The sequence below is a fragment of the uncultured Flavobacterium sp. genome (genome assembly GCF_963975515.1).
Classification (GTDB): domain Bacteria; phylum Bacteroidota; class Bacteroidia; order Flavobacteriales; family Flavobacteriaceae; genus Flavobacterium.
Genome location: NZ_CAXBGY010000001.1, coordinates 346,029 through 461,371, shown reverse-complemented (window position 1 = coordinate 461,371; position 115,343 = coordinate 346,029). Strand labels below are relative to the sequence as shown.

Annotated in this window: 114 protein-coding genes and 1 other RNA gene (2 of these 115 cut by a window edge); 51 read left to right on the top strand and 64 right to left on the bottom strand. The window is 29.7% G+C overall.

The genetic code is table 11. The features are described from left to right. From herA to merA, 12 genes are all read left to right on the top strand, one after another. Positions 1 to 155: the end of an anti-phage-associated helicase HerA gene (gene herA, locus AAC008_RS02175; protein WP_339887140.1), read on the top strand. Its footprint begins 1,621 nt before the window's first position; 155 of the gene's 1,776 nt are visible here — the last part of the coding sequence; its start codon lies beyond the left edge, outside the window; the stop codon is at positions 153 to 155. A gap of 293 nt (positions 156 to 448) precedes the next feature. Then, positions 449 to 1,249, top strand: a complete 801-nt coding sequence (locus AAC008_RS02170; protein WP_339887139.1) for a hypothetical protein — start codon at positions 449 to 451, stop codon at positions 1,247 to 1,249. Further along, on the top strand, positions 1,249 to 2,106 hold the full coding sequence (locus AAC008_RS02165; protein WP_339887138.1) for a nucleotidyl transferase AbiEii/AbiGii toxin family protein: 858 nt from the start codon (positions 1,249 to 1,251) through the stop codon (positions 2,104 to 2,106). The genes AAC008_RS02170 and AAC008_RS02165 overlap by 1 nt, the downstream gene beginning before the upstream one ends. A gap of 22 nt (positions 2,107 to 2,128) precedes the next feature. After that, on the top strand, positions 2,129 to 3,304 hold the full coding sequence (locus AAC008_RS02160; RefSeq protein WP_339887137.1) for an MBL fold metallo-hydrolase: 1,176 nt from the start codon (positions 2,129 to 2,131) through the stop codon (positions 3,302 to 3,304). Positions 3,305 to 3,307: 3 nt separating this feature from the next. Continuing rightward, positions 3,308 to 8,476 (top strand): trypsin-like peptidase domain-containing protein, encoded by a 5,169-nt coding sequence (locus AAC008_RS02155; RefSeq protein WP_339887136.1) that lies wholly within the window; start codon positions 3,308 to 3,310, stop codon positions 8,474 to 8,476. Then, a complete protein-coding gene (locus AAC008_RS02150) occupies positions 8,469 to 8,729 on the top strand; it encodes a hypothetical protein (protein WP_339887135.1) in 261 nt (86 codons plus the stop codon). The genes AAC008_RS02155 and AAC008_RS02150 overlap by 8 nt, the downstream gene beginning before the upstream one ends. Then, complete coding sequence (locus AAC008_RS02145) at positions 8,716 to 8,994, top strand: hypothetical protein (protein WP_339887134.1); 279 nt, start codon at positions 8,716 to 8,718, stop codon at positions 8,992 to 8,994. The genes AAC008_RS02150 and AAC008_RS02145 overlap by 14 nt, the downstream gene beginning before the upstream one ends. Continuing rightward, positions 8,991 to 10,280, top strand: coding sequence for a hypothetical protein (locus AAC008_RS02140; RefSeq protein WP_339887133.1), 1,290 nt, complete (start codon positions 8,991 to 8,993; stop codon positions 10,278 to 10,280). The genes AAC008_RS02145 and AAC008_RS02140 overlap by 4 nt, the downstream gene beginning before the upstream one ends. Before the next feature lie 1,843 nt (positions 10,281 to 12,123). Further along, the gene (locus AAC008_RS02135; RefSeq protein WP_339887132.1) at positions 12,124 to 12,546 is read left to right on the top strand and encodes a hypothetical protein; all 423 of its coding nucleotides are present in this window, start codon (positions 12,124 to 12,126) and stop codon (positions 12,544 to 12,546) included. 116 nt (positions 12,547 to 12,662) lie between these two features. Then, positions 12,663 to 13,034, top strand: a complete 372-nt coding sequence (locus tag AAC008_RS02130) for a metalloregulator ArsR/SmtB family transcription factor (protein WP_339887131.1) — start codon at positions 12,663 to 12,665, stop codon at positions 13,032 to 13,034. A gap of 11 nt (positions 13,035 to 13,045) precedes the next feature. Further along, on the top strand, positions 13,046 to 13,657 hold the full coding sequence (gene merTP / locus AAC008_RS02125; protein WP_339887130.1) for a mercuric transport protein MerTP: 612 nt from the start codon (positions 13,046 to 13,048) through the stop codon (positions 13,655 to 13,657). Then, a complete protein-coding gene (merA, locus tag AAC008_RS02120; RefSeq protein WP_339887129.1) occupies positions 13,650 to 15,329 on the top strand; it encodes a mercury(II) reductase in 1,680 nt (559 codons plus the stop codon). The genes merTP and merA overlap by 8 nt, the downstream gene beginning before the upstream one ends. 185 nt (positions 15,330 to 15,514) lie before the next feature. On the opposite strand, the gene AAC008_RS02115 is transcribed toward merA, so the two are convergent. The 4 genes from AAC008_RS02115 to AAC008_RS02100 are packed head-to-tail and all read right to left on the bottom strand — an operon-like array spanning position 15,515 to position 17,161. Further along, positions 15,515 to 15,697 (bottom strand): hypothetical protein, encoded by a 183-nt coding sequence (locus AAC008_RS02115; RefSeq protein WP_339887128.1) that lies wholly within the window; start codon positions 15,695 to 15,697, stop codon positions 15,515 to 15,517. Beyond that, positions 15,684 to 15,935, bottom strand: a complete 252-nt coding sequence (locus tag AAC008_RS02110) for a hypothetical protein (protein WP_339887127.1) — start codon at positions 15,933 to 15,935, stop codon at positions 15,684 to 15,686. Before AAC008_RS02110 ends, AAC008_RS02115 begins: the two co-directional genes overlap by 14 nt. Before the next feature lie 35 nt (positions 15,936 to 15,970). Then, on the bottom strand, positions 15,971 to 16,363 hold the full coding sequence (locus AAC008_RS02105) for a DUF5675 family protein (RefSeq protein ID WP_339887126.1): 393 nt from the start codon (positions 16,361 to 16,363) through the stop codon (positions 15,971 to 15,973). A gap of 39 nt (positions 16,364 to 16,402) precedes the next feature. Then, positions 16,403 to 17,161 (bottom strand): hypothetical protein, encoded by a 759-nt coding sequence (locus AAC008_RS02100; RefSeq protein WP_339887125.1) that lies wholly within the window; start codon positions 17,159 to 17,161, stop codon positions 16,403 to 16,405. 1,029 nt (positions 17,162 to 18,190) lie between these two features. Here AAC008_RS02100 and AAC008_RS02095 point away from each other — a divergent pair. The 10 genes from AAC008_RS02095 (at position 18,191) to AAC008_RS02050 (ending at position 31,204) form a co-directional block, all read left to right on the top strand. Beyond that, on the top strand, positions 18,191 to 19,114 hold the full coding sequence (locus tag AAC008_RS02095) for a site-specific integrase (RefSeq protein WP_339887124.1): 924 nt from the start codon (positions 18,191 to 18,193) through the stop codon (positions 19,112 to 19,114). Positions 19,115 to 19,363: 249 nt separating this feature from the next. Beyond that, positions 19,364 to 19,822 carry a MarR family transcriptional regulator gene (locus tag AAC008_RS02090; protein ID WP_339887123.1) on the top strand — a complete coding sequence of 153 codons (459 nt, stop codon included), beginning with the start codon at positions 19,364 to 19,366 and terminating at the stop codon, positions 19,820 to 19,822. Between the two features lie 67 nt (positions 19,823 to 19,889). Continuing rightward, positions 19,890 to 21,230, top strand: coding sequence for a TolC family protein (locus tag AAC008_RS02085; RefSeq protein WP_339887122.1), 1,341 nt, complete (start codon positions 19,890 to 19,892; stop codon positions 21,228 to 21,230). Between the two features lie 11 nt (positions 21,231 to 21,241). Then, a complete protein-coding gene (locus tag AAC008_RS02080; RefSeq protein ID WP_339887121.1) occupies positions 21,242 to 22,309 on the top strand; it encodes an efflux RND transporter periplasmic adaptor subunit in 1,068 nt (355 codons plus the stop codon). 7 nt (positions 22,310 to 22,316) lie between these two features. Beyond that, on the top strand, positions 22,317 to 25,442 hold the full coding sequence (locus AAC008_RS02075) for an efflux RND transporter permease subunit (protein WP_339887119.1): 3,126 nt from the start codon (positions 22,317 to 22,319) through the stop codon (positions 25,440 to 25,442). Continuing rightward, positions 25,435 to 26,193 (top strand): STAS/SEC14 domain-containing protein, encoded by a 759-nt coding sequence (locus tag AAC008_RS02070; RefSeq protein ID WP_339887118.1) that lies wholly within the window; start codon positions 25,435 to 25,437, stop codon positions 26,191 to 26,193. The genes AAC008_RS02075 and AAC008_RS02070 overlap by 8 nt, the downstream gene beginning before the upstream one ends. 69 nt (positions 26,194 to 26,262) lie before the next feature. Then, positions 26,263 to 27,363: a mechanosensitive ion channel family protein gene (locus tag AAC008_RS02065; RefSeq protein ID WP_339887117.1), complete on the top strand. Its 1,101-nt coding sequence runs from the start codon at positions 26,263 to 26,265 to the stop codon at positions 27,361 to 27,363. Beyond that, positions 27,356 to 28,348, top strand: a complete 993-nt coding sequence (locus AAC008_RS02060) for a hypothetical protein (RefSeq protein ID WP_339887116.1) — start codon at positions 27,356 to 27,358, stop codon at positions 28,346 to 28,348. Before AAC008_RS02065 ends, AAC008_RS02060 begins: the two co-directional genes overlap by 8 nt. Before the next feature lie 388 nt (positions 28,349 to 28,736). Further along, a complete protein-coding gene (locus AAC008_RS02055) occupies positions 28,737 to 30,725 on the top strand; it encodes a heavy metal translocating P-type ATPase (RefSeq protein WP_339887114.1) in 1,989 nt (662 codons plus the stop codon). A gap of 38 nt (positions 30,726 to 30,763) precedes the next feature. Continuing rightward, positions 30,764 to 31,204, top strand: a complete 441-nt coding sequence (locus AAC008_RS02050; protein ID WP_339887112.1) for a hypothetical protein — start codon at positions 30,764 to 30,766, stop codon at positions 31,202 to 31,204. A 119-nt stretch (positions 31,205 to 31,323) separates the two neighbouring features. Here the strand turns inward: AAC008_RS02050 and AAC008_RS02045 are convergent, their stop codons facing one another. The 4 genes from AAC008_RS02045 to AAC008_RS02030 form a co-directional block, all read right to left on the bottom strand. Further along, positions 31,324 to 31,509: a GreA/GreB family elongation factor gene (locus AAC008_RS02045; RefSeq protein ID WP_339887202.1), complete on the bottom strand. Its 186-nt coding sequence runs from the start codon at positions 31,507 to 31,509 to the stop codon at positions 31,324 to 31,326. Positions 31,510 to 31,529: 20 nt separating this feature from the next. Then, positions 31,530 to 32,429, bottom strand: a complete 900-nt coding sequence (locus AAC008_RS02040; RefSeq protein ID WP_339887111.1) for a mechanosensitive ion channel — start codon at positions 32,427 to 32,429, stop codon at positions 31,530 to 31,532. Positions 32,430 to 32,514: 85 nt separating this feature from the next. Next, entirely contained in the window at positions 32,515 to 33,069 is a 555-nt protein-coding gene (locus tag AAC008_RS02035) for a 2'-5' RNA ligase family protein (protein ID WP_339887110.1), read from the bottom strand. A gap of 24 nt (positions 33,070 to 33,093) precedes the next feature. Then, complete coding sequence (locus AAC008_RS02030) at positions 33,094 to 33,984, bottom strand: AraC family transcriptional regulator (RefSeq protein ID WP_339887109.1); 891 nt, start codon at positions 33,982 to 33,984, stop codon at positions 33,094 to 33,096. A gap of 158 nt (positions 33,985 to 34,142) precedes the next feature. Here AAC008_RS02030 and AAC008_RS02025 point away from each other — a divergent pair, with 158 nt between their 5' ends. Both AAC008_RS02025 and AAC008_RS02020 read left to right on the top strand, forming a co-directional pair. Beyond that, positions 34,143 to 34,820, top strand: a complete 678-nt coding sequence (locus AAC008_RS02025; protein WP_339887107.1) for an NAD(P)H-dependent oxidoreductase — start codon at positions 34,143 to 34,145, stop codon at positions 34,818 to 34,820. A gap of 193 nt (positions 34,821 to 35,013) precedes the next feature. Then, the gene (locus tag AAC008_RS02020; protein ID WP_339887106.1) at positions 35,014 to 35,769 is read left to right on the top strand and encodes a sulfite exporter TauE/SafE family protein; all 756 of its coding nucleotides are present in this window, start codon (positions 35,014 to 35,016) and stop codon (positions 35,767 to 35,769) included. On the opposite strand, the gene ribB (AAC008_RS02015) is transcribed toward AAC008_RS02020, so the two are convergent. Genes ribB (AAC008_RS02015) through tpx form a run of 6 tightly spaced genes read right to left on the bottom strand, consistent with a single transcriptional unit; the run spans position 35,766 to position 42,384 of the window. Beyond that, positions 35,766 to 36,896, bottom strand: coding sequence for a 3,4-dihydroxy-2-butanone-4-phosphate synthase (gene ribB, locus AAC008_RS02015; RefSeq protein ID WP_339887104.1), 1,131 nt, complete (start codon positions 36,894 to 36,896; stop codon positions 35,766 to 35,768). The genes AAC008_RS02020 and ribB (AAC008_RS02015) overlap by 4 nt on opposite strands. Further along, the gene (locus AAC008_RS02010; protein WP_339887102.1) at positions 36,886 to 38,340 is read right to left on the bottom strand and encodes an LptF/LptG family permease; all 1,455 of its coding nucleotides are present in this window, start codon (positions 38,338 to 38,340) and stop codon (positions 36,886 to 36,888) included. Before AAC008_RS02010 ends, ribB (AAC008_RS02015) begins: the two co-directional genes overlap by 11 nt. Positions 38,341 to 38,351: 11 nt before the next feature. Beyond that, positions 38,352 to 38,993, bottom strand: a complete 642-nt coding sequence (locus AAC008_RS02005; RefSeq protein ID WP_339887101.1) for an outer membrane lipoprotein carrier protein LolA — start codon at positions 38,991 to 38,993, stop codon at positions 38,352 to 38,354. A gap of 1 nt (position 38,994) precedes the next feature. Further along, positions 38,995 to 41,466 carry a DNA translocase FtsK gene (locus AAC008_RS02000; RefSeq protein WP_339887100.1) on the bottom strand — a complete coding sequence of 824 codons (2,472 nt, stop codon included), beginning with the start codon at positions 41,464 to 41,466 and terminating at the stop codon, positions 38,995 to 38,997. Positions 41,467 to 41,505: 39 nt separating this feature from the next. Further along, positions 41,506 to 41,880: a diacylglycerol kinase family protein gene (locus AAC008_RS01995; RefSeq protein ID WP_339887099.1), complete on the bottom strand. Its 375-nt coding sequence runs from the start codon at positions 41,878 to 41,880 to the stop codon at positions 41,506 to 41,508. A gap of 6 nt (positions 41,881 to 41,886) precedes the next feature. Then, entirely contained in the window at positions 41,887 to 42,384 is a 498-nt protein-coding gene (gene tpx / locus AAC008_RS01990) for a thiol peroxidase (protein ID WP_339887098.1), read from the bottom strand. Between the two features lie 139 nt (positions 42,385 to 42,523). Between tpx and AAC008_RS01985 the strand changes: the two genes are divergently transcribed. From AAC008_RS01985 to arsB, 5 genes are read left to right on the top strand one after another with little or no spacing between them, the layout of a single operon-like run. Further along, positions 42,524 to 42,847 carry a metalloregulator ArsR/SmtB family transcription factor gene (locus AAC008_RS01985; protein ID WP_339887097.1) on the top strand — a complete coding sequence of 108 codons (324 nt, stop codon included), beginning with the start codon at positions 42,524 to 42,526 and terminating at the stop codon, positions 42,845 to 42,847. Between the two features lie 58 nt (positions 42,848 to 42,905). Then, entirely contained in the window at positions 42,906 to 43,379 is a 474-nt protein-coding gene (locus AAC008_RS01980) for a DUF6428 family protein (RefSeq protein ID WP_339887095.1), read from the top strand. A 10-nt stretch (positions 43,380 to 43,389) separates the two neighbouring features. Then, a complete protein-coding gene (locus tag AAC008_RS01975) occupies positions 43,390 to 43,998 on the top strand; it encodes a class I SAM-dependent methyltransferase (RefSeq protein ID WP_339887094.1) in 609 nt (202 codons plus the stop codon). A 2-nt stretch (positions 43,999 to 44,000) separates the two neighbouring features. After that, positions 44,001 to 44,612: a protein-tyrosine-phosphatase gene (locus AAC008_RS01970; RefSeq protein ID WP_339887093.1), complete on the top strand. Its 612-nt coding sequence runs from the start codon at positions 44,001 to 44,003 to the stop codon at positions 44,610 to 44,612. Positions 44,613 to 44,616: 4 nt separating this feature from the next. After that, positions 44,617 to 45,648, top strand: coding sequence for an ACR3 family arsenite efflux transporter (gene arsB, locus AAC008_RS01965; protein ID WP_339887091.1), 1,032 nt, complete (start codon positions 44,617 to 44,619; stop codon positions 45,646 to 45,648). Positions 45,649 to 45,696: 48 nt separating this feature from the next. Here arsB and AAC008_RS01960 read toward each other — a convergent pair whose 3' ends face one another. The 7 genes from AAC008_RS01960 to AAC008_RS01930 form a co-directional block, all read right to left on the bottom strand. Continuing rightward, entirely contained in the window at positions 45,697 to 46,470 is a 774-nt protein-coding gene (locus AAC008_RS01960) for a sulfite exporter TauE/SafE family protein (RefSeq protein WP_339887090.1), read from the bottom strand. A 46-nt stretch (positions 46,471 to 46,516) separates the two neighbouring features. Beyond that, entirely contained in the window at positions 46,517 to 46,774 is a 258-nt protein-coding gene (locus tag AAC008_RS01955; protein WP_339887089.1) for a hypothetical protein, read from the bottom strand. Between the two features lie 74 nt (positions 46,775 to 46,848). Continuing rightward, positions 46,849 to 47,157: a thioredoxin family protein gene (locus tag AAC008_RS01950; RefSeq protein WP_339887088.1), complete on the bottom strand. Its 309-nt coding sequence runs from the start codon at positions 47,155 to 47,157 to the stop codon at positions 46,849 to 46,851. A gap of 89 nt (positions 47,158 to 47,246) precedes the next feature. After that, on the bottom strand, positions 47,247 to 47,882 hold the full coding sequence (locus tag AAC008_RS01945; RefSeq protein WP_339887087.1) for a peroxiredoxin: 636 nt from the start codon (positions 47,880 to 47,882) through the stop codon (positions 47,247 to 47,249). Positions 47,883 to 48,110: 228 nt separating this feature from the next. After that, the gene (gene katG, locus AAC008_RS01940) at positions 48,111 to 50,297 is read right to left on the bottom strand and encodes a catalase/peroxidase HPI (protein WP_339887086.1); all 2,187 of its coding nucleotides are present in this window, start codon (positions 50,295 to 50,297) and stop codon (positions 48,111 to 48,113) included. A 133-nt stretch (positions 50,298 to 50,430) separates the two neighbouring features. Continuing rightward, entirely contained in the window at positions 50,431 to 51,888 is a 1,458-nt protein-coding gene (gene nhaC / locus AAC008_RS01935) for a Na+/H+ antiporter NhaC (RefSeq protein WP_339887085.1), read from the bottom strand. Between the two features lie 83 nt (positions 51,889 to 51,971). Beyond that, positions 51,972 to 53,174: an aminotransferase class I/II-fold pyridoxal phosphate-dependent enzyme gene (locus tag AAC008_RS01930; protein ID WP_339887084.1), complete on the bottom strand. Its 1,203-nt coding sequence runs from the start codon at positions 53,172 to 53,174 to the stop codon at positions 51,972 to 51,974. 185 nt (positions 53,175 to 53,359) lie between these two features. Here AAC008_RS01930 and AAC008_RS01925 point away from each other — a divergent pair, with 185 nt between their 5' ends. Continuing rightward, positions 53,360 to 53,818: an Lrp/AsnC family transcriptional regulator gene (locus tag AAC008_RS01925; protein ID WP_339887083.1), complete on the top strand. Its 459-nt coding sequence runs from the start codon at positions 53,360 to 53,362 to the stop codon at positions 53,816 to 53,818. Between the two features lie 97 nt (positions 53,819 to 53,915). Continuing rightward, the gene (gene lpdA / locus AAC008_RS01920; RefSeq protein ID WP_339887082.1) at positions 53,916 to 55,319 is read left to right on the top strand and encodes a dihydrolipoyl dehydrogenase; all 1,404 of its coding nucleotides are present in this window, start codon (positions 53,916 to 53,918) and stop codon (positions 55,317 to 55,319) included. 193 nt (positions 55,320 to 55,512) lie between these two features. On the opposite strand, the gene AAC008_RS01915 is transcribed toward lpdA, so the two are convergent. Together AAC008_RS01915 and AAC008_RS01910 are read right to left on the bottom strand one after the other, a co-directional pair. Continuing rightward, on the bottom strand, positions 55,513 to 55,887 hold the full coding sequence (locus AAC008_RS01915) for a DoxX family membrane protein (RefSeq protein WP_339887080.1): 375 nt from the start codon (positions 55,885 to 55,887) through the stop codon (positions 55,513 to 55,515). A gap of 97 nt (positions 55,888 to 55,984) precedes the next feature. Then, a complete protein-coding gene (locus AAC008_RS01910) occupies positions 55,985 to 56,884 on the bottom strand; it encodes a DUF4349 domain-containing protein (protein WP_339887079.1) in 900 nt (299 codons plus the stop codon). Positions 56,885 to 57,074: 190 nt separating this feature from the next. On the opposite strand from AAC008_RS01910, the gene AAC008_RS01905 reads away from it, so the two are divergent. From AAC008_RS01905 to AAC008_RS01895, 3 genes are read left to right on the top strand one after another with little or no spacing between them, the layout of a single operon-like run. After that, positions 57,075 to 58,373, top strand: a complete 1,299-nt coding sequence (locus tag AAC008_RS01905) for an anthranilate synthase component I family protein (RefSeq protein ID WP_339887078.1) — start codon at positions 57,075 to 57,077, stop codon at positions 58,371 to 58,373. A 15-nt stretch (positions 58,374 to 58,388) separates the two neighbouring features. Then, positions 58,389 to 59,696 (top strand): tRNA lysidine(34) synthetase TilS, encoded by a 1,308-nt coding sequence (gene tilS / locus AAC008_RS01900; protein WP_339887077.1) that lies wholly within the window; start codon positions 58,389 to 58,391, stop codon positions 59,694 to 59,696. After that, positions 59,696 to 61,756 (top strand): cytochrome c biogenesis protein CcdA, encoded by a 2,061-nt coding sequence (locus AAC008_RS01895; RefSeq protein WP_339887076.1) that lies wholly within the window; start codon positions 59,696 to 59,698, stop codon positions 61,754 to 61,756. The genes tilS and AAC008_RS01895 overlap by 1 nt, the downstream gene beginning before the upstream one ends. A gap of 72 nt (positions 61,757 to 61,828) precedes the next feature. On the opposite strand, the gene AAC008_RS01890 is transcribed toward AAC008_RS01895, so the two are convergent. The 7 genes from AAC008_RS01890 to AAC008_RS01860 all read right to left on the bottom strand — a co-directional run bounded on the left by AAC008_RS01890 (position 61,829) and on the right by AAC008_RS01860 (position 67,823). Continuing rightward, positions 61,829 to 62,029 (bottom strand): helix-turn-helix transcriptional regulator, encoded by a 201-nt coding sequence (locus tag AAC008_RS01890; protein ID WP_264558599.1) that lies wholly within the window; start codon positions 62,027 to 62,029, stop codon positions 61,829 to 61,831. After that, the gene (locus AAC008_RS01885) at positions 62,022 to 62,498 is read right to left on the bottom strand and encodes a hypothetical protein (RefSeq protein WP_339887075.1); all 477 of its coding nucleotides are present in this window, start codon (positions 62,496 to 62,498) and stop codon (positions 62,022 to 62,024) included. The genes AAC008_RS01890 and AAC008_RS01885 overlap by 8 nt, the downstream gene beginning before the upstream one ends. Positions 62,499 to 62,587: 89 nt before the next feature. After that, positions 62,588 to 63,661, bottom strand: coding sequence for an alanine/ornithine racemase family PLP-dependent enzyme (locus AAC008_RS01880; protein ID WP_339887074.1), 1,074 nt, complete (start codon positions 63,659 to 63,661; stop codon positions 62,588 to 62,590). Next, the gene (gene alr, locus AAC008_RS01875) at positions 63,661 to 64,812 is read right to left on the bottom strand and encodes an alanine racemase (protein WP_339887072.1); all 1,152 of its coding nucleotides are present in this window, start codon (positions 64,810 to 64,812) and stop codon (positions 63,661 to 63,663) included. The genes AAC008_RS01880 and alr overlap by 1 nt, the downstream gene beginning before the upstream one ends. Beyond that, on the bottom strand, positions 64,805 to 65,935 hold the full coding sequence (locus AAC008_RS01870; protein ID WP_339887071.1) for an amidohydrolase: 1,131 nt from the start codon (positions 65,933 to 65,935) through the stop codon (positions 64,805 to 64,807). The genes alr and AAC008_RS01870 overlap by 8 nt, the downstream gene beginning before the upstream one ends. Positions 65,936 to 65,941: 6 nt before the next feature. Continuing rightward, positions 65,942 to 66,376 carry a GNAT family N-acetyltransferase gene (locus AAC008_RS01865; RefSeq protein WP_339887070.1) on the bottom strand — a complete coding sequence of 145 codons (435 nt, stop codon included), beginning with the start codon at positions 66,374 to 66,376 and terminating at the stop codon, positions 65,942 to 65,944. Beyond that, the gene (locus tag AAC008_RS01860; RefSeq protein WP_339887068.1) at positions 66,366 to 67,823 is read right to left on the bottom strand and encodes a sodium:solute symporter family protein; all 1,458 of its coding nucleotides are present in this window, start codon (positions 67,821 to 67,823) and stop codon (positions 66,366 to 66,368) included. Before AAC008_RS01860 ends, AAC008_RS01865 begins: the two co-directional genes overlap by 11 nt. A 272-nt stretch (positions 67,824 to 68,095) precedes the next feature. Here AAC008_RS01860 and AAC008_RS01855 point away from each other — a divergent pair, with 272 nt between their 5' ends. Further along, positions 68,096 to 69,631: a YifB family Mg chelatase-like AAA ATPase gene (locus AAC008_RS01855; protein WP_339887066.1), complete on the top strand. Its 1,536-nt coding sequence runs from the start codon at positions 68,096 to 68,098 to the stop codon at positions 69,629 to 69,631. A 78-nt stretch (positions 69,632 to 69,709) separates the two neighbouring features. After that, positions 69,710 to 70,186 carry an IS200/IS605 family transposase gene (gene tnpA, locus AAC008_RS01850; RefSeq protein WP_339887065.1) on the top strand — a complete coding sequence of 159 codons (477 nt, stop codon included), beginning with the start codon at positions 69,710 to 69,712 and terminating at the stop codon, positions 70,184 to 70,186. Positions 70,187 to 70,256: 70 nt separating this feature from the next. Here tnpA and AAC008_RS01845 read toward each other — a convergent pair whose 3' ends face one another. The 13 genes from AAC008_RS01845 to panB all read right to left on the bottom strand — a co-directional run bounded on the left by AAC008_RS01845 (position 70,257) and on the right by panB (position 81,307). After that, positions 70,257 to 71,552 carry a DASH family cryptochrome gene (locus tag AAC008_RS01845; RefSeq protein WP_339887063.1) on the bottom strand — a complete coding sequence of 432 codons (1,296 nt, stop codon included), beginning with the start codon at positions 71,550 to 71,552 and terminating at the stop codon, positions 70,257 to 70,259. Next, positions 71,552 to 73,084, bottom strand: coding sequence for a cryptochrome/photolyase family protein (locus AAC008_RS01840; RefSeq protein WP_339887062.1), 1,533 nt, complete (start codon positions 73,082 to 73,084; stop codon positions 71,552 to 71,554). Before AAC008_RS01840 ends, AAC008_RS01845 begins: the two co-directional genes overlap by 1 nt. 5 nt (positions 73,085 to 73,089) lie before the next feature. After that, the gene (locus tag AAC008_RS01835) at positions 73,090 to 73,227 is read right to left on the bottom strand and encodes a DUF2256 domain-containing protein (RefSeq protein WP_339887061.1); all 138 of its coding nucleotides are present in this window, start codon (positions 73,225 to 73,227) and stop codon (positions 73,090 to 73,092) included. Next, positions 73,193 to 74,701 (bottom strand): deoxyribodipyrimidine photo-lyase, encoded by a 1,509-nt coding sequence (locus AAC008_RS01830; protein ID WP_339887060.1) that lies wholly within the window; start codon positions 74,699 to 74,701, stop codon positions 73,193 to 73,195. Before AAC008_RS01830 ends, AAC008_RS01835 begins: the two co-directional genes overlap by 35 nt. A 2-nt stretch (positions 74,702 to 74,703) precedes the next feature. Beyond that, positions 74,704 to 75,342 carry a flavin reductase family protein gene (locus AAC008_RS01825; protein ID WP_339887058.1) on the bottom strand — a complete coding sequence of 213 codons (639 nt, stop codon included), beginning with the start codon at positions 75,340 to 75,342 and terminating at the stop codon, positions 74,704 to 74,706. A gap of 20 nt (positions 75,343 to 75,362) precedes the next feature. After that, positions 75,363 to 75,785, bottom strand: coding sequence for a DUF2452 domain-containing protein (locus tag AAC008_RS01820; protein WP_339887057.1), 423 nt, complete (start codon positions 75,783 to 75,785; stop codon positions 75,363 to 75,365). Positions 75,786 to 75,787: 2 nt separating this feature from the next. Further along, entirely contained in the window at positions 75,788 to 76,072 is a 285-nt protein-coding gene (locus tag AAC008_RS01815; RefSeq protein ID WP_339887056.1) for a TIGR03643 family protein, read from the bottom strand. A 75-nt stretch (positions 76,073 to 76,147) separates the two neighbouring features. Continuing rightward, a complete protein-coding gene (locus AAC008_RS01810) occupies positions 76,148 to 76,504 on the bottom strand; it encodes an SET domain-containing protein-lysine N-methyltransferase (protein ID WP_339887201.1) in 357 nt (118 codons plus the stop codon). Positions 76,505 to 76,645: 141 nt separating this feature from the next. Next, positions 76,646 to 77,503 (bottom strand): neutral zinc metallopeptidase, encoded by an 858-nt coding sequence (locus AAC008_RS01805; protein ID WP_339887055.1) that lies wholly within the window; start codon positions 77,501 to 77,503, stop codon positions 76,646 to 76,648. Between the two features lie 11 nt (positions 77,504 to 77,514). Continuing rightward, entirely contained in the window at positions 77,515 to 78,291 is a 777-nt protein-coding gene (locus AAC008_RS01800) for a hypothetical protein (protein ID WP_339887053.1), read from the bottom strand. 11 nt (positions 78,292 to 78,302) lie between these two features. After that, a complete protein-coding gene (locus AAC008_RS01795) occupies positions 78,303 to 79,649 on the bottom strand; it encodes a hypothetical protein (RefSeq protein ID WP_339887052.1) in 1,347 nt (448 codons plus the stop codon). Between the two features lie 113 nt (positions 79,650 to 79,762). Continuing rightward, positions 79,763 to 80,458, bottom strand: a complete 696-nt coding sequence (locus AAC008_RS01790; RefSeq protein WP_339887050.1) for an RluA family pseudouridine synthase — start codon at positions 80,456 to 80,458, stop codon at positions 79,763 to 79,765. A 30-nt stretch (positions 80,459 to 80,488) separates the two neighbouring features. Further along, positions 80,489 to 81,307, bottom strand: coding sequence for a 3-methyl-2-oxobutanoate hydroxymethyltransferase (gene panB, locus AAC008_RS01785; RefSeq protein WP_339887049.1), 819 nt, complete (start codon positions 81,305 to 81,307; stop codon positions 80,489 to 80,491). Between the two features lie 274 nt (positions 81,308 to 81,581). Here panB and AAC008_RS01780 point away from each other — a divergent pair, with 274 nt between their 5' ends. Next, positions 81,582 to 82,016: a nuclear transport factor 2 family protein gene (locus AAC008_RS01780; RefSeq protein WP_339887047.1), complete on the top strand. Its 435-nt coding sequence runs from the start codon at positions 81,582 to 81,584 to the stop codon at positions 82,014 to 82,016. Here the strand turns inward: AAC008_RS01780 and AAC008_RS01775 are convergent. Both AAC008_RS01775 and AAC008_RS01770 read right to left on the bottom strand, forming a co-directional pair. Continuing rightward, positions 82,013 to 82,993, bottom strand: coding sequence for a putative sulfate exporter family transporter (locus AAC008_RS01775; protein WP_339887046.1), 981 nt, complete (start codon positions 82,991 to 82,993; stop codon positions 82,013 to 82,015). The two genes, AAC008_RS01780 and AAC008_RS01775, sit on opposite strands and share 4 nt — an antisense overlap. Before the next feature lie 19 nt (positions 82,994 to 83,012). Continuing rightward, entirely contained in the window at positions 83,013 to 84,434 is a 1,422-nt protein-coding gene (locus AAC008_RS01770) for an L-serine ammonia-lyase (RefSeq protein WP_339887045.1), read from the bottom strand. A gap of 247 nt (positions 84,435 to 84,681) precedes the next feature. Here AAC008_RS01770 and dnaK point away from each other — a divergent pair, with 247 nt between their 5' ends. The 5 genes from dnaK to AAC008_RS01745 all read left to right on the top strand — a co-directional run bounded on the left by dnaK (position 84,682) and on the right by AAC008_RS01745 (position 89,198). Further along, entirely contained in the window at positions 84,682 to 86,568 is a 1,887-nt protein-coding gene (gene dnaK / locus AAC008_RS01765) for a molecular chaperone DnaK (protein ID WP_339887044.1), read from the top strand. A 136-nt stretch (positions 86,569 to 86,704) separates the two neighbouring features. Further along, positions 86,705 to 87,655: a nitronate monooxygenase gene (locus AAC008_RS01760; RefSeq protein ID WP_339887043.1), complete on the top strand. Its 951-nt coding sequence runs from the start codon at positions 86,705 to 86,707 to the stop codon at positions 87,653 to 87,655. Positions 87,656 to 87,719: 64 nt separating this feature from the next. Continuing rightward, complete coding sequence (locus tag AAC008_RS01755) at positions 87,720 to 88,178, top strand: DUF4442 domain-containing protein (protein ID WP_339887042.1); 459 nt, start codon at positions 87,720 to 87,722, stop codon at positions 88,176 to 88,178. A 131-nt stretch (positions 88,179 to 88,309) separates the two neighbouring features. Continuing rightward, entirely contained in the window at positions 88,310 to 88,624 is a 315-nt protein-coding gene (locus AAC008_RS01750; protein WP_339887041.1) for a hypothetical protein, read from the top strand. Positions 88,625 to 88,709: 85 nt separating this feature from the next. Beyond that, the gene (locus tag AAC008_RS01745) at positions 88,710 to 89,198 is read left to right on the top strand and encodes a hypothetical protein (protein ID WP_339887040.1); all 489 of its coding nucleotides are present in this window, start codon (positions 88,710 to 88,712) and stop codon (positions 89,196 to 89,198) included. 45 nt (positions 89,199 to 89,243) lie between these two features. On the opposite strand, the gene AAC008_RS01740 is transcribed toward AAC008_RS01745, so the two are convergent. Then, entirely contained in the window at positions 89,244 to 90,302 is a 1,059-nt protein-coding gene (locus AAC008_RS01740; protein ID WP_339887039.1) for a glutaminyl-peptide cyclotransferase, read from the bottom strand. A gap of 87 nt (positions 90,303 to 90,389) precedes the next feature. Here AAC008_RS01740 and ffs point away from each other — a divergent pair. The 3 genes from ffs (at position 90,390) to fsa (ending at position 92,242) form a co-directional block, all read left to right on the top strand. Further along, positions 90,390 to 90,488, top strand: an RNA gene (gene ffs, locus AAC008_RS01735) — signal recognition particle sRNA small type. Positions 90,489 to 90,678: 190 nt separating this feature from the next. Continuing rightward, a complete protein-coding gene (locus AAC008_RS01730) occupies positions 90,679 to 91,482 on the top strand; it encodes an SDR family oxidoreductase (protein ID WP_339887038.1) in 804 nt (267 codons plus the stop codon). 103 nt (positions 91,483 to 91,585) lie between these two features. Further along, on the top strand, positions 91,586 to 92,242 hold the full coding sequence (gene fsa / locus AAC008_RS01725; RefSeq protein ID WP_339887037.1) for a fructose-6-phosphate aldolase: 657 nt from the start codon (positions 91,586 to 91,588) through the stop codon (positions 92,240 to 92,242). Positions 92,243 to 92,337: 95 nt separating this feature from the next. Here fsa and AAC008_RS01720 read toward each other — a convergent pair whose 3' ends face one another. Then, entirely contained in the window at positions 92,338 to 93,741 is a 1,404-nt protein-coding gene (locus tag AAC008_RS01720; protein ID WP_339887036.1) for a thioredoxin-like domain-containing protein, read from the bottom strand. 162 nt (positions 93,742 to 93,903) lie between these two features. On the opposite strand from AAC008_RS01720, the gene AAC008_RS01715 reads away from it, so the two are divergent. The 3 genes from AAC008_RS01715 to rocD all read left to right on the top strand — a co-directional run bounded on the left by AAC008_RS01715 (position 93,904) and on the right by rocD (position 97,553). After that, complete coding sequence (locus tag AAC008_RS01715; protein ID WP_339887035.1) at positions 93,904 to 95,523, top strand: ATP-binding cassette domain-containing protein; 1,620 nt, start codon at positions 93,904 to 93,906, stop codon at positions 95,521 to 95,523. A gap of 67 nt (positions 95,524 to 95,590) precedes the next feature. Then, positions 95,591 to 96,124: a DUF1697 domain-containing protein gene (locus AAC008_RS01710; protein WP_339887034.1), complete on the top strand. Its 534-nt coding sequence runs from the start codon at positions 95,591 to 95,593 to the stop codon at positions 96,122 to 96,124. A gap of 148 nt (positions 96,125 to 96,272) precedes the next feature. Continuing rightward, positions 96,273 to 97,553, top strand: coding sequence for an ornithine--oxo-acid transaminase (rocD, locus tag AAC008_RS01705; RefSeq protein ID WP_339887033.1), 1,281 nt, complete (start codon positions 96,273 to 96,275; stop codon positions 97,551 to 97,553). A 54-nt stretch (positions 97,554 to 97,607) separates the two neighbouring features. Here rocD and AAC008_RS01700 read toward each other — a convergent pair whose 3' ends face one another. Both AAC008_RS01700 and AAC008_RS01695 read right to left on the bottom strand, forming a co-directional pair. After that, a complete protein-coding gene (locus tag AAC008_RS01700) occupies positions 97,608 to 97,934 on the bottom strand; it encodes a CCC motif membrane protein (protein WP_339887032.1) in 327 nt (108 codons plus the stop codon). 23 nt (positions 97,935 to 97,957) lie between these two features. After that, complete coding sequence (locus AAC008_RS01695; RefSeq protein ID WP_339887031.1) at positions 97,958 to 98,236, bottom strand: DUF2752 domain-containing protein; 279 nt, start codon at positions 98,234 to 98,236, stop codon at positions 97,958 to 97,960. A 106-nt stretch (positions 98,237 to 98,342) separates the two neighbouring features. Here AAC008_RS01695 and AAC008_RS01690 point away from each other — a divergent pair, with 106 nt between their 5' ends. Next, positions 98,343 to 98,897 carry a Smr/MutS family protein gene (locus AAC008_RS01690; protein WP_339887030.1) on the top strand — a complete coding sequence of 185 codons (555 nt, stop codon included), beginning with the start codon at positions 98,343 to 98,345 and terminating at the stop codon, positions 98,895 to 98,897. 1 nt (position 98,898) lies between these two features. Here AAC008_RS01690 and AAC008_RS01685 read toward each other — a convergent pair whose 3' ends face one another. Continuing rightward, positions 98,899 to 99,420, bottom strand: coding sequence for a hypothetical protein (locus AAC008_RS01685; RefSeq protein ID WP_339887029.1), 522 nt, complete (start codon positions 99,418 to 99,420; stop codon positions 98,899 to 98,901). Positions 99,421 to 99,566: 146 nt separating this feature from the next. Between AAC008_RS01685 and AAC008_RS01680 the strand changes: the two genes are divergently transcribed. Both AAC008_RS01680 and AAC008_RS01675 read left to right on the top strand, forming a co-directional pair. Continuing rightward, a complete protein-coding gene (locus tag AAC008_RS01680; RefSeq protein WP_339887028.1) occupies positions 99,567 to 101,345 on the top strand; it encodes an MFS transporter in 1,779 nt (592 codons plus the stop codon). Positions 101,346 to 101,471: 126 nt separating this feature from the next. After that, positions 101,472 to 102,596 carry a cysteine desulfurase family protein gene (locus AAC008_RS01675; RefSeq protein WP_339887027.1) on the top strand — a complete coding sequence of 375 codons (1,125 nt, stop codon included), beginning with the start codon at positions 101,472 to 101,474 and terminating at the stop codon, positions 102,594 to 102,596. 103 nt (positions 102,597 to 102,699) lie between these two features. Here AAC008_RS01675 and AAC008_RS01670 read toward each other — a convergent pair whose 3' ends face one another. The 14 genes from AAC008_RS01670 to AAC008_RS01605 all read right to left on the bottom strand — a co-directional run. Further along, on the bottom strand, positions 102,700 to 103,296 hold the full coding sequence (locus AAC008_RS01670; protein WP_339887025.1) for an N-acetylmuramoyl-L-alanine amidase: 597 nt from the start codon (positions 103,294 to 103,296) through the stop codon (positions 102,700 to 102,702). Between the two features lie 963 nt (positions 103,297 to 104,259). Continuing rightward, the gene (locus AAC008_RS01665; RefSeq protein ID WP_339887023.1) at positions 104,260 to 105,279 is read right to left on the bottom strand and encodes a type I restriction enzyme HsdR N-terminal domain-containing protein; all 1,020 of its coding nucleotides are present in this window, start codon (positions 105,277 to 105,279) and stop codon (positions 104,260 to 104,262) included. An 873-nt stretch (positions 105,280 to 106,152) separates the two neighbouring features. Then, positions 106,153 to 106,575, bottom strand: a complete 423-nt coding sequence (locus AAC008_RS01660) for a hypothetical protein (RefSeq protein WP_339887022.1) — start codon at positions 106,573 to 106,575, stop codon at positions 106,153 to 106,155. An 812-nt stretch (positions 106,576 to 107,387) separates the two neighbouring features. Then, positions 107,388 to 108,434 (bottom strand): two-component regulator propeller domain-containing protein, encoded by a 1,047-nt coding sequence (locus AAC008_RS01655; protein ID WP_339887021.1) that lies wholly within the window; start codon positions 108,432 to 108,434, stop codon positions 107,388 to 107,390. A 161-nt stretch (positions 108,435 to 108,595) separates the two neighbouring features. Continuing rightward, positions 108,596 to 108,955, bottom strand: coding sequence for a hypothetical protein (locus tag AAC008_RS01650; protein WP_339887019.1), 360 nt, complete (start codon positions 108,953 to 108,955; stop codon positions 108,596 to 108,598). Between the two features lie 174 nt (positions 108,956 to 109,129). Continuing rightward, positions 109,130 to 109,543: a hypothetical protein gene (locus AAC008_RS01645; RefSeq protein WP_339887018.1), complete on the bottom strand. Its 414-nt coding sequence runs from the start codon at positions 109,541 to 109,543 to the stop codon at positions 109,130 to 109,132. Positions 109,544 to 109,876: 333 nt separating this feature from the next. Further along, a complete protein-coding gene (locus AAC008_RS01640; RefSeq protein WP_339887017.1) occupies positions 109,877 to 110,512 on the bottom strand; it encodes a hypothetical protein in 636 nt (211 codons plus the stop codon). A 348-nt stretch (positions 110,513 to 110,860) separates the two neighbouring features. Continuing rightward, complete coding sequence (locus tag AAC008_RS01635; protein ID WP_339887016.1) at positions 110,861 to 111,307, bottom strand: DUF1801 domain-containing protein; 447 nt, start codon at positions 111,305 to 111,307, stop codon at positions 110,861 to 110,863. 14 nt (positions 111,308 to 111,321) lie between these two features. Then, positions 111,322 to 111,690 carry a DUF2200 domain-containing protein gene (locus AAC008_RS01630; RefSeq protein WP_339887015.1) on the bottom strand — a complete coding sequence of 123 codons (369 nt, stop codon included), beginning with the start codon at positions 111,688 to 111,690 and terminating at the stop codon, positions 111,322 to 111,324. Between the two features lie 237 nt (positions 111,691 to 111,927). Beyond that, entirely contained in the window at positions 111,928 to 112,221 is a 294-nt protein-coding gene (locus AAC008_RS01625) for a hypothetical protein (RefSeq protein WP_339887014.1), read from the bottom strand. Positions 112,222 to 112,397: 176 nt separating this feature from the next. After that, the gene (locus AAC008_RS01620) at positions 112,398 to 113,372 is read right to left on the bottom strand and encodes a hypothetical protein (protein WP_339887013.1); all 975 of its coding nucleotides are present in this window, start codon (positions 113,370 to 113,372) and stop codon (positions 112,398 to 112,400) included. Between the two features lie 336 nt (positions 113,373 to 113,708). After that, complete coding sequence (locus tag AAC008_RS01615) at positions 113,709 to 114,284, bottom strand: Crp/Fnr family transcriptional regulator (protein WP_339887012.1); 576 nt, start codon at positions 114,282 to 114,284, stop codon at positions 113,709 to 113,711. A 1-nt stretch (position 114,285) separates the two neighbouring features. Further along, positions 114,286 to 114,948, bottom strand: coding sequence for a 3,4-dihydroxy-2-butanone-4-phosphate synthase (ribB, locus tag AAC008_RS01610; protein ID WP_339887011.1), 663 nt, complete (start codon positions 114,946 to 114,948; stop codon positions 114,286 to 114,288). Between the two features lie 125 nt (positions 114,949 to 115,073). Next, a protein-coding gene (locus AAC008_RS01605) for a hypothetical protein (RefSeq protein WP_339887009.1) crosses the window boundary here: on the bottom strand, positions 115,074 to 115,343 show its final stretch. The gene runs 1,161 nt beyond the window's last position; the window shows 270 of its 1,431 coding nt (coding positions 1,162–1,431); its start codon lies off the right edge, out of view; it ends in the stop codon at positions 115,074 to 115,076.

The window sequence follows — 115,343 nt, the reverse complement described above, 5'->3', positions numbered from 1 at the left end:
TGTTAATTGGGGAATCTGTAATTCTGCCATCGATTGTTCAAATTGATAGATGTAAAAATGAGCCTTCTTCAAATGATATTCCTTATTGGGAATTATGGAAAGAGGAATGGAAAGATATGGATATTGACAAAATTAAAGAGGAATGGTATAAATAAGAAAGTAAACTAAAATTCAAATTGACAGCATAAAAAATTATGCTGAAGTATTCTAAATAGAAGACCTTTTAGAATTGAAGTTAGAAATGAAAGAATAGTTTTTAAGTAACAAATAATGGGCTTACGTTAGTTATACTAATCCAGAAGATAATTTAATGGAAACGGGATGGATAATAAAAAAGTATTTAGATAAGAATTAATTTTCTTAAGCATAAAAAAACAATGATATTTTTTATTACCTTTAACCACAAGATAAACCCCAATTATTAGGGTTTATATTTAAACGATTAGTAATGGCTAGAAGCACCTATATTTCAGAGAACACCACACAAAATCAAATTGATTTTATGTTAATGCTTGATGATAACGAGTTAGACATCTTTACTTTAGAGGAGATTAAGTCAATTGCATCAAGCGAGTTTAAAAACATAAACGAGATAATAGAAAACCTTGTACATAAAAAACTATTATCACGTATAGAAAGAGGCAAATATTGCAGATATAATTTTAGAGACGAAAATGTAATTGGTTGTAAGTTATCAGAAGGTAGTGCAATTGGTTATTGGTCTGCTTTAAATAAACACGGACTTACGGAACAGTTTCCAAATTCTATTTTTATACAAACTACAAAAAGAAAAGCAGAAAAAAGTGTTTTTGGGGTTTCCTATAAATTCATTCAAATTTCCAAATTCAAAATGACCGGTATAGAACAATTAGGATTTGGAAACCATAGCTATCAAATGACCGACGTAGAAAAAACCATCATCGATTGTTTTGATTTACCACAATATTCTGGTGGATATGCTGAATTAATTAGGGCATTCAATCAAGCGGACTTAAATAGTGAGAAAATGATAACGTATTGCAAAGCCATTAAAAATATTGCGATAACTAAAAGAATGGGATATTTGGCAGAATTACTTAATAAAAAAGGTATGAAATCATTCATAAACTTTGCAGTAAAAGAAGTAAACGAAAAATACAACCTATTTGATTCATTCGGTATAGAAGAAGGAGAATTTGAAAAAAGATGGCGATTAAGATTAAACATAAGTAAAGAAGAAATTTTAGACATCTGTAACAAACAATATTAATGATTTTACAAAAAGAAATAGCAACAATTTCAGAACAGCTTGGTGTATCAAAATCGGTAATCGATAAAGATTGGGTATTAGGTCACTTTATTGCAGCAATATTTAACGAACCAGAATTAAAAGAAACCTTAATTTTCAAAGGAGGAACTTGTCTAAAAAAATGTTGGTTTGAAGAGTATAGATTTTCAGAAGATTTAGATTTTACTTCAAAGTCACAAGAATTTGAATTGACACAAAAACATGTAGCATTCATCACAAAACACATTGAAGAAGCTACTGGAGTAAAAACACATATTGTTTCATTAAGACCGTTACAATTTCAAGACAAATTAACAGGATATGAAGCCATAATTAAATTTTGGGGAGCAGACCATTCAAGAAATGTGATGCCAACAACTCCAGACAGATGGCAAACAAAAGTTAAAATAGAAATAATTCTCTACGAAGAAATGATTTTTGAAGTGATTGAAAGAAATGTTAGCCATCCATATTCTGATAAACTAGCATTAGAAAGCACAATTCCTTGCTATAAAATAGAAGAAGTATTAGCTGAAAAAATCAGGGCATTAATCCAACGTTCCTATACAGCACCAAGGGATTACTATGACATTTGGTATTTATCAAATAATTTTCCCGACTTGGATTGGAAAGTGATTGTAGATGCTTTTTACAAGAAAATGAAATTCAAAAATATTGATTTCACAGGAGTAGATCAATTAATCAATGAAAAAAGCGACAAAGCTTTAAAAGGGGCTTGGAAGAATAGTTTGGGTCATCAAATACAACCTGATAAATTACCAGAATACAAAGTAGTCAGAGAAAACCTTCTACAATTGTTTGAACATATTTTTAAATGATAATTACTTAATTTTTTAATAAATGAAAGTTTCAATATATCCAGCAAATAATGGAGATTCATCCCTAATAGAAACAGAAGCATCAATTATACTAATTGATGGTGGTTATGTTGATACTTATCGACGGTTTTTAAAACCAAAGTTTATTGAATTAAACAATGAGAACAAAAAAATATCAAGTATTGTAGTTACTCACATAGACAATGATCATATTTCAGGAGTTATTAAATTTATTGAGGAAAATAAATTTAATGAATTAATTCAAATTGAAAATGTATGGCATAATTCATTTCAACACTTAAAAAATTTAGAAGATGGTTTAACATTTGTAGGTAAATCAATCTCTGATATGATTATAAACTATCAATTAACAGAGGAAACTGATTTAACAGAAAAAAATATATCTGCCGTTCAAGGGTCAACTTTAGCTTCACTTTTGAAAAAATATCATCATAACTGGAATAAGCTTTTTAAAAATAATTTTATTTCTACTGATTCAGAAAAAAAAATTAATATCAACGATATTAATTTTAAAATTTTATCTCCAAATAATGATAAAATCAAAGAGTTAACAAAATACTGGAAAAGAGAATTGTATAAAAAAGGGTTTTCTTCGGATGTAAATTTAACTGATTTTAACGAAGATGTTTTTGAGTATATTCTATCATTAGAAAAAGAGAAAAAACGGTTAGCAAAAAAAAATGTTTCATCAGGTTCCTTACTTAGTATTGAAGATTTATTGAAGGAACAGTTTATTGAAGATGATACAGCAACAAATGGTAGTGCTATAGCTTTCGTAATTGAACATCAAAGTTTTAAACTACTTTTTTTAGCAGATGCCCATCCATCAGTTATTATTCAAAATTTAAAAGAACACTATAAAGAAGAAGAGTTTCCAATAAAATTTGATTTGATTAAAATTTCTCATCACGGCAGCAAGAATAATACAAGTCCAGAACTACTTAAGTATATTGATTCCGAAAAATATATTTTTTCTACAAATGGTTTAATTCACAATCATCCAGATAAAGAGACTATTGCTAGAATAATATCTAGAGAGTCAAAATTCACAAGGACTCTTTATTTTAATTATCCATTAGATACTATTAATGAATTTAAAAATGATAGTTTAAATGGTAAATATAATTATAAAATAATTGAAGGTTTACATGATAAACCATTAGAATTTAATTTTTAGTAAATGAATAGAATAGTAAACCCACAACAGATAAAACTTTCAGTAGTAAAAATCATTTACAAAAATGAACAAGGAACAGGTTTTTTTATAACTAATAACATTATTATGACTGCTTATCATATAATAATGGATGAAGTCATAAATGAAGTTGAAATACAAATAATTCTTAATGACGGTACATTGCAAAAATGCAAAGTATTAACATTTGATGAAGAAAATGATATATGTTTATTGATATGTCAATTCGAAAGTAAAATATATCTTCCATTGCATATAACTCCAATCAGAATGAATGAAAATTGGGAGTCTTATGGTTTTCCATACCAGGGAGAACAGAATGGTTTAAGAATATACGGAACAATTAATGAATTAGTAGATAATGAAAAATATGATTTTACTCTTAATTGTAATGAGATAGATAAAAACTATAATTATGAAGGACTTTCTGGCTCTCCATTAGTCTCTACTGGAAAAGTTATTGGTGTTATATTAAAACAACTTGATGATAAAATTGGAGTGATTTCATTAAACAGAATTAGTGATTTATTGCAAAAACAAAATATTTCAGTTAAAACTGAGGAGGCTATAAATGAAATTCCAAAGCAATTTGAAGATGACTTAAAAGATTTAGTTTCAAATTATGATGTCCAAAATCGATTAGACGATAGTATAAGAGCAAACGGAAATTGGATTTTACTTGAAGGAAATCCTGGAACAGGAAAAACGTTAAATGTAGCTTCTTATGTTTCTGAGGAAGAGAATTTAGTTTTAGGCAAATATTTTACTAAAATTCCAAACGATGATAAACCGAAAAGTTTAAGAGTATCGAATGAATTTTTTTTAAGTTGGCTTGAGGAAACAATTTCTTTAACACTAACTGGAAATATAGCATCAAAAAATAATGAACCATTAGTAAAACGAATTGAACAATTAAGTTATTTATTTACAGAATTAGATTCTTATCTAGTAGGTATTAATAAAATTGGGGTGTTTTTTATTGATGGCTTAGATGAAATAAATAACCTCGAAGATTTCTTGGGTATTATTCCTGAAAATGTTCCTGAAAATATCAAAATAGTACTTGCTTGCACGTCAAAAGAAATTTTGCCAAGTAATATAAAGAATATTCTAAACACAAATCAAAGTATTTTAGTTAGCCCACTAATTACTAGCCAATGTGAGTTTTATATTCAAAGAAAACTCAATGATAAACTCGATTTCGAAAACATCCAAAAAATTGCATTAAAGTCGGAAGGGCATCCACTTTATTTAAATTATTTGATAGATTTTATAAATCTATCCGATATAACTGATGATGAAGATGAATTAAATGAATGGATAGAAAATATACCTGTCATTAGTGGAGATATCGTAAACTATTACAATATAATTTGGGATAAAATTTATGAAAACACTAGTCAGCTATGGATTTGTCTAATTTTATCGCAACTAAGGCAATCTATCTCTAAAAGTGATTTCTTTGAAATCCTTACATCTGAAATGAAAAGTAATTTTTATTCAGTAATGCCAAAAATAAATTATCTTATAAAAGGCGATGATTATCTTGAAATATATCATAACTCATTTAAAGAATTTGTTCTAAGTAAAGTTCCTTTATTAATAAAGGATTGTAATGATTTAATTGCAAATTTTTGTGAAAAACAAGTTGATAATATTTATGCAATAACTAACAGTCTTTATCATTATTCGTTATCAAATACTCCAAATAAAGCAATTTCAGGTTGTAGTCAAGAGTGGGCTGATAAAATGGCTATTAATCATATAGAGCCTGATTTAGTAATTTCAGACATTAAGAATATTATTGGATTATCAATTGATTTAGAAAAAACAACTGAATTAATAAGGCTTCTACTTCTAATCCAAAGAATTGATTTTAGATACAATAGCGTTTTTGTTGAATATGCTCATGAAATCACATTATCGCTAATTGCTAATAAAAAATATAAAGAAGCAGTAAAATATATTGTAAGAAGAGATACTTTACTTGTTAGTATTACTAATGCGATTCATTTTTTACAACACTTTTATGAAAATGAAGCTATTGATGAAATTGAGATTTTAACAAATGCTATTGAAAAAGAATATAGAAGGCTTATACAAAACGGATTAAAAGGTAGCGGCATAAGTTCATCAACTTTTATAGTTAAAGCTCAAACTATAATTTTAGATAGTTCAAATGATTTTGAAAATTCTCAAAAAGATTTAGTCAATTATTTGAATATGCTAAGAAAATCATCAAATTATTCAGATGAAGAAAATGAAATGGATAATGGAAATACAAAAACAGTTCAGTTTATAAGAGACTATTCTTGCTCTTGGAATAATGCATTTATATTAAGAAAATTCAATATGAGTATGGATATTGAAAGTATGATGAAAGACCCAAAAATAAAAATGAATAATACTTGGGCTGGTGTTTATGCAATTTCCCTATTAATATACAGAACAGAAATAAATAATTTCAATTTTAAAAATCTATATTCAGTTGAAAGCGAAAAAAATCTAACCAAAAACATTGAGTTATTAATTGAAAATTATGGTTATTTAAAAGATAAAAATAATATAAAAAATATAATTTTAGCATTATTGTTTAATTCTTCGAAGCCTGATTTATTAATCCCTATTATTGAAGAATATTTGATATATGATAATGATACAAGCATTAGAAATAAGAATGGTGTAGATTTCGAGTATTCAAATTATTTAGAATTATGTTTATATAATAACTGTATTGGCTTTTTAGATAATAAATCTGAATTTCAAGTTTCTCATAAATTTTGGAATCATAAAAGTTGGGAAATAAATTTACTTAACTTAATTGAAGAAATAAATTTCTTAGAAGGTAAATCATACTACTATAAAGCTTCTAATCTATTATCAGAAAAATTAAATTTTATTAAAACGAAAATAGAAGAAATAACAAAGAGCATAAATTATACATTCGATTATAGAAGTCATTGGGAAAGATCCTATCAGCTTCCAGAGGAAATATTCCCATTGATATATTCTAAATTAATTAGTTTAATTGATGAATTTGATAAGGATAGATTAGAATTATTTTTAGAATCTTTAAAAATTAAATCTAAAAATCAGTTAGGACTATATACAGAAGGTTATAGAAAAGCATTACATGAAATTATAAAATCGTTAATATTAATTCAATACGAGAAAGAAAAAATCTTGCCTTTTGTTGAATTTTGGGAAGAGCATGTTTTAACTGGAATTCAAAACAGATGGGAAAGAACAGAAGAATTATTAAAAATAAATGAAATATATGGTATCCTAGGTTTTGAGGATAAATCGATAAATGTTTTTCAAGAAATGTTAAATACGTCTATGGGACCAAGTTGGTATAAAGAATCGCAACTTGCCCCAATTAATACAACTTTAAAAAAATTAAAATCAAAACCTGATAATGATATAATTCAAGATTTTGCATCTATTTTAGATTATGCTTCCGGTGAAATGACATTTCAGCGATATGTAAAAAACAATAAAGAAGATTTTATCAGTTCATTAATAATAAATGATAGAATAAATGAAGCTTTGGAATACTATAAATTTGAAGTTTTACCTAATCCCAATGTAATTATAAGAAATGCAGAAATAAGTAATTTTGATGCACCAAGACTTGGTGATGGATATGCTTTAGGTGCTAGAAATATTACAGAACAAAGCGGGGTTTTAAATATATTAGACAATGCCAGTATAAACCCATATATTAAATGGGCTCTATGTGAGATTTTCACTGTAAATGACGATATATTCAGATACATTACCAACTATGGTGATAAAATAGCCATTGTATTAAATGAAATAGAAGAATTAGGAGACGGAAATATTAACTCCATTTGCGACAGTATTTCAACTCTAATAGCCTCTCCTTTTATAGAAAATGACGATAGAAGAAGTCTATTGTTAGCAGTTGCAGAACATCTTTCAATTCCGAATGTAAGGAGTCTTCAAGAAAATTTATTGAAACATAACATAAGTTGGGGTTTAAATGAAGATATTGAAAATACTACTCCAATCAAAAAATCAAAAGAGAAAGATAATATTGATTTATTTAATGATCATTTTAATATAGATAAAGCATCTAATAAAAGTAAATTATTAAAAGAAGGTTTAGAAGCTTTTGTGAAAGAAAGAAAAAGTATTTGGTTTAATAATTGGTCAAATAGTACCGATGAAGCTAAAAATAAAATAAAAATTCTCTTAGAAAATGATAAGTCAGTAATAATTAACCTAAAAGATAATATTTTAAAATTTGATGATGAATACTGGGTTATCTGTAAGGAGTTGATTTGGTTTTTAGAAGGTAAATTAGATGAATCGCAAATTTCAGAAATATATAAAAATGTGAATATACATTTTCATCATATTGTTAGACCAAGTGAGGAAGTGAAAGAAAAGTATTCATGGCTTAATATTGATTTTGATAATCAAAATGGAGATGAGTTAGTGGTTAAATTTATCATTTGGCATTTAAATCATCCTGATAGTTATATTAGGAACAAGGCATCAGAGGTTTTAAAGCAATTGGTTATTTATTATCCTCTTACAATTAAAAGCTTGCTAAACACTTGTCTTTCAAATACACCAGAACTTTCAACAGAAGTATCTAGTCAAATTCTTTTAGAAATATCAAGTGGAAATCCTGATTTAATTATTGAGTTTCTTAATAAAAACAATGAAGTTATAGATGAGATTTCTAAAATTGAACATTTTACAATAAAGAAAAATCTAATTGATCTTGCCAAAAATCTAGATGACAAAGGCTTTAATCAATTGCATTTAAAAATTCAAAGCACCATTCCAAAATCAATTATTCTTTCTGGAGAAGTTTCTTTAGAAGATGATTATTTAGATTTTATTCAATATGAAATTGACGATCTAAATGAAGAATTATTTTTAGATGGAAAATTTTGTTTAAAACTGAATGAACTTATAGATGATTATTCTGGTTCTTTAAAAAAAGCAGATGTTGTGAAATCTGATAAATACTTAAAGCGAAGTTTTTATACTAATGAAGATGTTCTTGGAAGATATCAATATTACTTGAGACATGCACTTAATAATGCCATATTTCACAGAATGGGTGAAAATAATATCGAATTAATTAACGAAATAATCAATCATCGATATGTTTGAGAGCAGAAAAGGTAATAGAGATTCAAGACTTGATTTTGAAAGAGAAATAAACATTCTAGGGGAAAATTTAATGAATGGAAGACTTGTTATTTCAGAAAGTATGAAAAGTGTCAAAGATTTGAAAAATGTAAGATACTCTCCTAACAAAAGAGTAAACCTTAATACAATTACAGAAATGGTTAGAACGCTAGCTATGAGTATTAATTTTAATAATGAAGATTTTAAACGAGACATAGATAATGAAGAAAAGTAAATACGGAATGCCTCCTCCAAAATCTAGATATGAGATGGAACATAATTTAAATTTAGTGATTGAGGATTTTACAGGGAAAATTGAATCTAAAGATGAAGATTTAATAAAAAATGCTATGTGGGCTACCTACAGACATTTAAAGGATGTTAAAAACACACCAAATGGGCGAATAAATATGATTACTTATAATGAACAGATTAGACTTCAAGCTAACATGCTTGAATGGATGAAGCAAATCGATTTAAATAAAAACAACACAGAATGACAATAATTAAGAAAAAATTTTATCACCTATTTTGGAATAATCCATCATGTCAAAATTTATTTTTACTATCAAAAGAAGAATTATTAGAAACTAAAACTTTTGGAGAAGATAACTCACCGTATTCATTTTCTACGAATAGAATAATTGTGTCAAATGCGCAAGATGATCAAAATGAATTTATTGATACAATTAAAAATCGAAGTGAATTATATAATATGGAGATTGATAGTTTACTAAATGAGAAAATTGAATACTTCAAACCTCTTATCGAACAATTCTTTGATTCAAAATTTAAAAAATCTATTGAAAAGTTAATTAATGATGTTGAAAAAAAACCTTTAAAATTTTTAACTCTTATTTTAAAAACTGCTTTAGACGATGAAAATAGAGAAACTAAGGCAATTGAGTTTCTTCAAGATTATGGATTTATTGGAAAAAATTTAAATACCTTTAAAGAAATAGAGGCAAATATTGGAAAATCTCTTATGCCGTCTAAAAGTAATGAATTAATAAACGAAAATACAATAAACACTTTTTTTGAAGGTGTCAAGTTTATTAAAGAACTTTATGTAAATCATTCGTATAAAAATCTTTATAACACAAACCAAGTACTCATCAATACATTAAATTCAGAAGATAATTTCCAATCAAGAATTAAGCTTTTTGGAGAGCTGTATGATTCTAAAATTATCGCACCTACCAAAGATGATGCCTTTATAGAATGTTCACATTGTGATCCATTAACATATCGAGGTGTTTTTCAATTAAGATTAAATCCTAAGAAGCTAAAAGACTTAAAATGCCCAGTTTGTTCTAACGAACTAACTTATTTTGTACCATATGAATTACACAGTGATATATTTAATGCTGTCAAAAGCCATGATGGATTAATTCTCTATGCACTACAAAATAAGCTTTTAGAAAACGGAATTCAATATGAACTAAATAAGAAATTCTTAAATGATATTGAAATTGATTGTATTTTTAAAGATGGAGATAAAAGGTTTTTTGTTGAAACTAAAATGTATAAACAAAATAACACAACTGAAGATAAGCTAATAAGTAAAATAAAAGAACACTTTAGTAAATTAATAAAGGATATTGAAAGAATAGAAAATAACGAAGAATTTAAAGGTTTAGAAATTATACCACTTCTATTAATAAATATTAATAGTGAAAAAGTATTAAATATTACACAACAATATTTTAAATTAAATTTTTCAGAAAACAAGTACTATAAAGATGGTAAAATCATAAATTTAAATCTTCTAAAATTTAAAAATTAGAATTCCAATTGCCACTCCTTCCCATCGCTCCTAAAAAATTACTGTCATGGTTTTTGTCCCAACGCACTTCAAGCACTTTGCCTGTTGGCTAGAAAGTTTTATTTAATAATGTAAATCCAATAAGCCATCAGTCAAAGAGCTTGCCCAACGCTCAAAACAAAAACACGTACGCTACGCAACTCATGCCAGTAATTTTTTCTCCCAAGCTTAGTTACATAATGTGGCATTATAGTGCATAAATAACTATCCTGCATCTAATGAAACTATCGGATGCACTATAATAACATTATGTAAAAAAGCCGCTCGGCCAACGCACGAAAGCCCCGCTCCAGCCACACATTTTTGGCAGCTACCGCTTGGGTTGTCACCCTGAGCTTGCCGAAGGGCAGCTCCCAAAAACACGTGGCTTCGCGGGTCTTACTTCGTGTTTTCATAAGAAAGTAATTGCTAACTGAGGAATCTTTCCTTTCATAGGAAAACCTATCATTTGTCTTTATCAGCTAACCGCTCAAATCGGAAGTAGAAGTCTATCCTGAGCCTGCCGAAGGACATTATCTTTTGAAGGTGCTTCCCATCTCCGAAGTAATAAAACTCATAATTCATAATTCAAACTCATAATTAATTCAAGCACTCTCAAAAGATAAAATAATCCCGCAAGAGTATCGCTTTTATTTGCTCAGAAAATAAGTAGTAATTGCTTTCTGCTTTGCCGATGCCATAAAGGTCAACAAAACGTTTTTCTTAATCTCATTTTCAAATCACGTATCTAGCATCAGCAAACCCAGAAAGCAATCAGTAGGAGATAGGGTTAGCAAATAAAAACGATACCCTTGCTCTTCCTTCGTAATAAAATTTGTCTTTCCAAGAAAACTAAAAAATCGGAAGTAGAAGTCTATCCTGAGCCTGCCGAAGGACATTATCTTTTGAAGGTGCTTCCCATCTCCGAAGTAATAAAACTCATAATTCATAATTCAAACTCATAATTAATTCAAGCACTCTCAAAAGATAAAATAATCCCGCAAGAGTATCGCTTTTATTTGCTCAGAAAATAAGTAGTAATTGCTTTCTGCTTTGCCGATGCCATAAAGGTCAACAAAACGTTTTTCTTAATCTCATTTTCAAATCACGTATCTAGCATCAGCAAACCCAGAAAGCAATCAGTAGGAGATAGGGTTAGCAAATAAAAACGATACCCTTGCTCTTTCTCCGAAATAATAACCTTTTTTCAAATAGAATTAAATCGGAAGTGTTTTCATTGTTTTTTGAAGGTGCTGCCCATCTCCGTAGCAACAAAACTCATAATTCATAATTCTTCATTCATAATTAAACCTCGCACCCTCAAAAATCAAACAGTGCAGCAAGAGTATCAAATTTCGGTTTCGGATAAAAAGCGTTGTTATTATTTTTTTGGTTTTTTCATCCGCTCCCAAAATTCGATACCCTTGCGGAAAAACCATCCTACGAAACATAGAATCCGACTTCCATAGAAAAAGTGTGCTCCGAATCAAAAAATAAAAAATAAAAAAAAAGGAAGCAAAGATAAGTTCCAGGTTTACAAAAAAGCAAGTTCAAGCCCTGCGGGTTTCGGATAAAATCTCCACCTTATCAGGTAGTATTTTATCCGAAAAACTTGCTTTTTTGAAACCTTCCACTTGAAAATACGGCTTTCTTTTTTTTCTTTTTTTCTTTTGAAAAATTTATTGGGTGAAATGGAGCGAAGCGGAATTCACGAACACAAAAAAAACAAACTAAATCAGTGAGTAAACGTAGCGAAGCACACCTGCATTTCATAAGAAACACCGCAGAAAATTGAAAATCTAACCAATTTTTAAAAGCCGATGTTATGCTAAAATTTGTCATTAAAACCTACACTAAAGGAACGATTTACAAAAATCCACACCTATTCATTTTAAACAAAGGATTAAACAGTGGAAAGCCTTCAAATGAGCCTTTCACAAATAGTTTTGTTATCATTTTCGAGAACAAAGAAGATTTTGATAATATCAATTTAACTGCTTATGCACTTTGGAAAACTAAATTCTGGCATCAATTTCTTTGTGGTTCAGTAATCCCATTTTTACGCTTACACGATGTTAGAAAAGAATTTTCAAACAAAGTTAACCAAGAGATAAAAGACCACGAAGAACACGTTAAAAACGTGCAAACTTTAAAGCTTTTAGAACAATCTGAAAAACGTTTCAATGAAAATCTAAATCTTATCAATGATATGAGAAAAGTGATTTTATATAGATATTGTAATAAGTAACTGAATACGCAAGAAATCCAAAAGTGCTAAACTTTTCATAAAATTCAAAATTACTTATTTAAGTATTTGCTTAAATACGTAATTAGTTATATGTTTGCATCTGTAAATTATAACTTATGAAATTACAAATAACTTGTACAAGAGCAGAAGCCAACCATAATCAGCTACAAACTTGTATGGAAACTTTGGATAAAATGGAAGGGAGTTTTCAAAAAATGACAAAACTTTTATCAATTGCCGGAAGCGATGTAAGATTGAAAATTCTTTATTTATTGAATTTAGAAAATGAATTATGTCCTTGTGATTTAGCAGATATTCTAAAAATGAGTGTTCCTGCGATCTCACAACATATACGTAAAATCAAAGATGCAGGAATAATCAATTCAAGACGAGATGGTCAAACGCTTTACTATTCATTGAATAAAGATGAAACAGAGATATTTAGTAGCATTTTTAAATCTATAGAATTAATTAGAAAAACAGCATAATTTATAAAGAAATGAAAACAGAAAAAACATCAAAAAATGCAGCATACACAGGTTTATTTGCAGCTGTTGCTGCATCATCTTGTTGCATACCACCTGTTATAGTATTAATAGCTGGCGTAGGAGGAAGTGCATCTGCCCTATCTTGGATGGAACCTTTTAGACCCTATTTAATTGGTTTGGCCATTGTAGCAATTGGCTATGCTTGGTATAATTATTTAAAACCAAAAAACGCTGATGATTGTGGTTGTGAAGTTGATGCAAAACCAAAATGGTTTCAAACAAAAGGATTTTTAGTTGGTATTACTTTGTTTGCAACGGTTTCAATTGCTTTCCCTTATTATGCTCATATTTTTTATCCTGATAATAAGAAAGAAGTGGTTGTAGTCAATCAATCCAATATTCAAACATTAAATTTTGATGTTAAAGGGATGACTTGTGCCTCTTGTGAAGAACACGTTAAACACGCAGTTAATGAGTTAGAAGGTATTGTAAATATCAATGCTTCCTATGAAAAGGCAAACGCAGAAGTGGAGTTTGATAACACAAAAGCGACTAAAGAGGATATAGAAAAAGCAATAAACTCAACAGGATATAAAGTAATTAATAAAGAAAAAAATGAGTAATAAAACAATAAATTTAAACATCAACGGAATGACTTGTTCTGGGTGTTCATCACATATCGAAAAAGATTTAAATGGTAAAGACGGAATTGTAAATAGTACTGTAAATCACGAAACAGGAAAAGGAGAATTTGTATATGACACTAATAAATTAAGCAATCAAGATGTTATTAATGCAGTAAACAATGTCGGTAATTATTCAGTTATTGAAGATATTGATAAGGAAGATTGCTGTGTTAAAAATGCCAAAGATTATGATGGAAAGAATAAATTCGATTTAATTGTAATTGGTGGTGGTTCAGCAGCATTTTCAGCAGCCATAAAAGCGGAAAGCATTGGTTTAACTACTTTAATGGTAAATGATGGATTAGATTTTGGAGGAACCTGTGTCAATGTTGGTTGTGTACCTTCTAAAAATTTGATTAGAGCTGCCGAAACAGCATATCACGCAACACATTCTAATTTTAAAGGAGTTAAACCAAAAGGTGTTGAAATTGATTTTACTCAAATTATAAAAGACAAAAAAGCATTAGTATTCACATTACAACAACATAAATATATTGATGTGGTAAGTGATTTCAAAAACTTAACAATGCTTAAAGGTTGGGCAGAATTTGTAGATAATAAAACCATTCTTGTAGATGGAAAAGATACATACACCGCAACTAACATCATTATAGCAACAGGAGCGACAACAAATATTCCAAACATTGAGGGACTAAATAAAGTAGGCTACTTAACGAATGTATCTTTATTCGATTTAGAAGAAAAACCAAAAAGCTTAACCATAATGGGAGCTGGCTATATCGGATTGGAAATTGCAATGGCCTATAACCGTTTAGGAGTAAAGGTTCGTATCATAGAATTTACAGATAGACCATTACGTAGTCAAACCAATGATATTACAGACGTTTTAGAAACACAAATGAAAAGTGAAGGGATTGAAATCCTTCCAAATTTTAGAGCCATTAAATTTGAAAAAGATGGTGATAATACCATTATTCATTGCAAATGTCCTGATGGCTCTACCACTCAAATAATTGAAGAAGGCCATATTGTCGTAGCTACAGGAACAAAACCAAATACGTCTAAATTAGGTCTAAAAAATATTGACTTAAAACTGACTGATAAAGGACATATTTTAGTTAACGAAAAAATGGAAACTAATATTTCCAATATTTATGCAGCTGGTGACGTAGCAAACACACCACCTTTTGTTTATACAGCAGCAAAAGAAGGTAGTACAGCAGTAAATAATGCTTTTTCATTAGCGAAAAACAGTGTAGATTATACATCGTTACCATGGGTAGTTTTTACTGATCCACAAATTGCAGGAGCAGGAATGGATGAAGTAGAAGCAGAAAAAGCAGGCTTACCTTTTGAAGTTTCTAAATTAGATTTAGTTCATGTACCAAGAGCATTAGCTGCACAAGACACTCGAGGTTTTATAAAGTTAATTCGCAATACGGAAACAGATAAATTAATTGGTGCAAGAGTAATAGCACCAGAAGGTGGTGAACTCATCCAACAATTAAGTATGGCTATTAAGTTTGGTATCACAGTAAAAGATTTGGCTGAAAGTTTTTATCCCTATTTAACGCTTAGTGAAGGAATTAAATTAGCAGCTATTACTTTTGGAAAAGATATTTCTAAATTGAGTTGTTGTGCAAGTTAATTTTTATTATGAAATTTTTTGTGAATACAAAAAACAAAACAAGTAATTTAAGTTTTGTAAATAAATGTAAAGGTAATTTGAGAAAACCACTATATTTTAATATTTATAAGAAAGAGAAAGCCTAGTTCAAAATTAACTAGGCTTTCATTTGTTTAACCCAAAGGTCACCACAACTAGGGCTAAACTTATTTTCTGTGCTTCTTTTTTTGTAGACTTTTAAGCAGTAAAGAAATAGTAAAACTGACAATTGCTCCAACGGATGCCAAAACAATAGTTTTTGCAATATCTTCAGAATTTATATTGGGTACTATACTTAAAAATGTGCCACCAGCAGTTCCCATTAAAGTACTACTATTATTTGCTTCCATCTTTGTCATCCTGAGCTTGTCGAAGGACGCTGTCATCAGTTGTAGTAAGCTGACTAGTTGCTGTCAAAACTCCTCCAGCAACTGCCATATAACCTCCAATAGTTGTAACTAATACTGGCAAGGCAATAGGAGCAGCTAAAATCGTTCCACCAACAGCAGCCAAAACCAAACCAACATTTCGAAGCACTTTAAAAAACTTTGGAGTAGGAGCTGTAGCTCTATTTACAATTTTTTTCATAATTTATATTTTTTCATTCCCATGAAAATAGGAATCTATTCAACAATCAATTCAACACTTTCTTTATTGTCCAAAGCTTGATAAACTAACGTTTTTAGCTTTTCAAATGCTTTTCGAGATAGTAATCCTAAACCTGGACCAGAAAGTTTTGTTACGGGAGCAATACAACCATTCAATTCTTTCAAAGCATTATTAGCAGGATGAAATAAAATAAAACTTCTATTTTTTACATCAATAACTTCTAAATGCCATTTGAATTTCTGACTATATCGCTTTCTAATAAAATATTTCCCTACCGGAATGCAGGAAACTCTCTTTTCATTATTCTTCCAAGGTAATTCAATCGTATAACAAATAAATTTACCTTCACATTCGAGTTTTCCGTTTGTTCCGTCAGGGAAATAAGTTCTAGTTAATAATAATTCCATAAGCTTTAAGACTTTCGACTTTTAACTTTCGACTAATTATTAAACACCACCATCAACTTTAGCAAGTGATAACGGATTAAACGCACCATTTTTCAAAGGATACATTTGCCCATTAATTTCTTGATAAAATTCAACTCCAACTGCCAAAAACAATGGTTTTGTACTTGCTGGAGTAACTGCATTTACTTGGTTAATTGCAGTAGTAACTGTATTATCCCAAGGTAAAATCGCAGTTTCAGAACTAGAAACTACAAAAGTTTCAGTTTCAAAATCAACTTCTGCACCTCCAGAAATAATTTTAAAGTGAGTAGTTCCACTTGGAGCTGCAATCATATTTGCAGGAATAAATGGTAACAAATCAACTTTAATTTCTCCAGCTACACGGTCAATTGAAGCCACAAACGGAGCAAACAAAGAAGTTCCAAGCTTACCGCGAATATTGAATTCAAAACCAAATAACAATTCAGCTTCTCCATCAATAACGTTTCTCAAACCTCTATCACTTACCAAATCCGCTTGAATAACTTTCACCATTCTTTGCGTCAAACGACTCACCATTCTACCATCAGCAGAGTTCAATAGTAATGGTCTAAAAGCTGTTCTTAAAAGCTTTCCAGCTTTTCCTGCTCTTCCAAACTCCGAACCATTCTCACGTGTTCTTTGAAACGCAGGATCACTAGCAATTCTGCTTGCATCAATTCCACCTTTCTCACGAGCTAAATGTCCGTCTTGGGTTTTGTAAAAAGTAATATCTCCGATAGTACCTTTTAATTTAATTATGCCTTTCTGTCTAGCCATAACTTAAAAATTTAATTAAACAATCATTTAAAATCTCCTTCATTCTATCAACAGGTTGCAACCACTTTCCGAATGATTTAAACAAAGTTTACATAACATTTAGCTAAAGAAAAAGACATGAGTGTACCATATGTCCAAAAACGACACAAGTGTCTTAATTAAACATAAAAAGACAATAAATACGTTTAATAAAAAAGGATTAAATTGCAGGAGGATTTCTGCAAGTCAAAAGTAAGTCAAAGCCTAATCAAAGGTATAGATAAAGTATGAAAATTGAAAAACAGAGGGTATGCATCTATCCAAAGGACATACAACGCATAACAGGTAAAAGTTATCGTCAAAGTACTAGATTGATGCAAAAGGTAAAAAAAGAACTTAACAAGCTCGAAAATGAGTTTCTAACAATTGAAGAGTTCTGTACATATGCTGGCATAAAATATGAACAAGTAACTCACTTGATTTTTGGTTAATTTTCTTGAAAATATTTCAACATTATTAACTTAAAAATAGAGTCATTATATACTTAAATAACTAGTTCAAATTTTAGTCTTGATGCTTTAATATTCAAACTATTATTCTTATATTTGACTACTTTGAATTTAGATTAATTGTTTCCCAATATTGAGGAGTCAGTCAAGGAGTCACTTAGAAAATATACTTTGCGAAGTATTGATTTTATTGGTTATTTTTATTAGTAACAAGACCCTCTTTCTCCGCGGAGTTTATCTCAAAATGAACTAAAACCCTTTAAATTCAACATTTAAAGGGTTTTTTCTTTTATCAAAAATCCTTATTTATCCAAATTTACACAAATATTAGGTGCACTATTAGGTGCACCAATTATAGTGTAAAATAGGTGCACCTATTTTTTATGAATCCCTATTAAACCAGCGGTTCAGAATTTGAACATCTTTTTTTGTATTGACAATTAGTGTAAATTAATTATCAATTTAAAGGTTACCAAAAATGAAAGCAAAAATTAATGTACTTTTCTACCTAAGAAAGTCTAAAGTCAATGCCCAAGGGAAAATGCCGGTATTTTACCGTATTACTATTAATGGACAAAGGTTCGATACAAGTACCGGACATTATGTAGAAGAAGACAAACGGTCTACTGAAATAAGCAGAATCAAAGGCAATTCAAAAGAAGCTCGTTCAATAAATAGTCAACTCGAATTAATTAAAGAGACTGTTTACGAAACAGAAAAAAGGATTTACATGAAAGAACTTGATATTACTTATGAATCATTTAAAAATGAATATCAAGGAAAAAAAGAAAAACAACGCTTCCTAATCCCAATCTTCCAGGACCACAACAACAAAATAAAAGCGTTATTACGGAAACAATATGCACCCGGAACATTGGAACGCTATGAAACATCATTGCGACATACAGAAGAGTTTCTAATGTGGAAATATAATCTCAAAGACATTGATATTACCAAGATAGATCATGCCTTTGTAACAGATTACGAATTCTTTTTGCGAACAGTTCGAAAATGTGCCAATAACACAGCAGTTAAATACATCAAAAACTTCAATATAATTATTAAGATATGTTTGGCCAATGAATGGCTTGACAAAAATCCTTTTGTAAACTACAAATCCAAAGTAAGAGAAGTTGAAAGAGTTTATTTATCTGAAGATGAAATCCAAAGTATTATTGAAAAAGAATTCAAAACTGAAAGACTATCTCTAGTTCGCGATATCTTCCTTTTTAGCTGCTTTACTGGTTTGGCTTACATAGATGTCAAAAACTTAACAAAGTCGCACATAAGCTTTGGAATTGATGGTGAGAAATGGATATTTACACACAGACAGAAAACAGAAAGTGCTTCTAAAATTCCAATCTTACCAGTTACTCAAATGATAATCGATAAGTATGAGTGCCATCCACAAAGTAATAATCAAGAAAAATTACTACCAATCTTGTCCGATATACTTTTGCAATGACTGTGACACTTACAAATGGTGTTCCAATAGAAAGTGTTAGTAAAATGCTTGGACATAAAAGTTTGAGGAGAACACAATGTTACGCAAAAGTTTTAAATAGAAAAGTAAGTGAAGATATGAAAATACTAAATGATAAATTTATTTTAGTCAAGCCTAATTTAGTAAAAAAAATAAATTAAAACTTTTTAGTTCTTTACTTGCAGAACTAAAAAAACTTATTATCTTTGCACCATAATAAAACTAAAAAGTATGATACAATTAACAGAAAAACAGAAAGAGCTTATTGAAAGTTTCGGTGTGCTTCAAGAGCAAATGGGTTTAACTCCTGCTGCTGCAAGAGTTAATTCGTTATTAACAATTGCAGATGAAAACGAAATCACTTTTGATGAGATTAGAGAAACTTTAAATTTAAGTAAAAGTGCTACTAGTAATGCCTTAAATGTATTACTAACTATGGAAAATATTGGTTACAAAACCAAGTCAGGTGATAGAAAGCGTTATTTTTTTTCAAAATTAGATCAATGGAAAGGTAAGTTTAAAAAAGACATCATTGGACTTAATGGTTACAACGAATTATTAAAAGAAATACTTAAAAATAGAACTCCTAAAACAAAAGAATACAATGATAAATTAAACGAGTTGACAGAATTTATGGAATACTTCATCACAGAATCAGTAAAAATAATTGATAATTGGAGTAAAAAATAATTCTTTTTTTTGCTTTTATTGGTTCTTTTGTTTCTGAACTAATTAATAAATACATAACTAACTAAATATGAAAAAACTAATATTGCTTTTGTCCTTAATAATTACAACAGGAAGTTTTGCGCAACAAAACGTGAATGCACTTACTATAAGAGAAGCTGTTGAATATGCTTTAGAGAATAATCTTAATTTGAGTAAAACAGAGATTGATAAAAAAATTGTTCAAGCTCAAATTGCTGAAATAAAAGGAAAAGGTTTACCACAAATCAACTTAAACGGAAGATTTACAGATAACTTTTCTTTAGTAGAACAACAATTACCTGCTGAAATTGTGGGTGGAACACCAGGAACAACTGTTGGTGTCCAATTTGGAAATCGTTATCAAGTTACAAGTGGTTTTGATGTTCAACAAGAATTAATAAACTTTAAATTATTCAATTCTTTAAAAAGTGTAAAAGCTTTAGAAGAATTAAATACGCTACAAACGTTACAATCAAAGGAAGATTTAATTATCAATGTAGTGCAAGTATATACTCAAATTCAAATCGCTGAAAGGCAAATAGAGCTTTTAGATGAAAATAATACAAGAACTAGTAATTTGATAAGCCTTTCGGAATTAAAACTAAAAGAAGGTATCATGAAAAAGTTAGATGTCAATCAATTAAAGGTGAACCAATCTAATTTGAGTACGGATATTGAAAATGCTATTTATTCTAAAAATGAAAGCATAAGAGTTTTAAAAATCCTTTTAAATTTTCCAGCAAACGAAACATTAGTTTTAACTGAAAAATTAGAGGATGCTAATAAAATTATGATTCAAGACAATCTAACGTTGGAAACAAATCTTGAGTTGATGCAAACGAATCAACAAATTGAATTGTCTAAAATTGATGAAAAATTAGTTAAAGCTGAATTCTATCCGAAACTGAATGCTTTCTTTACTTACAATTATCAAGGTAATACCAATGAATTCAAGTTTTCTGGACCCAATTATGCAGATCAATTTAATGGAACTTGGGGTTTAGCGGCTTCTATTCCAATATTTGATGGTTTTCAAAAAAGAAAAAGAGTTTTACAAAAAGAACTAGCTACTGAAAAGTTAGAAACCGATAAAAAAACATTGGAACTGAATATCCAAAAAGAATATCAAGATGCAAAAGAACAAATTGCAGTAAGCGAAATTCAAGTTAAAAATCAAAAAGAAAATATGAGTTTGGCAAACGAAAACTACGACGGAATTAAATTGTCGTTTACAGAAGGAATTGCAGCAATCACGGAACTTTTAGATTCAGAATTTGCTCTTCGACAAGCACAATCCAATTACTTAAATGCTCAATTGCAACTACGTGTTTCAGAATTACAATTAATCAAAGCAAGTGGTCAACTTTCAAAACTAATAACTCAAAACTAATAATCATTAAGATGAAAACAAAAAATATAATAATAGCAGTAGTTACCCTTTTTATCGCATTTGTAGGATACAAATTATACAGCAATAAAAAAGAAATGAATGAGAAATCAAGTCAAGTAGAAGAAGCTTATGCTGTCCCAGTTCAAGTTGCCAAAGTTCAAAAAAAATCATTATCAAATGCTTTAATTGCAACAGGTGAATTTGAAGGTTTTGAAGAAGTTTTTTTAGTTGCCGAATCACAAGGAAGTATTACAGCATTAAATTTTAAAGAAGGTGATTTGATAAAAAGAGGTCAAGTCTTTGCAAGAATTGATGCTTCTTCTTTAAACGCTCAATTATCTACAGCAAAATTCAATTATGCTAAAGCTCAAAAAGATGTAGAACGTTATGAAAGATTAGAAAAAGCTGGTGCAGTAAGTAAAGCTCAAGTTGAAGAATTGAAATTACAATTAGAAAACTCACGTTCGTCTATTGCTCAAATTAATCAACAATTAGGTTTTTCTACTGTAAAATCAACCATTTCTGGTGTAGTAAATGAAGTAATGATAGAATCATCAAGTTTTGTACAAGCAGGAAATAAAATTGCTGAAATAGTGCAAATCGATAAAATGAAAATCATCATAAATATTTCAGAAGATGATTTAATCAATATTAAAAACGATCAAAAAGTAACGATTAAAACAGATGTTTATCCTTTGGTTGATTTTGCTGGAACGGTTTCAAACATAAGTGTAAAAGCAGATGAAGCAGGAAAATTTAAAGTAACTATTGTTGTTCCAAATAATAAAAAAGAACAATTGCGTGCAGGAATGTTTGGAGAAGTTCACTTTGATACTTTAAAAAATAACATACAAGATGCATTAACAATTCCGAGAGAGGCTATTGTAAATAGTTTACAAGATCCTAAAGTTTATGTAGTAGAAAACAATAAAGCGATTTTGAAAAGCATCAAAATTGGTAAAGTAATCAACAATAATGTAATCGTTTTAGAAGGTTTAAAAATCAATGAATTAGTTATTGACAAAGGAATCATCAATCTAAAAAACAATACACTAGTTAAAATAACTAATTCTAAATAATCAACAGATGTCTATAACAGAATTATCAGTAAAAAGACCAACATTAGCAGTCGTAGTGTTCACCATAATCACACTTTTAGGAGTCATTAGTTATAACACGTTAGGTTATGAATTATTACCTAAAATAACATCACCACAATTATCTATAAGTACAACTTATCCTGGTGCATCACCAAGTGAAGTAGAAAATTCAGTAACCACAAACATTGAGGATGCTGTAAGTGCTATTGAAGGTGTGAAAAGTATTACTTCAACTTCACAAGAGGGAATTTCGATTGTAAATGTAGAATTGACATACAATGCAGATGTGGATAAAGCCTTGCAAGATGCACAACGTAAGGTAAATAATATTATAGGTCAATTACCTGACCAAGCTGATCAACCAACAGTGGATCAATTCTCTTTTGACGATTTACCAATAATGCGTTTAGGAGTTTCTTCTGAAATGAATGCGAATGACTTTAACAATTTAGTAGATAATGACATTAAAGAAACTTTATCACGAATTGAAGGAGTCGCAAGAGTTCAAGTTATTGGTGGAAACGAACGTGAAATTCGTGTAAATATTGATAGAGATAAACTGAAAACGTATGGTTTAAGTATTCTTCAAGTTACGCAAGCTATTTCGGCTGCAAATTTGGATTTTCCAACGGGAAGTATTAAAGATGCAAAACAACAAGTAACGGTTAGATTATCAGGGAAATTTAAAGATGTAAATGATATAAAAGGCTTAACAATTAATACAGGAAACGGTTCAAGTGTTCGTATTAAAGATATTGCTGAAGTTTATGATACTACTAAAGATGTAACCACTATTTCTCGTATTGACGGAATAAGTTCTATTGGTTTAACCATTTCAAAACAAAGTGATGGAAATACAGTTCAAGTAGCAGAAGATATTAGAAAAGAAATCAAAAAAATTGAAGCAGAATATGCTGATAAGAATTTAAAAATTGCAGTAGCACAAGATAGTTCAGTTTTTACACTTGATGCAGCTGATGCAGTAATTTTCGATTTAATGCTGGCAGTAGGATTAGTGGCTATTATTATGTTATTCTTTTTACGTAGTTGGAAAGATTCAATTATTGTAATGGTTTCTATTCCAGTTTCAATTGTTGCAACATTTATTGCCATGAGTCAATTAGGATATACACTAAACTTAATGACTTTACTAGGGTTATCATTAGTAGTTGGAATTCTGGTCGATGATAGTATTGTGGTTTTGGAAATTATCCACGCAGAAATGGAAAAAGGAAAATCCAGAATGCAAGCAGCTATGGAAAGTTGGAGTAAAATTGGACTTTCAGTAATGTCTATTACATTAGTACTTATTGCCGTATTCTTACCAATTACGTTCGTAACCGGATTAATTGCCGATTTATTAAAACAATTTGCAGTAGTTGTAGCATTTGCAACAGCCATTTCATTAGTAGTTTCATTTACCTTAACACCTTTATTATCTTCTCGTTTTTCTGAAGTAATTGAGTTGGATGAAAAGAAAATATTGCACAAACCTTTAATTATTTTTGAAAACTTTTTAACTGGAGTAAATAATGTATATAAAGGAATTTTAAAATGGACACTTTCTCGCAAACGAATTACTGCAATTTCATTATTGGTATTAGTTATTGCATCCTTATCCTTATTAGCCTTTGGGTTTATAGGAAGTGAATTTGTAAAAAATGGAGATAATGGTGAATTCATTGTCGAATTAGAATTGCCAAAAGAATCAACTATTGAAGAAACTAATTTAGCTGCACTTAAAGTAGAAACTATTCTACTACAAGATAAAATTGTTTCCTCTGTATTTTCTACTGTTGGAACAGGAACTGGTGGTGGTGGAAACTCATCAAATTTAGCACAGTTAAATGCAAAAATGATTAGTCCAGACGAACGTACTATTTCTTCTGAACAATTTGCCAGAGATATCAAAAATAAATTATCTAAAAGCATTACTGGTGTAAAATTCAAAACAGCAGCTGTAGGAATGGTTGGTGGAAGTACAGCAGGTCCAATTCAAGTTTTATTGACTGGAAGTGATATTGATGTATTAATGAAAACGGCTGAAGAGGTAAAACAAACCATTGAAAGCGTAAACAGTACGCGTGAAGTAGAATTATCTGTAAAAGGTGGTAATCCAGAAGTAGCTATTACAGTGGACAGAGATAAAATGGCCGCCCTTAATTTAACAATGAGTACTGTTGGAAATACGATGCAAAATGCATTTGCAGGAAATACACAATATAAATTTCGTGATGGTGAAAATGAATATGATATCAATGTAAAATTGGATCAATTCGACCGTCAGAACATCAATGATATCAAGAAAGTTACTTTTTTAAATACAACAGGAGAATTAATCGAATTGCAACAGTTTGCAGCAGTCGAACAATCAACTGGACCATCTAAGTTACAAAGAGATAACAAACGTAGTAGTGTTAGTATTGGTGCACAAGTTGTAGGTCGTCCTGTAGGAACAGTATCTACAGAAGTACAAGCAGCCATTGAAAAAATGAAATTACCTGAAGGTGTTAGTTTTGAAATGGGTGGAGATTTAGAAAGTCAAACAGAAGCGTTTGCAAGTTTAGGTTTAGCACTTTTAATGTCGATAATACTAGTGTATTTAATTATGGTGGCTTTATACGAATCGTATGCATATCCATTAGTAGTTATGATATCTGTTCCTACTGCAATGATTGGAGCTTTTTTAATACTTGCCTTATTTCAAGAAAGTCTAGGTGTATTTACATTTTTAGGATTGATTATGTTAGTTGGACTGGTCATAAAGAATGCCATTTTAATAGTCGATGCAGCCAACCAATATAAAAAAGAAGGTATGAACAGTGTGGAAGCAATTATGAATGCAGGACTATCAAGATTACGTCCTATTCTTATGACAACTCTTGCTATGGTAATTGCAATGATTCCTATTGCTTTCGCTTCTGGAGCTGGAGCTGAATGGAAAAACGGATTAGCAATGGTATTAATTGGTGGTTTATCAAGTTCATTAATTTTCACCGTAATTATTGTGCCAGTTATGTATATCGTAATCGACATCTGGAAAGGTGATATTACTAAAAACGAAGTTAAAAAAACACTTGAAAATAACATTAAAACAACAACACATGTTTAAACTAGAAAAAATTCCGAACAAAAACATTTATAAATTCACTATTGATGAAGTTATTAATGAAGAAAATATTCATGAATTCTTAAAAATTTTAGAAGAGGAAACAAAAGAACATCAAAAAATAAGAGTACTAGGAATAATTAAGAAAATTCCAAGTCTAGAAAATTTTGCCACTTTAAAAGCAACTTTAAAAATGAAGGTAGAAGCACTAAAAAACATTGGTAAATATGCTCTTCTTACTGATAAAGATTGGATACGAAATATGATTCCTGTAGCAGATTATGTTACTCCTAAAATTGAAATTAAAGCTTTTGAATTAGAGGATGAAGATGATGCAATTAGTTGGTTAGAAGCAGATTTTACTAAAACCGTGGAAGCAGATGATTATCTTACTAAAATGGATGTACAACATATTCCAGATACAAACATCTACACATTTACTTTTGACAATGATATTGATGAAGCAGGAATGCTGGCTCTGAAAGAAATTTTCGATCACAAAAGCAAAGACCAAAAAATAAGATTATTGGTTACCTTAAATAAGTTTCCTGATTTTGAAAGTTTTAAAAGCTTTTACGAAGCCCTAAAAGTAGATTTTCGCTCTTTAGGAAACGTTGGCAAATATGCAATTGTATCTAACAAATCATGGTTGCATAACTGGGTAAAATTTGCCGATTTTATCGTTCCTGGAATGAAAATGTCGCATTTTTCAAATGAAGAAAAAAATCAAGCTATTGAGTGGTTAAAAGAATAATTTACACTTAAAATTGATAGTAATTTATAGTAACATTAACACTAAATACAAATACATTAAATTAAAAAAATGATTGAGTTTTTCCAACAAAATACAACCGCAATTTATTGGTTCCTTGGCGTAATTATTCCAAGTATTATTCTCTATATTTCAATAGATAAAGGTTACAAAAAAATAATTGAAAAGGCAAAATTAAAAGGATTTGAAGATTTTTCTTTTATCAAACTAATTGCACGAATTTTAAAAGTATTTATTATTCTTTTCGTGATGTTATTCATCACTTTTTATTTAGTAGATAAAAAACATTATGGCTTTTTGACAGACAATATAAAAACCATCACCTATCTATCAATTGTAGCCATTTTTACTATAGTTTTTGGAACACTTTCTAATACCTTATTTAACAGAACTATTAAACTGAAGAATAATAAAAAAGAAAACCCAACTTCATACAAATTTTTAAAATACGTAACTACATCAACAATTTATATTCTTGGAATAGTTTTAGCAGCTCTTGCTTTTCCTGCATTGAAAGGTTTAGCACAAACAGCTGTTGGTGGAGCAGGAATTTTAGCAGTGATTATTGGTGTGGCTTCTCAAGAAGCTTTGGCTAACCTAATTGGTGGTTTTTTTATCATTGTTTTCAAACCGTTTCAAGTACATGATATTATTAAGGTAACTGATACGATGATTGGTGAAGTAATGGATATTACACTACGTCATACCATTATAAAAAATTACCAAAATAAGATGATTGTAATTCCTAACGCAATTATTAATAAGGAAAAAGTAATCAATTACAATTTAGGGGATAAAAAATGTTGCCAATGGATTGAGGTAGGAATTTCTTATGATTCTGATATTGATTTAGCCAAAGAAATTATGCGTTCTGAAGCGGAAGCACATCCAAACCTAATTGAGTTTAGAACCATGTTGCAAATTAAAAACAAAGACCCAAAAGTAGTGGTTCGTGTTGTTTCTTTAGATGATTCTTCAGTTACTTTACGAGCTTGGGCTTGGGCAAAAGATTATCAACATGCTTTCAATATGAAATGTGACTTATATGAAAGCATCAAAAAACGATTTGATAAAGAAGGTATCGAAATTCCTTTTCCACACAGAACACTTGTATTCAAAGACAATAACCCTAACAACTTACTAAATGACTAAATTCATAACAACGATTACTTTACTTTTTATTTCAATAGCAATAAACGCACAAGTAAACGACTCCATATTTAAAGAAAAAGCAGAAAAAGAACTAAAAGCTGAATTTCCAAGCTTCAGAATGGTAAACCTAGAATACACGCAAACTGGAAAAAGTGATTTCAGCTCTCAGTTATTTGATGAAGATTTTCAAACTGGAACTTTAAAAAACATCAAAACGGTAAATCTTGGAATAAATTTACCCGTTTATAAAAAGAAAAAGCTAACAGTAACAACATCTTTAAACTATAAATTTAACGAATTTGAATTTTCAGATTTACAAAATATAGCTACGATTCCAAGCTTTCAGCAAAATAACTTAATTACGTTTCATAATTTTTCAACGGCATTAAGTGCTACTTATTTTTCAACCTTATTCAAAAAACCAATTATTTACAATACAAGTATTATTGCCGATGGAAATCAAGAAGGTTTTGAAAGAATTAAAGGATTAGTTGGTTTTTCATTCATCTTAAAAAGAACAGATAGAGTAACCATGACTTTAGGAGCAATTGCTTTTGTAGATCCAACGGCTCAAATTCCGTTTTTTCCAACATTTACCTATAATTATAAGTTTAAAAATTCTGTTTGGGATTTTGATTTTATCATGCCGCAACGAATTCTTTTTAGAAGACCAATTGGCAATAAAGGTCGAATTTCTATTGGAAGTATGTTAAACAGTAATGGTTTTTATGTGAATATTGATAATCCAAATTTTCCTGCTGTAGCTGAATACAGTCAATTAGAAATCAATAGTGGTCTAATCTACGAACATCAATTGTCTAAAAACTTTATTGCAACATTTAAAGGTGGAATTTCAAGTTTTGTAAGTTCACGTTTAACTGAAAAAGCACAACCTAATAGTGATTACTTCTATAAAAACGAACAAACAGCCAAAGGATATTTTAATGTTGGAATTTCATTTAACCCAACTCCCAAAAAGAAATAAAAAAACACCTTTAAAAATATTTTTAACACAATTTAGTTTTATACAAATTAACCTAAAATTTTATAATAATTTTCAAAAATCATATAATTAGCTAATAGTATTTTTATTGCAATTTTGCATGAATCAAATGTTTAATATTTAATCAAATTTTTATGAAAAATACTAGTTCATACCCAAAACAAAATGCAATAGTAAAGTTAACTTTAACACTTGAAGAATTCATTCAGAAATATATAAATTCAGCAAGCTAAAAAGGTTATTTTTGTAGTATTAATTCTGTTCATTTTCTTCTTCATAATCAGAAAGCGGATGATTATTCATTTTTAATCCAACAGTTTTTATAGTCTTTACAATTATATTCTAAAGCATTAATAAAAAAAACTAATGTATGATAGAACAAAATAAATTATTAGATGAAGATTGCTGCGCAACAGAACAAAAAATAAATAAAGCTGTAGAACAATATTCTGAAGATGATGGTCATGATCATAATCATGACCATTTAAACGAATCGAAATCAACATTCCAATTGTTTTTACCGGCAATAATAAGTTTCGTATTATTATTGTTGGCTATTGGATTTGATAATTATTTTACCCAATCTTGGTTTACGGGTTGGGTTAGAATAGTTTGGTATGTTGCAGCCTATATACCAGTCGGACTTCCAGTAGTAAAAGAAGCCATACAAAGCATTCGTAAAAGTGATGTATTCTCTGAATTTTTATTAATGTCTATAGCTACAATTGGTGCTTTTGCTATTGGTGAATATCCTGAAGGAGTAGCTGTAATGTTGTTTTATGCTATTGGAGAAATTTTTCAATCATTGGCAGTACAAAGAGCCAAAAGAAACATAAAATCATTATTAGATCAAAGACCTGATAAAGTTACTATTATAGAGAATAATGTAGCTAAAATAATTAAAGCTGATAATGCTAAAATTGGAGATATTCTCCAACTTAAAGTTGGTGAAAAATTAGGTTTAGATGGAGAATTATTATCAGATAAAGCATCATTCAACACGGCTGCACTTACAGGAGAAAGTAAACCAGATTCTAAAACAAAAGGAGAAATCGTTTTAGCAGGAATGATAAATTTAAATTCTGTTTCACAAATTAAAGTTACAACAGCTTATACAGATAGTAAGTTATCTAAAATTCTTCAAATGGTGCAAGAAGCTACTTCAAAAAAAGCTCCTACAGAATTATTTATTAGAAAGTTTGCCAAAATATATACACCAATTGTAGTTTTTTCAGCTGTTGCGATTTGTTTAGCGCCAATGCTTTTTGTGGAAAATTATATTTTTAGTGATTGGTTGTATAGAGCGTTAATTTTCTTAGTGGTTTCATGTCCTTGTGCTTTAGTAATTTCAATTCCTTTAGGTTATTTTGGAGGAATTGGAGCAGCTTCCAAAAACGGAATCCTTTTCAAAGGTAGTAATTTCTTAGATGTAATAGCTTCTGTTCAAAACGTAGTGATGGACAAAACCGGAACTTTGACCGAAGGTATTTTCAAAGTACAAGAAGTAGTATTTAAAACTGATTTTGACCAAAATGAAATACTTCAAATAGTAAATGCTTTAGAAAGTCAAAGTACACATCCAGTAGCAACAGCAATTCATGAATTTGTTGGAAAAATTGACAGCACAATTGAGCTTAAAAATGTAGAAGAAATAGCAGGTCATGGATTAAATGCTATTGTAAATGGTAAAGAAGTTTTAGTAGGTAACTTTAAATTAATGGATAAATTTTCAATTAAATATGATATTGATCCATCAAGTATTGTCTACACTCTAATTGCAGTGGCGTATGATAATAAGTTTGTAGGTTACTTAACAATTGCGGATAGTATAAAAGAAGATGCGCAACTAACAATCGATAAATTAAAAGCATTAGGTATTAAAATCACTATGTTAAGTGGAGACAAAAATAATGTTGTACAATTTGTTGCTCAAAAATTAGGGATTACAAGTGCCTTTGGAGATTTATTGCCAGAAGATAAAGTAAATAAAGTAAAAGAAATACTTGCTAAAAATCAAACAGTTGCCTTTGTTGGTGATGGAGTAAATGATGCTCCAGTAGTTGCTTTAAGCAATGTTGGTATAGCAATGGGTGGTTTAGGAAGCGATGCAACAATTGAAACTGCTGATGTAGTAATCCAAGATGATAAACCTTCAAAAATTCCAATGTCGATCAATATTGGTAAACAGACTAAAAAAATTGTTTGGCAAAACATCATTCTTGCTTTCACTGTCAAAGCTATAGTTTTAGTTCTTGGTGCTGGTGGATTAGCAACCATGTGGGAAGCTGTTTTTGCAGATGTTGGAGTTGCTTTATTGGCGATTTTAAATGCTGTCAGAATTCAGAGGATGAAATTTTAATTTAAAAGTGTTATATTTAGCATCTTAAAAAAAATAAAATGAAAAAAATTCTTACTTCAGCGTTACTGATTTCCTTATTAACTATTTCTTGCAAAAAAGAAGAAACAGCAGAACCAATTACTACTGATGATATTCCTGTTACTTCAGAGGCATCATCTGTACAAAATAATACTGATGAAGCGACAGTAAATGCAGTTCCATCAATAACAAATCAACCTACAACTACTATGAACGGATTAAACCCGGCACATGGTCAACCAGGTCATCGTTGTGAAATAGCTGTTGGTGCACCTTTAAACTCAACACCAACTGCTCCAAGTAATAATGCATCAAATAATACTCAACCAATAGTTGTTCCAGCTAATGCAGCTGCAAGTCCAATGTCAAATACAACTGCTACCGGAATGAATCCAGCACATGGTCAACCAGGTCATCGTTGTGAAATTCCAGTTGGTGCTCCGTTATCTCAAGTAAAATAGATTTTAAGAATTACTATATTAGACTCGATCTTTAAAATTTATTTGCTAGTAAATAAAAACAAAAAGTCAGTATCTCAAAATTAGAGATACTGACTTTTTTGATGAAAGTATTTTGTAAGTCATTCTACATTCATAATTTCTATTTCTTTTCCATCAAATTTCCATTTTACTTTATCTCCAACTTTAGTGCCCATTATAGCTAGTCCCATTGGACTGAGAACGGATTCTGTTTTGTTTCTTCGTTTAGCTTTATCTGGAACTGCAAAAGTTATAAGGTTCTTTTGATTGTTGTTAAGGTTTTTAATGAAACAATTGTAGGACTAATTTATTCATTCTTACCTGAAATCTGAACTGGCATTTCATTCAAAGTTGTACCACCTTTAATTCCAAAGTCTAATGTGCGAATTGGGAACGGAATCATAATGTCATTAGCATCATAAGCTTTCTTAATTTTCATGATGGCTTCGCTTCCTACTTTGTTGTAAACTGATTGTTCAGGAGTATCAATCCACATTCTCACAGATAAATTTACCGAACTATCACCAAATTCAACGAAATAAACATTAACTGCATCTGTTTTTGAAAGTTCTTTAATATCGCTAACAGCATCTAAAGTAATTTGTTTTACTTTTTCCAAATCATCACCATAAGATACACCAACACTTAAATCAAAACGCCTTTTTTGTAAGATTGTATAGTTTTCAATAGGGTTTTGAAAGACTTCTTTATTAGGAATAATAACGGTTTGTCCCTGAAAAGTTTCCATTACGGTATCACGCAAATTGATCTCTTTTATTTTCCCCATGTAGTCACCAATTTGAACGATATCACCGAATTTTAAAGGTTTTCTGAATGAAATGAAGATTCCAGACATAAAATTAGCAGCAATATCTTGAAAAGCAAATGCTAAAGCCAATCCTAAAATACCTGCACCAGCTAAAATTGAAGTAACGGCTTTGTCTAGGTTAAGAATACTTAAGACTGTAAAAATGACAATGCCAATAAATATAAAATAAATTACAGAACTAAATAAATTGTTAAGTGTTACGTTGTTGGAAATGTTAGAAATGAGCTTTTTGGAAATTTTTCGAACAAATTTTGCAATGTAAAAACCAATTACCATTACAATAGCAGCCATAACTATATTCGGTAATAACTTAATTAAAGCTTCAACCCAATCGGTTAATTTTTCAGTAATTAAGGTAGAAATTTTATTGATATCCATATTTTTTGATTAAAATTTAATTGAGACAATATAATAAAAGAATCCCTTTTTTACAACTATTAATGAATAGTGAGATGGTTGTACTTTAAAATAGACTGCCTTGAATAATATGAGTTGATTTTTCACCTTTAAAAAGAAATGAATCTATAACGTCAAATTGTTTTAGTTCTGGGTTGAATTTTCTCAAGAAAACCCTGTCACAAAAAAAAAATAATTCTATTTTTTGAAATAAATCAGAAGCAATTTTAAGCTTTGTATCATCTAGTTTTCTAGCAATTGATAAATGAGGTTCAGAGCTTTTGTACATTTTTTTGATGGTTAGTGAAGCTGTTAAATTTTTCATTATCTTTTTTAAATCTTCTTTTGATTTTTCTGAGGGTTTTATAAAGAAAGCTCCATTTGAATAACTATCAAAATCTACTAATTCAACATCAAAAGGGGAGAAGCTTGCTGTTATTCGGTCTACTTGTTTTTTTGTTATTTCAATTTCAGTTGAAGTAAATTCACAAATAGTAATATGTGCTAAAGAGTTTTTACTATTGTACCAACCAATTTCATATGCTAATTGAAGTTTCATTTTCTTTACTTCTTCAATTATAATCGCATCTGGAATAAAAGCAATTGAATATTTGTGTTCCATTTTTTTACTTAATTTTAAAAACCATTAAGAATTTACAGTGCAAGCAGATCTTTTTAACAAGTGATATTCTCTATTATTCTTAAATTCGCGTATAGAAATCCCTACATAGCGTTTAAATGTTTTTGATAAATGACTTACATCAGTAAAACCTAAATCATCAGCGATTTCCGTTAAGGTAAAATCGGAATTTAAAAGTCTAATTTCGACTAATTTTAATTTAGCTTTAATGATATATTCACGCAAAGGCATATTGACTTGTTTTTTAAAAAACTCGCTTACATAAGTTGGTGACATTGAAAAAGCATTAGCTAAACTATCTATTTTTAATAATTCTGGTTTGTCAATATTTTCGCTAATGTAGGTTAACATTTTTGTGATGCGTTCATCTGAATTATTTTGAGGAACTTCAGAAAAAATTCCTTTTTTAATATTTCGGATTAGAATTTCCAAAATGCTTGCCATTAAGCTCATAATTAATGTAATACTTTCCGAACTATGATTTCTGGATTCTTGTAAAATTATAGCAATTAGCTTGTCTAAATGTTGTCTGTCCATGTCATTTTTAATGATGTCACCAGGTAATTGATTGTAGTTAGAAAGAATATAAGCTGATTCCTTAAACCATTCATTTCGATCAATAGCCATTCTGTTCGTGGCTTTAAAAATAGTATCTGTAAATTTTAAAAAGACAAATTGTGTAGGTTTGCTTAAGTTGAAAGAGTGACATTTTAATGGAGGTAATAAAAAAATACTTCCTTTACCAAATGAGGTTTCATTATAGTTGATACATTGAGTTCCTTCGCCTTCTTTTATTAAAACCAATTCGAAAAAATTATTTTTAACCGGACGTTGTTTCCATTCGGATAATTCTATTTCTTGTATTTCAAAAGGTTTGTAAGCTTCAATTACTTGCATTTTACACTTATTTTTAACAAATTTAGGGATAATAAACTATATTGGCACGTATTATTTCTTAAAAACCTTTAAAATTACATTATTATCCTTTTTTATTACCAAAATAACTTTAAATCTTGAGTTAGTTTTGTACTGTAATAAAAAGTAAATAATAAAAAATGAATTCAACAAACATTTCAAAACAAGACATAATAAAAGCATTTCAATCAAGACATGCAACAAAAGAATTTGATGCTACAAAATCTGTTTCAGAAGAAAACATGAATTTTATTTTAGAAACAGCCCATTTGTCACCGAGTTCATTTGGATTTGAACCATGGCATTTTGTAGTGGTTCAAAACAAAGAATTAAGAGAATTACTAAAACCAGTGGCTTGGGGAGCACCTTTAAAATTAGATACAGCAAGTCATTTTGTTTTAGGATTAGCGATGAAAGCACCAATGGTAAAGCATGATACTGAATATATTATGCACATGATGAAAGACGTTAAAAAATTGCCTGAAGAAGTAATTGAAATGTACTCTAAATTTTATAGAGAATTTCAAGAACGTGATTTCGATTTAGATACGGATAAAAAACTATTTGATTGGGCTTCAAAACAAACTTATATTGCATTAGGAAATATGATGACTTCTGCATCTTTAATCGGAATTGATTCTTGTCCAATAGAAGGTTTTCACCAAGAAAAAGCTGAAGCTTTATTACAAGAAAAATTCGGAATAGATACTAATAAATATGGTTTGGCTTACATGGTTGCATTTGGATACAGAAAGGAAGAACCAGCTCATGCAAAATCAAGAAGGAACATTGAAGATATCGTCACTTGGATAAAGTAATCAAAACAGTTGCATTAGATAAAATAGGGTTTTTATTTGATAAAATTAATGTGTTAAACTTTGATCAATAAGTTTTATATTTGCACTCTTAAAATTAAGATGAAGATATAAAAAAGCAATAGCGTTGTTTAAAACAATGCATTTAAAAAACAAACCTTCAAGTCAACTTGGAGGTTTTTTTATTTGAAAAACTATGCAAGAAAGTTGGACTTATTTATTATTAGTAGCTTTAGGATTTTTGGCAGGATTTTTAAACACTGTCGCTGGAGGTGGAACTTTATTAACGCTACCAATCCTTATTTTTATGGGTTTACCAGCTCCTTTAGCTCAAGGAACAAATAGAGTTGCTATATTATTGCAAACTTTTACAGCTGTTAGAGGTTTTAAAAGTAAAGGAGTATCAACATATCCGTTTAGTTTATATGTTGGAATTGCTGCATTATTAGGATCAATTATTGGTGCTTATTTAGCATTAGACTTTGATGGAAAAGCTTTTAATAGAATGCTTGCCGTTGTAATGATAATGGTTTTATTTTTGACAGTTTTTAATCCCAATAAAAATTTAATTAATACAACTGAAAAATTAACTGGAAAACCTTTAGTTATCTCATTAATAGTTTTCTTTTTCCTTGGTATTTATGGTGGATTAATTAATGCGGGTATTGGTTTTTTAATGCTTATAGCGCTTCCTTATATTAACGGAATGAATTTATTAAGATCAAATGCTACAAAAGTTTTTGTGGTTTTTATTTATACAATAGGAGCAACAATAGTTTTTGCTTTTAATGACAAAATAGATTATGGTTTGGCTGCAGTTTTGTCCATTGGAAACGTATCTGGTGCTTGGTTCGGCAGCAGATGGTCTGTTAAAAAAGATGAAAAAGTAATTAAGATGTTATTAGTAATTACTGTTACAGCCTTAGCAATTAAATTATGGTTTTTTGATTAGTATTTAATGTAATCTGTTATTTCTAAACCATATCCAATCATTCCAACACGTTTTGTTTGTTCAGAATTTGAAAGTAATTTTATTTTTGAAATATCTAAATCATGTAGAATTTGTGCTCCAATTCCAAAGTCTTTTGCATCCATTTTTACTTGTGGAGCTTTATAAATTCCTTGTTCTTGTAGTTCTTTTAATTCTGTAATTCTATGCAGCATTTCAATAGATTGTTTTTCTTGGTTTACAAAAATAACAGCTCCTTTTTCTTCTTGATTTATTCTTTTAAACATATCTTCTAATCTATCATCTGGATTTGAAGTCAATGTTCCTAAAATATCATTATTAATTTGTGATGAATTAATACGCGTTAAAACTTCATCACCAATATTCCAACTTCCTTTTGTTAAGGCAATATGAACTTGTTTATTTGTAGTTTGAAGATAAGCTCTCATTCTAAATTTACCAAAACGAGTTTCTATTTCAAAATCTTCTTTCTTTTGAATTAAGCTATCATGTTGCATTCTATAGGCAACTAAGTCTTCTATTGAAACTAATTTTAAATCAAATCTTTTGGCAACTTCAGCTAATTGTGGTAAACGAGCCATTGTTCCGTCTTCGTTCATTATTTCCACAATAACACCAGCAGGAGTAAAGCCAGCTAATCTTGCAAAATCAATTGCAGCTTCTGTGTGACCAGTTCTTCTTAAAACACCACCTTGTTTTGCTATCAATGGAAAAATATGTCCAGGACGAGCCAAATCAAATGGTTTCGTATCTTCATCAACTAAAGCTAAAACTGTTTTTGCTCTATCTGCTGCAGAAATTCCAGTAGTTACACCATTTCCTTTTAAATCGATGGAAACTGTAAAAGCTGTTTCCATATGATCTGTATTGTTGGTAACCATTGTGTGTAAATCTAATTCTTTACATCTTCTTTCAGTCAAAGGAGTACAAATAAGTCCACGACCATGGGTTGCCATAAAATTAATCATCTCGGGAGTTACTTTTTCGGCTGCAGCCAAAAAATCTCCTTCATTTTCTCTATCTTCATCATCAACAACAATAATTATTTTCCCTTGACGAATATCTTCAATGGCTTCTTCTATTGTGTTTAATTGTATTTTATGTGACATTAGTTGTAGTTGTTTTTTGTTTTTTTAACTTGTTTATTAGTTTTTTAATTGGATCTGTTATCCAATCAAAATTTATCATTATTCCTATATCATTTGTAGCTCTGTAAGTTAGCAAAATAGCAAAAGGTGTTAAAATAATTGATGACATCCAGGTGCCTAAAAAAGGAGTTATGCTATCTTCTTGCGCTAATTTTCGACCAAAAGTATTGATGAAATGAAATGTTATGAAAATTAGAATTGCAAAAACCATAGGTAAACCTAGTCCGCCTTTTCTAATAATTGCCCCAAGCGGTGCACCAATAAAAAACATTAATAAACACGAAAAAGCTAACATATATTTTTCATGAATTGCTGTCCAATGTTGGTTAATATTTTTCTTTTTAAACTCTAAATCATTTTTACTACTATCAATAGAAAAATCTATACTGGTAATATTGTTTGTTGCGATTTCAATAATTTTTTTTTGATCCACCAAATTATATAAACCCAATAAATTGTCAGTAATTCTATCTTTATCTACGTATTGGATTTTTCTTGAATTTAAAACATTTGAAGTTCGCTGTGTAATATTATCAGAAAACGAAATAATGTCTTCATTATAGCTTTTTTGTAAAGAGTCGATCGTGATATTCAATTCACTTATATTAAGCATATTATTAGTGTTTGAAATTGATTCTTCATTAACATCTGAAGCGTTTAATTTACCAATATCAATAGTTAGAATATATTTTTTAAATGTACTTTTTGCAAAAGGCATTTTTTGTTGTTCTTCATATTTAGTAGGAAATATATCTTCATAATAATTACCATCAAATAGTTCAAGGTTTAATAAATTACCACCATCATCACTTGTTAAAATACCATTTTTAGCATTAATTATAGTACTAGCTCCATTTCCGTTACTAGATTTTTTGTGAATAATTATACCTTTTAAAAACTGTCCTTTATCTCCAGATTTTTCTTGGACTTTGATGTTTGTATTTCCAATTTGATTAAACTGACCTTGAGCAATTGCCATGGCTGGTTTCTGTTGAACTATATTTTGACGTAAATTAATAAACTTATATTGTGCTTGTGGAATTACATTATTAGAAAAAACAAAGGCAACAAGGCTTAATAAAAAAATGAAACCAGTTAAATACTTCATGGCTCTTTGCAACGAAATACCTGAAGATTTCATAGCTGCAAATTCATAATTTTCAGAAAAACTTCCAAAAGTCATTATAGAAGCTAATAATACAGAAAGTGGTAACACTAACGGAATTACATTTGGAGCATAAAAACTCAAAAACTTAATAATGATTAAAAAATCTAAATCCTTACCAGCTAATTCGGCAATAAAAAGCCACACTCCTTGAAGAATGAATATAAAAAACAAAATTACGAATACAGTAGTAAACGTAATTAAGAATGATTTTAAAATATATTTATCTAATATTTTCAACGAAACTTTTTTTAGTCTAATCTATTGATATAATAGCCAGAATATTTTGATTCCGTAAAGGTAAAATGATTTTTTGATAAAGGCTGATTTGTTTTAAAAGAATTAACAGTTAAAGTAGTTTTTGTACCTTTTTTATCAGTCTGTATCATATTATAGATATGATTTGTAGAAGTATCAATTCCTAAAAGAATCTCTTTTACATTCTCTTTTGAACTAGTAGGTTTTAATTTTACATATTGAATTTTTCTTCCTTTAATATTTTGTGAAATATCCCAAGCATAAGAATATCCTGATTGAAAGAATGTCAACATTTTATCGGGTGTTATTGCATTGTCATCATCTTTACCACTAGAAATAGTTATTTCTTCGTCTTCTGGAACTATTGTGTATGTTTTTTTACCATCATACATTTTTGTAATTCCCATAAAGTTTAATACATATTTGTTTCCGCTTATAGAAACATTTCCATTACTATCTTGGTTAATGTTTTCTTTTGCATTACTTAAGGAGTATTTAAAATCAATAACGATATTGGTATAGCCTTTTGCTTTGGCAGCCACATCGTCTAATAGTTGTTTAGCTTTTGTAGCGTTTTGACCCTGAATGTTTAATGTGAATAAAAATAATACTACGACTTTTATTAAAGTTTTCATTTTAATTGTTGTTTTGTTCATTATTTAAAAATAGTTCTAAAGAAGTTAAATCAGGGATTAATACAGAACGAGCTTTACTACCTTCAAATCCGCCTACAATTCCTGCAGCTTCTAATTGGTCAATAATTCTACCAGCTCTGTTATATCCTAGTTTTAGTTTTCTTTGTATTAAAGAAGCACTCCCTTGTTGAGCTGTTACAATAACTTCGGCAGCATCTCTAAAGAGTGTATCTCTTTCTGAGATATTCATATCAAGTTTTGTGCCACTTTCTTCACCAATATATTCTGGTAATTGATAAGCTTCCGGATATGCTTTTTGTGAACCAATGTATTCTGTAATTCTATCAACTTCTGGAGTATCAACAAAGGCACATTGTACACGTACTATTTCATTTCCTTGTGTAAAAAGTAAATCACCACGACCAATTAATTGATCGGCTCCACCAGAATCTAAAATGGTTCTAGAATCGATTTTTGAAGTTACTCTAAATGCTATTCTAGCTGGGAAATTGGCTTTAATCATACCTGTAATAACGTTTACAGAAGGTCTTTGTGTCGCAATAATTAAATGAATTCCAATAGCACGAGCTAATTGAGCTAAACGAGCAATAGGTGTTTCTACTTCTTTTCCGGCTGTCATAATCAAATCAGCAAACTCATCAACTACAAGTACTATATAAGGTAAGAATCTATGTCCTTGTTCTGGATTTAATTTTCTTTGTTTAAACTTATCATTATATTCCTTAATATTTCTAACCATTGCATCTTTTAGCAAGTTGTAACGGTTATCCATTTCAATACAAAGTGAATTTAAAGTATTAATAACTTTAGCATTATCAGTAATGATTGCATCTTCAGTGTCAGGAAGTTTAGCTAAGTAATGTCTTTCAATTTTATTAAAAAGTGTTAATTCCACTTTCTTTGGATCTACTAAAACAAACTTAACTTCCGCAGGATGTTTTTTGTATAAAAGGGAAGTTAAAACAGCATTTAAACCTACAGATTTACCTTGACCAGTTGCTCCAGCCATTAATAAGTGAGGCATTTTTGCTAAATCAAAAACAAAAGTTTCATTTGAAATGGTTTTACCAAGCGCAACAGGCAATTCCATTTCAGATTGTTGGAATTTAGCAGAAGAAATAACACTTTTCATAGAAACTAAAGTAGGATTAGCGTTTGGTACTTCAATACCAATAGTACCTTTTCCAGGAATAGGAGCAATGATTCGGATCCCTAATGCAGCTAATGAAAGTGCAATATCGTCTTCTAAGTTTTTAATTTTTGATATACGCACACCAGCTTCTGGAACAATTTCGTACAAAGTTACGGTTGGTCCAACAGTTGCTTTAATTTGAGAAATTCCGATTCCGTAATTCTTTAAGGTTTCAAGAATTTTATTTTTATTTTGTTCTAATTCTTCTTGATTAATAGTAATACCAACCGATGTGTACTCTTTAAGTAAATCAACGCTTGGCATTTTGTAGTTTGATAATTCTAATGTTGGATCAAATTCTCCAAAATTTTCAACAATTTTTGCTGCCAAATCACCTTCAACAATTTCCTCTTCTTCTGTAGTTTCTATTACAAAGCTATCGTCTTTTGTTTCAATACCTTTTTTTCCTTTCTCTTCAATCGAAAAGTTTTGTTCTGTTTTTGGTTCTTCTTTTGTTTTAGGTTCAAGAGATAATTCAGAAGAATGGCCGATAGTTGGTTTTAAGCTTTCTTTGTCAATTTCAAAAGCAGAAGTCGGTTTTAATTCAATTTTAGAAATGGCTTCATCATTTTCAGTCAATTCAAAATCTTTAGATGCATTTCCTTCTTTATTAAGAATTACATTATCTATTTCATTAGTTTCAATAGGTTCTTCTTTCTCAAAAATTGGAGTTGGAATTTTATTTTTTATTTTTTCAACTTTATCTTTAATTTTATCAGGAGACATTTTCATTTTGAAAACTAAAAATAATAGGGTTACTAAAATTAGCAAAAGTATAGTCCCAATTTTACCTATATAATGTTGTATAAATTGATTTATTTCATAACCAATAACACCTGAAAGGTTTGGGAATTGATTCCAGAAAAAACCAAAAATTAATGATAAAGTAATAATTAAATAGAAATCCCAAAACAAAGATTTCCTTAGTTTGAAAATGCTAATATCTAAAATAAAATAGATTCCAATCATTAAAATTGACTTTACAAAAATGATTGAAGCAACTCCAAAACCTCTATAGATAAAGAAATCAGCAAGATATGCTCCTATTTTACCTAACCAGTTTTCTGCTTTTTCAGTTCGGTCTATAATTGAGCCTATTTGACTTTGGTCATAATTACCAGTAACATAATAAGAGATAAACGAGATTAATATTGCAACAGCAATTAAAACTAAAATACAACCTATTATAAACCTATGTTGCCTATAGTTTTTAGGAGCATTAGTTTCTTTTTTTGGTGCAGATGTTTGCTTTTTTGCCATATAAATTTACCTTCAATTAAGGTTTATTTCAAAAATTAATTATGATAAATGTGGAATATAAATAATGCAACCAATAGCGATAGCTGTCATGGCAGCAAAAAATACAGCACCAGCAGCAATATCTTTAATAAAACCAATTCTTTCATGGTATTCTGGATGAATAAAATCCGCAATTTTTTCAACAGCAGTGTTTAAGCCTTCTATTCCTAATACCAATCCTATAGCTAATGTTTGAATTAACCATTCTTCATGAGAAATATTAAAATAAAAGCCTGCAATTATCATCAAAACGGCCAAAGAGCATTGAACCATTACACTATGTTCAGTTGTAATAAGTTTTACGGCACCTTTAAAAGCAAATCCCATGCTTTTAAGTCTTCCAGTAAAAAGCGTTTCGTCTTTTTCGAATTTCATAAACTATTATAATGAAGCTAAAGCAGATTCGTAATTAGGTTCGTCAGCTATTTCTTTAACTTGTTGAGAATGAACTACAGTTCCGTTTTCGTCTAGAACTATTACAACTCTAGAATGCAATCCAGCTAAAGGACCATTTACAATTTCTAAACCAAAGTCCTTACCAAAACTTCCAGTATTAAAATCTGATAAATTAATAACATTCTCTAAACCTTCTGCACCACAAAAACGTTTTTGAGCAAACGGTAAATCTCTGGAAACACATAATACTTTTGTGTTTTTCAATTTACTAGCTTCTTCATTAAATGCTCTAACAGAAGCAGCACATGTTCCAGTGTCTATACTTGGAAATATATTTAATACTACTTTACTTCCTCTAAAATCTTCTAAAGTTGTTGTTGATAAATCGTCTTTAATTAATTTGAAATTCGGTGCTTTAATGCCTACAACAGGTAATTCACCTGATGTTAATATTGGATTTCCTCCTAAAGTAATTGATGCCATTTTGATATAAGTTTTAAATAACAAAAGTATGAAATTTATTTGGAATAGGGAAAGTGAAATTTATTTTAAAAAATTCATAAAAATAATTATTCTGTTTAATTAATATATCGTAATATTGCAATATAATAATACATTAAACATGGGAGCTTCAAAATCAGATTTTTTTTCAGACGAACAAAACGAATTGGCTAAGTTGTTTAAAGCCATTTCTCATCCTGCAAGAATTGCCATTATTCAATATTTATTAACGGTTGATTCTTGTATTTGTGGAGATATTGTCGACGTTTTGCCTTTAGCACAACCAACAGTTTCTCAGCATTTAAAAGAATTAAAAAATGTTGGAATCATTAAAGGTACAGTAGAAGGTACAGCAATTTGTTATTGCTTAAATCCTGAAATAATGGAAAAAATGGAAAACTATTTTGGAGGAATTTCCAAAGAATTAAAAAATAAATGTTGTTAAATCTTAAATAATATTAATCTTCAGCATTGACGAGATGCTAAAATAAATTCAGCATAAAATGAAACTATCAGAAATAAAAAAGGAATTGAAAAAGTTAACAACTATTGCTTTTAAATTGCCAAATGGTGAATTGGTTCCAAACCATTTTCATGTGACAGAAGTGGGTAAAGTCACTAAAAATTTTATCGATTGTGGTGGAACAGTAAGAAACGAAGAAGTTGCAAACTTCCAATTGTGGGAAGCAAATGATTATGACCACAGATTACATCCCGAAAAATTGGTTCATATTATTGAATTATCTGAAGAAAAATTACAAATTCCAGATTTAGAAATTGAAGTTGAATACCAAATGAAAGATACTATTGGTAAATTTGATTTGGATTTTGACGGAACAAACTTTCTATTAATTTCAAAATTAACCGATTGTTTAGCCAAAGACAAATGTGGAATTCCAGCAGAAAAACCAAAATTAAAATTGAACGAATTAAGTTCACAAGGTAATTCTTGTGCACCAGGTTCAGGCTGTTGCTAATATGGAAAATATGAATAAAGAACATTGGGAAAAAGTCTTTACTACAAAGACTGAAACAGAAGTAAGTTGGTTTCAGAAAAAACCAGAAACTTCGATTCAATTAATTCAGGCTTTAAAATTACCTAAAGATGCTAAAATCATAGATATTGGTGGTGGTGATAGCTATTTAATTGATAGTTTAATTGAGCTTGGTTTTACGAATTTATATTTGTTAGATATTTCTGAAAATGCAATTCTAAGAAGTAAAAATAGGCTAGGAGCTAAAGCTGATAAGGTAGCTTTTATTGTTTCAGATATTTTAGATTTTAAACCTACAGAAAAATTTGATGCTTGGCATGATAGAGCTTCGTTTCATTTCTTGACAGATGAATCTGATATTTTAAAATATAAAGCTATTGTTTCAGAAGCTTTAACTTCAAATGGAAGTTTTGTATTAGGAACATTTTCTACAGAAGGGCCTTTAAAATGTAGTGGTTTGGATATTTCTCAATATTCTGTAGAAAAAATATTAGATCTTTTTGAAGATACTTTTGAAATGGAAAACTGTTTTACTGAAGATCATGAAACACCTTTTGAAACCACACAAAACTTTATTTTTAGTCACTTTATAAAGAAGTAAGAATGAATACTAAATTACAAGAAACGATTAAATCAATTCAGGAAATTTCTATTTCTGATGAACGAAAAGAAGTCCTTCAATCTTTAATTGATTTTGTTCAAGGCAAACTTGATGCTAAAGAAGAAATTCGATTAAACTTTATATGTACACACAACTCACGTAGAAGTCATTTGTCTCAAATTTGGGCTCAAACGATGGCTTTTCATTATAATATTCAAAATGTTTTTTGTTATTCTGGTGGAACGGAAGCTACTGCTATGTTTCCAAAAGTAGCTGAAACATTGACTAACCAAGGATTTCAAATTCAGAAAAAAAGTTCAGAAAATAATCCAGTTTATGCTGTTAAATATAATGTGAATTCACATCCAATAATTTGTTTTTCAAAGACTTTTGATGATTTTTTTAATCCAGAATCAAAATTTGCAGCTATTATGACTTGTTCGTCTGCAGATGAAAATTGTCCTTTTATTGCTGGTGCTGAAGTTCGATTGCCAATAAGATATGAAGATCCAAAAGCGTTTGATGGAACCGATTTAATGAATGAAAAATATGCAGAAAGAAGTTTAGAAATAGCTTCTGAAATGTTTTATGTTTTTTCAAAAATAACTAAATAAAATAATGAAAAAAAGACTTGGATTTCTTGACAAATATTTAACGCTTTGGATTTTCCTAGCGATGTTAATTGGAGTTGGAATTGGATATTTAATTCCGAATTCTGCTAGTTTTATTAATTCATTTTCATCTGGAACAACAAATATTCCTTTGGCTATTGGATTAATTTTAATGATGTATCCACCTTTAACTAAAATTGATTTTTCAAAAGTACCTTTAATGTTTAAAAAGCCTAAATTACTTGGAATTTCATTTATAATTACTTGGATTGTTGGTCCTTTTTTAATGTTTTTATTAGCGACTTTTTTCTTAAAAGATTATCCTGAATATATGACAGGCTTAATTATTATTGGAATTGCTCCTTGTATTGCAATGGTAATTGTCTGGAACGAATTAGCTGAAGGAAACCGTGAATTAACAGCAGGTTTAATTGGAATAAATAGTCTTTTACAAGTGTTATTCTTTAGTTTTTACGCTTATTTTTATTTGGAAGTAATGTTGCCTTTATTCGGAATAAAAGGTTTAGAATTAGACATTACAGTAGCTGAAATAGCAAAAACGGTTGGAATTTATTTAGGAATTCCGTTTGTTTTAGCTGTTGCTAGTCGTTATTTTATTAAGAAATATGTTGGTGATAAATGGTTTAATCAGAAATTTATTCCGTTTGTTTCGCCAATTACTTTGATTGCTTTGCTTTTTACGATTGTCGTAATGTTTAGTTTAAAAGGAGAAATGATTGTTGATTTACCTTTTGATGTTATTCGAATAGCGATTCCATTAGTGATTTTCTTTACAATAATGTTTTTCTTGATGTTTTTTGTAGCCAAGAAAACAGGAGCAAATTATCGTGACGCTGTAGCTTTATCGTTCACAGCTTCTGGAAATAATTTTGAATTAGCGATTGCTGTTTCTATTGGTGTTTTCGGAATCAATAGCGGACAAGCTTTTGCTGGTGTTGTTGGACCTTTGGTTGAAGTTCCAGCTTTAATTATATTGGTAAATGTGGCTTTTTGGTTGAGAAAAAAGTATTATAAGTAAAAATACAACTTTTATATTTGGTTTGTTATTTTGAAGTCTTAAGTAAATTTAAATCAACCCTAGACCTAAAGCAATGGAAAGTATAATTAACATTATTGCAACTGTGACCTGTAAAAACTTTAAAGTGACTTTTTTTAATAATTTGTTTCCGATAAAAGCTCCACACATTGCAGCTACTGTTGCCGAAATTATTAATGGTAAATTGGCACTTAAATCTATATTGACTAGTCGAGTAGAATAAACACCTAATCTAGTAAAATCTACAAAAGAAGAAATGATAACAGTTGTAGCTATAAATGCTTCTTTAGACAAACCCGCTCTAATTAAAAAAGCACTTCTTAATGCACCTTGACTTCCAGAAAGGCCACCAAAAAAACCACTTAAAGCACCACCAAAAGGAAGTTTGTTTTTATCAAACTGAAGCTTATTGAAATATGGAATTAAATCAATTACCGCAAAAATCATCATTAATATGGCAATAATGAGTTTTAATGGAAAAATTCTAAAATCTTTACCAAATAATGTATAGGAATAGATTGATTCCATATTTGGAATATGTAATAATAAATATGCACCTATAAATGCAAATATAACAGCAGGAATACCAAACCTAATTAGTACTTCTTTATTAAAATTTTTCCCTACAATAAATAGTTTAAATATGTTATTACCAAAATGAACAATTCCTGTTAAAGCAATTGCAACTTCAACAGGAAAGAATACCATGAATACAGGAGTTAATATTGTACCTAATCCAAATCCAGAAAAGAAAGTTAAAATCGCAGTTAAAAAAGCAATAATTGAGATAATGACTATTTCCATAATTTAATCAAATAAAATATTAAGATTCAAATTTAATGCATTTAAATTATTTATCGATAGCACCCAAAACACGCTTCATAAAATCATTTAGAGCTGTTTTTTTGTCTTTACCATCTTTAATCATTTTATGAACTTCAAGAGCACCGTACATGTTTGAAATTAGTTCACCAATAACATCTAATTCTTCATCTTTTAGAGAAGACAATTCTGTTAGGTTTTCTAATACTTCAATAGTTTCAACTAAATAATCTTGATCGTTATCTTCTATAAACTGAGTTAGTTGTTTTATTACAGGTAGTTTCATTTTTTTCGATTTTTCGATTAATTGATTATTTGATTTTTCGAACAATCGAGCCATCTAACAATCCAATAATCAATTTAAATTACTTCATTAACTAATTCTGTTAAAACTTCTAACTTATTAGTTTGTGTTTGATTCACTAATTTTCCGTTTTTAAAAGTTGCAAAAGTTGGTAAATTATCCACTGTTGCTAATTTTCTTGATTCAGGAAATTTTTCAGCATCAACCATTAAGAATGGGATACTTTCGTTTTGAGAAGCCAACATTTTAAATTTTGGTTTCATAATACGACAATTTCCACACCAAGTTGCTGAATATTGAACTACAACTGTGTCATTTGAAGCAACAACTTCTGCTAAATTATCTTGTTCTATTTCTGTAAACATATTTTTAAATTTCAATAGCAATGACAATATTAAACTTTTAATAATGTTTAATATTGCCATTGAATTTGTTATAGATATTGCTTTTTGATTTAGTTTTGGCTTAAATAAGCAGCTGTACTTAATCTATCAGCATTCATTGCTTCTTTACCTTCTTCCCAGTTTGCAGGACAAACTTCCCCTTTTGTTTGAACGTGTGTGTATGCGTCTATTAAACGTAAATATTCGTTTACATTTCTACCTAATGGCATATCGTTTACACTTTCGTGGAAAATTTTTCCTTCTTCGTCAATAAGATAAGTTGCTCTGAAAGTTACGTTCGAACCTTCTAAAATTTCTTCGTTTAATTCTTCATCATAAACCCATTCTGCATCAAGAATTTCTAAATTTGCAGATAGATTACGAGTTGTGTCAGCTAAAATTGGGTAAGTTACACCTTCAATTCCACCATTATCTTTCGCAGTGTTTAACCATGCAAAGTGAACTTCATTTGTATCACAAGAAGCTCCAATTACCATAGTGTTTCTTTTTTCAAATTCACCTAAAGCCGCTTGAAAAGCGTGTAATTCTGTTGGACAAACAAAAGTAAAATCTTTTGGGTACCAAAACAAAACTACTTTCTTTTTGTTGTTTACTGCTTCTTCTAATACGTTAATTCTTAAATTATCTCCCATTGAAGATATTGCGTCAACTGTAATGTTTGGGAATTTTTTTCCTACTAATGCCATTGTGTTTATTTTTTTATTAATTATTAAATTTCTACTACAAAATTACAAAATCAAGGGTTAAAAAAAAGATACTGTTATGTTTTCTTTTTATTAAGATATAGAAAATAGTTATGAATACATTTCTTACTAATAAATTATCATGTAGTAGCGCGATTCATGCCTTAACAATTAAAGTAAAAAAGCAAAACCACCAATTTGGTGGTTTTGTTAAAAATAATGTTTTCTTTCTTACTTTTTATCAAATCGATCAGCATTCATAACTTTTGTCCATGCTTTTACAAAGTCTTTTACGAATTTTTCTTTTGAATCATCTTGTGCATAAACTTCAGCATAAGCTCTTAAAATTGAATTAGAACCAAAAACTAAATCTACGCGAGTAGCAGTCCATTTTGTTTGTCCTGTTTTTCTATCATTGATGTTGTATAGGTTTTGTCCCATTGGTTTCCAAACATTATTCATGTCTGTTAGATTTACAAAGAAATCGTTTGTAAGTGTTCCAACTTTATCTGTAAAAACACCATGTTTTGTTCCACCATAATTTGTTCCTAAAACTCTCATTCCACCAAGTAAAACAGTCATTTCTGGAGCAGTTAATCCTAATAATTGAGCTTTGTCAAGCATTAATTCTTCTGGTTTAACAGCATATTCTTTTTTCATGAAGTTTCTAAAAGCATCATTGGTTGGTTCTAATTCTGCGAAAGATTCAGCATCTGTCATTTCTGGAGTTGCATCACCACGACCTTGTAAAAATGGAACTTTTATATTTACACCAGCATTATGAGCGGCTTTTTCTACAGCAGTTGTTCCACCTAACACAATTAAATCTGCTAAGCTAACTTTTGTAGTTAATTGAGATTGAATTTCAGTTAATTTATTTAAAACTTTTTGCAAACGTACTGGCTCATTTCCAGTCCAATCATTTTGAGGAGCTAATCTTATTCTAGCACCATTTGCACCACCTCTAAAATCAGAACCTCTAAAAGTTCTTGCACTATCCCAAGCTGTGTTTATTAATTCAGCACTAGTTAAACCGCTATTTAATAATTTTGATTTTAATTCTTCAATTTCAGCATCTGATAGATTATAATCCACTTTAGGAATTGGATCTTGCCAAATTAAATCTTCCTTTGGAGCATCAGCACCAACATAGCGATCTTTTGGTCCTAAATCTCGATGTGTTAATTTGAACCAAGCTCTAGCGAATACATCTTCAAAATATGCTTGATCATTGTGAAAACGCTCCGATATTTTTCTGTAAATTGGATCCATTTTCATTGCCATATCAGCATCAGTCATGATTGGATTTCTTCTTTTTGTTGGGTCAAAAGCGTCTAAGGGTTTGTCTTCTTCTATTATGTTTATTGGTTCCCATTGATTTGCACCAGCAGGACTTTTCTTTAATTCCCAATCATATTTCATTAAAAGATGAAAATAGCCATTATCCCATTTCGTTGGATTAGTTGTCCAAGCACCTTCAAGCCCACTAGTTACAGTATCAGCAGCATTTCCTTTTCCTGTAGGGTTAATCCATCCAAAGCCTTGATTTTCAAACTCTCCAGCTTCAGGTTCTTTTCCTAGTTTTGAAGCGTCTCCATTACCATGACATTTTCCGACCGTATGACCACCAGCAGTTAAAGCTACAGTTTCTTCATCATTCATTGCCATACGTTTAAAAGTAGTACGAACATCTATAGCAGTTTTTAAAGGATCAGGTTTACCATCAACACCTTCTGGGTTAACATAAATTAATCCCATTTGTACTGCAGCTAAAGGATTGTCTAAAGATTCTCTATTTTCATCACTTTCATATCTATTTTTTGTTTCAGCTAACCATTCTTTTTCTGCACCCCAATAAACATCAAGTTCTGGGTGCCAAATATCTTCACGACCACCTGCAAATCCAAATGTTTTGAATCCCATAGATTCATAAGCCATATTTCCGGCTAAAATCATTAAATCTGCCCAAGAAATTTTGTTACCATATTTTTTCTTAATTGGCCATAATAGTCTTCTTCCTTTATCTAAGTTACCATTGTCAGGCCAACTGTTTAATGGGGCAAATCTTTGATTTCCTGTATTACTTCCACCACGACCATCCGAAATTCTATATGTTCCGGCAGAGTGCCATGCCAAACGAATCATTAATCCACCATAATGACCCCAATCTGCTGGCCACCAATCTTGGCTATCTGTCATTAAATTTTTTAAATCTTTTTTTAGTGCCTCTAAATCTAATTTTTTAAATTCTTCAGCATAATTAAAGTTGTCTCCTAGTGGATTAGTTTTAGTGTCATGTTGATGAAGAATATCTAAATTTAATGATTCAGGCCACCAGTATTCATTAGTGGTCTTTGGTTTTACATTATCCTCAGTTTGATGAAAAGGACATTTACTGATGTCGTTTGAATGTTCCATATTATTTTTATTTGATTAGTTGTTTAATGTTTAAATGTTTAATTATCTTATAAAATTACAAAATAAAAAAACCACTACTAAAGATTAGTAATGGTTATTTTTTATTTTAAAATAGATTTTTGTTATGAATAGACTACTCTTTGATAGCTGTAGTCAATTGTCTTATTTTTATATTGAAAGCTGCAAAAATTAAAGTCATAAATGGACTTAGTATGTTAAAGAATGCATAAGGTAAATAATCAAAAGTATCTACACCTAATGTTCCAGATTGATAAGCACCACAAGTATTCCAGGGAATTAATACAGAAGTAACTGTTCCAGAATCTTCTAAAGTTCGACTTAGATTTTCAGGGGCTAAACCTTTATCATGATAAGCTTTTTTGAACATTTTTCCAGGAACAACAATAGCTAAATATTGGTCAGATGCTGTTATGTTTAGAGCTAAACAACTACCAACAGTTGAAGCAAATAAACCAAATGTAGATTTTGCCATACTTAATAAGGTTTGACTAATTCTTGCCAAAGCTCCAATTGCATCCATAATTCCTCCAAATACCATTGCACAAAGAATTAACCAAATTGTGCCTAACATTTTTTGCATTCCACCAGATTTGAATAAATCAGCTAAATTTTCATTATCTGTTGGAATAACAGATTCAACCGTTATAGCATTTAAAATTCCTTTGTAAGCATTTGCAAAATTCAAAGTTTTTTCACCGGAAAGCATTAAAACAATTTCAGGTTGAAAAATTAAAGCAAAAACAGCAGCTAATAATGTCCCAATAAATAAAGCAATTAAGGGTTCTGTTTTTTTAACAATTAATCCAATTACAACAATCGGAACTAAAAATAGCCAAGGTGTAATATGAAATGCTTTTTGGATATCGGCTAATAAAGCAGATGAATCAGCGACGCCAGTAGTTTCTACTGTTAAACCCAGTATAATAAATATGATAAAAGTAACACAATACGTTGGTACAGTTGTTAAAGACATGTATTTAATATGTGTAAATAAATCTGTTCCAGCCATTGCAGGTGCAAGATTTGTAGTATCTGACATTGGAGAAAGTTTGTCACCAAAATAAGCTCCAGAAATTACAGCACCGGCAACCATTCCTAACGGGAAACCTAATGTTCCACCAATTCCAATTAACGCAATACCAACAGTTGCTGATGTTGTCCATGAACTTCCAGTAGCAATTGAGATTACAGAACATATTATTAATGTCGCAGGCAAAAATATTCCTGGACTTAAAACTTGTAACCCATAATAAATCATAGATGGAATTATTCCACTCACTAACCAAGTTCCTGCTAAAGAACCAACCATTAAAAGGATTAGAATTGCACCCGCTGTAGATTTTATGTTTTCGGCAACTTCATCCATCATTTTTTGAAAGGATACTTTGTTGAAAAAACCAACAATTGCAGCAACAGCAGCACCCACTAATAAAATAAATTGATTACTTCCACTTAAGGCATCATCGCCAAAAATGTAAACATTATAGCCCAACATTGCTACTAAAGCTATCACAGGAATTAAAGCTTCCCAAATACTTAGTTCCTTATTCCTATTAATATGTGTATCCATGAATTGTTTTTTGAAGACGCAATATATAAAAAAAAATCCGCTTAAGAATTTCTTAAACGGACTTTATTAATTGAGTTATTTTATTATAAAATATTTAATTCTTTCATGCAAGCTTTCATCATTTCGTAAGTTCTTTCAATGTTGTTATCTAATCCAATTGAAAAACGAATTAAACCATCTGTTAACCCCATTTCTGCTTGCTCTTCTACTGGAATTTCTGAAGAAGTAGATGAGCCAGGAGCACTGAATAATGTTTTGTAAAACCCTAAACTTACTGCTAAATAACCTAAGTTTTTCTCTTGCATTAATTCCATTAAGGCATTAGCTTTATCTAAACTTCCAACATCAATAGTCATCATTCCTCCAAAACCATATTCTGGGTTAATCATGTTTTTATAAACTTCATGACTTGGATGAGATTTTAATCCTGGATAAACCGTTTTGATTCCGTCTTTTTCAAATTTTTCAGCTAAATAAGCTGCGTTTAAACTGTGTTGTTTAATTCTTAAATGTAAAGTTCTTAAGTTTTTCATCACACTTGCAGAACGCATACTATCCATAGTTGGTCCTAAAAGCATACTAGCACCTGAATTTACATCTTTCAATTGATTAATGAATTCTTGTGAAGCACAAACTACACCACCAACAGTGTCGCTACTTCCGTTAATGTATTTTGTAAGGGAATGAATAACAATATCTGCTCCTAATTTAATTGGTGAAACTGATAAAGGGGAAAATGTATTGTCAACCACTAAAGTTAAGTTGTGTTTTTTTGCAATTTTAGATAATTCAGCTATGTTAGCAACTTCTAAAAGAGGATTACTAACTGTTTCACAATATAAAACTTTAGTATTTGGAGTTATAGCCGCTTCAACTATATCTAATTTAGTAATGTCAACAAATGAAGTTTTTACACCCATTCTTGGAGCAAAATTCTTTAGAAAAGCATAAGTTCCACCATAAATTGTGCGACTAGAAACAATATGATCACCATTTCCACATAATTGTAGTAGAGTAGGAGTGATTGCTCCCATTCCAGAGGCTGCTACATTTGCTGTTTCTGTTCCTTCCATAGCTGCTAGAGCTCTATCAAGATATAAATTACTTGGAGATGAATGACGAGAATATAAATAACATCCTTCAGCATTACCTTCAAAGGTATCAAACATAGTTTTTGCAGAAAGGAATGTATAAGTAGAAGAATCAGAAATAGATGGGTTTACACCACCAAATTCTCCAAAATATTGTAAATCTTGAATGTTGTCAGCTGGATTGAAATTGCTCATTATATTTTTTTTAATTAGTAGTTAATTGTTTATTTATTATGTCAAAATTCACTATTTTTTTTTGTTTTTTCAAGACATGTTTAAAATATTAGTTTATTTATCTATTATTTTACTTAATTATAGAAAAAAAATCTATGTTTGGTTGTAAATATATGTTTTTTTAGTAATTTTGAAACTTAAAACTAATGATTATGGATGTAATAGACAAAAAACTAGTAGGTTATCTACAATTAGATGCTAAAAAAACAACAAAAGAATTATCTTTAAACCTGAATCTTTCAGTAACTGCTGTTTATGAAAGAATTAAAAAATTAGAACGTGAAGGAGTAATTTCTAAGTATGTAGCCTTACTTGATAAAAAGAAAATCGATAAAGGTTTTATGGTTGTTTGTAACATTAAATTAGTGCAACATAATGTCGATAGTGTAACTACTTTTGAGAAGGAAATTGTTAAATTAGAAGAAGTTTTAGAATGTTATCACGTAAGTGGTGATTATGATTACATCATTAAAATATATGTAAAAGATATGGATGCTTATAGGGAGTTTATGTTGACGAAGTTGACAACACTTCAACACATTGGAAGCACACATAGTGTTTTTATGATTGGTGAAGTTAAGAATACTACGGTTTTTAATGTATAAATATTTAAACTATAATTATTTTATAAAATTTATAATATTACCTACAAAAATCTTAATTTTGCATAACAAAATAAAATAACACACAAAAAATACAAATATGAGTCAGTTTGATGTAGTAATAATAGGTTCTGGTCCTGGTGGATATGTTTCAGCAATTCGTTGTGCACAATTAGGATTAAAAACCGCAATCATTGAAAAATATTCAACTTTAGGTGGAACATGTTTAAATGTGGGATGTATTCCTTCAAAAGCGATGTTAGCTTCTTCACATCATTATGATGAAATGAAACATTTTGCAGATCACGGAATTGAAGTTTCGGGTGAAGTAAAAGTGAATCTTCAAAAGATGGTTGATAGAAAACAAGCGGTTGTAGATCAAACTTCTGGTGGTGTTAAGTTCTTAATGGATAAAAACAAGATTACCGTTTTTGAAGGATTAGGTTCTTTCGAAGATGCAACTCACGTTAAAGTGACCAAAAATGATGGTTCATCTAAAACTATAGAAGGAAAAAATATCATAATTGCAACAGGTTCAAAACCTTCAAACTTACCTTTTATCACTTTGGATAAAGAAAGAATAATCACTTCAACCGAAGCTTTAAAATTACCAGAAGTTCCTAAACATTTAGTAATTATTGGTGGTGGAGTTATCGGAATTGAATTAGGACAAGTTTATTTACGTTTAGGTGCACAAGTTTCTGTAGTAGAATATATGGACAGAATTATTCCAGGAATGGATAGTTCGTTATCTAAAGAATTAACAAAAGTACTTAAGAAACAAGGAATGAAGTTCTATGTTTCACATAAAGTACAAGCTGTTGATAGAAAAGGAAATGAAGTTATTATAAAAGCAGAAAACAAAAAAGGAGAAGTAATTACTTTAGAAGGAGATTACGCTTTAGTTTCTGTAGGAAGAAAACCTTACACTGCTGGATTAAATGCGGATAAAGCAGGAGTTAAACTTACAGATAGAGGAATGGTTGACGTAAACGATCATTTACAAACAAATGTTTCTAATATTTATGCTATTGGTGATGTGGTTCGCGGAGCAATGTTAGCACACAAAGCTGAAGAAGAAGGAGCAATGGTTGCTGAAATCTTAGCTGGACAAAAACCACACATAGATTATAACTTAATTCCAGGTGTAGTTTATACTTGGCCAGAAGTTGCTGCTGTTGGAAAAACAGAAGAGCAATTAAAAGAAGAAGGTGTTGCTTATAAATCTGGAAGCTTTCCTTTCAAAGCTTTAGGTAGAGCAAGAGCTGGTGGTGATTTAGATGGATTTGTAAAAATCTTAGCTGATGAAAAAACAGATGAAGTTTTAGGAGTTCACATGATTGGTGCTCGTTGTGCAGATTTAATCGCAGAAGCAGTTGTTGCTATGGAATTCAGAGCAAGTGCAGAAGATATTTCTCGTATGAGTCACGCACATCCAACGTTTGCAGAGGCTATTAAAGAAGCTGCATTAGCTGCAACAGATAATAGAGCCTTACACGTTTAAATTGCAATAAATAATTAACTTTTACGTTAGCCTAGATTAACTTAAATTAATTGGTACAATTATTGTGCTATATAATATAAATTATTGCAGTTTTCATAGTATTTATTTAATTGGTTTAAAAAAATATAGAAATTTCCTGCAATATAGAAAGTCCCGTGAAAACGGGACTTTTGTTGTTTAAAAAGGTTGATTTTTATGCTTTAAACAAATTTTTATAAGAATCCCAATGAGCATAAATCAAAAATAAATTTGCTCCTAAAACAAATATAGCAATTGGAAAATCAGAAACTTGAGTTACAGTATGAATCAAGAATATGTTTATTGTAATTGGTAATAAAGCTAATAAAGTTACTTTCATAAATTTTCCACTTAATAAACTTAAACCTGCAATTAATTCTACAGATTTTACCAAAGGCATCATGTATTTTGAGGCCATAATTCCAGTCATCAAAGTTGCCATGTCACCAGTTGGAGCTTCAGCTTCCACTAAGTCAAAGAAATATGCTATTGATGCAAAGACCATTAATGCACCTAAAAGAATTCGAACAATCAAAATTGCAATTTTCATAATGTGTTAATTTTATGGGTTAATCTTCAAATATAAGATTTATTATAATTAAAAAATCACTGATAACCAGTGGCTTATTAACAAAATTTTGAAAGGATTATTTTTTTAGAAACTTTTTATAACCAAAGAATCCTAAAAAGCCAATTAAAATGAAAGGCCAAAGTGAAACAAGAAAAGCCAAAATATTTTCAAGAATAAACCAACCACTTTTTAAACTTTCCCAAATTTGTAATCCAATATTTGGTCTGTATGAATTCAGGCTTTTTTCATTAGCAATCATTTCTTGTGTTATAGTTTCATCTTGATAAATTTGAAGCGTCAAAGTGCTAAAATTCACTTGATCTTCTAATGATAAATTTTGTAATTTATTAGTGTCATTTTGTTCTTTTTTATCATCTAAAGTATCTTCTGCTCCAACAATTTGATTCAACTTTTTCCCTTTAGTATCAATAGCTTTTGCTAATCTATCTTCAGAAGACGTACTTCTATTTTGAGCCATTTTATTAGATAACATTTGTAAAGTAACATCATCAGCTTTAATAACTCTATAATTTAAGAAATGAATTTGCTTAGCAATAGTTTTAATTACAGTGTCTAATTGCGTATTTGGAACTCGAATGGTAATATCATTTTCAACTTGATATTTTGTAGAAACCAAAGTACTATCTTGACTCATTTTAGTTTTGTCTTCCTCTAAAATAGTACTTTGCAAGTTAGTGTAAGTCACAAATCCTCCAAATTTAACGGTTGCATCTTCAATTTGATTCGTGGATTTTGCCACATTTTTGACTTTAAATTTAATGTCAGCAGTTCTTACAAATTTCCGATTACTTTTTGGGTCAACTTTTGCTGCTGATGAAGAGACTGCTTCATTTTTTTCTACAGCATCATAGTTTGATTCAATTGAGGATTCTTCAGTTCTCTCTTGTGATTGTTTACAAGAAATAGCAAAACCAATTACTAGTAATGCTAATACAACGTTTACTCTTTTGTTCATAAATTCATCTTTTAAAGGTTTATTGATAATTATTTAATTTTTTTAAGGAATAAGTAGTTTTATTATCAATAGAAATGAATTTCAGAGGTTTATGTTTTAGAAAGTAAACTAAAAATCATGCCAAGTTTTATCGATGTTGTTTTTATCTAAAACTATTTTTATTGTATTTTTGAAATTCAAATAAAAAGCATTGAGAACTTCTATAATAAAGCCCATTCAAAATCCAATAGAATTCAAAAAACAAATCTTAGATTGGTCACAGCAGTTTAGAGAAGTTGTTTTGTTAGATTCAAACGTTTCATATAATAAAGATTCAAAATATTCAAGTTATGATTTAGTTTTAGCTGTTGATGCTTTCATGGCTATAAAAACGGACTATACAAATGCTTTTGAGGATTTATATGAATATCAGTCCCGAATGAAAGATTGGTTATTTGGTTATATGTCTTATGATTTAAAAAATGATATTGAGGATTTAAAGTCTAAAAATTTTGATGGATTACAATTTCCTGATTTATATTTTTTTCAACCTAAGAAATTATTTTTTCTAAAAGGAAATCAATTGGAAATTCAATATCTAAATATGTGTGATGATGAGGTTGAGGTTGATTTTGATGAAATTTTAAATCACCAATCACCAATTACCAATCACCAATCACCTAAAATAAATCAACGAGTTTCCAAAGAAAGATATATTGAAAAGGTTTCTAAAATGTTAGATTATATTCATCGTGGTGATATTTATGAAGCAAACTTTTGCATGGAATTTTTTGCAAAAGATGTTCAAATTAATCCATTACAAGTTTATAATGATTTGAACGAAATTTCAGAACCACCTTTTGCTGTTTATTTTAAGAATAAAGATAATTTTTTGATATCAGCTTCACCAGAACGTTATTTGAAAAAGGTAGATGCTAAAATTATTTCGCAGCCTATAAAAGGAACTGCTAAGCGAAGTTTTGATATGGAATTAGATGAAGAACTTAAAGTTAACTTATCTAAAGATGCTAAAGAACGTTCAGAAAACATAATGATTGTCGATTTAGTTAGAAATGATTTATCGCACACAGCTACAAAAGGAAGTGTTCAAGTAGAAGAATTATGTCAAGTTTACACATTTAAGCAAGTTCATCAAATGATTTCTACAGTAGTTTCAAATGTAGAAAACACAACTTCACCCATCCAAATTATAAAATCTACTTTTCCTATGGGAAGCATGACTGGTGCTCCAAAAATTTCAGCCATGAAAATCATTGAAGAACTAGAAGAAACCAAAAGAGGTTTGTATAGTGGAGCAGTAGGATATTTTACTCCAAACGGAGATTTCGATTTTAACGTTGTAATTCGAAGTATTTTATACAATTCATCCAATCAATATTTATCGTTTTCTGTCGGAAGCGCAATAACTTCACAATCAATTCCTGAGAAAGAATATGAAGAATGCTTATTAAAAGCAAAAGCCATGTTTGAGGTTTTGTTAAACAAATAATACTTATTTTTGAGCATGCAAAATCAATTTCAAGACCAACTACAAAAACAATTCACTTTTATAAAAGAAAAAAAACTTCTTTTAGCCATAAGTGGTGGAATTGACAGTATGGTTTTATTGCATTTATTTCATGAATTAAAATTTGATATTACGGTTGCTCATTGCAACTTTAGTTTACGTGATGTAGAAAGTGATGCTGATGAAGAATTTGTAAAATCAACTTGTGAAGCATTAAAAATTCCGTATTATATTCAGAAATTTGATACTAATGGATTTGCTTCTGATTATAAACTTTCCATTCAATTAGCGGCTCGAAAATTACGTTATGATTGGTTTTCTGAACTTTTAACCGATAAAAAATTAGATTATGTTTTAACGGCTCATCATTTGGATGACGAAATTGAAACGTTTTTAATCAATCTAACTCGTGGAACTGGTTTAGAAGGTTTAACCGGAATTCCAGTAAAAAATGAAAAAACAATTCGTCCTTTATTAAAATTTTCAAGAGAACAGATTGAAACTTTTGCTAAAGAGAACAACATAAAATGGAGAGAAGACTCGAGTAATGCTTCCAATAAATATTTGCGAAATAAATTACGACATGATGTAGTTCCAATTTTGAAAGAATTGAATCCAAGTTTTATGAATTCGTTTCAAAATACTTTGGATAATTTAAAACAAAGTCAGTCTTTAGTTGATGATGCTTCTCGAATTGTTTACAGAAAAGTGGTTCAGGAAGAAGAACATCAAAAGAAAATCAATATTTCAGAATTAAAACAACTAGAAAATTATGAAGCTTATCTTTTTCAATGGTTGAAACCTTTAGGATTTTCAGCTTGGGAAGATATTTATGATTTAGTTGATGCTCAATCAGGAAAACAAGTTTTTTCAGAACATTATTTCTTATTAAAAGATAGAGATTATTTGATTGTTTCTGAGAAAAATCAGAATGATAATCAAAATATATATAAAATTGAAAAAGAGGTCTTAGAAGTTAAAAAACCCTTAAAATTAGCAATAAGTAAGGTAGATGACATTTCTAATCTTTCAAATACAACTATATTTGTTGACGAAGAAAAGATATCATTTCCTTTAGTCATTCGTAAATGGCAAGAAGGAGATTTTTTTTATCCTTCAGGAATGAACGGTAAAAAGAAAGTCAGTAAATATTTTAAAGACGAAAAATTTTCTTTGATAGACAAACAAAATCAATGGTTACTTTGTTCAAATGATGAGATAATTTGGATTATAAATCACAGAGCAGACGAACGATTCATTGCAAACAACAAAACAAAAAACATAATAAAACTAGAAACAAAATAATGAAGAAAATTCTTTTAAGTTTAGTACTTTTAGTTTCCTTTTTAGGAAATTCACAAATATTAGATCCAGTTAAATGGAAATCAAAAGTCGTTCAAAAATCAGACACAGAATTTGAATTGGTTATGGAAGCAGCCATCGATACAGATTGGCATTTATATTCACAATTCACACCAGACGGAGGAGCACAACCTTTAGTTTTTACTTTTAAAGGAAGTGGTAAAGACTTTAAATTAGTTGGGAAAACTAAGGAAGGAAAATACAAAAAAACATACAATGACATTTTTGAAGTTGACGAATATTATTTTTCTAAGAAAGCAACATTCACCCAATTAATAAAAGTTACCAATCCCAATCTAAAAGAGATTAAAGTACTTTTAGAAGGACAATCTTGTATTGAAGGAAAGTGTATTCAAGAAGAAGATAACTTGACTTTCAAATTACCAGCAATTAAAGTTGTAGAAAAAGTAGAAGAAGTTGTAAAAGAGGAACCAATAGAAGAAGTTGTTCCAGTAGAAGTTGCTTCTAATGATATTGATTCAACGGATGTAACTATTGCAAACGTTTCTGAAACAAAAGAAACAAAAGAAACAACTGAAACAAATAAAACAACAACTTCTAATGAACCAATAGAAGAGAAAAAAGGTTTATGGACTATTTTCTTTTTAGCATTTCTTGGAGGTTTTGCAGCATTGTTAACACCTTGTGTATTTCCAATGATACCAATGACAGTGAGTTTCTTTACAAAACAAAGTAAAACTAAAGCTGAGGGAAAACGAAATGCAATACTTTATGGTGTTTCAATCATTTTAATCTACGTTTTATTAGGAACTTTAGTAACAGGAATTTTTGGAGCAGATGCTTTAAATGCCTTATCAACTAACGTTTGGTTTAATGTAATTTTCTTTGGATTATTAGTGTTTTTTGCAACATCATTTTTAGGAGCATTTGAGATTGTATTACCAAATTCATGGGCAAATAAAGTTGACAAACAAGCGGATAGAGGTGGATTTGTCGGAATATTATTCATGGCTTTAGCTTTAGCAATTGTATCATTCTCATGTACTGGACCAATTGTTGGAACATTATTAGTAGAAGCAGCTTCAAAAGGTGGATTAGCACCAATTGTAGGTATGGTTGGATTTTCATTAGCATTAGCGTTACCATTTATGTTATTCGCAATGTTCCCAGGTTGGATGAATTCATTACCAAAATCAGGTGGTTGGTTGAACACAGTAAAAGTATCTTTAGGATTTTTAGAATTGGCTTTAGCGTTCAAATTCTTATCAAATGCAGATTTAGTAGTTCAAGGACATTATTTAGAAAGAGAGTTATTCTTAATCATTTGGATTGTAATTTTTGGAGCTTGGGCAATGTACTTATTCGGAAAATTAATGTTACCGCATGATAGTCCAATTTCACATTTATCTGTGGGAAGATTATATATGGCAATTTTGGTTTCTATGTTTACCTTATACTTAATTCCTGGACTTTGGGGAGCACCTTTAAAATTAATTTCAGGATTTCCACCACCAATGACTTATAGTGAAAGTCCAAATGGAGTAGGTTATAAGTTTGAAGGAAATGTTGGAGAAATTTCTGCTTTACCAGAACACGCACACAAAGGACCACACGGAATTGTTGCTTTTCATGATTACGAACAAGGTTTAGCTTACGCGAAAGAAGTTGGGAAACCAATATTATTAGACTTTACAGGATATGCTTGTGTAAACTGTAGAAAAATGGAAGACTTCGTTTGGTCTACACCAGAAATTTTACCAATGTTAAAAGAAGAATTTGTATTGATTTCATTATATGTTGATTCAAAAGCAGAATTACCAAAAGCAGATCAATACGTTTCTCCTGAAACAGGAAAAGAAATTGTTACTGTAGGAAATAAATGGAGTGACTATCAAATTACAAGATACCAAAATAACGCCCAACCTTATTATATTATCTTAGATGATGAAGGTAAAGATTTAACAAAACCAGTTGGCTATACACCAGATGTTGAAGAATATAAAGCTTGGTTAAATGAAGGTTTAGTAGCTTTTAAGAAATAATTTTATATTGTCATTCTGAACTTAATTCAGAATCTAAAAATCCCAATCATTAGTTTTGATTGGGATTTTTTTTTAATCTGTTTCTTCTAAAGAAAATATTTCTTCCACTGGTTTTTCAAAATATCTTGCTAATTTTAAAGCTAATAGAGTAGAAGGAACATACTTTCCTTTTTCCATAGCGTTTATGGTTTGTCGGCTGACTTCTATTTGTTTGGCCAATTCTTCTTGCGAAATGTTTTTGATGGCTCGTAATACTTTTAAATTATTAGTCATCTTGATTGGTTTTATTTAGTTTGTAAATCGTGTAGTGAAATCTAATGATAAAGAATATCAACAAGGTGAACATATTATAAAATAATACATTTAAATAAGGCATACCATATATAAATAAAGTAAAAAATAATATTAAAGCATAATTAAAATAGGTTGCCCAAACTAAGCTTTCATATCTAATTTTTGATATCATTTCATCTTCTTCTTTAAGTTTTGAAAACCCAATAAAAATGCCACCTAAAATCATTCCAATTGTCAATAATTCATCTGAAATACTGTTGGTAATTATATCAAAAAAACCAGGTTTTTCTCCAATAGATTCTTGATAAATTGCAAAAACGTCTACCGTTAAAAAATCATCTGGAGAAGTATTAAAAATAGAACTTGAGATTATCAGTAATAAACTCGGTACAAATAAAACCCATCCTAAGGTTTTAAAGCTGTTCGGAAAAAGGAAACGTGTTTTCATAAGAAATGATTTTAAATTCATTTCAAATGTAAAGTATATTTTACATATAGACAAATAAAATTTACATAAAGTAAAATTTACTATACTGTTTATTCCACTCTTTTTTCAATATAATCTGAATTTAATAGATACAAAGCTCCCATATATTGAAGGTCGAACGAAACTAAATCACCCACTTGATATTTCTTTTCAGAATTACTAATATCAATTACAGTCATGTCTGAACTAGAATCAATAATTGTGATGGCTTTATTTGTTGGGGCTAAATATTGAGGTTGCATATCCAATAATCCAATATCTAAAATAGCTCTTAAAGAAGTTTGACTTAAATCTGCATTTTCATCTACTTCATAAGTGTGACCCGCTACATTTTCTCCTAATTCACCTGTCGGATTATTTGGTTTTTCAGTTACTTCTATGATTTCAGCATAAAGTTTAAATACATCATTATGCATACCTTCAATGGTTTCTCCTGTAAACAAATCTTTTGCGAAAAATAAAGCTTCACCAATTCGAAAATGATTAACAGCCATTGGTCGAGCATTCTTTAGCATCAAGGGAATTGCAACCGAAGTTCCACCAGAAACCCAAGGAATTTTTACATTGAATTTAGCTTCAATAAGTTGTTTATATAAACTCAATTGAATTAATTTATCTTGTGTTGGCATTACACCGCTTAAACAGTTTAAATTTGTTCCAATTCCTCTAATTTCGATATTTGGAAGACTAAAAATTTGTTCGTAAAAAGACATTAATTCTTCTCCTAAAACTCCTTCACGCAAATCTCCCATTTCGATCATAATGATAATTTTATGGGTTTTATTTTGACGTTTGGCTTCTTCAGATAAAAGTTTGATGGTGTAAATTTCGGTATTGAAACTTACATCAGCATATTTTACGATTTTTGCAATATTCAGTTTTGAAGGTGGCTTTATGTAAACCGTTTGAATCTCTGGTTTTAGTTTTTTGATTTTCTTCAAATTACTAATTCGAGAATCGTGCATTTCCATTACACCTAAATCAATTACTTCTTTTAGATAAATAGTATTTCCACAAAGTAATTTGGTTACAACACCCCATTCTATATGTCTCTCTTTAAAAAGAGTATCAAGAAAAGTATAGTTTTCTTTTAATTTTTGTCTATATAATTTTAAAAATGCCATTATTCAATTATTTTTCTAGGAATAGATTTAGATATACGTGATAAAAACTCATAATTCAATAAATTATTTAACTCTCCAAAGGAAGAAACGGAAATAGATAAATCACCTTGATTTCCAATTAAAACCACTTCATCTCCTTTTTTAATATGTTCGATTTCTGAAACATCTAAAGATAACATATTCATGTTTATGGTTCCAATTACACCACAACGTTTTCCATCAATTAAAACGCGACCTTGATTGCTCAAAGAACGACTATATCCATGAGAATATCCTAAAGGAATAGTTGCAATTTTCATATTTTCTTTGGCCATGTAACTGGTTCCATAACCAATAAATTCTCCTGATTTTACTCGTTTTACATTCATAATTTCACTTTTCCATGAAATTACGCGTTGTAATGGATCAATTTTTTTCTTGTTAGAATTAAGGTAAGTTACCAAAACTTCAGGACTTGGCCACAAACCATATTGTAAAATTCCAATTCTCACTAAATCCATTTGCGTTTCTGGAAACATCATGGAAGCAGCTGAACAAGCTGTGTGTTTTATTTTAGCTTCAATTCCGTGTGATTTGAAAATTTCTATAGCTTCATTAAATCGTTTGATCTGACTTTCGACTCTGTAATAGTTTGAAATACTTTCAGCTCCAGCATAATGAGTACAAATTCCAACAAAATCAAGATATTTTGCCTCTTTAATTAAATATTTTGCCAATCTTGAAAGTTCTTTTTTAGAAAAACCAGTTCGGTTCATTCCAGTTTCAATTTCAATATGAATTTTGGCTTTTGTTTTTAATTTTTTGGCTGTTTTTGTTGCTGAAGCCAAACGATAACGTTCAAAAACAAAAAATTGAATTTCATTTTCGATTACCCAATTTAAATCGTCATCGGCTACGAAACCCATAATCATAATGGTTACTTTGTTTCCTAAAGTTTTAAAAACAATTTTAGCTTCTTCTACATCAAAAACTGAAAAATGATTGACTCCGCTTTGATGAGCCATTGTAACAAATTCTTTGATGCCATGACCATAAGCATTTCCTTTAACGACTGAAGAAAAAATTACTTTTTTACCCAACATTTTTTTTAAAAATGCGAGATTATTTTGATAAGCTTTTTGATTTATTTCTATGATAGAATTTCTATGCATTTAAAATTTCTTTTGTAATTTGATGGAATAGTTTTATGCCTGTTTCAATAATTTCGTCAGGAAAATCATAATCAGGATTGTGTAACGCTGGTGTGTTTTCTCCTGAACCTAAGCCCAACATTGCTCCTTTAAAGTTTTGAGTAAATAACCCAAAGTCTTCACCAAAAGTAAAAGGAAGCTCTTTTTCTAGAATATCCAAATTAAGATTTGAAGCCGATTTTCTAATAAAATTTACTGCTTCACTATTATTTTCATTGGCTTGAAAACTTTCTGTCCATTCGATTTTTGTTTTCAAATTAAATTTAGTGGCAATTTTGGTTACATTTTCTTCTAAATTTAATTCTATAATTCTCATTTGAGCATTACTATTGCTTCTAACTGTGAAATGAACTTCACCATAACCAGCAGAAACACCATAAGCTTTTTCGCCCATATTGATGTGAATAGGAGTGATGAGACAATACTTTTTAGAAGAAACGTCAGTATTGATTTTTGAGTTAAAAACCTGAATAATTTCGGCTATAGCCAATGAAGGATTGATTCCGTTTTCAGGTTCACCTGCGTGAGAAGTTTTTCCGTTTAATTGAATAATCATACTGTTGACAGCACAAGTAAACGTATTTTCTTTAATTACAATTTGATGTTTTTTAAATCCGGGAAGATTGTGTAATGCAAAGGCAAAATCAGGTTTTATAGCATCAAAATTAGAGTCATTTAAAACTCTTTTGGCACCATTTCCGTCTTCTTCTGCAGGTTGAAACAAAAGCATTACGGTTCCTTTTTCTAAAGGATTTTCATGCAATGTTTTTGCCATTCCACACAGAATAGCCATATGACCATCATGCCCACATTTATGAGAAACTACTTCGTAAATTGATTTATAATCAAACGAATTAATTTCTTGAATAGGTAAAGCGTCTAATTCACATCGAAATAGTATTGATTTTCCTTCTTCTTTTCCTTTATAAATAGCCAAAATCCCTACACCACCAAGATTTGTAATCACTTGATTGGGTTTATATTTCGCTAGAAAATCTAAAACTCTTTGAGCAGTTTTAGATTCATTTCCCGAAACTTCAGGATGTTTATGTAACTCTTGTCTTAATTGAATAAGTTCTTCCAAAATGTATTATTTCGTTAAACGCATTTCCAAATATTTATTGGTAAAGCCTAATTTTTCATATAAACCTTTTGCTGGATTATCTGGCTCAACGTGTAAAGCAATATTTCCTTCAGCAGTATCAATCGCTTTTTGCATTAGTTTTTTACCAAAACCTTTTCCACGTTGACTATTATCCACAGCAATGTAAACTAAGATGTTTTCTGGAATAAAGTCTTTCATTCCTGTATTGTTTAAGATTACAACACCTACAATTTTTTCATTGTCTAAACCAACGATTATATTTCCTCCTTTTGCAGGATTCATGGCATAATCGATGCATTTTAAAATGTCTTCCGTTTTGTCACCATATTGTTCTAAATGAGTGAATAGAAAATTGGCAATAATTTGATGTGTATAAACACTATGTTCTCCAGTTTCTGGATTAATGATTTTAAATTCCATTGTTATTTTTTTTGTAATGATAATTTGATAGTAAAATGAACGTGATTAAAGATACGCTAATTCCGAATATATTTGCATCTAAATGTTCAGGTAAATTTATATTAAAGGGTAATTTATTATTTGAAAGAATAAGTCCAATCGTTGTTGAACCACCTAATAACATACTCCAAAAAGCCGCAATAGGATTACTTTTTTTCCAAAATAAAGCTCCAAGAACTGGCACAAATAAACCAGAAACCATGAAAGCGTAGGAGTAGAGCATTAATTCTAATACATTTTGCATTTGAGAAGCTAAAAGAATCGCAAAAACTCCAACTAAAAGCGTCACGATTTGTGATAGTTGTAATAATTTTTTCTGTGTTAATTCTTTTTTATAGAACTTAGAAATAATATCTGTAACAATATTTCCAGAAGCAGCCATTAAACAACTATCAGCCGTAGAAAGAATTGCTGAAAAATAAGAGGATAACATTAATCCCATTAAACCAATTGGTAAAATGGTACTTAATAAAATAGGTAATCCCATTTCGCTATCCATTGTTGAAGCATCTGTTATGCCATCAAACATTCCTTGTGTTGCAGCTACTTTAGCTAACATTCCAAGAATTACACCCATAAAAGCCATTATTGGCCATTCGAATAGACCTGCAATAAACCAAGCTTTTTTGGCTTCTTTTTCATCTTTACAGGCATAAATTCTTTGGTATAATGTCATACCAATAAACCAAATCGGAATTATAGTAACGGACCAATTTAAAAGTTGGTGCCAAGAAACATTAGTTAAGGATAAATATTCAGGAGCTAACGTTGCTTTGATGACATCATAACCACCAACTGCGTTATAAGCAATCGGAATTCCGATGAAAACTAAACCAACAATTAAAATTATCCATTGAATGGTATCCGTATAAATTACAGCTTTTAAACCTCCAACAGCAGTATAAACTACTGCAATTGCTCCCATAACTACTAATGCCCATTGTAAATCTAATCCATCAATTGTGGCAGAAGCTAATTTGGCTCCAGCTAAAACTTGCGAACTAGTAAATCCAATATAACCAATGGCAGAGATAATTCCGGCTAACAAAGCTACTTTTCCGTTATAAAAATGATTGAATATTTGAGGAAAGGTGAAGAACTTATGTTGATGACCTAATTTGCTCACCTTCGGAATTAAGAAAACGGCACTTAACCAAGCACCAATAAGTCCTGTAAACAACATCCATGATCCAGAAATTCCCATGGTGAATCCTAATCCACCTAAACCAATTGAAAATCCACCACCAACATCAGTTGCTACAACTGATAAGCCAATGTGCCAGCTGCTCATGTTTCTTCCACTAACGTAAAAATCTTCGGAGGATGTGTTTTTTCTGTAAAAATAAAAGCCTACACCTAGCATTGCTATCATGTAGACCACAAAGATTAAATAATCTATTGTGTGCATTCTTTATTATTTTAGATTAATTGTCTACGATGGAATTTTTCCAAAAGACAAGATGCAAAACCTTGCAAAAGATGAAAATAAGATTGATTTAAGATTAAAATCAATAGAAGGTACTTATAGAACCGTCTTATTTTCAAAATAATTATGCAAAGGTAAGAAAATTATAGGGAATTCATATTTTGGATAAAAAAACTGAATTAAATATTTGGAAAATTCAAATTATTTTTTGCATATTTGTATCAGTATAAGCCATTTAAATAAAAGTATAAGCCATGTTAGTAAAAGTATTTGGAAGCGCCGTCTTTGGTGTTGAAGCCACAACCATTACCGTAGAGGTAAACATTGATAAAGGAATTGGATATCATTTAGTAGGATTACCAGATTCCGCCATAAAAGAAAGCAGTTACCGAATTGCTGCTGCACTCAAAAACAATAACTACGAACTTCCTGGAAAAAAGATTACGATAAATATGGCCCCAGCCGATTTGCGTAAAGAAGGTTCTGCTTATGACTTAACATTAGCAGTCGGAATTCTCGTTGCATCTTATCAAATAAAAGCAGAAACCTTATCGGAATATGTCATTATGGGAGAACTTTCATTAGATGGAGGATTACAACCCATAAAAGGGGCTTTGTCTATAGCCATAAAAGCTAAAGAAGAAGGATTTAAAGGATTGTTTTTACCGATTCAGAACGTTAAAGAAGCCGCAATAGTCGAAGGACTAGATGTTTACGGAATTGAAAATGTAATGCAAATCATTGATTTCTTTGAAGGAAGAGGAACTATTGAGCCTACAGTTATTGATACTAAAGAAGAATTTAGTAAAACTTTAGAATTTCCGGAACACGACTTTAGCGATGTCAAAGGACAAGAATCAATCAAACGTTGTATGGAAATTGCAGCTGCTGGTGGACATAATATTATTTTAATAGGACCACCAGGTTCAGGAAAAACTATGTTAGCCAAACGTTTACCTAGTATTTTGCCACCAATGACGATGAAAGAAGCTTTGGAAACCACAAAAATTCATTCTGTTGCCGGAAAAACAAAAGAAGGTGGATTGATGGCACAAAGACCTTTTAGAAGTCCACATCATACTGCAAGTTCTGTTTCGTTAGTTGGTGGAGGAAGTTATCCGCAACCTGGAGAAATTTCTTTAGCACACAACGGAGTTTTATTTTTAGATGAATTACCCGAATTCAAGAGAGAAGTTCTAGAAGTCATGCGACAACCTTTAGAAGATAGGGAAGTCACGATTGCTAGAGCTAAATTTACAATAACATATCCATCTTCATTTATGTTGGTGGCTAGTATGAATCCAAGTCCAGGGGGTTATTTTAATGATCCTGATGCACCAGTTACATCTTCACCTATGGAAATGCAACGTTATTTGAGTAAAATTTCTGGACCCTTATTAGATAGAATTGATATTCATATTGAAGTCACACCAGTTCCATTTGAAAAATTGACAGAAACTAGAAAAGCTGAGTCTAGTGTTGAAATTCGAAAAAGAGTTACAAAAGCTAGGGAAATTCAGTCTTTGAGATATGAGAGTTTTGAAAATTTGCATTATAATGCACAAATGAGTAGCAAGCAAGTCAGACAATATTGCGAATTGAGTGAAGCCTCTTTACAAATGTTAAAAACAGCTATGGAACGCTTGAATTTATCAGCAAGAGCTTATGATAGAATTTTAAAAGTAGCCAGAACTATTGCTGATTTGGAACAATCAGAAAATGTGAATTCTAATCATATTGGTGAAGCTATTCAATATAGAAGTTTGGATAGAGATGGTTGGTTGGGATAGCATGAAATGCATCCCTGAATTGCCTCCAGCTTCAGCTGGAGGATCTAAAAATCAATTCCAAATCAAAATCAAAAATCTATGCCATTCATAAAAATATACATCCATTTAGTATGGAGTACAAAAAGTAGAAAACCATTTTTAAATACAATAGAATCAAGAAAATTAGTTTGGAATCATATTAAAGAAAATGCTAAAGAAAAGAATATTTATATTGATTTCATAAATGTTTATGAAGATCATTGTCATTGTTTAATTTTATTAGGTAGTGATCAAAATATTAAAAAAGTGGTTCAACTATTAAAAGGAGAATCATCTTTTTGGATTAATAAAAACAGTCATTTATTTCCCAATTTGAAAGGAGAAAAATTTGGTTGGCAAGAAGAATATTATGCTTTGTCAGTTTCTAATTCTGTATTAAATAAAGTTCGAAACTATATAAAAAATCAAGAAGAACATCATCGCAAAAAATCATTTCAAGAAGAATGTGATTTGATTGTTGAGGAGTTTAAAGATTTGGCTAAAGCCTATAATTTTGATTGTAGTTCCTCCAGCTGAAGCTGGAGGGAATTCAAAAACAGAAAGGAATTCAAAAAATGGAGGTAATTCAAAAATAATAGTTATCAGATTAATTATTCTTCAACCAAAGATTTCTATATGATTTATCTTTATCATAATCTTTGGCTTGTTTTTCTATATTGAAAACTCTGTTTTGTCTTGGATCGTTTCCTACACCAGCTAAATAAGCCCAATTTCCCCAATTACTACAAACATCATAATCAATCAATTGTTGTTCGAAATAAGCAGCTCCAATTCTCCAATCGATGTTTAATTCATTGCAAAAATAACTGGCTACATTTTGTCGTCCACGATTACTCATAAAACCTGTTAATTTTAACTCAAGCATATTTGCATTTATAAAATCAGAATTTGTAGAACCATTTATCCATTGTGAAAGTAATTTTTCGTTTAAAGATTTTGAGTTTTGTTTTTCGGATTTTATGCCTTCGAACAAGAAAAATTTTGTTTGATATTTTTTGAACATAAATCTAAAAAAGTCACGCCAAAGTAATTCGAAAATTAACCAATAAGTAGAATCATTTGCTTCAAATTGCGATTCATATTTTTTTATTTCACTATAAATAAATCTTGGAGAAATACAACCATTTGCTAACCAAGCTGAAAACTTAGAAGAATAATCAGCACCAATCATTCCGTTTCGAGTTTCTTTATAATTGGATAAACATTGACTTTCATAAAAATAATGATTTAATCTTTTGAGCGCTTCTGTTTCACCTCCTTTAAACTCAATTGCAGCTCTTGAATCTATTTCTTCAGATTCTAATCCCAATTCATTCAAACTTGGAAGTTTCATTTCTGGAATTTCAGATGAATTTATCTTTTCAGGTTTATCAAATGCTTTTCTGATTGTTGCATCTTTCTCTGTTTTTTTTCGAAAGGTTGTAAATGTATCAGGAATATCTTTTATTGAAAAAGGTAAATCTTCCGCATGATATAAAGTGCTTGTACTTATGGATTCAAATTCGCAACGCAGTTTAAAAAGCTCATTGGCTACTAATGTTTTAGTTTGTTTTTCTTCAAAAGCTACTTCACGCTTTGCAAATACTTTTTGAATTTTATATGCTGAAACAATTTTTGGAATTTCTATTTCGGGTTTTCCTTTTACAATTAATAATCCAGAACCAATTTCTCTTAAATTCTTATCTAAATCCGCTAATGATTCTAATAAAAATTGAGTTCTAAAAGGACCTGTTTTTTTAAATCCAAATGAAGTAGTTTCAAAATGAGCTTCATCAAAACAATAAACACAAACTAGTTGATTGCTTTGTGCAATTGCTTTTACAAGTGTTTCATTATCTTTCAATCGTAAATCGGTTTTGAACCAAACTAATGCAGTTTTCATTATAATTCGTTTATGTTTTTTAAATAATAATCAGCTTGTTGTAATAATTCTACTTTGTCTTCGGGTTTCATTTTTCTCCATACATTGTACATCATTCCAATTCTTGGATTTTTACCTAATTTATCTTCATTTTTATCATAAAAATTCCAATATAAACTATTAAAAGGACATGATTTTTCTCCTGTTTTTAGTGCTTTCTTATAAAAACAAGTACCACAATAATGGCTCATTTTATCAATGTAACTGGCAGAACTTACATAAGGTTTTGTACCCACAATTCCTCCATCAGCAAACTGACTCATACCACGAGTATTTGTTATTTCGACCCATTGTATGGCATCAATATATATTCCTAAATACCAAGCGTCAACTTCATCAGGATGAATTCCTGCTAAAAGAGCAAAATTTCCAGTAATCATTAACCTTTGAATATGATGAGCATAGGCATAATCTAAAGATTGATTAATCGCATCTTTCATACAATTCATTTTAGTTTTTCCATTCCAAAACCAATCGGGTAATTTTTCTTGATTGTTGAAATAATTCATTTGAGCATATTCAGGCATTTTTAGCCAATAAATTCCTCGCATATATTCGCGCCAACCAATTATTTGACGTACAAAGCCTTCTAATTGATTGAATTCAATTTCGTTGGGACGATTTTGCCATTCAGAAACACAAACTTCAATAACTTCTTGTGGAGAAATCATTTTAATGTTCATTGAAAAAGAAATTCTAGAATGATATAATGACCATTCATTTGGTGTCATTGCATCTTGAAAACTTCCAAATAAATGCAAACAATTTTTGACAAAAAAATCAAGTAATTCTAAGGATTGTTCTCGATTTATAGGCCAAACAAAATTCTTTTCATCTATATTACCAATGGTTTTTATATCCGTTTTTTTGATTTCATTTACTATATCTGAAACATCATTATTGAAAATTAAAGGTGGAGTTGGTTTGTGTTCTTTCGGAATTTTCTTTCGGTTTTCGCCATCATAGTTCCATTTTCCAGTTACAGGTTTGTCTCCTTCCATTAAAACATTGTGTTTTTTACGCATGGCACGATAAAAACTTTCTAATAAAAATGTTTTTTTCCCTTCAAAGAAAGTTTCAAGTTCTGTTCTTGACGTATAAAAATGTTCAGAATCAACAACCGAATTTAAAATGGATAATGAATTGCAAAAGTTTTTCAATAACTCATCTAATCTATATTCATCAGGAAATTGGTATTCAAAATTGGTAAATTGATGTTTTTCAATTAAATACTGAATGTTTTTGTCAAATGATTGTAAGTTGTTTTCATAATTAAGATTGATATAAATTACTTGATGTTTATTTTTTATTAATTCATTGGCAAATGATTTCATAGCCGAAAAGAAGCCTACAATTTTTTGAATATGATGGGTTGCATAATCTGTTTCTGTTCGAATTTCCATTAAAAGATAAGTCACAGAATCATCTTTGGTTTTAAACCACGAATGATTACTGTTTAATTGATCTCCTAGAATTAATCTTAAAGTTTTCATGTTCATTATTTATTCATTCTGCATTTATCACTACAATATTTAACCTCTTCCCAAACTTTCTCCCATTTTTTACGCCATGTGAAAGGTTTTTGGCAAACCAAACAAATTTTAGTCGGTAAGTTTTGTTTTTTTACTCCTCGCATTTTTAGGTTTATTAGGATTGGTAACATGCTTTTGTAAAATACGTTTTCCTTCTTCTTTCACTTCATCTTTTTTACGGAAACTCCAAACAATATCACTGGCATATTTTCGAGTTTTTTCAATGTTTACTATTGGTTCTGGATAATCTTTACCTATTTCGCAATTATAAAATTGTTGTTCAATTAAACTCATTTTCCAAGGTTCATGCAATAAATGAACAGGAATATCTTTTAATTCGGGCAACCATTGTTTTATAAAAACTCCATCCGAATCATGTTCTTCTGAATTTTTTATAGGATTGTAAATTCGTATCGTATTTATGCCAGTTGTACCAGATTGCATTTGAATTTGCGGATAATGAATTCCAGGTTCATAATCTAGAAATTGACGAGCTAAAAAATGTAATTCACGCCAATCTTGCCAAAGGTTAAAAGTAAAAAATGAAACAACCATAGCTCTCATTCTGAAGTTTATATAACCTGTTTCAACCAAGCATCGCATGCATGCATCAACAATTGGAACACCTGTTTTTCCTTTTTGCCAAGCTTTTATATAGGTTTCATTTTTTGGTTTTATTAAGCTGTCATAAGCTCTGTTGGCATTTTCGAATTCCATTTCACACTCATCTTCAAACTTTTGCATAAAATGACAGTGCCAATGTAATCTTGAGACAAAATTTAATATAGCTCGTTTATTTTTGGAAGATTCGTAAAATTGATTGGTATATTGATAAACCATTCGCATACTGATGTTTCCATAAGTTAAATAGGGTGATAAACGACTGCATCCTTTTCGACTTAAAGCAGGTTTTGAAATATGTTTGCTATAATTGACATAGCGTTCTTTTACAAAACTATCTAAATATCTCCAAGCGAAATTTTCACCACCTTGTTGAAAGTTTTTATTGTGAGTAGTAATTTCAGGATTTAAGGGTTTTCCTTTTATGTATTGATATTTATCGTTGTTTAAATTTTCGAAATTTAGTTTTTTTAAGTCAATTATTTTTGGAGTGTCACGCATTACGTTTTCCCATCTTTTGTCCCAATTTTTTCGCGATTTTAATTTTCGGATGACACCATGCATTTGAAATTGTTTCCAAAGGATTTTATTGTTATCAAAATAAAACTGCATTTGAATATCTCTGTCAAAAGTGATTTTATTTCCAATTTCTTGATGTGAAAAAACGTTTTTGATGGTATATTCTTCTGTTAATTGACTAAAAATGCTTTCAACTTCATTGTGAAAAACATATATTTTTGAGTTTACACTATCTAATTTTGATTGCATATCCTGTAAAGATTCATATACAAATCTCCAATGACGAACATCTGAATCATCATAGTTCATGACAGAAGGTTCAAAAACATAAAGTAATAAAATAGGTAAATTTTGTTGAGAAGCATAAAAAAGTGGTTCGTGATCTGTAAATCGTAAATCACGTTTTAACCAAACTATATTTATGTCTTTTTTACTCAATTTTATAAAAGGGATATAAGTTCTTTATTAGGTTTTGCATAACTCAAGCGGTCAATTCTTTTAGTTAGGTGATAACTGTCTAAACCAGTACAAGTAATTGTTTTGGCTTTTTCTATGTCAATATAACCATCAACAAATAAACTGTCATTTGGAATGTAAATATCTTTGACTTGACCTATAATTAAAATGGTATTGTTTATTTCTATTTCAACTTTTTGCTTGAATTCCAAACTAAATTGAATGTGACTTTCTTTGACAAATGGTGCTTTAAAATCGTTTTTATATTCTGTATTTAAATCCGTTGCATCAAATTCTGAAATTTCTCTTGGATAACGAGCCGAAGTTTGATGTGCTTGTTTGTAAATAGCTTCATTGATGTGATTAATAGTGTAACATTTTGTCTCTAAAATGTTTTCTAAAGTATGTCTTTCAACGACTCCAGGACGAATAATGATTCCAAATAAAGCCGGATTTGAACCAATATGAACTAGGGAACTAATTATAGAAAGATTCGTTTGATTGTCCTTATTTTTTGTTCCAATTAAACACACACTTTTAAAGCCAGACAAACTATTGATTAAGTTTATTCGGAATAATTTTTCCATGGAAGAAATCTCTGAATTGGAAATGTGTTTTTGCATGACTTTATTAGTTAAATTCATTATTCGAAATAGTTATCTTTCTTCGAATCAAGATGAATCCATTTTTTATTGCTGTTTAATTTGAAAGTTCCAATGTGTTCTTTATTCCAATCATTAGGATGAATTAAGGATAGAAAATTAGAACCGTCTTTTCCTAAATATAAATGGTATATTTCACCAACTACAGGTTCGAAAGAAAATTTTGCATTGTATACAATTTCGTTCCATTCATATTCTTGCATTAGTTTTTCATATTCAACTTTAAGTTCGTTGAATTTACTTTCAAATTCTTTATTTACGTTTCTAACCCCTTTATTTTTCCAATCAACAATATTATCTATTTTGATGGCTGGAGCTCCAACATTTGTAGCGTATGAAAGTTTATTAGCATTATATCCATTTTCTTCAGAATAAACTACATTATCTGGGATTTTACTTTTCATGATTATCTTTTTGAAATTTTGTTATTAGAAATGGCACGTTGAAGTTTGCATTTAAAACGATCAATACCTTCAACTCGTTTGGCTAAATGTTTTGTTTTGCAATTTTCTACTCTTTTGCGCCACAATTTATAACTGCTAAATTTGAGTTCTTTTTTCATAAGAACTTTAACATCAGCTTCATTTATACCAAATTGAAATTTTATAGCATCAAAAGGAGTTCTGTCTTCCCAAGCCATTTCAATAATTCTATCCAGTTCTATATCTGTAAAGTTTTTATCAGAAATCATATTTTGTTTAACTATTAAATTAAAAAGTTAAACAAAATTACAAAATAATTTTATATTAGAGAATAAAAATTAAAATTAAATATGTTTTTTCCAGTATCGTTTTCCGTAGCTACAGAAAATTTCATTTTTAGATTTAATGTTTTTTGTAGCAATTACACAAACATTATTATCATCGTCTAATGTGATTTTTGAGTTGTTTTTAAATTCAGGATTTTCAAAAGCTTCAGCATCATTGGCATATTTCGCAAAACAATCAACATTCATAGAATCCATAATTGTTCCATCAATCATGTTTATGAAATACCTGTCATTTCCATTTTCAACACGGTTTTTGGCTTCAATTTCAGTTAGGATTTCTCCTTTAAAAATGGAAATGACTTCGTGTTTATAGATTTCAATTGCAGTAAATAAGCCTTTTCCAGCATTTTGTATTTGAGAATTTTCAATGTACAGATAGTCAGATTCAGGTGCTTCTATTTTTAGAGTTAGAGTATTCAGAATTTTTGATTTACTAGTTAATAAAAAAGAGCTACTAAAAAGCAGCTCTTTAATTTTTTTGATAATTTGTAAAGTTTATAAAATCTCTTTAAAAGTATCATGATTTTTAATGTCACCTGATTCATAACCTTTCATGAACCATTTCATACGTTGTTCTGAAGAACCATGTGTGAAAGATTCTTGGTTTACATGACCTTGCATTTTACTTTGAATAGCATCATCACCTACAGCATGAGCAGCACTTAACGCTTCTTCAATATCTCCCGCTTCTAATAAATTTTTGTTGTAATGTGCCCAAAGACCAGCATAAAAATCGGCTTGTAATTCTAAAGCAACAGAATATTTGTTTGCTTGTGCTTGACTTTTACCTTGTTGTGCTTGTCTAACTTTTTGAGAAGTTCCTAATACTGCTTGAACGTGGTGTCCAACTTCGTGAGCAATTACATAAGCAATAGCAAAATCTCCACCTTTAGCACCAAATCTTGTTCTTAGTTCTTCAAAGAAAACTAAATCCATGTATACTTTTTGGTCAGCAGGACAATAGAATGGGCCAGAAGCTGCTGTTGCACCACCACAAGATGTTTCTACTGAATCAGAAAACAAAACCATTCCTGGTTTTTTGTATTCTCCTAAATTGTTTTCAGCAAATATTTTTGCCCAAGTTTTATTGTTATATACAAAATTTGATTCAGCAAAATCACCTAACTCTTTTTCTGCAGCGGTTAATTCTCTAGTTTGAGTTTGTTCTGTTTGCGTTTGAGAACCTTGAGTTTGTTGAATAACATTTCCAATTGTTTGTCCCGTTTCACCACCAAATACATTCAGTAATAAAATTACAATTCCAATTAATCCACCTCCTACAACAGCTTTTCCACCACCTGACATTCCTCTTCTGTCTTCGAAAGTATCACTTTTTTGTTTTTTCCATTTCATAATATTCAGTTTTAAATTTCTTCTTGTCCGATTTCGTCGATTACTGATTTTTCTTCAAATCCAATTGCTTGATTATAAATCGCATATACCATTGAATAGTAATAAGGAAAAGTAAATATAATTCCTATACAAAGAGCAAATATTCCCAAAAGCATTCCAATAACTGCTAATAGTAAAGCTACAAAAATTAAAATTGGTTGCTTAAAAAAGAGTTGTACACTTTTAATTATAGCATTTTCAAAATTTTGATTACCATAAATAATTAGGGGTAATGTAAATACAGTTAATAATCCTATAATTGATTGTACAATGTAACTCAAGAATTCTAAATTAATTAATACTAATGCAGCATTTAAAATACTTGTTGTTAATCCAAGTATTAAAAAACTAATAAAAATATCTTTGAAAAATTTACTTTTATAAAAATCAAAGAAAACATTGATTCCAATTTCTTGATTGTTTTTTGCTAAATGATTTGCATGAATAAAGCCAGCAGTAACTGGAGCAAAAAAGCCACTTGTTAAAGTTGTTACTATTACAGTTGTTAACAAACCAGTGGTTGATGATTGACTTGTTTGCAATTGAGTCATGGTTGAAGTGAAATCTGAAAAACCATAAAATACAGCAAATAGAGTTCCATATATAATTGCAAAAAGTAAAATTAATAATATCATAGCAACACCAGATATTAAAAAAGTCTTTTTAAAAGTAGCAATACTTTCGTCAATTAAGCTACCAGTCTCTAAAGTGTATCCGTTTTGGATCTTTAAATCAATTTTGTTATTCATTTTTTATATTATTAAAATCCAATTCTAAACCCTAAATAAACGTCAGCTTGCTTTGTATCATCTATCATAGCTGTTAAAATAGACCCTGAGCCCATGAAAAAGCCACCTAATCTAAAACCAAAACCACCAGTAAATCCTGAAATTTCATTATCTGAAAGTGGTATGAATATTTCATAATTTTCTCCCGAAAAACGAGGTGTTAATGTAATACTGTTTTGTGTTGTTGAAAAGTCATTATCACTATCGTCAACTATTTTTTGTTGTGTAAATGCACTTACATACAAACGATTAGTTAATTTTAAATCGGCATATGCTGTAAATAATGTAGGTAATTTAATAGTAAAATCTTTTTGATCACTGGTTTTAGTTAAATAACCACTACTTAATAATATTTGTTCAATATCTTTCACATTATCAACATCTTCAAATTGATTTAAATCTAAAAATTGAGTATTTGAAATGTTTAAATTATAGTTACTTGATTCATTGTTGTCTGATTTAAAGGTCATTGAGCCAATGTTTTTAATAGATAAACCAGAATTAAATTTGTAATCTTTAGGATTGTCAGCTACTTTAATTCTAAAATTCACACCTAAGTCTACTGCATAACCATTAATTCCTGAACTAAAGAAATCATTAAAATTATCAGCATCAGTAAAACCATCTGCAATTGGTCCTGAATAAGCTATATTTAAGTTAGCTTGTGTATCTGTTAAGCTAAGATCTCCAGCCGTATTTACTATTGTACCATTAAATTTATCAGCTGCAAAATTTGTATATGAGCTTGGAAAAAGCAAACGTACATTTGTACCAACACTAACTTTATATTTGTCGGTATCATAAATATCACGTGCTAAGGATAAGCCAATTTCTCCCCAAGTTGCCGCATTGATTTTTTGATTGTAATTGCTATTTACTGAGGTTGCTCCAAAAATAGAGTTTATACCCGAATTGGTTAATGCATTTCCTAAATTCACATCAACATCAATTATGTTGGCTTTGGCTACAGCGCTAGTTGATATTCCGAAAGCCCATTTATTATATTTCATTGCAAAAGCTGGACCGCTTATTAAAAGATCCAAACGCATATTAGCGGCTTCATTTCCATCAAAAATTAAATCTTCAATATCTTTATCAGAGTTTACAATATCACCAAAGCTGACTTTATTGTTTGAAACATTTAAACTAGTGTTAAAAACACTTACTTCATATGTGTTAGATAAATTTGTTAGTTCAGCAGGATTAAAAGAAGCGTTTAGTATTCCCACTCTTCTTGAAATATTAATTCCAGAAAAATGTTCTTGAGCGAAACTCAAATTTAATATGAATAGCGATAAAAACAAAAAGGCTTTTTTCATTTGATTGAGATTTAGGTTATAGTCTTAAAAACAAATGTATAAAAATTTGTTAATACTTGAGGAAGATAATTATATATATAGCTTTAAAGTAACATTAATACGATGAAATACTATTAAATAGCCTTCCAAACGACATCATTTGGAACAGGAGCTTCAAAAGTTACTGTTTCTTTTGTTACCGGATGAGTCAAAACTAATTTTCTAGCATGAAGATGAATTCCACCATCAGGATTACTTCGGTCAAAACCATATTTTAAATCCCCTTTTATCGGACATCCTATTGCTGTTAATTGTGCTCTAATTTGATGATGTCTACCAGTGTGAAGATTAATTTCTAAGGTAAAATAATTATCTAATTTTTTAATTACTGAATAATCTAAACTAGCTTTTTTACTTTCTGGAACTTCTTTGGTGTGCGCTTTAGAAGTATTGTTTTTAGGATTTCGTTTTAAAAAATGAATTAAAGTGTCTTTTTCTTTTGGTGGAAAATTTTTTACAACAGCCCAATATGTTTTTTGAGTTTCTCTATTTTTAAAAGATTCATTTAAACGAGTTAAAGCTTTGGAAGTTTTTGCAAAAACGATGATTCCGGTTGTAGGTCTATCTAAACGGTGTACAACACCTAAATAAACTTCTCCAGGTTTGTTGTATTTATCTTTGATGTATTCTTTAACGACTTCAGATAAAGGTTTATCACCCGTTTTATCACCTTGAACAATATCACCTACGCGTTTATTAATCACAATAATATGATTGTCTTCGTGAAGGATTTGAAGGTTATCTTTTGTAGAAATTATTTTTCCAGCCATTTTTTTAAATTCTAAATTATTTATTCAGAATTAATATTGCTCATTTTCATTCGGAAAATCGACTGCTTTTACATCAGAAACGTATTGTCCTATTGCTGCTGTCATGTCTTCGAATAAGTTCATGTATCTTCTTAGAAATCTTGGGCTGAATTCGTGCGTCATTCCAATCATATCATGTAATACTAGTACTTGACCGTCAACACCACTTCCTGCACCAATTCCTATTACTGGAATAGAAATACTTTCAGCAACTTTTTGGGCTAATTTAGCAGGTATTTTTTCTAAAACTAAAGCGAAACATCCAACGCGTTCTAGCATTTTTGCATCTTCAATTAGTTTATCTGCTTCTTCATCTTCTTTTGCTCTAACCGTGTATGTTCCGAATTTATATATAGATTGAGGTGTAAGTCCTAAATGCCCCATAACTGGAATTCCAGCATTTAAGATTCGTTTTATACTTTCTTTAATTTCAGAACCACCTTCAAGTTTTACTGCATGACCACCACTTTCTTTCATAATTCTAATGGCAGAACGCAAAGCTTCTTTAGGATCTGATTGATAACTACCAAAAGGTAAATCAACTACTACTAACGAACGTTCAATTGCTCTAACAACTCCAGAAGCGTGATAAATCATTTGATCTAGTGTAATTGGTAAAGTTGTTTCGTGACCAGCCATTACATTACTTGCAGAATCACCTACAAGAATTACATCAACACCAGCTAAATCTACAATTTTTGCCATTGTGTAATCATACGCAGTAAGCATAGAGATTTTTTCCCCATTAGCTTTCATTTCAATTAATGATTTTGTGGTAATTCTTTTGTAATCTTTTTTTGCGACTGACATAGTAAATAGTATATAATTTAAGCAAATGTAGTAAATCAAAATTTCTTTTAAATTATAATAAAATATTTTTTTATTAATTCATTTATATTTGATAAAAACATAAAAGACTTATTTGATTTTAAAATTTTTAATTTGAGTTACTAAAAAGGTAGTCGTTTAATTGAAATGTTATTTTGATTAGTACGATATATCTAGTGATATGAAATTTGCTAGATTATTATAAGGTTTTGTAACATATTTATGGATTATAGTACTAATAAATTAAAATTATCAAATGGAAAAAATATTTACAGTTTTATTATTTTTAAGTGCTAGTTTACTATTTTCTCAAGAAAAAGAAGTTCAAAAGACAATAGAAGATTTTTTTGTGGGATTAAATTCTAAAGATACAACAGCTATTAGAAAACAATGTTATAAGGATGTAATAGTTCAAACTATTCTTAAAACCAAACAAGGAAACCAACTTAAGACAGACGGTTTTAATGATTTTTTAGTTTCTATATCAGCAATTCCCGTTGAAGTCAAAATAGAAGAAAAAATATTGAATTATAAAATAGAAGTTGATGGAAATTTAGCCCACGTTTGGACACCTTATGAGTTTTATGTAAATGGAAGTTTAAGCCATAAAGGAGTTAATTCGTTTACCTTATTTAAAGAGAATTTTCATTGGGAAATTATTCATATAATTGATACACGAAGAAGAAATTAATACATAGAAATAATTATCCATAAAGAAGTTACTGAAACACATATCCAAAGTATAATTCCTAGTATTAACGGTTTAATTCCAACAGAAGAAAGCACTTTTGCAGATAAACCACTTCCTATTAAGAAAAGTGTAATTGTTAAACCAATTTTTGCTACTGTAGTTATGTAAATACTAAAATCATTTACCATAGGAATGTATGAATTTGCTAACATTGCTAATATGAAAAACACAATAAAATAAGGAATTTTTACTTTAGTATCTTGATTTTTAAATACAAAAGTAGCTAACAATGAAATTGGAATAATCCACAAGGCTCTTGCTAGTTTAACTGTTGTTGCAACTTCTAATGCTTCGGCTCCAAACTTACTTGCTGCTCCAACCACAGAACTAGTGTCGTGAATAGCAATGGCACACCATAGCCCAAATTGTGAAGCATTTAAACCCACTAAATGTCCAATAAAAGGAAATACAAATAAAGCAATTGAATTTAAAATAAAAATAGTTCCTAATGCAACAGAAATTTGTTTTTCTTCGGCTTTAATGGTAGGAGAAATAGCAGCAATTGCACTTCCACCACATATTGCAGTTCCACCAGAAATTAAAAAAGAAGTCTTTTTTTCTGTTTTTAATAGTTTTGAAACAATATATCCCAAAACAAAAGTCAATACAATGGAAAAAACTGTGAATAGAAATCCGTCTTTTCCAGCTTTTAATGCACTACTTGCATTCATTCCAAAGCCTAATCCAACTACTGAAAATTTAAGTAAAATTTGTACTGTTTTATTATTTAGATGTATAAAAGGGTGACCAATAAATTGCGCTATGACCAATCCTAAAAGTAATGCTATTGGAGGAGATATTATTGGGAAAAAACAGAGAACTAACACAGAGACAAAAATTATTTTTTGAATTGTGATAGTTGAGTTTAAAATAGGTTTAGTTAAAAATTCTTTATTTATTTTGAAGAAAGAATTCATATTAGAGAGTGTTTTTTATTTAACAATCAGCCAAATTCACAGCAACAGCTAAACCACCTTCACTTGTTTCTTTGTATTTGGTATTCATGTCTTTAGCTGTTTCCCACATTGTATTAACTACTTTGTCTAAAGGGACTTTTACGTTTTTAGCATCCGTTTCTAAAGCTAATTCTGCAGCATTAATGGCTTTTATGGCACCCATTGTATTTCTTTCAATACAAGGAATTTGAACCAAACCACCAATTGGATCACAAGTTAATCCCAAATGATGTTCCATAGCAATTTCGGCAGCAACTGTTACTTGTTCAGGTGTTCCACCCATAGCTTCACACAATGCAGCAGCAGCCATTGCACTAGAAACTCCAATTTCAGCCTGACATCCTCCCATTGCGGCACTAATTGTTGCTCCTTTTTTAAAGATACTACCAATTTCTCCAGCTGTCATTAAAAATTGTTTTATTTCTTCTTCACCTGCTTCATGGTTTTCAATAACCAAATAATACATCAAAACAGCAGGAATTACTCCAGCACTTCCATTAGTTGGAGCAGTTACAACTCTTCCTAAGGCAGCATTAACTTCATTTACAGATAAAGCAAAACAGCTTACCCATTTTAATATTTGTCTAAACTTAACTTCTGTTTGTCTTATTACTTGCATCCAAGAATGAGGATCTTCATAAGGTATTACACCAATTAAATTTTTGTGCATATCAAAAGCTCGTCTTCTTACATTTAATCCTCCAGGTAAAGTTCCTTCAGAATGACAACCAATGTACATACATTCAAGCATTGTATCCCAAATACGCATTAGTTCCTTGTGAATTTCTTCTTCAGAACGCATTGATTTTTCGTTTTCGTAAACAATTTCCCAAACTTTTTTATTTTCTTGATTACAGAATTTTAATAAGTCAGTTGCATTGTCAGTTCTAAAAGGGAAAGAACATTTTATTCCTTCATTTTTTATTGAATTTATTCGTTCTTCAACCACAACAAATCCACCACCAATAGAGTAATAAATAGTTTCATATTCTTCTTTAGAAGTATAAGCTGTGAATTTCATCCCATTCGCATGAAAAGGTAAAAACTCACGATTAAAAACTATATCTTTTTCAAAATCAAAAGGAATAATAATTTCATTTCCAAGAAAAATTTCTTTCTTATTCTTTATGGCAGAAATAATAACATCAAGACTTTCAACAGGAATATATTCTGGATCACCACCACTTAAACCGAGCATTACAGCTAAATCTGTGGCATGCCCTTTTCCAGTTAAGGAAAGAGAACCATATAAATCTACTTTTACACGATTAACATTGTCAAGCATGTTTTTATCTCTTAATTCACCTAAAAAGCGTTCGGCTGCGCGCCAAGGTCCAAGTGTGTGTGAACTTGAAGGTCCAACACCAATTTTTAACATATCAAAAACTGAAATACATTCCATAGCTAAATCGTTATAGTTGCAAAGATAGAAGAAAGTTTTATAGGTTAGTGATTTAGGACTTTAAAAGTTTCAGAGGATAAATAGTTATGATTATAAGCACGTTAATCATAAATTACATGCTTAAAAATGTCATCTTGTCATATTATTTTGTCTAAAACTGACAATTAATTGATAAATAATGTGTTGGCATAATACTTGACTTATAGAAATCGAGTTTAAAAATTAAATAAATTAGAAATTAAATAAGATGAGTAAAATTATTGGAATCGACTTAGGAACAACTAACTCTTGCGTATCCGTAATGGAAGGTAATGAACCAGTAGTAATTCCTAATGCAGAAGGAAAAAGAACAACGCCATCAATCATTGCGTTTATTGAAGGTGGAGAAATTAAAGTTGGAGATCCTGCAAAAAGACAAGCAGTAACTAATCCAACTAAAACTATTGCATCTATCAAACGTTTTATGGGAAATAAATTCTCAGAAAGCACGAAAGAAGCAAAGAATGTGGCTTATAAAGTAGTAAAAGGAGATAACGACACACCAAGAGTTGATATCGACGGTAGACTTTATACACCACAAGAATTGTCAGCTATGACTCTTCAAAAAATGAAGAAAACAGCTGAAGATTATTTAGGACAAACAGTAACTGAAGCAGTTATTACAGTTCCTGCATACTTTAATGATGCACAACGTCAAGCGACTAAAGAAGCTGGTGAAATTGCTGGTTTAAAAGTTATGCGTATTATCAACGAACCAACTGCTGCAGCGTTAGCTTATGGTTTAGATAAAAAAGGTACTGATCAAAAAATTGCTGTTTACGATTTAGGTGGAGGTACATTTGATATTTCTATCCTTGAATTAGGAGATGGTGTATTTGAAGTATTATCTACAAATGGAGATACACATTTAGGTGGAGATGATTTTGACCAAGTTATTATTGACTGGTTGGCAGAAGAATTCAAATCTGAAGAAGGAATAGATTTACGTGATGACCCAATGTCATTACAAAGAATTAAAGAAGCTGCAGAAAAAGCTAAGATTGAATTATCATCTGGTGCTGAAACTGAAATCAACTTACCATACGTAACAGCTACTGCTACAGGACCAAAACACTTAGTTAAAAAATTAACTAGAGCTAAATTTGAGCAATTATCTGATACTTTAGTAAAACGTTCTATGGAACCAGTTGCTAAAGCATTAAAAGATGCAGGTTTATCTACATCTGATATTGACCAAGTAATTTTAGTTGGAGGTTCTACTCGTATGCCAAGAATTGCAGATGAAGTTGAAAAATTCTTCGGTAAAAAAGCATCAAAAGGAGTTAACCCTGATGAAGTAGTTGCAATTGGAGCTGCTATTCAAGGTGGAGTTTTATCTGGTGATGTAAAAGATGTATTGTTATTAGACGTTACACCTTTATCATTAGGAATTGAAACAATGGGTGGAGTTATGACTACATTAATTGAGTCTAACACAACTATTCCAACAAAGAAATCACAAATATTCTCTACAGCTGCAGATTCTCAACCAACTGTTGAACTACACGTTTTACAAGGAGCAAGAACAATGGCTGTTGATAACAAAACTATCGGACGTTTTAACTTAGATGGTATTCCACCAGCACCAAGAGGAGTTCCTCAAATTGAAGTAACTTTTGATATTGATGCTAATGGTATCATCAAAGTTTCTGCAACGGATAAAGGAACAGGAAAATCTCACGATATTCGTATCGAAGCTTCTTCTGGTTTAACTGCTGAAGAAATTGAAAGAATGAAAAAAGATGCTGAAGCTAATGCTGATGCTGATAAACAAGCTAAAGAAAGAGTTGAAAAACTTAATCAAGCAGATAGTATGATTTTCCAAACGGAAACTCAATTAAAAGAATTAGGTGAGAAATTATCTGATGACCACAAAACTGCTATCGAATTTGCTTTAACTGAATTAAGAATGGCTCACGAATCTCAAGATTTAGCTGCTATTGATAAAGGTTTAGATAATATTAATGCAGCTTGGAAAACAGCAACTGAAGCAATGTACGCTCAAGGTGAAGCTCAAGAAGCACAACCACAAGCAGACGCTTCTGGAGATCAAACTCAAGATGTTGAATTCGAAGAAGTAAAAGAAGAAAAATAATAGTAACTATTATTAATTCAAAATTAAACCGAGTAAGTAATTACTCGGTTTTTTTTATGTTTAAAATAAATTAGTATGCACGCATAGTAAATTAAATTACTTTTAGTATATTTGATATTCATTAAATAAATACAAAATGCAAAAGCAAACACTTACAACTTTATTAAATATAAAATATCCGATAATAATTGCTCCTATGTTTTTAGTATCCAATACTAAAATGGTAATTGAAGGTATGAAAAGTGGAGTTGCAGGTTGTATTCCAGCATTAAATTATAGAACATTAGAAGAATTAAGAGCTTCTATTCAAGAATTAAAAGCGGCTAAAGTTGAAGGAGGAAGTTTTGGTTATAATTTAATTGTAAACAAATCAAACCCTAAATATATTGATCAATTGCAAGTTATTTGTGAAGAAGGAGTAGATTTTATAATCACATCCTTAGGAAGTCCAGAAGAAACAATTAATCAAGCTCATAAAGTTGGAATTAAAGTTTTTTGTGATGTGACGGATTTAGCTTTTTCTAAAAAAGTTGAGAGTTTAGGGGGTGACGCTTTAATTGCAGTAAACAATCAAGCTGGTGGACATAGAGGAAATCACAATCCAGAAGAATTAATTAGAGAATTAAATGAAAACACATCTTTGCCAGTGATTTCGGCTGGTGGAGTTGCTAGTAAATCAGATATTGATAAAATGATGAGTTATGGTGCAGTTGGAGTTTCTGTTGGAAGTCCATTTATAGCATCAAACGAAGCTGGAGTTTCTGATGAATATAAACAAGCTTGTGTAGATTATGGTGCTAAAGACATTGTAATGACACAAAGAATTTCTGGAACACCTTGTACAGTTATAAACACACCTTATGTTCAAAAAATTGGAACCAAAGAAACTTGGTTAGAAAGCATGTTGAATAAAAATAAAAGCTTGAAAAAATGGGTTAAAATGGTTCGTTTTTATATTGGAATGAAAGCTACTGAAAAAGCAGCTACTCAAGCTACATATAAAACGGTTTGGGTTGCAGGACCAAGTATTGAAAACACAAAAGCTATATTACCTTTGAAAGATATAGTTTCTAATTTGACGCATTAATATGTACGATAAGATTTTTGTTTTTTTGAATAAGTTCTTTAAAAAATCGACTTTATTTAAAACGATGTTTAATTTATCACCAATGTACAAAAGGAGTTGTGGTAAAATTACATTTGTTTCAGATGATTTATTATTGGTTAAAATTAAAATTCCATTAACGTATAAAAATCGTAATTATGTAGGCTCTATGTTTGGAGGAAGTTTGTTTTCTGCAACGGATCCTATTTATATGATTCAATTAATGTATGTTTTAGGCAATGATTATGTGGTTTGGGATAAATCTTCTGATATTCGATTTAAAAAACCGGCTTATGAAAATGCTTACGTAACTTTCGAATTTTCCTTAGAAGAAATTGAAACCATTCGCAAAAGAGTAGAGGTAGAGCAAGAAGTAAATTATATTAAAAACTTACTAATTACAAACAGGGAAGGAGTTGTATTTACAGAACTTAACAAAACACTTTATATTAGTTCAAAGACACATTATAAAGAGAAAAGAAAGTTAAAGAATCAACTGACATAGTTTTAAAATTAACATTTCATTTTGAAGAATGCTATTTCTTTTAAATAAATTTGCAACCGTAAAAAGCTATAATGTTTAAGAGTTTAAATTTAGTATTAGTATTTGTTTTGTTTTCATTTTTTTTATTAAAAATGGAAGCAAATACTACATCAGAATTTAAAACTACTACTTCAACAGAAAAACAATCAACATTAACTTCTAATGATAATTCTTTAAAAACTTTAGGATTATTAAATGAAAGTCATTTTCAAATTTCTGCGCCTCATTTAAATGTAAGCTCAACTGTTGCTTTAAAAAAGTATATTTTAAAGTTTTTATATAGTTCTTCAATAAGTAAGGAGAAATATTTTTCAAACAAAGTAAACATAATTTGGACTTTTTGTAATCAAAAAGAAATCTTTTTTTCTGCGGTTCAAGTTATTTTTCCCTTTCATTATTTTTGGTAATATATTTTATTAAATCGTTTATTTAGTCTGTTGTCTTATTTACAGACTTATTTCTATGTAATAATTTATAAAAAATCAAATAATAATGGATATTCCAAATACATTAATTGGAGCTATATTTTTAATAGTTCTAATTGCACCAATAGTTATAATAAATAAAAGAATTTCAAAACGAAGACAACAATTTGTCAATATTGTAAATGAGTTTGCTAAAGAAGATCAAAAGAAGGTTTCGGATTATGATATATGGACCGATAATTCAATAATTGCCATTAGTGATGATGAAGAAATGCTTTATTTCTTAAGAAACACAGCTGACTATAATCTAAAAACTAAAGTTGCTATTAGTGATATAAAATACTGCTTTATTAAAGAGGATAAAGAATCTAATAGAATTAATGCACTCGAATTTGTTATTGAATTAAATTCAAGTAAAGATTCTATTGTATTAGAATTTTTTAAAGTAGATAAAAAAAACTTTATAATAGGAGAAGAAATGCGAATAGCTAAGAAATGGAATACAAAATTAGTAGAAGGAATTCCTAAAAGCAAAGTACTTTTGTATAGTTTTTAAAATAAAAGAGAGAAGTATTAAATTGCTTCTCTCTTTTTTGTTTTTTTATTTTTCTACAGAAATTTCAAACGACTTATCCCAATTTTTGCCAGTAACGAGTATTGTTTTTGTTTGAGGATTATAAGCTATTCCATTTAAAACTTCTCCTTGTTGTAAGGTCTTCGTCACTTTTGTTTTTAATTCACTTAAATTGATTATGTTTTCAACTGCTCCAGTTTTTGGATCAATTTTGACTATCATATCTTTTTCATATTTATTTGCCCAAATTTTTCCATCAATCCATTCCATTTCATTGATAGAATCAATTTTATTGGCATTGGTGTAAACATTTATATAATCTATCATTTCAAAAGTTTCTGGATTTATAATGTATATTTTTTCTGAACCATCACTCATATATAAATTTGTACCATCATTAGTTAAACCCCAACCAACTAAATCTTTTCTAAAGTAAGGAATTGTTTTTTCAAGTTTAAAGGTTTTAGCGTCATAAACAAAGGCTTTATTTTCATTCCATGTCAATTGATAAATTTTATCTTTTAAAACGGTAATTCCTTCTCCAAAATACTGTTTGTCAATATCTATTTTTTCTAGTACATTTCCTGTCTTATAATCGGTTTTTCTTAAAGAAGATTTTCCGTATTGACCGCTTCCTTCAATTAAATTACCTTCATAAAACTCATAACCTTGCGTATAAGAATTTCCATCATGATTAAAAGTATTTACAATTTTATAGTCTAATAATTCGGGTGCATCTTTAGCATAAATAATGAAATTGGTTTCAGTTTCAGAGTTTTTTCCCTCTGAATATATTAAAGCCTTAATTCTCGTATAGCCTAATTTTTGATTTTCTAATGGAAAATTTATTTTCTCATTTTTTACTGATTTACCGATATTAACATCATTTATATAATAAATTACAGAATCAATAATTTTTTCTTTTTCATTTTTAATTCCTAAATCTACGCTTTGAGAAGGGTTATAAGCTTGCATCATTGCTGATGTATCAATAGAAAAAATATTTTTTTCATCATTTTTATCTCCTCCACATGAGATAGATATAATAGTTAAACCTATGAAAGATAATGCCTTATATTTAAACATAATTGTTTTTTTTAAAAATCTAATATACAATGTTTTTTTTAACCTACAATTGCCTTGCAAAAATACAAAAAGATTGTATATTTGCACCGGCAAGTCCTACACGACCAGCTCCTATAGAATCCCCCAGGGTGGGAACGCAGCAAGGGTATGTGGTTGTAGCGGTGCGATGTAGGTCGCTTGCCATTTTATTCCCAACTCGATTGGGAATCTTTTTTTTAAATTTCTTTTACAATCATCTTCCACTTTGGAAGATTTTTTATTTTAAAATCAATACAATTGTAAATTTAAAAACTAAAATTTACGGTCAAGTTAAAATTTCATTAAATTAAACCCAACATTTTCCTTAACTTTGCTTTTTTAATTCCAATAAAAATTCATGCAAAAAGTTGTTTTTATTACCGGAGCTTCATCCGGAATTGGTAAAGCTATTGGTGAATTTCTTCATCATAAAAATTATATCGTTTATGGCACAAGTCGAACTCCTTTAAAAGTTGAAAATTCTATCTTTCCATTGGTTCAATTAGATGTTAGAGATTCTAAGTCAATTCAATCTGCCATTGCCGAAGTCTTGTCAAAAACCAATCGAATTGATGTTGTAATTAATAATGCAGGTGTTGGTATTACTGGTCCATTAGAAGAAATTCCTTTAGAAGAAATTAAAAATAACTTTGAAACCAATTTATTTGGACCAATAGAAGTAATGAAAGCAGTTTTGCCTCAAATGCGTTCTCAAAAAAGCGGTTTAATCATAAATATTACTTCAATTGCAGGTTATATGGGGTTGCCTTATAGAAGTGTTTATTCATCTTCAAAAGGAGCTTTAGAATTAATTTCAGAAGCTTTGAGAATGGAAGTAAAATCATTTGGAATTCACATAACAAACGTTGCACCTGGAGATTTTGCAACTAATATTGCTGCGGGTCGTTATCATGCACCAGTTGTAAAAGGGTCAGCTTATGAAACTACCTACGGAAATACATTAAAAGAAATGGATTCTCACGTAGATAGTGGAAGTAATCCCAACCAAATGGCAGAAGTTATTTATAAAATAATTAATACATCAAACCCTAAAATTCATTATAAAGTTGGAGCATTCATGCAAAAATTTTCAATTGTTTTGAAACGAATTTTACCTGACAAAGTCTATGAAAAAATGTTGATGAATCACTATAAATTATAAAAATCTAAAAAAAGAAGAAAGAGGGAGATTTGATTATTGAAATTGAACTTGATTTCTTATTTTTGCAAAACAAACAACACTAATAAAATAAATCCAAATAAGTATGAAATTTTTTATTGACACAGCTAATTTAGCTCAAATTAAAGAAGCACAAGAATTAGGCGTTTTAGATGGAGTAACAACAAATCCATCTTTAATGGCAAAAGAAGGAATTACAGGAAAAAATAATATTCTAAAACATTATGTAGCTATCTGTAATCTTGTTGATGGTGATGTAAGTGCAGAAGTAAATGCCATTGATTATGATGGAATGATTAGAGAAGGGGAAGAATTATCCGAATTACACGAACAAATCGTTGTTAAACTTCCAATGACAAAAGAAGGAATTAAAGCTTGTAAATACTTTTCTGATAGAGGTGTAAAAACAAACGTAACTCTTATTTTCTCAGCTGGACAAGCATTATTAGCAGCTAAAGCTGGGGCAACATATTGTTCTCCATTTTTAGGAAGATTGGATGACGTTTCAACAGATGGTTTAAATCTAATTGATGAAATTCGTCAAATTTATGATAATTATGGGTTTGAAACTGAAATTTTAGCAGCTTCAATTCGTCATACAATGCATATTGTGAATTGTGCAAAAATAGGAGCAGACGTAATGACTGGGCCTTTATCTTCAATTTTAGGATTGTTAAAACATCCATTAACAGATATTGGTTTAGCTCAATTTATTGCAGATTTCGAAAAAGGAAATAAATAAACTTACAAAGTTTTAGGTGCAAAATAAAAAAAAGCGCTTTTCAATTGAAAAGCGCTTTTTTTATATAACTATATTTTAATTTTAAACATTGAGTACTAATTCAAATTTTTCTCAAAATTAACATCAAATAAATTTACAAAGGCATTTTTTATGGTTCCATCAGCATTTAGAATAATGGATCTATGAATTTTATAAACAGCCCATTTTTCTTTTATAGCATCTGAATTAACAGCATGTATTTCTATAATATTTTTATGGTCAAACTCTTTTAATTTCTCTCCCCATTCTTCATATGTATCATCAATATTTATAGCAATAAAGTTAATGTTAGGGTATTTCTGCTTTAAGGTAAATGCTTTTTTATGTACTGCATTTAAGTGCGACTGTATATTTGTGTTGCAAAAAAAGATGACAGTTTCTTTAGTAATTAATTTACTTAAATCAATAGGCTCATTTTTTTCATTGACAAATTTTTCAGAAGTTAACTTATTGCCAACAGCAAGTTTATTTATTGAATTTTCAATGGTTGTAATTTCATTTTGCATTTTCTTATCAGTTGATAATTCAAGAAAACGCTTAATAAAAGCACTATTGTTAAACATATTTTGCTCTTCCATTAAATAACGCAAAGCCAAACCATTCAACACATGATTTTTTATTTTATTATTTTTTATTAAAGTGTCAGCAATGTTTAATTTTTTAATATTGTTTTCTAAGGCAAACTCGTCAATATCTCCTTTTTTTTCAGTAAAAGTTATGTTGTTTAATAAGGAAGTAACATAATTTACATATGGATAAAAATTAGCAAATGTTGGGTTATTAAAATCAACACTCTTTCTGTGGTTATAATAGTCTTTTGGTAAATCATTAATAACATTTTCGCCAGCAATAAATTTATGAGCGTAAGGATAAACCTCTTTTTTGTAATAATGAGGCAATTCTAAACTAGCTAAAGCTAATGTATCAAAATTAACGCTCCATTCATTTTTTGACTTATGTTTTTCATATATTTTTTTTCTTAAAGCATAACTTGAATCAATGTTTTTAATAAAATCTTTCGAATTTCTAAAAAACACATCATACATATTAGAGCGATCTTTTTCATTTGAAAGATACATCTCCATTAAATAGTTATTCTTTTCATCACCTCTTCCACAAAAAACAATAGAATTATCAAAATCTTTTGAATTAATCATAACCATCAAACTATCATTTTTATCAAAATAGACATATTGATATTCTGGTTGATGTTTAAAAATATATAACCCTGGAGTAAGGGAGTCAAATTTGTGTAGAAAACGATTTTTTTTATCTAAAAATATAGTGTCAATTACTTCATTATCTTTTAAAAATAAGACATAATTAGTTTGTGGGTTAAGGACTTCACCACCAAAATAAGCTGTAAAATCTTCATCACTATGTTTTTTATCACAAGATGTAAATAGCCCTAGCGATAACAATGCTAGAACAGAAGGTAATAAATGTAATTTTTTTATCATGCTATTTTATTTCGAAAACAAATTTATAGCTTACAATCTAATAGCCTTGTTAAAGCATAGTTAAATTAAACCTATTATTATTCTAAATAAGCCTTTAAAAAACTACGAATTTAACATAAAAAAGTAAACGTAATTTACTACTTTTGCAAAAAATTATTTAGTATGTTAACAGTTTCTAATTTATCAGTTCAGTTTGGTAAACGTATATTATTTGATGAAGTAAACACCACATTCACGCAAGGTAATTGCTATGGAATTATTGGTGCCAATGGAGCAGGAAAATCGACTTTCATGAAGATTATTGCTGGTGAAATGGATCCAACTGCAGGAAGAGTGATTCTTGAACCAGGAAAACGTATGTCGGTTTTAAGCCAAAATCACAATATGTTTGATGAGCATACTGTTTTAGAAACGGTTTTGATGGGAAATAAAGTTTTGCACAAAATTAAAGCTGAAATGGATGCTTTATATTTAGATTATAATGAAGAAAACGCCAATAGAATAGGAGAGTTGCAGTTGCAATTTGATGAAATGGACGGTTGGAATGCTGAATCTGATGCAGGTTCAATGCTTTCTAATTTAGGAATTTCATCTGATTATCATTACACTTTAATGAGTGAATTGGAAGGAAAACTTAAAGTACGTGTCTTATTAGCTCAAGCTCTTTTTGGAAATCCAGATGTATTAATTATGGATGAGCCTACCAATGATTTGGATTTTGAAACAATTGGTTGGTTAGAAAATTTCTTAGCAAATTATGAAAACACTGTTTTAGTAGTTTCGCATGACAGACACTTTTTAGATTCGGTTTGTACACATATTTCGGATATTGACTTCGGAAAAATTAACAACTATTCTGGAAATTATACTTTTTGGTATGAAAGTAGTCAACTAGCTGCTAAACAAAAAGCACAACAAAACAAAAAAGCAGAAGAAAAGAAAGCTGAATTAGAAGAATTTATTCGTCGTTTTAGTGCGAATGTTGCCAAATCAAAACAAGCAACTTCTCGTAAAAAAATGATTGATAAGTTAAATTTAGACGAAATTAAACCTTCAAGTAGAAGATATCCTGCAATTATATTTGATACTGAGCGTGAAGCTGGTGACCAAATATTAAACGTTCAAAATTTAAGCGCTTCAGTTGATGGAGAAATTTTGTTTAAGGATGTGCATTTGAATATGGCAAAAGGGGATAAAGTTGTAGTTTTTTCAAAAGATTCAAGAGCAACAACTGCTTTTTATGAAATCTTAAACGGAAATCAAAAACCAGATTCAGGAGAATTTGACTGGGGAATTACAACAAATCAGTCTTATTTACCAGCAGATAATCATTCGTTTTTTGAAAGTAAAGATTTAAACTTGGTAGACTGGTTACGTCAATGGGTAAAAACAGAAGAAGAAAGAGACGAAGTATATATTAGAGGTTTCCTAGGGAAAATGATTTTTTCTGGTGAAGAAGCTCTAAAAAAATGTAACGTTTTATCAGGAGGAGAAAAAGTACGTTGTATGCTTTCTCGTATGATGATGATGCGTGCTAATGTGTTAATGCTAGATGAACCTACCAATCACTTGGATTTGGAGTCAATTACAGCATTTAATAATTCACTTAAAAATTTTAAAGGTTCTATTTTATTAACAACGCATGATCACGAATTTGCTCAAACGGTAGGAAATAGAATTTTCGAAATCACACCAAAAGGAGTTATCGATAGATATATGACGTTTGATGAATATCTTGATGATCCAAAAATTAAAGAGCAAAGAGAAAAAATGTATAGTTAATCGAAATACCAATATTAAAACACCAAATCCCAATTTTTTAAGTTGGGATTTTTAATATCTTTACCCTATGAAACACCTAGCACTACTAAGAGGAATAAACGTATCAGGTCACAACATGATTAAAATGGATGCTTTAAAAAGCATGCTCGAAAAGATTGGATTTCAGAATATTGAAACATATATTCAATCAGGAAATGTGTTTTTAGAATCAGAAGATGAAAATGCACAAAGCGTTGGATTTACAATTAAACAAGAAATCGTAAAGCAACTAGGTTATGATGTTCCTACAATTGTAATCAACAAATCCGATTTAGAAAAATGCTTGACTAATAATCCGTTTTTCAAGGAAAAAGATGTTGATACCAAAAAATTATACGTTGCTTTTATTTCAAAAGAATTAAATAACAATGCTCTGAATGATTTAAAAATAAGTCAATTCAAACCCGATGAAGCTTTCATAGATGGAAATAGAATCTATATGAAGTTAGAAACTGGGGCAGCTAAAACTAGATTGACTCAAAAATACATCGAAAAAAAGTTAAATGTAACAGCAACTTCAAGGAACTGGAATACAGTGAACAAGTTAATTGAGATGTATTAATAAAATTGGAATTTTTACAATTGGAATTTCTTTTTTATATATTTGTAGAATAGGGATGATTTCTCTCCCAAAGAAGGAATCTTGTCTGTTGAAAAGCAGATAATTGTCAAAAGAATCTGAAATAAGTTCAGATTAAAAAACAAATACTATGTCAGTTTTAGAAAAAAACCTTGCTAATCAAGCCATTGCTTTAGAAGACCAATACGGTGCTCACAATTATCATCCGCTTCCTGTTGTTTTAGCAAAAGGAGATGGTGTTTACGTTTGGGATGTTGATGGAAAAAAATATTATGATTTTCTTTCAGCATATTCTGCTGTAAACCAAGGGCATTGTCATCCAGCAATTATTGGAGCAATGATTGAACAAGCCAAAACATTAACCTTAACTTCTCGTGCTTTTTACAACGATAAATTAGGAGTTTACGAAGAATACATTACAAAATACTTTGGTTTTGATAAAGTGTTACCAATGAATACAGGTGCTGAAGCTGTTGAGACGGCTATCAAAATTTGTAGAAAATGGGCTTATGAGAAAAAAGGTATTTCTGAAAATGATGCACAAATCATAGTTTGTGAAAACAATTTCCACGGAAGAACTACAACCATCATTTCGTTTTCAAACGACGAAAATGCTAGAAAGAATTTTGGACCTTATACGGCAGGTTTTATCAAAATTCCTTATGATGATATCGAAGCTTTAGAAAAAGCTGTTAAATCGTCTAAGAATATAGCTGGTTTCTTAGTTGAACCTATTCAAGGAGAAGCTGGAGTTTATGTTCCAAGTACAGATTATTTAGCGAAAGCACAAAAAATATGTAAAGATAATGGTGTTTTATTCATTGCGGATGAAGTTCAAACCGGAATTGCTCGTACAGGTTCAATTTTAGCAGTTTGTGGAAACTGTTCATGTGAAAAAAGTTGTGAAAAACAAGCAACTTACGTTCAGCCTGATATGTTAATCTTAGGAAAAGCATTATCTGGTGGAGTTTATCCTGTTTCTGCAGTTTTAGCTAATGATGAAGTGATGAATGTAATCAAACCTGGACAACATGGTTCAACTTTTGGAGGAAATCCGGTTGCTGCTGCAGTTGCTATTGCAGCACTTGATGTAGTTAAAGACGAAAATTTAGTTCAGAATGCTAGAAAGTTAGGAAATTTATTCAGAGAAAAATTGAATGACTATGCAAAAACAAGTTCAATTGTTTCTTTAGTTAGAGGTAAAGGTTTGCTTAATGCAATTGTTATCAACGATACAGAAGAAAGCGATACAGCTTGGAATATCTGTATGAAACTATCTGAAAACGGTTTGTTAGCAAAACCAACACATGGAAACATTATCCGTTTTGCACCACCTTTAGTGATGACAGAAGAGCAATTGTTAGATTGTGTTGCTATAATTACTAAGACTTTAAAAGAGTTTGAAAAATAATATATTGTTATAAATAGAAAAAAGGCTTTCATTTCTGAAAGCCTTTTTTTGTTGTTATCTATTGCTAAATTGTCTCATTAGTTCTTCAAGCTGTTCTTGTTGCTCTATGTCTTTTCCAGTGACTTTCATGTAGATATAATAGATTATTGTAAGTATACTTAAGATAAATGCAACTAAGTTTACAATTTTCCAGGTGTTTACACCTTTTATACTATATGTGTCAGGGTTTTGATTGTATGTTTCAGTAGCTTTTTTAGCTAAGTATAGCCCAATTCCTGATAATACAAGTCCTCCAAACCCACTAGTGCAACAGCATCCAATATAAGACACTATTCCAAGAATCATTATTACTTGTTCGTTAGGTAGTTTTTGTTTTTCCATTGTTTAAATTTAGTTTATTGATTTTAGTTTATATAAATTTTATAAAAATAACTCACAACCATAATAACGCCATTTGCTATTGCAAGAACAGCTATAGGTGTTAAATAGTTTCTTTTTTTATCGAGTAGATGTAAGCTAATAGTAAGACCAAATAGGATAAGAGTGTAAATTGCAGGAAAAGTTTTAAAAGCTTCAATAAACTCTCCGTCTACTAATAAAGCTAAAGATCTTTGTGTGCCGCAACCCATACAATCAATTCCAAATATTGATTTGTTCATACAAGGAACCATATATTCTTCCATAAAATTATTTGTATTTGCTTACAATTTTACAAATAAAAAATGTAATTGTAGTTAAATCCTTTAATCTTTTTTACTTTTGATACTGAAAAAATAAAATAAAAAAGCAATGTCAGATTTTCAAATAGGAGATAAGGTTTCGGTTTTAGATGAAGCAATTGATGGAGTTGTTGTTGCGGTTAATTTTAATCAAATTACCATAGAAACTTCGGATGGTTTTCCGATGACATATTTTGTCAACGAACTAGTTAAAAATTTAATTTCCAATGATTTAAAAGGCTTTATTTCATCTACTGCTATAAGTCAAGTAAAAGCTGAAAAACAAGAAGAAAAAAAGCGAAGTTTTACAAAAGACAAGAAATCTTCAAGAGAAATTTTTGCTTTAGAGGTAGATTTACATATCGAAAAGCTAGTGCCAAATAAAAACGGATTAAGTAATTATGATATTTTAAATATCCAAATGGACACAGCAAAAAGACAAATGGATTTTGCTATTCGTAACCGAATTCCTAAGTTGGTTTTAATTCATGGCGTTGGCGAAGGAGTTCTAAAAGCAGAGTTAGAATTCCTATTAAATAGATATGAAAATATAACTGTCAAAGAAGCCAATTACCAAAAATATGGTCAAGGTGCCATGGAAGTTTATTTTCTACAGAAAAAGTAAATTAGATTGTTGTTTGATAACTCCCTACTAAATATTCTTCAAAACTAAAGCTATTAGTCCCATTTGAAAAATTTACATTTATAAGTTTGAAAGAATAAGTATAACCTAGTAAAGTAGTTCCGTCTGTGTCAAAATTTTGGGTTGTAGTTACATCAATTGTTCCACCAGTTGCGTTCCATTCATTGGTTACGACAGGACTTGCTGGTGCAATATTATCACAAAGAGTTGCAGACGCTACCGTACTACTATATAATCTATAGATTATTGAAACAGTATTATTATCTATTGCGTAAGATTTTGTATAAGGAAAAGTAGTATAAGTTGCATCATACGTATAAGGCTCAGCCGTAATATCTAATAGCAATAATTCATCATCATTTATTTTATATAAAAAAGTTTTGTTGTCACCCGAACACTTTTGAATTTGTTGACTCGAAAAGTTAAAAGACTCAAGTGTAATATCACCATCATCACAAGAATTGTACATAAAAACAATTGATATAAGAAATAAAAGCTTTTTCATTAGGGAATAATTTTTAGCAAAAATAACTTTAATCTTTATATTATAAATTTTTTTTGATAAAATTATGATATTAAAATCACTGAAAACCTTTTCAAATTAAAAATTCTACTATATTTGAAAATTAACTAACCAATTCAATTTTTTTGATGAGTACACCCATAAAAACTAATTACCCAGCACTTTATACATTAATTACAGTGTTTTTCTTTTGGGGATTTATAGCAGCTGGAAACAGTATTTTTATTCCTTTTTGTAAAGATTACTTCTCTTTAGACCAATTTCAATCGCAATTAGTGGATTTTGCTTTTTATACAGCCTATTATATTGGTGCTTTATTGTTATTTGCTCTAGGAAATAATTCGGGTAAAGACATTGTCGGAAAATGGGGTTATAAAAAGAGTATTGTTTACGGACTTCTATTTTCTGCCCTTGGAGCTGGAGCAATGATAGTTGCCGTTGAAGCGAATTTGTATGCAGGAATGTTAATTGGTCTTTTCATAGTTGCTTTAGGGTTTTCATTACAACAAACAGCTGCTAATCCATTTGCTATTTTGTTGGGTGATCCAAAAACAGGAGCAAGTCGTGTGAATCTTGGAGGTGGAATCAATTCTTTCGGAACAACAATTGGTCCTATTGTAATTGCATTGGCTTTATTTGGAACAGCTTCGTCGGTTTCAGAAGAGCAAATCAAACTTTTAGAATTGAATAAAGTTGTGATTTTATATGTATGTGTAGGTTTGCTTTTTGTAGCTGCTGCAGGTTTGTTTTATTTTTCTAAGAAAGTACCAAGCGGAATTTCTGATGAACCTATAGAAAAAGCAAATAAAGCATTGAAAACATTAGTTGTAATGACAATTCTGTTAGCTATAATGTTTACACCTGTTTTTCATAGTTATAAAAGTGAAGACGGTTTAAAAATAGAAACACTTCAAAAAGAAATTAAATACGATAAATCAGATAAAAACATTAATGATTTAAAAGACTATACTGGTGATGAATTAGCAGTATATAGAAATAAAATGCAAGCTAAAAGCGATGAATTAACAGAATTAAAATCTAATTTAGAACAATATAGAATGAATTGGCTTTTAGGAGCTTTAGCAGTTGTTATAGGTGGAATTTTATTTTCATATTCTTCTGCCAAAAAGAAAGCAGAAGGTTGGGGAGCCATGCAATATCCTCAATTAGTTTTGGGAATGTTAGCCATTTTTACTTATGTTGGAGTTGAAGTTGCTATTGGAAGTAATTTAGGTGAATTATTAAAACTAAAAGAATTTGGAGGTTTAGAATCCTCTGATATTGCACCCTATATTTCAATGTATTGGGGAAGTTTAATGATTGGTCGTTGGGCTGGTGCTGTTAGTGTTTTTGATTTAAAAGGTGCTAAGAAAACTATTGCTTTAATCATTGTGCCATTGGTTGCTTTTGCTGTTATTCTTGGTGTTAATATATTGTCAGGGAAAGATATGAAACCTTTGTATTATTATGTTTTCTGTGTATTCATCCAAATTGGTGCTTTCTTTTTGACTAAAGATAAACCAGCAAGAACTTTAACTATTTTCGGAACTTTTGGAATCATAGCAATGCTAATCGGATTATTCACAACAGGAACAGTAGCTATTTATGCTTTCTTAGCTGGTGGATTGGCTTGTTCGATTATGTGGCCATCTATTTTTAGTTTATCAATTTTAGGTTTAGGAAAATATACTTCTCAAGGTTCTGCGTTTTTGGTTATGATGATTTTGGGTGGTGGAATTATTCCGCCAATTCAAGGTAAATTGTCTGATATTATCGGAATTCACCAATCGTATATTGTTGCTGTTGTTTGTTTTGCTTACTTAACACTTTTCGCAATTTTAGTGAAAGGAATTCTGAAAAAACAAAACATCGATGTCGATGCCATAGAAGTAGAAGGAAGTCACTAATTTCCACAAAAGTGAAAAGCTCATCCTATAAATTCCAAATTCCAATAGCTATACGAAAGTTGGAATTTGGAATTTCTTTTTTTGAAATTTTATTAATAGTATCTTTGCCAATAATTTAAAAATCGAATGTCAAAACATATATATTTAGATAGTGCTGCTACTTCATCAGTACATCCAGAAGTAATTAAAGTAATGGTTGAAGTATTGCAAAACGATTACGGAAACCCATCATCAACGCATAGTTTTGGTAGAAGTGCTAAGACTTTAGTTGAAACAGCTAGAAAAAGCATTGCAAAACATTTAAATTGTTCGGCTCAAGAGATTATTTTTACGAGTAATGGAACAGAAGCAACGAATTGGATTCTGACTTCTTTGGTAAAAACGCAACAAGTTAAACGTATCATCACTTCTAAGATTGAACATCATGCTACTTTATACACTGTTTTAGCGCTTCAAAAAGAATTTGGTATACAAGTTGACTTTGTGTCGATTTTGCCTTCTGGTGCGATTGATATGAAACATTTAGAAGAACTTTTAAAACAAGATATTCCAACATTAGTTACCTTGATGCATGTGAATAACGAAATCGGAACTGTTTTAGACTTGGAAAAAGTTTGTGCTTTATGTCAAGATAAAAAAGCTTTGTTTCATTGTGACACGGTACAATCTATTGGAAAAGAAACTTTAGATTTAACTAAATTGCCTATTGACTTTATCGTGGCAAGTGCTCATAAATTTCATGGTCCAAAAGGAGTTGGGTTTACGTTTATTAGAAAAACGGCTTCTATAACACCTTTTACGCATGGTGGTTCTCAAGAAAAAGGATTGCGTTCTGGTACTGAAGCTGTACATCAAATTGCTGGAATGTCTAAGGCTTTGGATTTATGTATTGAAAACTTAGAAGTTGATAAAAAACACATTAGCCAATTAAAAACGTATTGTTTAGAACAATTGAAGACTAACTTTCCGGATATTAAGGTCAATGGTGAAGATTCTTTCTATAATATCATTAATGTGTTGTTGCCTTTTTCTGAAGAGAAGACGGCTATGATTTTGTTTAATTTGGATATGAAAGGAATTGCTGTTTCGAGAGGAAGTGCTTGTCAGAGTGGAAGTATTAAGCCTTCTCATGTGTTGGCTGAGATTTTAGCTGATGAAGATATTAAGAAACCTTCTTTGCGAATTTCTTTTTGTCATGATAATACCAAAGAAGATATTGATGCTTTAATTGATGGGTTGAGTGGGATTTAGAAGTTAGAATTTAGAAGGCAGAAGTTGGAAATTGATATAAAAAAAGCACAGGTGAAATTTTACTTTCTCTGTGCTTTTCCCTTTTAAATTCAATTATTATGAGTTATTGAATGCTTTTTATGATGTTTGCTGCGATTTCGTTTTGACCTTCTTCACTTGTGATATATTTTCTATCGTTTTCGTTTGAAATGAATCCTAATTCTAAGGATATTGCTGGACAATTGGATTTTTTTAAGATTGTGAAGTTGGCTTGTTTTACTTTCCCTAATTTTAATTTATCATTGGCAATGGCTTTAATTATTTTTTCGGCTTGTGCTCTTGATGTTTCGTGATGGCTGTTGTTTTCTGATACATATGCTTCGACTCCTGACTGTAAGTCTTTAGGATGAGAGTTGACATGTAATGAGATTATTAAATCTGGGTTTAGTTCATTAATTCTGTTTACTCGGTCAGTTAATGAGATGAAGTTGTCTGTGTCTCTTAATAATACGATTTCTACTTTTGAGGGATCGTTTTGTTCGAATATCTTTTTTGAAATTTGTGCTACGATGTCTTTTTCGTTAATGTCGTTAGCGACGGCACCGTGGTCGTGTCCTCCGTGACCGGCATCGATTACTATTAGTTTTTTGTTGTTTAGTGATGTGAAAGAAACTAAGACTACTACTAAACATAGGCTAAGAAGTGAGAGTACTTTTTTCATTGGTTTGGTTTTTAGGTTTGTGGTTTTATAGATAACGTATATTTTGTGGTTTTTATTTTGTTGTCAGTTTTCAGTTTTCAGTTGTTGGTTGTTGGTTGTCGGTTGTTGGTTTTCGGATGTTTGGTTATTGATTTGGGTTGTGATTTGTTTTAGTTGTTTGTAGGGCATTGTGGCTAGGGTTTGGTTGATGCCTTTTTGGTTTTCGGTTTGTTTTAGGTTGTTTAGTGGGTGTTCTTTGGGTAATTGTTGGTCTTTATAGTGGCTGTAAAGCAATAGATCGTTTGGTTCGCAAACTAGGATGGTGCATAGTTTTTCTATGTGGTCTAAGCGAAAACTTCTGGTGGTGCTGTTTAAAAGTAGGTTTGCTGTGTGGTAATTGAAGCCTGATTTTACTAGAAATGAGTAAGGTCTTTCTATGCCGCGGGCTTGGAATATGGGTTTTAGGTTTAGTGATAGCATACTTTTGTAGTGGTTTTTTGGTTATGGTTTACTAAAAGTATAAAATATTTTGTAAAAAGTGGAATATTTTTTTAAATAAATTAAAATGCAGGTGCGAACTCTCTAAAGTATGTTGAAAGCTCTTTAAAGTAAGTTGTAAGATATTAAAAGTAAGTTATAAGATATTAAAACAAGGTTATCATAACTCAAAACAAGGTTATAAAAGCCTAAAAATATATTATAAAAATCTAAAACGAGGTTATAATAAACTAAAACAAGGTTTAAAAAAGCTAAAATGATGTTGTAATAAACTAAAAGTAGGTTAAAAGATTTCTAAAATATGTAGGGAGTTTCTAAAAGTGGTTTAGAATAATTTTGAAGTGGGTGAGGGGATTTTTGGGGAAGGTGTTGGTGTTTTTTGGTTTTGGGTTTGTTTGGAAACTACATTAAGGGTTTTTTGTGGAAAAGGGTAAAAAAAACTGCGAAGTTTTTAGGCTTCGCAGAGCTAGATTGTTTTTTTTTATTTTAAATAATAGAAATAGCTTTATCAATTAATCTCTTCTTTAGTTTCACAATACTATCAATATCTGGTATATCTATTTTTTCACCATCGATTTCAATTTTGTGACTAGTATGTGTGATATATAAATCACATACTTTTTTCTTTTGATTATCATCAATTATTATAGAGAATTTTCCTTTAAAGTCTTTATATCCAATTGAGTTAGTATCAATTTGTTTGTGCTGTGCAAGAATAGTTTTAATAACATGAAAAACCTTTAATTCATCTTCGGTTGTTATTACGCCTGAGTTAGCATTTGTAGATTCTTTAATTATTAATCTATCAAGTGCAGATTTTAAAGAAACAGAATTTATGAGTTCGGTAATTTGTTTTTCAATATTTTCAGTTAAACGACTACCATTCATGTGAGAAAAAATTGCTTTAACAAAATCTCTTGATGGACTTGCAAGTTCTTTAAAAAGTGCTTCTTCAAAACCTTCCATAAAAAAAGTTTCTTGTGCAGATTCAATAATATTTTTAGTATCTATAGATGTAGCATAAAATTCTGCTAATTTTTCTAATTGGCTACCATCAATATTATCCCAATCAAATACATAGAAAGGAGTAGGGTGTAAACTAAAACCTGCATTATTATTTCTACAATAAAATTCATACTGTATTCCATTAGTTAGAATACCTATTTTAGAATCATTAGTATTATTAAAATATTCATTTAATTGTGCGAGATGCTTATTGTTTAATTTTACATTACATTTTTTTACTTCAACTATAATCTCCGGTTTATTTCTAAATAATATTGCATAATCTACTTTCTTACCTTTTAAATTTGCAAAATCTGCATCGAATTCAGGAACTAAATTGCTGTTTTCAAAACCACGATTAAATCTTAAGCATTCAAAAAAAGGTTCTACTAAATACATTCTTGTTTTTGCTTCGTTATCAGATAATTCCATTCCTTTTAAAATGTCAAAATTGGAAAGTGATTTTCTAATTTCTTTTACGATTTGTAGAATATTTGCCATAGGTTTTTATTGTTTTAGATTATAATAAATAATGCTTTTGTAAATATATAAAAAGAAAAAGTAAGATTTTACGGTTTTCCGTAAATGTGTGAAATAGTTTTATAAAAAAAATCCTCAACGTTTTTTGTTGGAGATTTTTTGTGGCTTTGTTTCAGTGGCTTTGATAGTCACTGACCTTAACAAAAATAAAACAAAATTACGAATCATAGAGGTTTTTCCGAAGGAAAATCCAAGCCCAAGCCATTTTATAAAGCCATTGTTAGCAGCATATTTTATTTCCATATTTGTCCACCAGAAATAATAATAATACCATATAGAGGAAGCAAAATTGTTACAAATATTAGAATTATAAATTTTAGATTATTCAAATCTCGAACACACGAGATTTTCTCTGAATTAGTGCGTTTTAATTTAGAAGAGAAAAATTTATGAGTTAAGTAAAGCCATAATATGCTAATTGGGTAAAAAAGTAATTTGTTCGTTGAGTTGTCATTACTAAGACTAGGAACTTTAAAATGAAACATTTTACTAAGAAGTAATATCACTAGAAAGAAGTGAGTAAGTTGCATAATAAATAATATACAACTTGTATTGAATGTTGGGTCTATCGTTTTTTTTGATTTTAAAAAATTGTAAAATTTGAGATATAGAGCTGTATACATTGGTTTTACTTGATTTTTTTCAGTATTGAAGCTAACTCGTATGTATCCGAAATTCGCATTTGTTATTACTTGTAAATATATAAAAAGAAGTAATAAGGTTTTTACGGATTATCGTAATTGTGTGAAATAGTTTTATCAAAAAAATCCTCAACTTTTTTTGTTGGGGATTTTTTGGGTTTGTTGTTTATGGCAGTTGCTATAAAGTATTGTTTTACATTGTTTTTATATAGATTTCCTCAAAAATTGGATCTTCAACAATCTTTATCAATTTTTCGTTTAGTGCTGAGATTCCGTTTAATTTATTTTTGATTTGGCTAAAACTTACCCCTTTATTCTTTATTAGATTGAATATAGAAGAAATGATGTCACCAGTAACCACACTAAGTAGGCTTTTCTCTTTTTTTTGATTGGAAATATATAATTTCAATTCGTTTAAAGTAATGGTTGGGTATTCATTTATCAGCGTTTGTATAAATTCAGATTTTCTCTCTTGACCTAACTCAATTAACATTTTTACATTTCTATTATGAATTTCTAAAAACTCGTTTGGTGAATTAACTAAATGAATGTTCTTAGGAAAGTTGCAAATTGCAGTCAAGGATTTTATTAAAATATTTTTATCTGATTCGTTCATGTTTTTTAAATTAATGTACAGTTTTCACATAGCTGCAAAGTCTATTAATTTGCACTTACAGTTATTTGTAAATATATAAAAAGAAAAGTAAGATTTTTACGGTTTCCCGCAATTATAAGAAATAATTCAATAAAAAATCATCAACGTTTTTTGTTGGGATTTTTGGTTTTATTTGAAACATATTAGTGGTATAAGTTTTTTGAAAGGGTTTGTGGTTTTCAAATATGCTTTACAGAAGTTTTTCTATGGATAAAACTAAGCTAAAACCATTTTGCTAAACTTTGTTGGCAGAAGTGGAACTAGATAATTTCTGACTTCAACTTTTTTTCTACTAAAAAATAAATAAAAATTAGTCCCAAAACATTGATTGGTAAAATTAGAATATCATAGTAATCTAAAAAAAAGAAAGTTAAAGATAACAATACTAAAAATGAATATAACCAAAGTAAATATTTTGCAGCATATTTGTTAGCAAGCTTCCAATGTTCTAAACTTTTTTTAGCACTTCCAAGTTGATAACCGTAAAAAAAGTTCGGTTTCTTTGGCGGAAAAACGTATAGAATAAAAAAATAAGTTAGAAAGAAAATTAATATAAAGGTCATAATAAATTTTTTGTCAGTTGATCGTAATGTTTTTGTTCTCTCTACTTGGATTTAATACTTTTTGCTAACGTTTTGCGTGTGTGAGAAGTAGCGTATTAAAAGGCACTTCACTTTCAGTTTGATACATACTTTTATTAAAAGCACATACCTTTGATTTAGCACTGACCCCGCTATTTCTTATACATGCTGTTAGCAGCTGCTCTTTTTTTATTAATATAGTTTAAATCTCTCAAATGTTTGTCCGTTAAATTTATATGCTCCATTCTCGTGTGTTCCAAGCCAAAGGTCACCATTGTTGTCTTTGTAAATGCTAAATAGCGTAATGTCTTGTAAGTTATCTTGAACGGTATAATGAGAAATTTTCGTCCCATCGTATTTCCAAACGCCACTTTGATAAGTTACAAACCACAAATTATTCTCGTTGTCTCTTACTGTTGAAAGATACTCATTTAGACCACTTGTATTTTTCCCATCTAAACTACCTATACTTTCGTGTCTTGTATAAAATTTATTGCTTTTTATTGTTATACTGTCGTAAATACTATAACGGTTTTCGGTATTGAACCAAAAGTCACCATTTTTATCTTCCGTAATTGAACGCACTCCGTTTGCTCCTTCGTTACGAAATTCTGTCACATCTTCTTCGGTTATCCAATCAAACGATTTTCCATCATATCGGCAAACACCAACAGGGTTTGTTCCAAACCAAATATTTCCATTTATGTCTTTATAAATACTGTAGATTCCAAAAGGATTGGGCAGACTTGGTGGCTTAGGCAACTGCAATTTATGTAAAGTTGTACCGTCATACCGATAAATGTAATTTTCTAAATCGAATGTATGTTTAAACCATAAATCTGTGGATTTAAGTTGCCAATCATTGCTGGAGATTGGAGCTAATGTTGTAAATGTATTTCCGTCAAACTTAACAATGGTCGACTTTGGATAAAAGCTGGTGAAGTATATATTACCAGATTCATCTTGCTGTATTTCATCAACTCTATTGTTTGGCAAACCGTGCTTAGTTGTGTAATTAATCAATTTCTTTCCATCATATCTATAAACTCCTGTTTCCCAACTTCCAAACCAATAGGTATTTTTCTTGTCTTGGTAAACAATCATTATACTGCTTCCAAGTTCCATTACTGTGTCGCCATTTATAAATGGGTTTGAGTTATTTTTCTTATCAGTTGTCTGGCCATTGCACGAAGTCAACAGAGTTAAAATGCTCAGTAATAAAAGTATATTTGGTTTCATTGTTGTTCTGTTTAATCTTCGCAAGGTCGTTTATGAGTTGTTGCAAACGTTTTGCGGCTAGCGAAAGCGGTTTGAATTAATCACTGACCAAAACAAACATAAAACAAAATTACGAATCATAGAGGTTTTTTCGAAGGAAAAACCAAGCCTAAACCGTTTTGCTAACCGTTGTTGTTTGTAGTTTTTCTTTTATTGCCTAACCAACTAACAACTACTAAAGTCAGACTCAAACCTATTAAAAACCACCAATAGTATTCAGCAAAATCTTTATTAGGTCCTAATCCATTTATCATACTTTCATCGTATTCCACTTTTCGTTTTAACTTATAAAGTTCAGAATCTAGCGGAAGATTTATTTTATATTCAGCAATAATATTTTCATTAAGCTTTTTTAATTCTAAATAATTCTCTTTTTTTTGAATATAAAAATTGAAGTTTTCGCTGGAACGATTCATCATCCTAGAAAAAATTATAATTACAATAATTATAATTATGTTTTTAGTGATTCTTATAAAGTTCATGTTTTTCACGTACCGATTTTTTAAAATTACTTACAACGTTTGACGGCTTGTGGCAGTTGCGTAAATTTAAGACAAAAAATCACAAGTACAAAACTCCTTTTTAGAATTTTCGGAGAAAATTCAAACAAAGACCAAGCCGAGCAATTGTTACAAACGGCTGTTGGCAGCAGTTCTTTATTTCCATAAAAGTGCTGGTTTATTTATGTCTAAATCATTAAAATTATGTTCTAAATTTGATTCGCCAAAACACTTTGAGTTTTCATATGAAATTTTTAAATAGTTTTTCGTTTTGTCATAAAAGTGAATCCATTCTAACAAAATATATTCTGCATTTTCAATTATTAACTCTGAATCGTTATCAATAATAATATTCGGTTTTTTTATTGTCAGTTTTGTTTCTCCTTCAAGTATTATTTCTAAAATTTCACATTCTGAATCATAAATTGCACCATAAATTTCATATGTAATATCTGTTGGACGACCAAACCAATGACCAAAGAAACAAAATGATCTTGAATAGAAAGAAATATATTTTGTTGGTTTTTTGTAATCTGAATTATACTTATTTAAAAAATTATCAATTGTCATTTTTGTTATAAAAAATTACGTTATTTTTTTTAATTCTTTTGTCTCCGATTTGCGCACGAATTGCTGCCAACTCGTAAATATACGAGAGTCCTACTTTATAATTACTTGTAAGTATATAAAAAGTAAAAGTAAGGTTTTAAGGTTTTGCGTAATTATATGAAATAATTCAAAAAAAAATCCTCAACGTTTTTGTTGGGGATTTTTGGTTTGTTGTTTGTTGTATTTTCGTGAGTTCTGTTCTTAGTTTTGTTAGTAGAAATTTCAAGTTTATTAATTGTTATAAACCGTCGTTAGGCAAGCGTTAATTAAATTTTATATTATTTTTTTGGATATTTAATCAACTGCTTTTCCATCTTTTATTTTAAATTCTCCAATTAATTTATCTTTCCAATATATTTTAAAATTGCCTGAATCATTTCTGTTTTTAAAAACTGGAAATTGGTATGTAAATTTCAATCCACTTTTACTTTTAAAATTTTCAGGTACAAGTCTATATCTGTATTTTTTTTCTTTTTTACTTCCTAATATATTTCTCATAAAAGTATAAAAATCAAAATTTTCAATTCCATCTTGTGAATATTCTGTAAAAGAGTCATTTTCGTTTTCATCTAATTCCATATGATCCGCATACCACTCTTTATCACCGTAATAAAAACGATAAAGAGACACTCCAATTGGTCTATAACGTACTTTACTTTCTACATCTACTAGAGATATGTTGTTAAAATCTAAAGTCTTTTTTGTTGAAAAATCTTTAAATTTTGCAGTAAAAAAGACTAAAAATCTCGTTTCATCAGGGTCATCAATATTTTTTGAACATTTGAATTTTGCACCTCCAAAAATGTTTGGATTTACACCATAGCTTTTTAAATCCATCTCAACATCTTCAATCAAAGGAAATTTATATTGTGAGAAGCAAAAATTAATAAACAATAAATTAATAGCTAAAAGAGAAATCAAATTTTTCATAATAATAGTTTAGTTTTTTGATTTAAAATTGTGTTATATTCTTGCGTATTCGTTTTTAATTTTGCCTAACTTGTAAATATACACAAGTTGCGTTTATAAGCATTTACACTTATTTAGTGTCGTTTGTTTTTGTAAATATATAAAATATAAAGTAAGATTTTGTGCTTTTACGTGATTGTGTGAAATAGTTTTAAAAAAAATCCTCAACTTTATTTGTAGGGAATTTTATGTTTGTTGAAATATAAAAGTGGTCTAAGTTTTTTGAAAGGGTTTGTAGTTTTTCATATAATGAATTATAGAAGTTTTTCTATGGATAAAACTAAGCTAAAACCGTTTTTCTTTCCTATGTTAGTTGGCTTTTTTTTTCCGGCAAGAACATTCGTGATGCTCGTTAAGGTACTCAATTGTTTCTAGACTTAGTTCATTTAAAACCGAGATATTGATGTCAGAGAGTTTTTTTACATAAATACAAGCTTTACCCATTTTAAATTTGCCAAGTTCTGTTAATAATAATTGACTTTTTTGCGTATCCGAATAGACGTAGAGTGAGAATGCTGCTTTTCTTGGAGAAAATCCAAGCATAGGTGCATCTCCTTCGTGTCCGCTTTCATATTTGTAATGGTAGTTGCCAAATCCTATAATAGTGGGTCCCCACATTTTAGGTTCAGCATTAGACCATTCTTTCATTAATTTTACCAATTGTAAGCTGTCTGCTTTTTTCTGTTCGTTGTCGACGTATGAGTTTATAAAATCTATTACGTTTTCTCCAGTGTAAGTTGTTTTTGTTTTTGCCATAATTTAGGTTTTGATTATTGCCTTAATATTTTTTCCATCTTTCTTCCTTTTGCCAATTCATCAATCAGCTTTTCCATTTGTCTACACTGTTTATACAGTTCAAATTCATCTTCTATTTCTTCAATTCGGTAACCGCAAACGACTCCTTTAATCAAGTGTGCGTTTGGATGTATTTTAGCTTTTTGAAAAAATGTTATAAAAGTTACTTTATCATCAATAAGTGCTTGTAAAGTATTTTGATCAAAACCTGTAAGCCATTCAATTACTTGATTGAGTTCTTCCTTGGTTCTTCCATTTTTCTCCAATCTATTTAAATAAAGTGGATAAATAGATGCAAATATCATTTTTCCAACTTTTTCATTTTTCTCAGCTGTTACTTTCATTTTATTTGATTTTAACTTAATTGGTGCTAACGGTTTGTATATATATGGAACTTCCTTTTATATGTACTTACTATTATTAATGGTCTTTTGTTACTTGTAAATATATAAAATAAAAAGTAAGCCTTTAAGGCTTACTATAATTGTGTGAAATAGTTTTAAAAAAGATGCTCAACGTTTTTTGTTGTGGATTTTTGGTTTTGCTTGGAAGGTTTAAGTGTGTTGATTTTTTGAAGACTTTTATACTTGAAGTTGAAGTCTAATCCAATTTATTCCAAAAAGTAAAATTAAGATTCCAAAAATGTAGCATTGAAATTTGTTTACTTTTTTTGCGTCAAATTTTGTTATATAATACCTGTCGATTATTAGTGTTAAAATAGGTAGAGGCAACCAAAGCAAATTAACCCACCCTTGTAAAATTTCGCTCATTCCATTATGGTTTATCATAACAAATGAAGAAATTACTAAGCCCAATAATGAAATTATGCTTAAGATAAAAAATAGCGTTACTTTTTTAAAGTAAGATGTTTTCATAAAATTTCTAACGTTCTTGTTTATGTATGCAAGTGTATATTCATGCATTTATATTCGTTTGTTGTTGTTATTTGTAAATATATAAAAAGAAAAAGTAAGATTTTTAGGTTTCTGTAATTGTGTGAAATAGTTTTATAAAAAAACTCAACGTAGTGTTGGGGATTTTTGGCTTGTTATTAATTTATAGTAACAAATTCTAATTCTAAAATGTCTAAAACATTATTATTATCGTCTAGAACTGTTAAATTTATTAAGCCTTTTATATGCAAACCTCCTCCAGGTTTATTTCCTATATATACATCTGTCACTATTAAATTGCCTGATGTTTTATATTCTTCCCATACTTGTTGACTATAAACACTACCTAAGTCTGCATCATTTATTAAATAAGGTGAAAGTGCTTTTTTGAAAAGTACCCTATTTATAGTTGAATTTTCATTAAAGGTTAAATTATTGTAATTGATCAAAGGTTGGTCTAATTGAATTGAGATATTGTATCCATCCCCGGTAACATAATTTATATTTTGGTTTCCGGAACCATTACCCCATACTTGATAGTATGAAGATAATACATCTAATGTTCCTCCATTACTTTTTAAATAACAGTAATCTCTTCCCCAAGGTTGTCCAACTCCTAGGTTTTGAATTATTTTTCCTTCAATTTGTCTGCTTTCTAGTGAATTTGTGTTAGAATTTAAAGTCCCAGAAAATTCAATAGTTACTTTATTTGTTGTTTCGTCATATTCAAATTTATTAATTTGAAATGCATTAAGTGGTTTGTATGTAGGTGTCTTAAATTTTTTTAGAATGTTTTGACTTTCAGTATATATTGTTTCTTCTAATTCAAAAAAGAGTAAAGCACCACCTTGAGTGAATTTGTAATTAAAATTATAATTAATCGTTGGAGTTTGACCTTGATTAACTGTGTGTCTAGCTGTACCTTGATAATCAGTCATTAAGATCATGAAACCTAGGTCATTATTAACTGATTTATAAGTTATTCCATCAATTGTAAACTCAATTAATTCATCAATATTTTCTTCATTAACAATTTCATTTTGAAGTATTTCTTCGTCTTTAGAACATGAAATTAATGAAAAAATTAATAGGAATGGAATTATCAAATTTAGCTTTTTTCTTAGTATGTCCATATTTAATATATATTCTTTATGTGATTTTTTGTCTATATCTCAACCAACTTTTAGGTATAAACGAGTAATAAATACTTGTAAATATATAAAAAAAGTAAGATTTTTACGGTTTGTCGTAATTGTAAGAAATAATTCAAAAAAAAAATCCCCAACGTTTTTTGTCGGAGATTTTTGGTTTATTTGAAAGGTTTTGTTGCTTGTGGTTAGTAATGAGATAAAATAAATACTGTGAAGTTGGGAGACTTCGCAGAGATAGGTTAGCTTCTAGTGCTTTTTCGGTCACTATAAAATTTAGTGTAGATTGGAATTTATCAGTTTGTTTATTCCTTTTTAAACTTAGATTTTAGATTTTATCCTACTCAAAGTTTCTTGTGATATGTTAATATAAGAAGCAACTATTTTGTTGGGTAGCCGTTTAACAATATTTGGATTTATTTTAAATAATTGTTTATATCTTTCTGATGCATCTAGCGCTGTAAACGATATTAATCTTTTTGAATTATTGACATAAGCCTTTTCTAAATATAAACTATAAAAATCTTTCCATTTGGGAATAATTGTCATAAGATATCTAAAGTCATCGTGAGTGATGTATAAAAGTTCGCTATCTTCAATAACTTGAATAGTCTCTTGTGCAGGTTCATTTGTTATAAAACTAACGAGTTCTGTAGCAAATTGATTTTCAAATGCTATATAACGTGTTATGTCTTTCCCTTCTTCATCAATGTAAAAAAGTCTTAAACAACCTTTTTTTACGAAATAACTGACCTGACTATTTTTTCCGTTTGAGAGTAAAATTTCATTTTTACTTTTTTTTATGGTTTTAAAATAAGACAACACGACTTTTAAATCTTCTTCTTCAATGTTAATATTCTTTCTTATGAAATTAGTAAGTTCAATATAATTTGTCATTTTATTTATAATCTCTGACAAATTTACGATAATGAATAATATCTTGTATAGATAGTACGACTAAATTGTGCTCCTTTGCAAAATTTATAATAGTGTCAATTTTTGCCATTGTACCATCATCATTCATTAATTCGCACAGTACTGCTTCTGGTTTTAAGCCTGCTAACTTCATTAAATCTATGCTGCCTTCAGTATGCCCTTTTCTTTCTAGAACACCATTTTTTTTAGCTCTTAAAGGAAAAATATGACCAGGTTTAGCTAAATCGTAGCTTTTAGCATTATCATTGCATGCTACTTGGATAGTTGTCAATCTATCTTTAGCCGAAACTCCTGTAGTTACACCTTCTTTTGCTTCTATAGAAACGGTAAAAGGTGTTTGAAAACTACTTGTGTTTTCTTTTACCATATAGGGTAAGTTAAGTAAATCCGCTTTTTCATTCGTTAAACAAAGACAAACAATACCACTGCATTTTCTAATCATAAGTGCCATATCATAATTAGTCATGTTTTGAGCAGAGAATATTAAATCACCTTCATTTTCTCTGTCTTCATCATCCATTAAGATAATTCCATTTCCATTTTGAAGGTTCTCTAATGCTTTTTCTAATCGTTCTTGGCTGTTGTTATCAACTATTTTTAATGTATCTAATTCTGTAAGTACCATTTTAAATTTTTATTATTATTTGAATGGCAAAACTAGTGTTGTCTTAAGTCAAATTATTTGATGTAAGTCAATAAATTTATTTAAAAAAAAATCCTCAACGTTTTTTGTTGGGGATTTTTGGTATTTTAATTTAAAGGAATCTTTATGGCAGAAATGAAATAATCTGGATTATCAGTTCCGAATGCCATAAAGATGTAGAGCGTTTGGTTTTTTATAATGGGTGAAGCAAATGCTCCTAGATGATCCCATGCCCAATTGTAAATGGGATATTTGTGGCGTAATTCTACAGGGTTAATTAATAATGGACTTCTGGAGTCGTGATTCCAATTGATTCCATTCCAATTCATTAATCCGTATTCTCTGTTGTTAGAGGTTAAATAGCTAGAATAAACTTC

Excerpts from the sequence above, each read along its gene's own strand:
- AAC008_RS01780 (WP_339887047.1), top strand. The coding sequence starts at position 81,582 with ATGGAAAAAATATTTACAGTTTTATTATTTTTAAGTGCTAGTTTACTA.
- AAC008_RS01640 (WP_339887017.1), bottom strand. The coding sequence starts at position 110,512 with ATGAAAAATTTGATTTCTCTTTTAGCTATTAATTTATTGTTTATTAAT.
- ribB (WP_339887104.1), bottom strand. The coding sequence starts at position 36,896 with ATGTCACATAAAATACAATTAAACACAATAGAAGAAGCCATTGAAGAT.
- AAC008_RS02050 (WP_339887112.1), top strand. The coding sequence starts at position 30,764 with ATGAAAAAAATTCTTACTTCAGCGTTACTGATTTCCTTATTAACTATT.
- AAC008_RS02020 (WP_339887106.1), top strand. The coding sequence starts at position 35,014 with ATGCAAGAAAGTTGGACTTATTTATTATTAGTAGCTTTAGGATTTTTG.
- AAC008_RS02065 (WP_339887117.1), top strand. The coding sequence starts at position 26,263 with ATGATTGAGTTTTTCCAACAAAATACAACCGCAATTTATTGGTTCCTT.
- AAC008_RS01885 (WP_339887075.1), bottom strand. The coding sequence starts at position 62,498 with ATGAAAACACGTTTCCTTTTTCCGAACAGCTTTAAAACCTTAGGATGG.
- AAC008_RS01775 (WP_339887046.1), bottom strand. The coding sequence starts at position 82,993 with ATGAATTCTTTCTTCAAAATAAATAAAGAATTTTTAACTAAACCTATT.
- merA (WP_339887129.1), top strand. The coding sequence starts at position 13,650 with ATGAGTAATAAAACAATAAATTTAAACATCAACGGAATGACTTGTTCT.
- dnaK (WP_339887044.1), top strand. The coding sequence starts at position 84,682 with ATGAGTAAAATTATTGGAATCGACTTAGGAACAACTAACTCTTGCGTA.
- merTP (WP_339887130.1), top strand. The coding sequence starts at position 13,046 with ATGAAAACAGAAAAAACATCAAAAAATGCAGCATACACAGGTTTATTT.
- AAC008_RS01805 (WP_339887055.1), bottom strand. The coding sequence starts at position 77,503 with ATGAAATGGAAAAAACAAAAAAGTGATACTTTCGAAGACAGAAGAGGA.
- AAC008_RS02070 (WP_339887118.1), top strand. The coding sequence starts at position 25,435 with ATGTTTAAACTAGAAAAAATTCCGAACAAAAACATTTATAAATTCACT.
- AAC008_RS02145 (WP_339887134.1), top strand. The coding sequence starts at position 8,716 with ATGAAGAAAAGTAAATACGGAATGCCTCCTCCAAAATCTAGATATGAG.
- AAC008_RS01855 (WP_339887066.1), top strand. The coding sequence starts at position 68,096 with ATGTTAGTAAAAGTATTTGGAAGCGCCGTCTTTGGTGTTGAAGCCACA.
- AAC008_RS02165 (WP_339887138.1), top strand. The coding sequence starts at position 1,249 with ATGATTTTACAAAAAGAAATAGCAACAATTTCAGAACAGCTTGGTGTA.
- AAC008_RS01660 (WP_339887022.1), bottom strand. The coding sequence starts at position 106,575 with ATGAACGAATCAGATAAAAATATTTTAATAAAATCCTTGACTGCAATT.
- AAC008_RS01865 (WP_339887070.1), bottom strand. The coding sequence starts at position 66,376 with ATGGAATTTAAAATCATTAATCCAGAAACTGGAGAACATAGTGTTTAT.
- AAC008_RS01840 (WP_339887062.1), bottom strand. The coding sequence starts at position 73,084 with ATGAAAACTTTAAGATTAATTCTAGGAGATCAATTAAACAGTAATCAT.
- AAC008_RS01835 (WP_339887061.1), bottom strand. The coding sequence starts at position 73,227 with ATGCGAGGAGTAAAAAAACAAAACTTACCGACTAAAATTTGTTTGGTT.
- AAC008_RS01795 (WP_339887052.1), bottom strand. The coding sequence starts at position 79,649 with ATGAAAAAAGCCTTTTTGTTTTTATCGCTATTCATATTAAATTTGAGT.
- panB (WP_339887049.1), bottom strand. The coding sequence starts at position 81,307 with ATGTCAGTCGCAAAAAAAGATTACAAAAGAATTACCACAAAATCATTA.
- AAC008_RS01740 (WP_339887039.1), bottom strand. The coding sequence starts at position 90,302 with ATGTTTAAATATAAGGCATTATCTTTCATAGGTTTAACTATTATATCT.
- AAC008_RS02060 (WP_339887116.1), top strand. The coding sequence starts at position 27,356 with ATGACTAAATTCATAACAACGATTACTTTACTTTTTATTTCAATAGCA.
- katG (WP_339887086.1), bottom strand. The coding sequence starts at position 50,297 with ATGGAACATTCAAACGACATCAGTAAATGTCCTTTTCATCAAACTGAG.
- AAC008_RS01720 (WP_339887036.1), bottom strand. The coding sequence starts at position 93,741 with ATGATAAAAAAATTACATTTATTACCTTCTGTTCTAGCATTGTTATCG.
- AAC008_RS02110 (WP_339887127.1), bottom strand. The coding sequence starts at position 15,935 with ATGAAAAAAATTGTAAATAGAGCTACAGCTCCTACTCCAAAGTTTTTT.
- AAC008_RS01670 (WP_339887025.1), bottom strand. The coding sequence starts at position 103,296 with ATGAAAAAAGTACTCTCACTTCTTAGCCTATGTTTAGTAGTAGTCTTA.
- AAC008_RS01770 (WP_339887045.1), bottom strand. The coding sequence starts at position 84,434 with ATGGAATGTATTTCAGTTTTTGATATGTTAAAAATTGGTGTTGGACCT.
- AAC008_RS02030 (WP_339887109.1), bottom strand. The coding sequence starts at position 33,984 with ATGCAAGTAATTGAAGCTTACAAACCTTTTGAAATACAAGAAATAGAA.
- AAC008_RS01690 (WP_339887030.1), top strand. The coding sequence starts at position 98,343 with ATGTCAGATTTTCAAATAGGAGATAAGGTTTCGGTTTTAGATGAAGCA.
- AAC008_RS01975 (WP_339887094.1), top strand. The coding sequence starts at position 43,390 with ATGAATAAAGAACATTGGGAAAAAGTCTTTACTACAAAGACTGAAACA.
- AAC008_RS02000 (WP_339887100.1), bottom strand. The coding sequence starts at position 41,466 with ATGGCAAAAAAGCAAACATCTGCACCAAAAAAAGAAACTAATGCTCCT.
- AAC008_RS02005 (WP_339887101.1), bottom strand. The coding sequence starts at position 38,993 with ATGAAAACTTTAATAAAAGTCGTAGTATTATTTTTATTCACATTAAAC.
- rocD (WP_339887033.1), top strand. The coding sequence starts at position 96,273 with ATGTCAGTTTTAGAAAAAAACCTTGCTAATCAAGCCATTGCTTTAGAA.
- AAC008_RS01760 (WP_339887043.1), top strand. The coding sequence starts at position 86,705 with ATGCAAAAGCAAACACTTACAACTTTATTAAATATAAAATATCCGATA.
- AAC008_RS01825 (WP_339887058.1), bottom strand. The coding sequence starts at position 75,342 with ATGCAAAAACACATTTCCAATTCAGAGATTTCTTCCATGGAAAAATTA.
- AAC008_RS02095 (WP_339887124.1), top strand. The coding sequence starts at position 18,191 with ATGCCGGTATTTTACCGTATTACTATTAATGGACAAAGGTTCGATACA.
- AAC008_RS01945 (WP_339887087.1), bottom strand. The coding sequence starts at position 47,882 with ATGGCATTAGTAGGAAAAAAATTCCCAAACATTACAGTTGACGCAATA.
- arsB (WP_339887091.1), top strand. The coding sequence starts at position 44,617 with ATGAAAAAAAGACTTGGATTTCTTGACAAATATTTAACGCTTTGGATT.
- AAC008_RS01750 (WP_339887041.1), top strand. The coding sequence starts at position 88,310 with ATGGAAGCAAATACTACATCAGAATTTAAAACTACTACTTCAACAGAA.
- AAC008_RS02155 (WP_339887136.1), top strand. The coding sequence starts at position 3,308 with ATGAATAGAATAGTAAACCCACAACAGATAAAACTTTCAGTAGTAAAA.
- AAC008_RS01790 (WP_339887050.1), bottom strand. The coding sequence starts at position 80,458 with ATGGCTGGAAAAATAATTTCTACAAAAGATAACCTTCAAATCCTTCAC.
- AAC008_RS01685 (WP_339887029.1), bottom strand. The coding sequence starts at position 99,420 with ATGAAAAAGCTTTTATTTCTTATATCAATTGTTTTTATGTACAATTCT.
- AAC008_RS01930 (WP_339887084.1), bottom strand. The coding sequence starts at position 53,174 with ATGAGCAATTTCAATCCAGCTGACAACATTCAAGATTTACAATATTTT.
- AAC008_RS02105 (WP_339887126.1), bottom strand. The coding sequence starts at position 16,363 with ATGGAATTATTATTAACTAGAACTTATTTCCCTGACGGAACAAACGGA.
- AAC008_RS02115 (WP_339887128.1), bottom strand. The coding sequence starts at position 15,697 with ATGGAAGCAAATAATAGTAGTACTTTAATGGGAACTGCTGGTGGCACA.
- AAC008_RS01845 (WP_339887063.1), bottom strand. The coding sequence starts at position 71,552 with ATGAAAACTGCATTAGTTTGGTTCAAAACCGATTTACGATTGAAAGAT.
- AAC008_RS01980 (WP_339887095.1), top strand. The coding sequence starts at position 42,906 with ATGAAACTATCAGAAATAAAAAAGGAATTGAAAAAGTTAACAACTATT.
- AAC008_RS02055 (WP_339887114.1), top strand. The coding sequence starts at position 28,737 with ATGATAGAACAAAATAAATTATTAGATGAAGATTGCTGCGCAACAGAA.
- AAC008_RS01985 (WP_339887097.1), top strand. The coding sequence starts at position 42,524 with ATGGGAGCTTCAAAATCAGATTTTTTTTCAGACGAACAAAACGAATTG.
- AAC008_RS02075 (WP_339887119.1), top strand. The coding sequence starts at position 22,317 with ATGTCTATAACAGAATTATCAGTAAAAAGACCAACATTAGCAGTCGTA.
- AAC008_RS02085 (WP_339887122.1), top strand. The coding sequence starts at position 19,890 with ATGAAAAAACTAATATTGCTTTTGTCCTTAATAATTACAACAGGAAGT.
- AAC008_RS02170 (WP_339887139.1), top strand. The coding sequence starts at position 449 with ATGGCTAGAAGCACCTATATTTCAGAGAACACCACACAAAATCAAATT.
- AAC008_RS01800 (WP_339887053.1), bottom strand. The coding sequence starts at position 78,291 with ATGAATAACAAAATTGATTTAAAGATCCAAAACGGATACACTTTAGAG.
- AAC008_RS02035 (WP_339887110.1), bottom strand. The coding sequence starts at position 33,069 with ATGGAACACAAATATTCAATTGCTTTTATTCCAGATGCGATTATAATT.
- ribB (WP_339887011.1), bottom strand. The coding sequence starts at position 114,948 with ATGGTACTTACAGAATTAGATACATTAAAAATAGTTGATAACAACAGC.
- AAC008_RS01630 (WP_339887015.1), bottom strand. The coding sequence starts at position 111,690 with ATGAAAGTAACAGCTGAGAAAAATGAAAAAGTTGGAAAAATGATATTT.
- tilS (WP_339887077.1), top strand. The coding sequence starts at position 58,389 with ATGCAAAATCAATTTCAAGACCAACTACAAAAACAATTCACTTTTATA.
- tnpA (WP_339887065.1), top strand. The coding sequence starts at position 69,710 with ATGCCATTCATAAAAATATACATCCATTTAGTATGGAGTACAAAAAGT.
- AAC008_RS01995 (WP_339887099.1), bottom strand. The coding sequence starts at position 41,880 with ATGAAATTCGAAAAAGACGAAACGCTTTTTACTGGAAGACTTAAAAGC.
- AAC008_RS01815 (WP_339887056.1), bottom strand. The coding sequence starts at position 76,072 with ATGATTTCTGATAAAAACTTTACAGATATAGAACTGGATAGAATTATT.
- AAC008_RS02100 (WP_339887125.1), bottom strand. The coding sequence starts at position 17,161 with ATGGCTAGACAGAAAGGCATAATTAAATTAAAAGGTACTATCGGAGAT.
- AAC008_RS01635 (WP_339887016.1), bottom strand. The coding sequence starts at position 111,307 with ATGGCAAAAACAAAAACAACTTACACTGGAGAAAACGTAATAGATTTT.
- AAC008_RS01890 (WP_264558599.1), bottom strand. The coding sequence starts at position 62,029 with ATGACTAATAATTTAAAAGTATTACGAGCCATCAAAAACATTTCGCAA.
- AAC008_RS01730 (WP_339887038.1), top strand. The coding sequence starts at position 90,679 with ATGCAAAAAGTTGTTTTTATTACCGGAGCTTCATCCGGAATTGGTAAA.
- AAC008_RS02150 (WP_339887135.1), top strand. The coding sequence starts at position 8,469 with ATGTTTGAGAGCAGAAAAGGTAATAGAGATTCAAGACTTGATTTTGAA.
- AAC008_RS02025 (WP_339887107.1), top strand. The coding sequence starts at position 34,143 with ATGAATTCAACAAACATTTCAAAACAAGACATAATAAAAGCATTTCAA.
- AAC008_RS01680 (WP_339887028.1), top strand. The coding sequence starts at position 99,567 with ATGAGTACACCCATAAAAACTAATTACCCAGCACTTTATACATTAATT.
- nhaC (WP_339887085.1), bottom strand. The coding sequence starts at position 51,888 with ATGGATACACATATTAATAGGAATAAGGAACTAAGTATTTGGGAAGCT.
- AAC008_RS02130 (WP_339887131.1), top strand. The coding sequence starts at position 12,663 with ATGAAATTACAAATAACTTGTACAAGAGCAGAAGCCAACCATAATCAG.
- AAC008_RS01950 (WP_339887088.1), bottom strand. The coding sequence starts at position 47,157 with ATGTTTACAGAAATAGAACAAGATAATTTAGCAGAAGTTGTTGCTTCA.
- AAC008_RS01695 (WP_339887031.1), bottom strand. The coding sequence starts at position 98,236 with ATGGAAGAATATATGGTTCCTTGTATGAACAAATCAATATTTGGAATT.
- AAC008_RS01860 (WP_339887068.1), bottom strand. The coding sequence starts at position 67,823 with ATGCACACAATAGATTATTTAATCTTTGTGGTCTACATGATAGCAATG.
- AAC008_RS01960 (WP_339887090.1), bottom strand. The coding sequence starts at position 46,470 with ATGGAAATAGTCATTATCTCAATTATTGCTTTTTTAACTGCGATTTTA.
- AAC008_RS01820 (WP_339887057.1), bottom strand. The coding sequence starts at position 75,785 with ATGAAAAGTAAAATCCCAGATAATGTAGTTTATTCTGAAGAAAATGGA.
- AAC008_RS01755 (WP_339887042.1), top strand. The coding sequence starts at position 87,720 with ATGTTTAATTTATCACCAATGTACAAAAGGAGTTGTGGTAAAATTACA.
- fsa (WP_339887037.1), top strand. The coding sequence starts at position 91,586 with ATGAAATTTTTTATTGACACAGCTAATTTAGCTCAAATTAAAGAAGCA.
- AAC008_RS01715 (WP_339887035.1), top strand. The coding sequence starts at position 93,904 with ATGTTAACAGTTTCTAATTTATCAGTTCAGTTTGGTAAACGTATATTA.
- AAC008_RS01915 (WP_339887080.1), bottom strand. The coding sequence starts at position 55,887 with ATGAAAATTGCAATTTTGATTGTTCGAATTCTTTTAGGTGCATTAATG.
- AAC008_RS02080 (WP_339887121.1), top strand. The coding sequence starts at position 21,242 with ATGAAAACAAAAAATATAATAATAGCAGTAGTTACCCTTTTTATCGCA.
- AAC008_RS01710 (WP_339887034.1), top strand. The coding sequence starts at position 95,591 with ATGAAACACCTAGCACTACTAAGAGGAATAAACGTATCAGGTCACAAC.
- AAC008_RS01700 (WP_339887032.1), bottom strand. The coding sequence starts at position 97,934 with ATGGAAAAACAAAAACTACCTAACGAACAAGTAATAATGATTCTTGGA.
- lpdA (WP_339887082.1), top strand. The coding sequence starts at position 53,916 with ATGAGTCAGTTTGATGTAGTAATAATAGGTTCTGGTCCTGGTGGATAT.
- AAC008_RS02160 (WP_339887137.1), top strand. The coding sequence starts at position 2,129 with ATGAAAGTTTCAATATATCCAGCAAATAATGGAGATTCATCCCTAATA.
- AAC008_RS01880 (WP_339887074.1), bottom strand. The coding sequence starts at position 63,661 with ATGGCATTTTTAAAATTATATAGACAAAAATTAAAAGAAAACTATACT.
- AAC008_RS01970 (WP_339887093.1), top strand. The coding sequence starts at position 44,001 with ATGAATACTAAATTACAAGAAACGATTAAATCAATTCAGGAAATTTCT.
- AAC008_RS01615 (WP_339887012.1), bottom strand. The coding sequence starts at position 114,284 with ATGACAAATTATATTGAACTTACTAATTTCATAAGAAAGAATATTAAC.
- AAC008_RS01675 (WP_339887027.1), top strand. The coding sequence starts at position 101,472 with ATGTCAAAACATATATATTTAGATAGTGCTGCTACTTCATCAGTACAT.
- AAC008_RS01665 (WP_339887023.1), bottom strand. The coding sequence starts at position 105,279 with ATGGCAAATATTCTACAAATCGTAAAAGAAATTAGAAAATCACTTTCC.
- tpx (WP_339887098.1), bottom strand. The coding sequence starts at position 42,384 with ATGGCATCAATTACTTTAGGAGGAAATCCAATATTAACATCAGGTGAA.
- AAC008_RS01910 (WP_339887079.1), bottom strand. The coding sequence starts at position 56,884 with ATGAACAAAAGAGTAAACGTTGTATTAGCATTACTAGTAATTGGTTTT.
- AAC008_RS02135 (WP_339887132.1), top strand. The coding sequence starts at position 12,124 with ATGCTAAAATTTGTCATTAAAACCTACACTAAAGGAACGATTTACAAA.
- AAC008_RS01620 (WP_339887013.1), bottom strand. The coding sequence starts at position 113,372 with ATGGACATACTAAGAAAAAAGCTAAATTTGATAATTCCATTCCTATTA.
- AAC008_RS01650 (WP_339887019.1), bottom strand. The coding sequence starts at position 108,955 with ATGAACTTTATAAGAATCACTAAAAACATAATTATAATTATTGTAATT.
- AAC008_RS02140 (WP_339887133.1), top strand. The coding sequence starts at position 8,991 with ATGACAATAATTAAGAAAAAATTTTATCACCTATTTTGGAATAATCCA.
- AAC008_RS01745 (WP_339887040.1), top strand. The coding sequence starts at position 88,710 with ATGGATATTCCAAATACATTAATTGGAGCTATATTTTTAATAGTTCTA.
- AAC008_RS02090 (WP_339887123.1), top strand. The coding sequence starts at position 19,364 with ATGATACAATTAACAGAAAAACAGAAAGAGCTTATTGAAAGTTTCGGT.
- alr (WP_339887072.1), bottom strand. The coding sequence starts at position 64,812 with ATGCATAGAAATTCTATCATAGAAATAAATCAAAAAGCTTATCAAAAT.
- AAC008_RS01955 (WP_339887089.1), bottom strand. The coding sequence starts at position 46,774 with ATGAAACTACCTGTAATAAAACAACTAACTCAGTTTATAGAAGATAAC.
- AAC008_RS02040 (WP_339887111.1), bottom strand. The coding sequence starts at position 32,429 with ATGGATATCAATAAAATTTCTACCTTAATTACTGAAAAATTAACCGAT.
- AAC008_RS01925 (WP_339887083.1), top strand. The coding sequence starts at position 53,360 with ATGATTATGGATGTAATAGACAAAAAACTAGTAGGTTATCTACAATTA.
- AAC008_RS01655 (WP_339887021.1), bottom strand. The coding sequence starts at position 108,434 with ATGAAACCAAATATACTTTTATTACTGAGCATTTTAACTCTGTTGACT.
- AAC008_RS01645 (WP_339887018.1), bottom strand. The coding sequence starts at position 109,543 with ATGACAATTGATAATTTTTTAAATAAGTATAATTCAGATTACAAAAAA.
- AAC008_RS01895 (WP_339887076.1), top strand. The coding sequence starts at position 59,696 with ATGAAGAAAATTCTTTTAAGTTTAGTACTTTTAGTTTCCTTTTTAGGA.
- AAC008_RS01625 (WP_339887014.1), bottom strand. The coding sequence starts at position 112,221 with ATGAAAACATCTTACTTTAAAAAAGTAACGCTATTTTTTATCTTAAGC.